The organism is Corynebacterium minutissimum, from assembly GCF_000805675.1.
Classification (GTDB): domain Bacteria; phylum Actinomycetota; class Actinomycetes; order Mycobacteriales; family Mycobacteriaceae; genus Corynebacterium; species Corynebacterium minutissimum.
This window is the reverse complement of the sequence record NZ_JSEF01000006.1, coordinates 223,937-339,279: the sequence shown is the minus strand read 5'-3', so window position 1 is coordinate 339,279 and position 115,343 is coordinate 223,937. Positions and strand designations below refer to the sequence as shown.

General features: G+C 59.6%; 86 protein-coding genes and 2 pseudogenes (2 of these 88 running past the window's edge). 38 read left to right on the top strand and 50 right to left on the bottom strand.

Going from position 1 to position 115,343, the window contains the following annotated elements; all coding sequences use genetic code 11:
- Together aroA and rsgA are read left to right on the top strand one after the other, a co-directional pair.
- Positions 1-1,249 carry the 3' portion of a 3-phosphoshikimate 1-carboxyvinyltransferase gene (aroA, locus tag NX84_RS04600; RefSeq protein WP_039674223.1) on the top strand. The gene continues 56 nt to the left of window position 1, outside the view, so only the last 1,249 of its 1,305 coding nucleotides appear in the window; its start codon lies beyond the left edge, outside the window; it ends in the stop codon at positions 1,247-1,249.
- Positions 1,242-2,264: a ribosome small subunit-dependent GTPase A gene (gene rsgA / locus NX84_RS04595; RefSeq protein ID WP_039674221.1), complete on the top strand. Its 1,023-nt coding sequence runs from the start codon at positions 1,242-1,244 to the stop codon at positions 2,262-2,264. The genes aroA and rsgA overlap by 8 nt, the downstream gene beginning before the upstream one ends.
- Before the next feature lie 22 nt (positions 2,265-2,286).
- On the opposite strand, the gene NX84_RS04590 is transcribed toward rsgA, so the two are convergent.
- The 4 genes from NX84_RS04590 to NX84_RS04575 all read right to left on the bottom strand — a co-directional run bounded on the left by NX84_RS04590 (position 2,287) and on the right by NX84_RS04575 (position 4,284).
- Entirely contained in the window at positions 2,287-2,895 is a 609-nt protein-coding gene (locus NX84_RS04590) for a hypothetical protein (RefSeq protein WP_039674219.1), read from the bottom strand.
- Positions 2,896-2,947: 52 nt separating this feature from the next.
- The gene (locus tag NX84_RS04585; protein WP_039674216.1) at positions 2,948-3,274 is read right to left on the bottom strand and encodes a hypothetical protein; all 327 of its coding nucleotides are present in this window, start codon (positions 3,272-3,274) and stop codon (positions 2,948-2,950) included.
- A gap of 77 nt (positions 3,275-3,351) precedes the next feature.
- A complete protein-coding gene (locus NX84_RS04580) occupies positions 3,352-3,861 on the bottom strand; it encodes a DUF6912 family protein (RefSeq protein ID WP_039674388.1) in 510 nt (169 codons plus the stop codon).
- A gap of 12 nt (positions 3,862-3,873) precedes the next feature.
- Positions 3,874-4,284 carry an HAD-IA family hydrolase gene (locus NX84_RS04575; RefSeq protein WP_039674214.1) on the bottom strand — a complete coding sequence of 137 codons (411 nt, stop codon included), beginning with the start codon at positions 4,282-4,284 and terminating at the stop codon, positions 3,874-3,876.
- Between the two features lie 198 nt (positions 4,285-4,482).
- Here NX84_RS04575 and NX84_RS12580 point away from each other — a divergent pair, with 198 nt between their 5' ends.
- Positions 4,483-4,863: a hypothetical protein gene (locus NX84_RS12580; protein ID WP_231913702.1), complete on the top strand. Its 381-nt coding sequence runs from the start codon at positions 4,483-4,485 to the stop codon at positions 4,861-4,863.
- 33 nt (positions 4,864-4,896) lie between these two features.
- Here the strand turns inward: NX84_RS12580 and NX84_RS04570 are convergent, their stop codons facing one another.
- Both NX84_RS04570 and secA read right to left on the bottom strand, forming a co-directional pair.
- Positions 4,897-5,274: a hypothetical protein gene (locus NX84_RS04570; protein ID WP_039674212.1), complete on the bottom strand. Its 378-nt coding sequence runs from the start codon at positions 5,272-5,274 to the stop codon at positions 4,897-4,899.
- Between the two features lie 127 nt (positions 5,275-5,401).
- Complete coding sequence (secA, locus tag NX84_RS04565) at positions 5,402-7,954, bottom strand: preprotein translocase subunit SecA (RefSeq protein ID WP_039674210.1); 2,553 nt, start codon at positions 7,952-7,954, stop codon at positions 5,402-5,404.
- Between the two features lie 266 nt (positions 7,955-8,220).
- Here secA and NX84_RS04560 point away from each other — a divergent pair, with 266 nt between their 5' ends.
- On the top strand, positions 8,221-8,526 hold the full coding sequence (locus NX84_RS04560; RefSeq protein WP_039674208.1) for a hypothetical protein: 306 nt from the start codon (positions 8,221-8,223) through the stop codon (positions 8,524-8,526).
- 126 nt (positions 8,527-8,652) lie between these two features.
- Here NX84_RS04560 and hpf read toward each other — a convergent pair whose 3' ends face one another.
- The 7 genes from hpf to NX84_RS04525 all read right to left on the bottom strand — a co-directional run bounded on the left by hpf (position 8,653) and on the right by NX84_RS04525 (position 15,530).
- Positions 8,653-9,303, bottom strand: a complete 651-nt coding sequence (hpf, locus tag NX84_RS04555) for a ribosome hibernation-promoting factor, HPF/YfiA family (protein ID WP_039674206.1) — start codon at positions 9,301-9,303, stop codon at positions 8,653-8,655.
- A gap of 171 nt (positions 9,304-9,474) precedes the next feature.
- Positions 9,475-10,155 carry a ComF family protein gene (locus NX84_RS13140; RefSeq protein ID WP_052319664.1) on the bottom strand — a complete coding sequence of 227 codons (681 nt, stop codon included), beginning with the start codon at positions 10,153-10,155 and terminating at the stop codon, positions 9,475-9,477.
- A gap of 46 nt (positions 10,156-10,201) precedes the next feature.
- On the bottom strand, positions 10,202-11,911 hold the full coding sequence (gene lpqB / locus NX84_RS04545) for an MtrAB system accessory lipoprotein LpqB (RefSeq protein ID WP_039674204.1): 1,710 nt from the start codon (positions 11,909-11,911) through the stop codon (positions 10,202-10,204).
- Positions 11,908-13,692 (bottom strand): MtrAB system histidine kinase MtrB, encoded by a 1,785-nt coding sequence (mtrB, locus tag NX84_RS04540; RefSeq protein WP_039674202.1) that lies wholly within the window; start codon positions 13,690-13,692, stop codon positions 11,908-11,910. Before mtrB ends, lpqB begins: the two co-directional genes overlap by 4 nt.
- 90 nt (positions 13,693-13,782) lie before the next feature.
- On the bottom strand, positions 13,783-14,469 hold the full coding sequence (gene mtrA, locus NX84_RS04535) for an MtrAB system response regulator MtrA (protein ID WP_039674200.1): 687 nt from the start codon (positions 14,467-14,469) through the stop codon (positions 13,783-13,785).
- Position 14,470: 1 nt separating this feature from the next.
- The gene (locus NX84_RS04530; RefSeq protein ID WP_039674198.1) at positions 14,471-15,091 is read right to left on the bottom strand and encodes a dTMP kinase; all 621 of its coding nucleotides are present in this window, start codon (positions 15,089-15,091) and stop codon (positions 14,471-14,473) included.
- An 85-nt stretch (positions 15,092-15,176) separates the two neighbouring features.
- The gene (locus NX84_RS04525; protein WP_039674196.1) at positions 15,177-15,530 is read right to left on the bottom strand and encodes a DUF4259 domain-containing protein; all 354 of its coding nucleotides are present in this window, start codon (positions 15,528-15,530) and stop codon (positions 15,177-15,179) included.
- Between the two features lie 332 nt (positions 15,531-15,862).
- Here NX84_RS04525 and NX84_RS04520 point away from each other — a divergent pair, with 332 nt between their 5' ends.
- Positions 15,863-16,975, top strand: a complete 1,113-nt coding sequence (locus tag NX84_RS04520; protein ID WP_052319663.1) for a hypothetical protein — start codon at positions 15,863-15,865, stop codon at positions 16,973-16,975.
- Positions 16,976-17,487: 512 nt separating this feature from the next.
- Here the strand turns inward: NX84_RS04520 and manA are convergent.
- Entirely contained in the window at positions 17,488-18,717 is a 1,230-nt protein-coding gene (gene manA / locus NX84_RS04515) for a mannose-6-phosphate isomerase, class I (protein WP_039674193.1), read from the bottom strand.
- A gap of 9 nt (positions 18,718-18,726) precedes the next feature.
- Complete coding sequence (locus NX84_RS04510; protein WP_231913703.1) at positions 18,727-19,680, bottom strand: exopolyphosphatase; 954 nt, start codon at positions 19,678-19,680, stop codon at positions 18,727-18,729.
- A 29-nt stretch (positions 19,681-19,709) separates the two neighbouring features.
- Here NX84_RS04510 and cobA point away from each other — a divergent pair, with 29 nt between their 5' ends.
- Positions 19,710-20,438 carry a uroporphyrinogen-III C-methyltransferase gene (cobA, locus tag NX84_RS04505; RefSeq protein WP_052319662.1) on the top strand — a complete coding sequence of 243 codons (729 nt, stop codon included), beginning with the start codon at positions 19,710-19,712 and terminating at the stop codon, positions 20,436-20,438.
- On the opposite strand, the gene NX84_RS04500 is transcribed toward cobA, so the two are convergent.
- From NX84_RS04500 to NX84_RS04485, 4 genes and pseudogenes are all read right to left on the bottom strand, one after another.
- Entirely contained in the window at positions 20,435-21,442 is a 1,008-nt protein-coding gene (locus NX84_RS04500; protein ID WP_039674189.1) for a sulfite exporter TauE/SafE family protein, read from the bottom strand. The genes cobA and NX84_RS04500 overlap by 4 nt on opposite strands.
- 346 nt (positions 21,443-21,788) lie before the next feature.
- Positions 21,789-22,109: pseudogene (locus NX84_RS13320) on the bottom strand (sirohydrochlorin chelatase); the annotation flags it as partial.
- Between the two features lie 22 nt (positions 22,110-22,131).
- Entirely contained in the window at positions 22,132-22,383 is a 252-nt protein-coding gene (locus NX84_RS04490; protein ID WP_039674185.1) for a hypothetical protein, read from the bottom strand.
- Positions 22,380-24,050 carry a nitrite/sulfite reductase gene (locus tag NX84_RS04485; protein WP_039674183.1) on the bottom strand — a complete coding sequence of 557 codons (1,671 nt, stop codon included), beginning with the start codon at positions 24,048-24,050 and terminating at the stop codon, positions 22,380-22,382. The genes NX84_RS04490 and NX84_RS04485 overlap by 4 nt, the downstream gene beginning before the upstream one ends.
- Before the next feature lie 231 nt (positions 24,051-24,281).
- On the opposite strand from NX84_RS04485, the gene NX84_RS04480 reads away from it, so the two are divergent.
- Entirely contained in the window at positions 24,282-25,634 is a 1,353-nt protein-coding gene (locus tag NX84_RS04480) for an FAD-dependent oxidoreductase (protein WP_039674181.1), read from the top strand.
- Positions 25,635-25,819: 185 nt separating this feature from the next.
- Here NX84_RS04480 and NX84_RS04475 read toward each other — a convergent pair whose 3' ends face one another.
- Positions 25,820-27,187: a phosphomannomutase/phosphoglucomutase gene (locus tag NX84_RS04475; RefSeq protein WP_039674179.1), complete on the bottom strand. Its 1,368-nt coding sequence runs from the start codon at positions 27,185-27,187 to the stop codon at positions 25,820-25,822.
- 84 nt (positions 27,188-27,271) lie between these two features.
- On the bottom strand, positions 27,272-27,715 hold the full coding sequence (locus tag NX84_RS04470) for a DUF3499 domain-containing protein (protein WP_082013898.1): 444 nt from the start codon (positions 27,713-27,715) through the stop codon (positions 27,272-27,274).
- A 93-nt stretch (positions 27,716-27,808) separates the two neighbouring features.
- Here NX84_RS04470 and NX84_RS04465 point away from each other — a divergent pair, with 93 nt between their 5' ends.
- On the top strand, positions 27,809-28,279 hold the full coding sequence (locus NX84_RS04465; RefSeq protein WP_039674175.1) for a metallopeptidase family protein: 471 nt from the start codon (positions 27,809-27,811) through the stop codon (positions 28,277-28,279).
- A gap of 84 nt (positions 28,280-28,363) precedes the next feature.
- Here NX84_RS04465 and NX84_RS04460 read toward each other — a convergent pair whose 3' ends face one another.
- The 3 genes from NX84_RS04460 to NX84_RS04450 form a co-directional block, all read right to left on the bottom strand.
- Positions 28,364-28,612 (bottom strand): WhiB family transcriptional regulator, encoded by a 249-nt coding sequence (locus NX84_RS04460; RefSeq protein WP_005528147.1) that lies wholly within the window; start codon positions 28,610-28,612, stop codon positions 28,364-28,366.
- Between the two features lie 508 nt (positions 28,613-29,120).
- Positions 29,121-30,215 (bottom strand): mannose-1-phosphate guanylyltransferase, encoded by a 1,095-nt coding sequence (gene manB, locus NX84_RS04455; RefSeq protein ID WP_039674171.1) that lies wholly within the window; start codon positions 30,213-30,215, stop codon positions 29,121-29,123.
- 54 nt (positions 30,216-30,269) lie between these two features.
- Complete coding sequence (locus NX84_RS04450; RefSeq protein ID WP_082013908.1) at positions 30,270-31,181, bottom strand: glycosyltransferase family 2 protein; 912 nt, start codon at positions 31,179-31,181, stop codon at positions 30,270-30,272.
- Between the two features lie 53 nt (positions 31,182-31,234).
- On the opposite strand from NX84_RS04450, the gene NX84_RS04445 reads away from it, so the two are divergent.
- The 3 genes from NX84_RS04445 to NX84_RS04435 are packed head-to-tail and all read left to right on the top strand — an operon-like array spanning position 31,235 to position 34,362.
- Positions 31,235-32,884 carry an LCP family protein gene (locus NX84_RS04445; protein ID WP_174519886.1) on the top strand — a complete coding sequence of 550 codons (1,650 nt, stop codon included), beginning with the start codon at positions 31,235-31,237 and terminating at the stop codon, positions 32,882-32,884.
- Positions 32,885-32,928: 44 nt separating this feature from the next.
- Positions 32,929-33,615, top strand: coding sequence for a TIGR03089 family protein (locus tag NX84_RS04440; protein WP_039674169.1), 687 nt, complete (start codon positions 32,929-32,931; stop codon positions 33,613-33,615).
- 24 nt (positions 33,616-33,639) lie between these two features.
- Positions 33,640-34,362: a sulfite exporter TauE/SafE family protein gene (locus tag NX84_RS04435; protein WP_039674166.1), complete on the top strand. Its 723-nt coding sequence runs from the start codon at positions 33,640-33,642 to the stop codon at positions 34,360-34,362.
- 159 nt (positions 34,363-34,521) lie between these two features.
- Here the strand turns inward: NX84_RS04435 and NX84_RS04430 are convergent, their stop codons facing one another.
- A complete protein-coding gene (locus NX84_RS04430; protein ID WP_231913704.1) occupies positions 34,522-35,403 on the bottom strand; it encodes a LysR family transcriptional regulator in 882 nt (293 codons plus the stop codon).
- A gap of 130 nt (positions 35,404-35,533) precedes the next feature.
- Here NX84_RS04430 and NX84_RS04425 point away from each other — a divergent pair, with 130 nt between their 5' ends.
- From NX84_RS04425 to NX84_RS04405, 5 genes are all read left to right on the top strand, one after another.
- Positions 35,534-37,180, top strand: coding sequence for a thiamine pyrophosphate-dependent enzyme (locus NX84_RS04425; RefSeq protein ID WP_039674164.1), 1,647 nt, complete (start codon positions 35,534-35,536; stop codon positions 37,178-37,180).
- Between the two features lie 12 nt (positions 37,181-37,192).
- Positions 37,193-38,530, top strand: a complete 1,338-nt coding sequence (locus NX84_RS04420) for an aromatic amino acid transport family protein (protein ID WP_039674162.1) — start codon at positions 37,193-37,195, stop codon at positions 38,528-38,530.
- A gap of 13 nt (positions 38,531-38,543) precedes the next feature.
- A complete protein-coding gene (locus tag NX84_RS04415) occupies positions 38,544-39,584 on the top strand; it encodes a histidinol-phosphate transaminase (protein WP_039674160.1) in 1,041 nt (346 codons plus the stop codon).
- 143 nt (positions 39,585-39,727) lie between these two features.
- Positions 39,728-41,104 (top strand): NAD-dependent succinate-semialdehyde dehydrogenase, encoded by a 1,377-nt coding sequence (locus tag NX84_RS04410; protein WP_039674157.1) that lies wholly within the window; start codon positions 39,728-39,730, stop codon positions 41,102-41,104.
- Positions 41,105-41,113: 9 nt separating this feature from the next.
- Positions 41,114-41,887: a nuclear transport factor 2 family protein gene (locus NX84_RS04405; protein ID WP_039674155.1), complete on the top strand. Its 774-nt coding sequence runs from the start codon at positions 41,114-41,116 to the stop codon at positions 41,885-41,887.
- Positions 41,888-42,026: 139 nt separating this feature from the next.
- On the opposite strand, the gene NX84_RS04400 is transcribed toward NX84_RS04405, so the two are convergent.
- The 5 genes from NX84_RS04400 to gabT all read right to left on the bottom strand — a co-directional run bounded on the left by NX84_RS04400 (position 42,027) and on the right by gabT (position 55,985).
- Positions 42,027-42,584, bottom strand: a complete 558-nt coding sequence (locus tag NX84_RS04400; protein ID WP_231913705.1) for a terminase gpP N-terminus-related DNA-binding protein — start codon at positions 42,582-42,584, stop codon at positions 42,027-42,029.
- A gap of 218 nt (positions 42,585-42,802) precedes the next feature.
- Positions 42,803-51,409 (bottom strand): putative Ig domain-containing protein, encoded by an 8,607-nt coding sequence (locus tag NX84_RS13065; protein ID WP_156126958.1) that lies wholly within the window; start codon positions 51,407-51,409, stop codon positions 42,803-42,805.
- Between the two features lie 395 nt (positions 51,410-51,804).
- Positions 51,805-53,016 (bottom strand): aromatic amino acid transport family protein, encoded by a 1,212-nt coding sequence (locus tag NX84_RS04390; protein ID WP_039674153.1) that lies wholly within the window; start codon positions 53,014-53,016, stop codon positions 51,805-51,807.
- Between the two features lie 127 nt (positions 53,017-53,143).
- Positions 53,144-54,625 (bottom strand): NAD-dependent succinate-semialdehyde dehydrogenase, encoded by a 1,482-nt coding sequence (locus tag NX84_RS04385; protein WP_052319660.1) that lies wholly within the window; start codon positions 54,623-54,625, stop codon positions 53,144-53,146.
- Between the two features lie 31 nt (positions 54,626-54,656).
- Positions 54,657-55,985, bottom strand: coding sequence for a 4-aminobutyrate--2-oxoglutarate transaminase (gabT, locus tag NX84_RS04380; protein ID WP_039674151.1), 1,329 nt, complete (start codon positions 55,983-55,985; stop codon positions 54,657-54,659).
- A gap of 117 nt (positions 55,986-56,102) precedes the next feature.
- On the opposite strand from gabT, the gene NX84_RS04375 reads away from it, so the two are divergent.
- Positions 56,103-57,548, top strand: coding sequence for a PucR family transcriptional regulator (locus NX84_RS04375; RefSeq protein WP_039674149.1), 1,446 nt, complete (start codon positions 56,103-56,105; stop codon positions 57,546-57,548).
- Between the two features lie 37 nt (positions 57,549-57,585).
- On the opposite strand, the gene NX84_RS04370 is transcribed toward NX84_RS04375, so the two are convergent.
- Positions 57,586-58,770: an acyl-CoA dehydrogenase family protein gene (locus NX84_RS04370; protein WP_039674147.1), complete on the bottom strand. Its 1,185-nt coding sequence runs from the start codon at positions 58,768-58,770 to the stop codon at positions 57,586-57,588.
- An 82-nt stretch (positions 58,771-58,852) separates the two neighbouring features.
- On the opposite strand from NX84_RS04370, the gene NX84_RS04365 reads away from it, so the two are divergent.
- The 3 genes from NX84_RS04365 to NX84_RS04355 are packed head-to-tail and all read left to right on the top strand — an operon-like array spanning position 58,853 to position 61,061.
- Positions 58,853-59,263 (top strand): acyl-CoA thioesterase, encoded by a 411-nt coding sequence (locus NX84_RS04365; RefSeq protein ID WP_039674145.1) that lies wholly within the window; start codon positions 58,853-58,855, stop codon positions 59,261-59,263.
- Positions 59,253-60,257 (top strand): NAD(P)H-dependent flavin oxidoreductase, encoded by a 1,005-nt coding sequence (locus NX84_RS04360; RefSeq protein WP_255209177.1) that lies wholly within the window; start codon positions 59,253-59,255, stop codon positions 60,255-60,257. The genes NX84_RS04365 and NX84_RS04360 overlap by 11 nt, the downstream gene beginning before the upstream one ends.
- 3 nt (positions 60,258-60,260) lie before the next feature.
- Positions 60,261-61,061 carry an enoyl-CoA hydratase-related protein gene (locus tag NX84_RS04355; RefSeq protein WP_039674141.1) on the top strand — a complete coding sequence of 267 codons (801 nt, stop codon included), beginning with the start codon at positions 60,261-60,263 and terminating at the stop codon, positions 61,059-61,061.
- 201 nt (positions 61,062-61,262) lie between these two features.
- Here NX84_RS04355 and NX84_RS12525 read toward each other — a convergent pair.
- A pseudogene (locus NX84_RS12525) lies at positions 61,263-61,467 on the bottom strand (IS256 family transposase); the annotation flags it as partial.
- Between the two features lie 135 nt (positions 61,468-61,602).
- Entirely contained in the window at positions 61,603-62,715 is a 1,113-nt protein-coding gene (locus tag NX84_RS04350) for an FAD-dependent monooxygenase (protein ID WP_039674139.1), read from the bottom strand.
- A gap of 347 nt (positions 62,716-63,062) precedes the next feature.
- Here NX84_RS04350 and NX84_RS04345 point away from each other — a divergent pair, with 347 nt between their 5' ends.
- Complete coding sequence (locus NX84_RS04345; RefSeq protein WP_039674138.1) at positions 63,063-63,509, top strand: MarR family winged helix-turn-helix transcriptional regulator; 447 nt, start codon at positions 63,063-63,065, stop codon at positions 63,507-63,509.
- A gap of 26 nt (positions 63,510-63,535) precedes the next feature.
- Here the strand turns inward: NX84_RS04345 and NX84_RS04340 are convergent, their stop codons facing one another.
- The gene (locus NX84_RS04340) at positions 63,536-64,771 is read right to left on the bottom strand and encodes a M20 family metallo-hydrolase (RefSeq protein ID WP_039674135.1); all 1,236 of its coding nucleotides are present in this window, start codon (positions 64,769-64,771) and stop codon (positions 63,536-63,538) included.
- Between the two features lie 11 nt (positions 64,772-64,782).
- Positions 64,783-66,372 carry an amidohydrolase gene (locus NX84_RS04335; RefSeq protein ID WP_039674133.1) on the bottom strand — a complete coding sequence of 530 codons (1,590 nt, stop codon included), beginning with the start codon at positions 66,370-66,372 and terminating at the stop codon, positions 64,783-64,785.
- Between the two features lie 99 nt (positions 66,373-66,471).
- On the opposite strand from NX84_RS04335, the gene NX84_RS04330 reads away from it, so the two are divergent.
- The 6 genes from NX84_RS04330 (at position 66,472) to NX84_RS04305 (ending at position 74,418) form a co-directional block, all read left to right on the top strand.
- Positions 66,472-67,602 (top strand): RsbRD N-terminal domain-containing protein, encoded by a 1,131-nt coding sequence (locus NX84_RS04330; RefSeq protein ID WP_039674132.1) that lies wholly within the window; start codon positions 66,472-66,474, stop codon positions 67,600-67,602.
- A 144-nt stretch (positions 67,603-67,746) separates the two neighbouring features.
- On the top strand, positions 67,747-69,102 hold the full coding sequence (locus NX84_RS04325; protein WP_039674130.1) for an MFS transporter: 1,356 nt from the start codon (positions 67,747-67,749) through the stop codon (positions 69,100-69,102).
- A gap of 50 nt (positions 69,103-69,152) precedes the next feature.
- Positions 69,153-69,761 carry a cation efflux transmembrane domain-containing protein gene (locus NX84_RS04320; protein ID WP_039674128.1) on the top strand — a complete coding sequence of 203 codons (609 nt, stop codon included), beginning with the start codon at positions 69,153-69,155 and terminating at the stop codon, positions 69,759-69,761.
- Positions 69,762-70,180: 419 nt separating this feature from the next.
- Positions 70,181-71,563: a hypothetical protein gene (locus NX84_RS04315; RefSeq protein ID WP_039674126.1), complete on the top strand. Its 1,383-nt coding sequence runs from the start codon at positions 70,181-70,183 to the stop codon at positions 71,561-71,563.
- Between the two features lie 208 nt (positions 71,564-71,771).
- Positions 71,772-72,929, top strand: a complete 1,158-nt coding sequence (locus NX84_RS04310) for an alpha/beta hydrolase (protein ID WP_039674124.1) — start codon at positions 71,772-71,774, stop codon at positions 72,927-72,929.
- 94 nt (positions 72,930-73,023) lie between these two features.
- Positions 73,024-74,418, top strand: coding sequence for a GntP family permease (locus NX84_RS04305; RefSeq protein ID WP_039674371.1), 1,395 nt, complete (start codon positions 73,024-73,026; stop codon positions 74,416-74,418).
- Between the two features lie 391 nt (positions 74,419-74,809).
- Here the strand turns inward: NX84_RS04305 and NX84_RS04300 are convergent, their stop codons facing one another.
- The 3 genes from NX84_RS04300 to mmuM are packed head-to-tail and all read right to left on the bottom strand — an operon-like array spanning position 74,810 to position 76,669.
- The gene (locus NX84_RS04300) at positions 74,810-75,301 is read right to left on the bottom strand and encodes a gluconokinase (RefSeq protein WP_039674122.1); all 492 of its coding nucleotides are present in this window, start codon (positions 75,299-75,301) and stop codon (positions 74,810-74,812) included.
- A gap of 58 nt (positions 75,302-75,359) precedes the next feature.
- A complete protein-coding gene (locus NX84_RS04295) occupies positions 75,360-75,746 on the bottom strand; it encodes a hypothetical protein (protein ID WP_039674120.1) in 387 nt (128 codons plus the stop codon).
- 44 nt (positions 75,747-75,790) lie between these two features.
- The gene (mmuM, locus tag NX84_RS04290) at positions 75,791-76,669 is read right to left on the bottom strand and encodes a homocysteine S-methyltransferase (protein ID WP_039674118.1); all 879 of its coding nucleotides are present in this window, start codon (positions 76,667-76,669) and stop codon (positions 75,791-75,793) included.
- A gap of 278 nt (positions 76,670-76,947) precedes the next feature.
- Here mmuM and NX84_RS04285 point away from each other — a divergent pair, with 278 nt between their 5' ends.
- The 6 genes from NX84_RS04285 (at position 76,948) to NX84_RS04260 (ending at position 82,925) form a co-directional block, all read left to right on the top strand.
- Positions 76,948-78,144, top strand: coding sequence for a quaternary amine ABC transporter ATP-binding protein (locus NX84_RS04285; protein WP_039674115.1), 1,197 nt, complete (start codon positions 76,948-76,950; stop codon positions 78,142-78,144).
- Positions 78,145-78,147: 3 nt separating this feature from the next.
- Positions 78,148-79,020: an ABC transporter permease gene (locus NX84_RS04280; protein ID WP_039674113.1), complete on the top strand. Its 873-nt coding sequence runs from the start codon at positions 78,148-78,150 to the stop codon at positions 79,018-79,020.
- 55 nt (positions 79,021-79,075) lie between these two features.
- Complete coding sequence (locus tag NX84_RS04275; RefSeq protein WP_039674111.1) at positions 79,076-79,975, top strand: glycine betaine ABC transporter substrate-binding protein; 900 nt, start codon at positions 79,076-79,078, stop codon at positions 79,973-79,975.
- 503 nt (positions 79,976-80,478) lie between these two features.
- Positions 80,479-81,033 (top strand): CAP domain-containing protein, encoded by a 555-nt coding sequence (locus NX84_RS04270; RefSeq protein WP_039674109.1) that lies wholly within the window; start codon positions 80,479-80,481, stop codon positions 81,031-81,033.
- Between the two features lie 525 nt (positions 81,034-81,558).
- Entirely contained in the window at positions 81,559-82,434 is an 876-nt protein-coding gene (locus tag NX84_RS04265) for an ImmA/IrrE family metallo-endopeptidase (RefSeq protein ID WP_169744704.1), read from the top strand.
- Positions 82,431-82,925 (top strand): DUF4411 family protein, encoded by a 495-nt coding sequence (locus NX84_RS04260; protein ID WP_039674105.1) that lies wholly within the window; start codon positions 82,431-82,433, stop codon positions 82,923-82,925. The genes NX84_RS04265 and NX84_RS04260 overlap by 4 nt, the downstream gene beginning before the upstream one ends.
- A gap of 68 nt (positions 82,926-82,993) precedes the next feature.
- Here NX84_RS04260 and NX84_RS04255 read toward each other — a convergent pair whose 3' ends face one another.
- Complete coding sequence (locus tag NX84_RS04255; RefSeq protein ID WP_039674103.1) at positions 82,994-84,493, bottom strand: sodium:solute symporter family protein; 1,500 nt, start codon at positions 84,491-84,493, stop codon at positions 82,994-82,996.
- Between the two features lie 238 nt (positions 84,494-84,731).
- Here NX84_RS04255 and NX84_RS04250 point away from each other — a divergent pair, with 238 nt between their 5' ends.
- Positions 84,732-85,448: a FadR/GntR family transcriptional regulator gene (locus tag NX84_RS04250; RefSeq protein WP_039674101.1), complete on the top strand. Its 717-nt coding sequence runs from the start codon at positions 84,732-84,734 to the stop codon at positions 85,446-85,448.
- 9 nt (positions 85,449-85,457) lie between these two features.
- Here the strand turns inward: NX84_RS04250 and NX84_RS04245 are convergent, their stop codons facing one another.
- The 7 genes from NX84_RS04245 to NX84_RS04215 form a co-directional block, all read right to left on the bottom strand.
- A complete protein-coding gene (locus NX84_RS04245; protein WP_039674099.1) occupies positions 85,458-86,168 on the bottom strand; it encodes an N-acetylmannosamine-6-phosphate 2-epimerase in 711 nt (236 codons plus the stop codon).
- Between the two features lie 41 nt (positions 86,169-86,209).
- Positions 86,210-87,151: an ROK family protein gene (locus NX84_RS04240; protein WP_039674097.1), complete on the bottom strand. Its 942-nt coding sequence runs from the start codon at positions 87,149-87,151 to the stop codon at positions 86,210-86,212.
- 31 nt (positions 87,152-87,182) lie between these two features.
- On the bottom strand, positions 87,183-88,127 hold the full coding sequence (locus tag NX84_RS04235) for a dihydrodipicolinate synthase family protein (RefSeq protein ID WP_039674095.1): 945 nt from the start codon (positions 88,125-88,127) through the stop codon (positions 87,183-87,185).
- Positions 88,128-88,241: 114 nt separating this feature from the next.
- Positions 88,242-90,545, bottom strand: a complete 2,304-nt coding sequence (locus NX84_RS04230) for a 3'-5' exonuclease (protein ID WP_039674093.1) — start codon at positions 90,543-90,545, stop codon at positions 88,242-88,244.
- 28 nt (positions 90,546-90,573) lie between these two features.
- Positions 90,574-97,263: a DEAD/DEAH box helicase gene (locus NX84_RS04225; protein WP_039674090.1), complete on the bottom strand. Its 6,690-nt coding sequence runs from the start codon at positions 97,261-97,263 to the stop codon at positions 90,574-90,576.
- Positions 97,264-97,314: 51 nt separating this feature from the next.
- Entirely contained in the window at positions 97,315-101,994 is a 4,680-nt protein-coding gene (locus tag NX84_RS04220) for an Eco57I restriction-modification methylase domain-containing protein (protein ID WP_039674088.1), read from the bottom strand.
- Positions 101,994-105,002, bottom strand: a complete 3,009-nt coding sequence (locus NX84_RS04215; protein WP_039674086.1) for a DEAD/DEAH box helicase — start codon at positions 105,000-105,002, stop codon at positions 101,994-101,996. Before NX84_RS04215 ends, NX84_RS04220 begins: the two co-directional genes overlap by 1 nt.
- Positions 105,003-105,237: 235 nt before the next feature.
- Between NX84_RS04215 and NX84_RS04210 the strand changes: the two genes are divergently transcribed.
- Entirely contained in the window at positions 105,238-106,236 is a 999-nt protein-coding gene (locus tag NX84_RS04210) for an HIRAN domain-containing protein (protein WP_039674084.1), read from the top strand.
- 318 nt (positions 106,237-106,554) lie between these two features.
- Positions 106,555-107,061 carry a GNAT family N-acetyltransferase gene (locus tag NX84_RS04205; protein WP_039674082.1) on the top strand — a complete coding sequence of 169 codons (507 nt, stop codon included), beginning with the start codon at positions 106,555-106,557 and terminating at the stop codon, positions 107,059-107,061.
- Here the strand turns inward: NX84_RS04205 and NX84_RS04200 are convergent.
- The 4 genes from NX84_RS04200 to NX84_RS04185 all read right to left on the bottom strand — a co-directional run bounded on the left by NX84_RS04200 (position 107,058) and on the right by NX84_RS04185 (position 112,853).
- Positions 107,058-107,525: an ASCH domain-containing protein gene (locus tag NX84_RS04200; RefSeq protein ID WP_039674080.1), complete on the bottom strand. Its 468-nt coding sequence runs from the start codon at positions 107,523-107,525 to the stop codon at positions 107,058-107,060. The two genes, NX84_RS04205 and NX84_RS04200, sit on opposite strands and share 4 nt — an antisense overlap.
- Positions 107,526-107,644: 119 nt before the next feature.
- Complete coding sequence (locus NX84_RS04195; protein WP_039674369.1) at positions 107,645-110,065, bottom strand: DUF262 domain-containing protein; 2,421 nt, start codon at positions 110,063-110,065, stop codon at positions 107,645-107,647.
- 368 nt (positions 110,066-110,433) lie between these two features.
- Entirely contained in the window at positions 110,434-112,011 is a 1,578-nt protein-coding gene (gene ulaA / locus NX84_RS04190; protein WP_039674077.1) for a PTS ascorbate transporter subunit IIC, read from the bottom strand.
- 11 nt (positions 112,012-112,022) lie between these two features.
- Complete coding sequence (locus tag NX84_RS04185; RefSeq protein ID WP_039674075.1) at positions 112,023-112,853, bottom strand: PTS sugar transporter subunit IIAB; 831 nt, start codon at positions 112,851-112,853, stop codon at positions 112,023-112,025.
- Between the two features lie 268 nt (positions 112,854-113,121).
- Between NX84_RS04185 and NX84_RS04180 the strand changes: the two genes are divergently transcribed.
- Complete coding sequence (locus tag NX84_RS04180) at positions 113,122-114,315, top strand: ATP-binding protein (protein WP_052319658.1); 1,194 nt, start codon at positions 113,122-113,124, stop codon at positions 114,313-114,315.
- 412 nt (positions 114,316-114,727) lie between these two features.
- Positions 114,728-115,343, top strand: partial view of an arginine deiminase gene (locus NX84_RS04175; protein WP_039674073.1) — the start only. Its footprint extends 632 nt past the window's final position; only the first 616 of its 1,248 coding nucleotides appear in the window; it begins with the start codon at positions 114,728-114,730; the stop codon falls past the right edge of the window.

Here is a 115,343-nt window from a genome sequence, read left to right as displayed (position 1 = left end):
CCCCCTGTCGTGGACGCAGGAGATCCCTGGTTCGAAATCGATGACCAACCGCGCCCTCATCCTTACCGCGTTGGCGGACTCCCCCTCCATCATCTACAACCCGCTCGTCTCTCGTGATACTGACCTCATGAAGGAAGCCCTCACGGCCATGGGCGTGGGCATCTCTGAGTGGGGACCGCACCTGCGCGTGACACCGCGCCCGCTGCACGGCGCGGAGGTAAATTGTGGTCTGGCCGGCACCATTATGCGTTTCCTGCCGCCGGTAGCTGCCTTGGCGGATGGGCCGGTGCTTATCGACGGTGACCCGTACGCCCGCAAGCGCCCCATGTCCACCATGACGGCAGCACTTCGTGAGATTGGCGTCGATGTCGAAGGCGATAGTTTGCCTCTGCGTATCACTCCACGCGGTGTGCCGGACGTATACGAGGTCACGATCGATGCCTCCTCATCTTCCCAGTTCGTCTCCGGTCTCCTCTTGGCTGCTGCGCGCTACCGCAATGGCCTCGTCGTGCACCATAAGGGAGACCCTGTCCCCTCCCAGCCGCACATTGCGATGACCATTGCTATGCTTCGCGAGGCCGGCGTCTATGCTTTCGCGGCAGAAAATAAATGGGTCGTCCATCCGGGGCCCATCCGGGGCCGTGAGTGGCACATCGAGCCGGATCTCTCCAATGCCACGCCCTTCCTCGCTGCTGCGACCGTTGCTGGCGGCAGCGTGAGCATTCCGAACTGGCCGGAGGACACCACGCAACCAGGCGATTCTTTCCGCGGCATCCTGGAACAGATGGGCGCCACCGTCGAATACGTCCCGCAGGCTCCCCGTAAGGAACCGCACCTCACGGTGACCGGCCCAGCGGAAGGTGCCGCTGGCCTGCGGGGAGTTAACCTGGATATGGGGGATATCGGCGAGCTCACCCCGACCGTCGCGGCGCTGTGTGCGCTGGCATCGACCCCGTCCACGCTGACGGGTATCGCGCACCTGCGCGGCCACGAGACGGACCGCCTGGCGGCCCTCGCTGCGGAGATCAACGGTCTGGGAGGCAACGTCACCGAGCTTGACGACGGCCTCCGCATCACCCCTGCCCCACTCCACGGCGGGACGTGGCGTGCCTACGCGGATCACCGTATGGCCACCGCCGGTGCGATCATCGGACTGGCCGTCGAGGGCGTCGAGATCGATGACATCGAGTGCACGTCGAAGACTCTGCCCGGCTTTGCCCAGATGTGGGAGGATATGGTCCGTGGCTAGACGCGCACGTAGTTACGACGAGTCCGATGTCCGCATCCGCCCAGGCAAAGGCTCACGCCCGCGTACCAAAGACCGCCCCCAGCACAAGGACGCCAAGTTCGGCATGGTCATCACCAAAGACCGCGGCCGCTGGGGCGTGGCCCTCGATAATGATGGCCCCGTCGTCACCGCGATGCGCGCACGAGAGATGGGCCGCACTCCCGTCGAGGTCGGTGACCGCGTCGGCGTCGTGGGCGATACCTCAGGTAAGAAAGACACGCTCGCGCGCATCGTGAAACTGGAGGAGCGCTCTTCCGTCCTGCGCCGCACTGCTGACGATACCGATGCCTATGAGCGCATCGTTGTGGCCAATGCTGACCGGCTCCTCATCGTGTCCGCCGTGGCGGACCCACCACCGCGTTCTGGTTTTGTGGAGCGCGCGCTTATCGCCGCCTTCGCTGGCAACATTCACCCAGTTCTGTGCCTCACCAAGACAGATCTCACCGATCCCGCTCCTTTTGCCAAGGAGTTTGAGGACTTGAATGTCACCGTCGTGGAGGCTGGCGTAGATGATGACCTCACGGAGGTCTGCCAGGCTATCGACGGCCACGTGACCGCCCTTATCGGGCACTCCGGTGTAGGCAAATCTACCTTGGTCAACCGCCTTGTCCCCGATGCCCACCGAGAGACAGGTGAGGTCTCTGCCGTGGGCAAAGGCCGCCACACCTCGACGCAGTCAGTCGCTCTGCGTCTGCCTGCTTCTGGGGATACGCCGCACGGCGGTTGGATTATTGATACCCCCGGTATCCGCTCCTTCGGTCTGGCTCACATCGATGCGGAAAACGTCATCGACGTATTTGAGGACCTCGCGGAGGCCATCGAGGACTGCCCCCGTGGCTGTACCCATGCCGGCCCCCCAGCCGACCCCGAGTGCGGCTTGGACCTCAACATCGAAGAGGGCACCGCCTCAGCTCGGCGGCGCGATGCCGTCCGCACTCTGCTGGCGGCCCTGCGCACCAACGTGGACTGGGCCTAACTTGAGCCGCCTAGCCTGAGTCTTAAGCCGGAATCATGTCTGCCAACTGAGGCGGCAGAACAGTCTTGAGAAATGGGCCTGCAGCACGCAGAGCCATCAGGATGATGGTGAGAGCACCGCTCACGCCAAGAAGGATGGCACCGCCCTTATCGATGTTGGAAGAAGTGTTGTCTCTGTCCGAGTCCTTCTTTTTGTTGAACTCTTCCTTCTTCGCACATGCGTTGAGCGCCTTGATGTACTCCGGCGCGATGTCGCGGAACGTCTCGGCTACCTTGATGTTGTTCTTAGCGCGCTTTACCGCGTCTTCGTCACCAAGCTCGACCTCAGCCTCGAAATCTGCGAGGTCACGGTACAGCTCATCAGACTGGTTCTGTACAGCACGTGCGCGAGCCCCGGCGTCCTTCGGCAGGATCTCGTAGTCATCCTTGAGCAGACTAGAATCCACGTCGTTGTCCTTGGACTCAGCGTTGGAGAGGTCGTTCGATTCCTTCTCGCTCAAAGTGATGGTGCACTTATCGTTCTTGATGGAGGTGGTCACTGCACCGGCAGTCGGGGCAACGACACCGCCAGCTACAAGCGCGACGGACAAGGTCGAGGTAGCCACCACACGGCGAAGACGGGAGGAAGACATTGTTGAGAGCCTTTCGATCGAGCTGAATTTTACCTAAGCAGACTATCAACAATTAGCCCAGCTTGGGCAGGTACTCCCCAAATTGCTGGTAGATGGCCATGCCGACGCTGATGATGCCGAAAAGAATCGCGATGATCACACCGGCTGGCCCTTGGGAAGAGCCTTCTACGATGCGCAGCCACGGCGTGGTGGGCTGCTCAGCATTACTCGGGTCCTGCTTGTCCGTACCGGAGGCAGTGGTGTTGGTGCTGCTGTGCGTCGTCTCAACCGCGTTCTCAACGGGCGCGGCTGCTTCTTGCGCGCCGGCGGCAGGGGCGCCAAGGGCAGCGGTGGACAATGCGGCAGCGGTAATCAGGGCAGAAAGACGGGATGCCTTCATAGGGGGAGGTAACTCCTTAGAGGATAAAGCCCTGCTGGGCAGGGCTCTATAGGACGGATAGTGGAATAGAGTTGAGTTTAGAGCAGCTCGACGAGGAACGGTAGCTCCGTCGGGTCATAGAACGCCATGAAATTATCGAGGGCATCGCCCACGGCGAGCTCAGCGTCTTCATCGCCAAGGTCGGCATTATCAATAGCCTCAATGGCCTTGGCCGTGGCTGCTTCGGATTCCTCGATATCGACGTGAATGGCCTGCAGGTTGTCTTTGGTAATGATGGCTGGGTTCAGCGCCACTACGGGTTCGCCCATATCTGGCTTTGGGGTAATGACAGACTCGTCAACATCCACCGAGATCACGACGCGGCGGTGCGGGAATTTCTCCTCATCACCAATGGCCAGCAGGCGCAGAGAGGCCATGGAGGCTTCGAGGAAGGCAGAATATGCAATCTCCTCTTCATCACCGCCTTCGGTATAGAACTCCCGCAGCGCCGGAGTCACCATAAAGCCCCATCCACTGCGCGCAGCGAGCTGACCTGTTTCCTCCAGCTCGCTGAGCATAGCGAACGTGGCGGGCAAAAAGACACGCACGTCTGCGGACACTTAAAACTCACCTTCAATGTCGAAGACTGCCTGGACCTCAACGCTGGTGCGGTCAAAGACCGTGTAGAGCATTCCGACCATGCCATTTTCCACAGCGGCGCGGACATTCACGATGGAATCATCCACCATGACGCAGTCATTAATAGGCAGGTCAATAGCATCGGCAGCGGCCTGGAAGGCGGCACGATCCGGCTTCTCGGCACCGATCTCGCCGGACAGGACTACTGCGTCAACGATGCCACGGTATTCCCATTCGCGAATGTGCTCAGCGCCAGGGCCGCCCGGATCGTTAGAGAGAATAGCGGTGGCCACACCATTGGACTTGGCAGCGGCAAACAGTGCGCGCCAGCGTTTGACGTCTTCCTCGGTGCCATCGAGCACACCTACAAAATCGACGATGAGTCCACGCATATTTTCTATCCTTCACCCTTCGCGTTGAGCTGTGTATATCGTCCGAAAGTATAGCGAACATACAGTGTGGACGCTCCTACCACCCGCGCACTCTGCAGCGAGCTAGCCGCCAAGGCTGCCAGCGTGGCACAATGAAGGGGCGTCCAGCTCTCCTATCCCCTTTGTCTGCGCCGCTCACCGCTGGGAAGGTTAGCTCTTGTGTACATCCCCATCCCCGGTATGAGCCATCTGCAGCTCTATGCCGCTCCTCAGCGCATCCGCTACGAGCGCGAACCCACCGCTGGCGACCTTGCCACGCGCGAGGAAATCCGCGGTTTGGTCGTCATCGTTGTGGAAGTTGCCGCGTCCCTGCGACCGTTAAGCCATCTCGACAACGCACGTTTGCGCCGGAAATCTCCACGCACATTCGGGCGTGGAAGAAGGCTCAGCCCGCTGATGAAAGCCGTGGGCGCATCGCGCTCAGCAGTTTGCATGCGCGAGCCAATGGTGAATACTTCGGTTCTGCCGTTATTGGCGGCCAGCAACGCGCCTTTACAGGTTCCGCGTCCGGCCGGCACTTACGCTCATTTCGCATGCTGACAGTGGGACCCCGATCCCCACTGTGAAACTTTTTTAGAACCAGGAACCCAGCTTGATCAGGATCGGGGTCCAGTCGATTCCCGCGAAAGCAGCGGAAGCGCTGATGAGAGCCAAGCTGATTCCTCCGAACATGGTGGCCTGGGTGGCGGCACCTTTTACTGGGTCGGAAGAGCCGGTGGCAGCTGGGGCATCGGCGGCGGCACCACACTCAGCAGCAACCGCGTTCTGAGAGCTCAGGCCAGCCAGGCCGTTGGAGCTCTCAGCACCGGTGCCTTCCTCAGAGTTAAGGACGGAAGACAGCTGGCACTGCTCTTCCGGTGCTACCTCAAAGGCGGAGGCAACTGCGCCGCCGCCCAGCAGGGTGGCGGAGGCGAAGACGGACAAACCTACTCGCATTGAGAAGCGGCGCATGGTGATGAGAACCTCCGAGACACGAGATGAATAATATTCTGACAGTATATAGCTAAGTGCTTCCAATGAAAAGACGCCACGGGGAGCCTGCCCCGCAGCGTCTTTTCAGGATGTTGTGCGCTTGGTGTTAAGCCTCTTCGGCTTCAGTGGCATTAGCTTCTTCCTGAGCCTTGAACTGCTTGCGCAACATAAACAGCTGGCGCACAGTTTCTTCCTTCACGCCGTCATTCATGGCGTTGAACATCTCTCCGCCCTCCTTCTGGTACTCCACCAGAGGATCGCGCTGTGCCATGGCACGCAGGCCAATACCTTCCTTGAGGTAGTCCATCTCGTAGAGGTGCTCGCGCCACTTCTGGTCGATGATCGGGAGGATGATCATGCGCTCAGTGTTGCGCATCTGGCTCTCGCCGCCGATGGCGGTGACGGAGTCTTCCAGCTTGTCGTACTCCGAGTTGGCGTCGGCAAGCAAAGCGTCACGAAGCTGCTCCGCAGAAAGCTCACCGGCGGAGCCGTACTCGGTTCCTTCGACAAGCGACTCGTGCGACATGGTCGGACCATAGAGGGACTCGAGCGCGTTCCACAACTCATCGAGGTTCCAATCCTCGACATAACCGGTGGCCGTCGCGCCGGAGACATAAGCAGAAACGGTGTCATCGATCATGGAGCGGATGTTGTCCTTGATGTCACCAGCATCGAGGATGTCGTGGCGGGTAGCGTAGACGACCTTGCGCTGCTCGTTGAGCACCTCGTCGTACTTGAGCACGTTCTTACGCATCTCAAAGTTCTGGTTCTCCACCTGCGCCTGCGCACCCTTAATGGAGTTAGAGACCATCTTGGCCTCAATCGGAACATCATCCGGCACGTTGAGGCGGTTCATCATGTTTTCCATGGACTGACCGACGAAGCGCACCATGAGTTCATCGCGCATGGAAAGGTAGAAACGGGTCTCACCGGGGTCACCCTGACGGCCGGAACGACCGCGCAGCTGGTTGTCGATGCGGCGCGACTCGTGACGCTCGGTACCCAGGACGTACAGGCCACCGGCCTCACGGACCTCGTCACCAAGCTTCTTGGAACGCTCCTTCTCCTCATCGATCTCGGCGTCCCATGTCTCCTGGTACTTCTCCTCATCCTCGAAAGGATCGAGGCCGCGCTCGCGCAACTTCTCATCGAGGATGACCTCGGGGTTACCGCCGAGCACGATATCGGTACCACGGCCGGCCATGTTGGTAGCCACCGTCACGGTGCCAGGGCGACCGGCACGGGCGACAATCTGGCCCTCCTGCTCGTGATGCTTTGCGTTAAGCACCGAATGCTTGATGCCGCGCTTGCTCAGCAACTGGGAGAGGTACTCGGAACGCTCCACAGAGGTAGTACCTACCAGCACCGGCTGGCCCGCCTCGACATGCTCAGAGATGTCATCGACCACAGCGGCGAACTTCGCCTCCTGAGTCTTGTAAATGCGGTCGGAATGGTCGATACGCTGGTTCGGCTTGTTCGTCGGAATCGGCACCACGTCGAGGCCGTAAATGGAGTGCAGCTCAGCAGCCTCGGTTTCAGCGGTACCGGTCATGCCGGAAATCTTGTCGTAGAGACGGAAGTAGTTCTGGAGGGTAACGGTTGCCAGCGTCTGGTTCTCGTTCTTAATCTCCACCTGCTCCTTGGCCTCGATGGCCTGGTGCATGCCCTCGTTATAACGGCGACCAGCCAGGACACGGCCAGTGAAGCCATCCACAATCATGACCTCGCCGTTGCGGACGATGTAGTCCTTATCGCGGGTAAAGAGTTCCTTAGCCTTCAGCGCGTTGTTGAGGTAGGACACCAGCTGCGAGTGCTCAGGAGCGTAGAGGTTATCAATACCGAGCTGATCCTCAACGAACTCGACACCATCTTCCAGCACACCGATGGTGCGCTTCTTGTGGTCGACCTCGTAATGGATACCTTCACGCATCTTCGGCGCCAACTGGGAGAAGACGCTGTAGAACTGGGAGGAACCGTCAACCGGGCCGGAAATGATGAGCGGGGTACGGGCCTCATCAATAAGAATGGAGTCCACCTCATCGACGATGCAGTAGTGGTGGCCGCGCTGAACGGTGTCATCGAGCGAGCGGACCATGTTGTCGCGCAGGTAGTCAAAGCCCAGCTCGTTGTTGGTGCCGTAGGTGATATCGCAGGCATAGGCCTCTTTGCGCTCCGGCGGGCGCATTTCGGAAAGAATGACGCCAACGGAAAGACCAAGCCAGCGGTGCACACGACCCATCATCTCCGCGTCACGCTTAGCCAGGTAGTCGTTAACCGTCACGATGTGCACGCCCTTGCCCTCAAGCGCATTGAGGTAGGCCGGCAGCAGCGAGGTCAAGGTCTTGCCCTCACCAGTGCGCATCTCAGCAACGTTGCCGAAGTGCAGGGCGGCACCGCCCATGATCTGCACCTTGTAGTGCTTCTGATCCAGCACGCGCCAGGCAGCCTCACGCACGGTTGCAAAAGCCTCAAGCAGAATGTCGTTGAGCTTCTCGCCCTTACTCAGGCGTTCCTTAAACTCCTCCGTCTTCGCCTTCAGCTCATCATCGGAGAGCTTGGCAAAATCGTCCTCGAGGGCAATAACATCATCAGCCATCTTGGCTAGGCGCTTTACAGTGCGTCCCTCACCGGCGCGGAGCAGCTTGGAAAGTCCAAACACGTCTAGATAGTCCTTCTTGTCGCGACAATATAGTTAACTCGTCGCCATTGTACTCACTAGGTTTCAAGCCTCGCTGCAGGGCTAGCCCAAAGTCTTTCTACACGGCCCCACTCCACCGCGAGTTCGACGTTCACTCAGTGCCCCCTGTTAACGATCCTGCGGAAGACAACGATTTCTTTATCAAAGGTGAACAATGTTCGTCTTGCTCCTCGTACTTCTCCCTGAGGAATGTCCGCTCCACGCCCCTACACGAAAAGGACTAAACCATGAAGCTTTCCAGGTTTGCCGTAGCCGCAGCCACCTCCACCGCCCTTGCAGTAAGCACGCTCACCGCTCCTGCCGCCTTTGCTGCCGAAGACGATGCCCCGCGAGGCGGAAGTGCCATGTGGCTCTATAGCACCATTATGACCGGCGCATTAGAAATCGCTGAAAGCTCCCACGCACCTAATACGCATCCAACCGAAAACTTCGGCACGGATTTGCTCATCGTCACCCCGCTAGCTATCGCGCTGATTCCACTCCAATTCGTGGCCGAGCAAGAAGTCCGCCTATCGAGCCAATTCTCCCTCTAGGAATCCGCCTATCACTACAGAGTAAGAAGGCCCTCGCCGCACAGTCCACAGTGCAGCGAGGGCCTTTAGCTCTTCGGCGACCAGTATGCGCTTGACTTACGCAACTAGACGGGAAGGCGCGAGAGCTTAGCTCTCTTCGTTCTCCTCAGTCAGAGAGATGAGACCGTAGTCGTAGGCATGACGGCGGTAGACCACAGACGGCTTATTGTTCTCCACATTGACGAAGAGGTAGAAGTCGTGGCCAACCAGCTCCATCTCGCTGAGGGCATCATCGACAGACATCGGGGTAGCCGGGTGCTCCTTGAAGCGCACGATCTGGCCTGGGCGGACATCTTCGACGGTCTCTGCGTACGGATCGATGTAGCGATCTTCCTTGGTGAGCTGGGCCGCCTCAGCCTCAGCAACCATCTCGGCGGCAATCTCGCCGGTACCCTTCTGGGCGCGGTGGCCGGACTTGACGTTCTCGCGGCGGACCTTGACCTTGCGCAGGGAGCGCTCCATCTTGCTCAGGGCCGTTTCGAGGGCAGCGTAGAAGGAGTCTTCCTTAGCCTCCGCACGAGCGATATGGCCCTTACCGGTGGCAGTGATCTGCAGGCGCTCAGCCTCGGACTCGCGGCGCGGGTTCGGCTCGTGCATCAGCTCTACATGGAAGAACGTCAGAGTCGGATCAAGGCGCTCAATCTTGGCCAGCTTACCGGCGACGCGCTCCTGGAAGTGTTCCGGAACTTCCACGTTACGGCCCGTGATGGTGATTTGAGCGTTGGTCTGCTGGGACATGTAAATGCCTCCCTTTACTCGTGGGGACTGAATGACGCACATTCTGCGGACCTTGAGAAGGCCTGTGATGAGGGCTTCTCATCCGCTTCCCTGTGACACCCCTCATGCTACCACTGGTCATAACCAACGGATCGACCGGCCCCCTCTTCTCGCTCCGGCCAGTGCGCCTAGCTAGGCATCTGCCAGCACAATCGCGCCAGCCACGTCACCCCCGACGGCCCTTACTCGCGCGGCGCTCGCGCGCAAGGTAGCACCGGTGGTCACGACATCGTCGACAAGCACCACCGATTGTCCCGTAAGCTGCTGCGCGCAGGGCCGAAGAAGCACTGCCGCGCGCATATTATCCGCACGCTCACCTGCCGTCAGTTCCGACTGATCCGCGCTCGATTCCGACGTAGCCAGTGCTTGGAGTGTGCGCCAGCCGGGAAGCCTCGATGCTGCCGATTCACACAGTGCGGTAACCGGATCACCACCGCGAGCACGCGCCGAGGATGCCCGAGTCGGCGCCGGGACGAGCAGGGCTGTCTCGGGAATATCGCCGCGCGCACGTAAATAATCGATACCAGCCGCCACCACTGCACCCATATGAGCACGCACCACGTGGTTACCGCGTTCTTTCATCGCGATGATCACGCCGCGGCGGGTATCGGAATACGGCCCCAAGGCCCACGTTGGAAACCCCAGTGGGATGGGGCGCTCAACTCGGCGCGGCACCTCGCGAAGATGCTCCTGGCAGCGCGGGCACAGCACCCCGCCGGCCTCGGTCTCGTCACCGCAGCCGGCGCAAGGACGCGGCAAAATCAGCTCCACAAGCGAGGCCACAAGCTCCCCTATCCCCCAATTTTTCGGCATGCTGCCTACTCTAGCCGCGGCTATGAAGGCACGCAGAGAGCTGGTTTTAACGCGGAATGATGGGCGAGGAACGCACGCCGCGCAGACCATCGACCTCACGCCAGTAGGAGCTTTCCGCGCCACCTGCCGGTAGCTGGAGGAGTGCGTGAGCATCGGTGACGTACAGGGTCGAGGGTGACGCCGCCACCGCCACCACAGGAGCAGTGATGTTACCGGTCGGCAGAGTCGTCGCTGCGGAACCATCTTGTTCTACTCGCCATACTGGCGAGTTGGAAGCGGAAGTGCCAACCAGTAGAGAACCATCAGCCTGCCACTCCACGGACAGTGCCGAACCGGTGAGCTCAGGGCCAACCTGGTGGACGTTAACGATGCGCCGCTCACCGGAGGTGGCTCGGGCAACGACACCGGTGTAAATGCTGCCATCAATAATCATGGCGATGCGCGCGCCCGTAATGGACAGACGGATAACGGAAATCTCGCCATCGATAGCGTCCAAGGCAGAGGTATCGACTTCCGAAGTACTGAGTTCACCCGTGGCTGGCGAACGCGTCACGCGAACAACGTGCTCGCCGTCGACGACGGTCCAGGCCACTTGACCGCCTACCTCGAAGGTGGGGCGAGCGAGCGTTGACCCGGTGACGGAATCACCGAGTTCTTGGCCGAGCTTGCCCATCGATAGTTGCGACTCATCCTTAGAACGCTTGCGCACAGCAGCCACGACGCCTTCATCGGAGATGTCGGCAGATTGGATGTCGTGGATCTGTCCGGCCGGTCCGGAAAGCTCCACGGGCCCGTCCGAGGCAACATCGAGCAAAGAGCCATCGTTGACCGCGTAGAGCTTTGCCACCGATTGCGCCGCCACCTCAGGGTTAAACTCCGCAAAGTCATCGATGGTCATCTCTTCCATGCCATCCACCATGGGGCCGCCATCGATCGTGGCCCGCACAGTGCTGGCCACCTCCGCGTTATTGAGTGTCCACACCAACTGGGCCGCGAATTTCAGGCGTTCCTCTTGCGACATCCCTGACATGCCGCTGAACTCATAGACCCCCTCATTTAGGCCGAGGAACGTGGCGTCCTTCGGCACCAGGGAGGATATAGCGGGGGCAATATCGGAGGAAGGACCCTGTAGCAGCAACGTCACCAATTCGGCAGCGATGGAATCCCTGCCGGTGTAGAGCCACCGCCGGTCAGCCACGAGCATGCGTTGGGTGACGTCGTAGAAATACAAGGACTGTGGGCGGTAGCGATTGCGCAGTTCCGTGCGCTCAATGACAGCACCAGTGGGAAGATCCGTGATGCGCCACTGACCATCGAATTGACGCAGGCGGACGGTCGCCTCAATGCGCGAGTTATCGGGCACATAGGCGCCGCCGTCCGCGAGGCGACCAATAATGTTGCCGCGAACCGAATACTCCAGAGCGCCGTCTTCCATCTTGGAGGTCACAAGATCAATGGAATCGACCACCAAAACGGTATTGGTGGGATCCCAGGTATTCGCAATATCGGAGGCCAGGAAAGTACGCGCCGCAGCATAGTTGCCTGCCGGGATAGCGGCGGCGGAATAAAAGTCACGAATGAGCAGGTCCGGGTCGCTATCAGTGCGCGGCTCCACGATGGCGTCCTCTGCTCGTTCGTGTGGGACGAATGTACCGATGACTTGGGGATCAGTGTTGCTGGGCAGCGTCGAACATCCCACGAGAGCAGTCAGCGACACACAGCTGAGTACCGCCAAGGTACGACGAGCGGGGATCATCGCTGGGCCTCCTCATCGAAATCGGGCACGTTCTCCTGGTTAAACGGCGTCTCGCTCTCCACCACTGTAGAGCGCGACTGGCGCTCCGAGGGCCAGACAATTCCAGCATCGTCCCCCGTGGCCTTGGTTCCTTCTTCCGGGCCCACTTCAGGATCGTTGTCAGATGGGAAATCAGCATCCACCGTGACAGTGCTTCCGCTACGGTCCGGAGCGCTCTCTGCACCGGACATGTTGTTCGTGGCCATGCCGTCGGCGCTCAAACCATACGGCAGCGCTGCCTGCTCCTCAGCTTCCACTGCCGTCGGTTGCGGTGCGCCCGGTACTTCCAAGGCAATAGGTTCGGACTCGATGGACTGGCCTGGGGTACGCGGAAGAATAAGGCGAAAGCGCGAGCCGACCCCAAAGTAGCCGATAGCGTCGAGAGTACCGCCGTGCAACATAGCGTCTTCACGTGCGATAGCTAGGCCAAGACCCGTGCCGCCCGAATGGCGCTTGCGCGACGAATCCGCGCGCCAGAAGCGGTTGAAGACAAGCTCCTCCTGGCCTTCCTTGAGACCGACGCCGGAGTCGGTGACGGCGATTCCGATGGCGTCGTCAGTCGTGGCAACATCCACCGTGACGGGATTGCCCTCAGAGTGGTCAATCGCGTTGGCGAACAGGTTGCGCAACACTCGCTCAATACGGCGCGAATCGCACTCCACTGCCACCGGCTCCGCTGGTGCGTTGATGCGGACCTCGACGCCAAGCTCATCTGCCAAGTGCTCCACTTGGCTCAAGGCCGAATCAATGCAGGAACGGATGTCGATGGACGCAGTGGACAAATCCGCCACGCCAGCATCGTGACGCGAAATCTCCAGCAAGTCCGCCAAGAGCTCTTCAAAACGATCCAGCTCCTTGATGAGCAACTCTGCCGAACGCTTGGTGTAGGGGTTGAAATCATCGGCATCAGCCGCAATGACATCGGCGGCCATGCGCACTGTGGTCAGCGGCGTACGCAGCTCATGGGACACATCCGAGGTGAACTGGCGCTGCAGGTCACCGTATTCCTCCAGCTGCGCAATCTGCTTGGAAAGCTTGTCTGCCATGTCATTGAAGGAGGAGGCAAGGCGGCCCATCTCATCATCGGAGTTGACCACCATGCGCTCGCGCAGGTGACCTGCGGCAAGGCGCTGCGCAATGCGTGAAGCAGAACGAATCGGGGTAATAACCTGCTGGGTAGCCAGCCACGCAATACCCACGAGCAACACCACGACGACCACACCTGCGGCGGAGAGCAAACCGCGCATCAATGCCATCGTGGATTCCTCCGACTCCATCGACAACACGAGGTAGACCTGCGTATTCGGGATGTCACACTCGATCGGTGTACCGACCATCAGCGCGTTATAGGTCGCGCCTGATTGCTGGTCCACGGTGGCGTATTGCTGCACAATTTGCCCTTGGCCCACGAGCTCACGCATTCCATCCGGGATGCGGTAACCCTCCGGCGAGGTTGTCGCCGTGCCGTCGGGATTGTCCACCACCACAACAGGTTCGTAGACTGCTTGGGCATCGTTTTGTTGCGCCGACATCTGCCCCAAGGCTGCGCGCGCTGAGTTAATACGCACTTGCGTCGAATTGGCGGTACCCGTGGCGTCAATCTGCTGTTCCACGGCCACGCGCGCACGATCGAGCTCCTGCAGCGCAGTCTCTTCCTTTTGGCTCACCAGCTGCTGCGTCAACACCGACACCAGCGCGTACGCCAAAATCAGCATGACCACCGCGGAGGCCACGAGCATCATGCCAATGACGCGTGTCTGCAGGGATGTACGCCAGCGCTCGACGACGCCATCCCTGACTCGCCTCAACCCATCAAAAATAACGGCTGTCCTTTACTCGCCGACTTTGCCGGTCTTATACCCCACACCGCGCACGGTGAGCACAATCCGCGGGTCTTCTGGGTCGTGCTCGATCTTCGCGCGAAGGCGCTGCACATGCACGTTGACGAGGCGAGTATCGGAGGCATGGCGGTAGCCCCACACGGACTCCAACAAAGCCTCACGGGTGTGGACCTGGCCAGGTTTACGGGCCATCTCCAGCAGAAGATCAAACTCCAGCGGGGTCAAGGAAATTTCCTCGCCGCTCTTGCGGGTGACGGTGTGCTCGGGGACGTCGATAAGCAAGTCCCCTACCTCAATCATCTCGCCAGAGGAGGAATCCGAGCGACGCAAACGCGCGCGGATACGGGCAATGAGCTCCTTCGGCTTAAAGGGCTTGGTGATGTAATCATCCGCGCCCGATTCCAAACCCAGTACGACGTCGACGGTGTCCGTCTTCGCGGTGAGCATGACAATCGGCACGGAGGACTCGGTACGGATGGCACGGCAGATATCCACACCATTCATGCCCGGCAGCATGAGGTCCAGCAAGATGAGGTCTGGGTCATGGTCGTGGAAAGCCGGGATGGCCTCATTGCCGTCATTAACGGCAATGGGCTCCAAACCTTCGGCTTCGAGCACGATAGTGAGCATTTCGGCAATTGCCGGGTCATCATCCACGACCAAGATTTTCGGTGCCACTTTACTGTTCTCCTACGAGGTCCTTGACAGATTGAATAATCATATCGGCATCCGCGGTGGCGATCCACCGTCCTGCCCACTCCTGCTGCGCGAGGCGCCGATAGGCTGCCGCCGTGCGGGCCTGTAGCCCGGCATCGCGCTCGTATCGATCCCGAGTACGGCACTCATCGTCAGCAGCGCGGGCCACAGCACGCTGTCCAGCGACGGCAACGTCGGTATCGAGGAAAATCTGCAGCTGCGGAACTGGCAAGCCCAAGCGCTCAAACTCCAGCTCATAAATCCAGTCAACGACGGATTCTTCGCCTACTCGGGCAGCCGAGTATGCGGCATTGGAGGCTACGTAGCGGTCGAGTATAAGCAGAGAACTCGTGTCTTCTGCGGCGGCAAGAAGCTGCTCTTTGGCGCCAAAGCGGTCGAGCGCAAACAGCGTGGCCATGCCATAGGCAGAGTCGGTAAGGTCCCCCATCTTTCCGTACAGCGCCTGCTGCGCTAGCTGCGCGTGAATGGAGTCCTCATAACGCGGGAAACTCAAGACTGAGACGTCACAGTCAAGTTCCTTGCGCAGGCGTTGGGTGACAGTGTTTTTCCCGGCGCCGTCAATGCCCTCAATACTAATCAGCATGCTGAGTGAAAACCCTCTGAGTGAAAGCTCTTAAATTAAATATGCACGGTCCGCACATACGTATGCGGACCTTAACAACGGATGCCTAGGACAGCGCCTCAATGAAAGCTTCGAGGTCGTAGTCTTCCTCGACTCCTTCAAGCAGTTCCAGAGCATGCTCGTGGAGGTTTTCGCTCCCAGAACCTGCGAGGTCGCGGATGAAGGGATAATCCTCCACGACTTCACCAGCGCTGAAGGGAGCGCCTGCCCAAATGGCGGCGATGGTGGCGGCTGCCAGCGCGTTGCGCTGTTCCTCTTCGGTCTGGTCTTCACCAGATGCTGCCAGCGCGCAGGCGTCGTCGACTGCAGCCACAATCTCTTCGTCTTCGAGATCTGACAGCTCGTCAAGAAACTCGACGTTAGCCTCGTCAGTGAAGATATCTTCATCCCATGAGCTCATTGGTTTCTCCTTATTACCTAATGTCTGATGCTGAAATCTGAAACGGTGGGGTCGTACGGCGCTAGGACGGCACCGCGACGCTAGGTGAGGTCTCTTACCCACTTTTTACCATTCTTTAGACAGCGTCACGCAGGTCTCCGCTGTTCCGTGTCGGGGCCACGACAGCGCACTACTATGCAGCTACTCTGCACAGCCAGGCACAAGCCCGTCTACACATTTCTGCCAAAATCCTGTGTACGAGCAGGGATTATAAAGTGAAACCTTGGGTTCACCAGGTTTCATGCTATCGTTGTTATCGACTTGTGACCTTGTGCGCGGAAAGGAGACCTAGGATGACCAGCACCCCACGCCGAGTCCTCGCTTTTATTGCGGCCGGTCTCCTCCTCGCCGTGGCCATTGGCATGGTGGTCTGGCGCACGAGTGCCCCGAATTCCGTTGTCCCTGAACCTTCGGCAGCCACGGCTGAGACCGGCTCCTCGACGCCGCGGACTTCCTCTTCTGAGCACTCCTACACCACCACGTCTTCTGCCCCGCAGTCGACGACGTCGCAGGAACAGATTGCAGCCCCCGCAGAAGATCCCTACTTGGCGCCGAACGCTGTCTTGGACCGCACAGAACCAGCTCAGCCCACGGCTATCTACCGTCCTGATAACGTTTCATCGCTACACAATCAGCAGCCTCAGGACACCGCGCAGCCCCAGGCTTCGAACAATCCACAGGCACCGCAGAGCTCGCCGGATTCTTCTGCTACTGCTAGTGCCACTTCCTCACCTGGTGCGCCAACCCCGGGTTCCACCGCTAACGGCACCCCGAGCACTGAGCCCACCGCTCAGCCAGAGCCGCAGACTGCATCCCCGCAGGATGCGCAGCAAGATGATCGCACTGAACCTGGCAGTACTGAGCCCCAGGTGTCCACTGCACCTGAGCACACTCACGCTCCGAATGCCCCGGCGAACTCTCAGGACACGCAGCCAGCAGGTCTCGCCCAGGAAGCCCCGAAACCTCAGGAAGAACCGCACACCGATGTAAGGTTCAAGGAACCGACTGCCGAGCAGGAGAATGCCCACGACTCGCAAAAGGTGCAAGAGGAGATTGCGGATAAGCTCGCTGAGCTGGAACGCGAGCGTGAGCAGGACGCCTCCCGTACTAACGAGGCACCCAAGCCCGCTGCTCCGACCGACGATGCCCCGGCAGCCGAGGAGCCTGCCGCGAACGAACCCGCTGCAGACACCCCCGCCGCCCCTGCGCCGGAACAGCCTGCAGGCGAGGAAGCGCCCGCACAGATTGCGTCCACTGACCGCGAGGGTGCGCGAACAGACTCAACTGCTGAAAACTCCGCCGAGGACGAGGACAAGGACAAGGCTCCTGTGAAGGCCGAGATCCCAGTGGCACCGGAACTGCCGTCCTCCCCGGCTGAATTGTCCGGGCTGTCCGGCCGCGCTTAACGTCGCCGCCGCGCCTATCGCACGCTCATCGCCTCCCACACACCGCACTATCTTCGCGCTGTTCTTACCCCGCAGCGCGCACAGTGGCAGCTCCTGACTTAGACCAATTTAGTGCGGAACAATCCCACCCCATCACCGAAAACCGCCAGGTAGCAGTGCCAAGTATGACGTTGCTTGCCCACCCATGTCCTAAGTCGGGGCACAATGACCATTTTCGTAAGGCACTGCACGTATCTTCGCGAAACGAACTACCTTCTTCGTTCCCCCAAGCAACGCGCAACGTCTGCATCCCTCCATCGACATGCTGGAAGCATCTTACAAAAGGCGTCTGACAAAAGGCATCAGTCATAAGGCGTTTTCAGACCCAAAGATGCCTTTTGCTAGATGCCCTCTGAGGGACGCCCTTCTGACTTAGACCAATTTAGTGCGGAAAAATCCCACCCCACCACCGAAAACCGCCAGGTAGCAGTGCCAAGAATGACGTTGCTCACCTACCCATGACCTAAGCCGGGTTATACGCGGGCGATAAACACCTGTGCGCTGTCCTTACCCGCAGCGCGAACAGTGGCAGCTGGGTCGCCGGCAGGAATCCAAGCGGCACGGCCGGCGCTGAGCGCCACACTCTCGCCGTGCTCGTTGTTAACATCAACGGCGCCGGAGGTACACAGCACGATTACGGGGCCGTCAAAATCAACGTCAACAGAATCCTCACCGGACAGCTCCACGCGGTCCAGCGCGAACTCCTCAATCGGCACCGGATAAGACCATGCCTGAGCACCGTGGACGTGGTTTTGTGTTGATTTATCTACCTGCGGCACGCGCGGGTCCTTCGCGGCGGAGTAGGTAAGAACCTTGACCAGCTCCGGAACATCCACGAACTTTGGAGTCAGACCGCCACGCAGTACGTTGTCGGAGTTGGCCATGATCTCCACGCCGAGGCCAGAGACATATGCATGCAGCTCACCAGCATTGAGGTAGACCGCTTCGCCCGGCTGCAGCACGATGTGATTCAACAGCAGCGCGCCGAGGACACCGATATCACCCGGGTACTGCTCGTTGAGTGAGGCCACGGTATCCATAACCATGCCCATCCACTCTTCGCCTGCGCCCTGGTCGCGGAGGCGCTCACCGGCAGCCACGACGGCTGCGATAAGCTCCTTGCGCTTAGCGCCCGGGATGGTAATCCACGTGGTGAACAACGCGCGCAGGTTATCGCCCTCTGCCTCCGGCTCGTCCGCGAGCATGCTGACGTAGTGGTCAAGCTCGGGGCACTCCAAGGCGGTGAAGAGACGGCGGGTCTGCTCCAAAGGACGAAAGCCTGCCATGGCGTAGAACTCTGTCAGCGCCACGATGAGCTCAGGTTTGTGGTTGTCGTCCTTGTAGTTGCGGTTGGAGGCTGTCAGCTCAATGCCTGCTGCGTTCTCACGCGCAAAACCTTCCTCTGCCTGCGCCTTCGACGGGTGTGCCTGCAAAGAGAGCGGCTCGGCGGCGGCAAGAATCTTCAGCAGGAAGGGCAGGTTATCGCCGTACTCGCCGGCCACGCGTGAACCTACCTGGTTCGCTGGGTCGGCAGCGATGATGTCATCGAGGCGCTCACCATCCACTGTGGACGGGTCAGCTGGGTGCGCGCCAAACCACAGCTCCGCTACGGGGCTTTGTGCTTCGGGTTCTCCTCGGAGGGCAGGTATCAGTGTGCGCGAACCCCAAGAGTAGTTGCGGGCAGCGCTCTCGAGCAGCTTCATCGATATCCTCTATTTCACGTCATAGGCGGTCGCGGCATAGCTCCGCGTAATCAACTGCAGCGCGCGGGCCAGATCCCCACTGGAGGGGTCGGCGCTCGCCGCAGCGAATGAATGGGCCAGGTTCGCCTCTTCCTGTCCCCATAAAACAATTTTCAAGGGTACCAAAGGCTCCCCGTCTTCAAAGGGGTCGTGGAAGATGTCAGTCGGCGCGTCCTCCAAAATCGGCCCTAGGCCTTCCGCATCCACGACCGAGCCACCCAGCCCATGCGTTGCCCAAATAGCGCCTGCCATGCGGGCAACGAGCGCGCCTAGATGCACGCGCGTTCGCTCCTCAGAGAAGGCATAGGGGTCCGGACCGCTGCTGTGGACAACGCGGCCACCTTCAACGAACTCGCGCAGGGCACGGCCCGGGTTGGTGGTGGAATCGCGCTGCGGGGATAGTGCTTCGATTTCCCGGTCCACGGCTTCCGCCACGTCTTCGAGACGGCGCGCAACCAGCTCGGGGTCTTCGCTCAGCACCGCCTGTACCGCATGTAGTGCCACGATAGCCCGAACGGGGGAGACTCCCTCCGCCGTGGGCAGTTGGTCTATCACCACGGTGCTGTCGGGAGCATCCTCCACCTCGTTGAGGAGAATGGTGGTGGCGCCGCGCCGAGCGGCGTCGTGCAGCGCGCGTTCTGCCCACGGGCTCTCCCCCGCCACGACAGCCACGTCGAGTGCGCCGACGAAACGTGGCAACGATTCGCTGACCACAATGGGCACGTCTGCTGGTTCCGAAAGCCCCACGGTCACGTGCGCAGCGGCCCGGGATATCTGGTCCGCAGCGAGGATGACGAGGGAGCGCGGACGCATGCCGCTCAATGCCCGGGCAAGGTCCGGCACGGCGGAGGCTACGACGCGGGCTTGAGCACCTTCGTGGGCGACGTCGAAGAAGCGCACGGTTTCGGGGTCATAGGAAGTCATGAGCTCGAGCATAGCTAGGATGAGGGACCATGAGCATTCATCCGGTAGTCCTTGTCGGCGGCGGCCCGGGCGCGTGGGACCTCATCACGGTGCGCGGTATGCAGGCTCTGCAGGCCGCGGACGTCATTGTGGCCGATCACCTCGGCCCCACTGCACAGTTGGACAAGCTGTGCGACGTGGACGCCAAGGAGCTTATCGACGTCTCCAAGATCCCCTACCGCAAGCAGGTCGCGCAGGAGCGAATCAACGAGTTCCTCATCGAACATGCCCAGGCGGGCCGCCGGGTGGTCCGTCTTAAGGGCGGCGATCCTTATGTCTTTGGCCGCGGTTTCGAGGAGCTGACCGCACTTTCAGAGGCTGGCGTTCCCGTGGAGGTTATCCCCGGGGTAACCTCCGCTGTGGCGGTGCCGGCGCTGGCGGGCACTCCCGTCACGCATCGCGGCATGGTGCATGCTTTCACGGTGGTCTCCGGCCATCTCCCACCGGGCCATCCGAAGTCTCTTGTCGATTGGGCTGCTCTTGCCCGCTCTGGGGCGACGCTCTCGGTCATTATGGGCGTCAAAAACGCTGCAGCTATTGCCGCGGCGCTTATCGACGCCTCCTTAAGCCCCCACACCCCCGTCCACATCATCCAAGAAGGCTCTCTGGCTGAGGAACGTGCGTTTAGGTGTGAGCTGGCCGAGCTCGGCGCCACGATGGAGGCTCATTCCGTAGCGCCGCCGGCGGTCATCGTTATCGGCGAGGTCGCCGGACTCTAATCCGAGCCCGCGGCCGACGCCCCGACGCGAGCTGTTTCTGCCGTGTCCGCAGAGCTAGCGGCGGAGCCATTTGGCTCTGTGGAGCTCACGACGCGGCTGCCTCCACGCGTTGGGCTCGAGTGGTGGCCCTCGTAGTTCTCTTCGCGCTCGTGGCGCTTGCGGCGGCGGTTGGCCCAGACGGTCAGGGTGACGCCTAGCACCAGTGCGGCGATTTGCAGGCCCACGATAACGCCGTGTGGCAGCGCCCAGCCCAAGGCTTTGGGCACGTTGAGGGTGACGATAGTCGTACCGACGAAGCCGCCCAGCAACGTAGGGTTAATGCGGGAAATCAGCCACGCCGCGATGGGTGCAGTAATCATGCCACCGATAAGAAGCGCCACCACGGCTGCGGCATTAGCCACGATCTCTTGCCACAGGCCCACGATGAATCCGGCGGTAGCGCCGAAAGTCACGAGGAATTCCGCGGTGTTCACCGTACCGACGATGCGACGCGGCTGTTCACGGCCGACCGCCATGAGCGTCGACGTGGAGATTGGACCCCAGCCGCCGCCACCGGAGGCATCCACGAAGCCGCCGACAATACCTAGTCCGGTAAGGAATGGGGTGGAATGCGGTCGCGAGGTGGAGGTCTTCTTCGGGCGGAGACGGGAAAAACGCCACACCAGGTTAATACCCAAGATGAGGAGGATGGTGGAGGTGACTGGTACTGCGGATTCCAGTGACAGGTTGGAGAGCACCGTCGCGCCCACGAACGCTGAGATGGCGCCTGGGACACCGAGCTTGAGCACCGTTGGCCAGTGCACGTTGCCGAAACGCCAGTGGCTAATACCGGAGACGAGGGTCGTTCCCAACTCCGAGGTGTGGACTACGGCCGAGGCCGTTGCTGGGCCGAGGCCAGCAAGCAGCAATATGGTCGTGGAGGTGACTCCAAAGCCCATGCCGATGCCGCCATCAACGAGCTGTGCAGCGGCACCCGCAAGGGCGATGAGAATGAGGCTACGCATGAGCCACCTCCTGGAAACGTTGGGACACGATGTCCGCTAGGGCTTCCCCTAGCGGTGGTAGCACCTTTCGGTGCTGTGGGGTCGATGGATTGTCGGAATGGGGAGCAAGGCGGTCAAGCAACAAACCAGGGCTGACGAAGAGCGGCACGACCACTTCGCTATGAGAACTGGGCGCAATGCGCCCAGCATGTCGCGTGGCATAGGCGGCTTCGGCCTCACATCCGGTGAGCTCACCCACGCGACGGGCGAGATCCGCGACAGCGGCATTAGCCTGTTCGTCGGAGGAACCAACGGAGTAAACCACTACCTTATCGGCACCGGCAGGAACCCGCGCGGCGAGAAGCTGGGCCATGTCCTCACCAGTGCCGAGGCCGCGAGCTCGACGCAGAGGAAGACCAGAGGATGCAGTCGCACCGTTTATCGCGGCGGGCACGTCCACGCGCTGGTGATAGCCCTCAGTAAAGAGCAGTGGGACGACAACAGCATCGCGCTCTCCGCGCTGAGCCATCTCCTGCGCCACGGCTTCTAGGGTCGGTTCATTGAATTCGAGGTGCGCGGACATAGCCGGAACGCCGGCGAGTTTGCCGGCGGCGCGGGTCAGGGCCTCCACGTGTGGTGCGGCTGCTGGGTGACGCGAGCCGTGCGACAACGTAATGAGTGCGGTCATGATGGCTCTCCTCAGTTGACGGTTAGGCCTGCGGCGCGGTGGAGTGACCGCGTCGAGCTAGGGAACGCTTGAGTGCTTCGTTAGCGGACACCGCCGGCGCGGGAGCTACCGGGGCATCGTCCTGGCCGTGGAAGCGCAAAGAGAAGATACGCAGGCACTCGTGGCACTTCCAGGCAAAGTCGTCTTCCTCATCTGGGAAAAGGTCGGTGCCGGCGCAGTAGGGGCAGTACGCCGGGTGGTTGCGGTTGGGGTTGGGCTCGCGGCGGAAATTCACTGCAGGTCCTCCTCGTCAGCGCGCAGTACCCAGTGGCGGAACTCTTCGCCGTCGTCGCGCTGCTCTTTGTACTTGTTGACCAAGCGGATGACGTACTCCGGCAGCTCGTCGGCCACGACCTTGTGACCGCGCAGCTTGCGGCCCCAGTCCGGGGAGAGACCCAGCGCACCGCCCAGGTGCACTTGGAAACCTTCCACGCGGTTGCCGTCCGCATCAGTGACAATCTGACCCTTAAGCCCGATGTCAGCCACCTGCGAGCGAGCACATGCGTTCGGGCAACCGTTGAGAGCGATGGAAAGGGGGACGTCGAGGTCACCCAAGGTGTCCTCCAAGATGTCGACGAGCTCGATGGCGCGGGCCTTGGTGGTCACGTGCGCGAGCTTGCAGAACTCCAAGCCAGTGCAGGAGATGACGCCGCGACGGAACTCCGAGGGCTGGGAGTACAGCCCCGTCTCATCAAGCGCACGAGAGAGCTCTGGAATGTCCTTTTCCTCCACGTCGAGGAAGAGCAGCTCCTTCATCGGGGTCGTGCGGATGCGGGTAATGCCAAATTTCTCTGCCACGTCCGCGATGGCAATGAGCTGTTCGCCCGTCGCGTGGCCCACGGTGGGCTTTACGCCAACGTAGAACTTGCCGTCCTGCTGGCGATGCACGCCGACGTGGTCACGGTTGCCGGGTGCGACGGGGAGCGGGAGGCCGTCGAGAAACGGCTCGTCCAAGTATTCCTCTTCGAGGACCTGACGGAATTTCTCAATGCCCCACTGCGCCACGAGGAACTTCAGGCGCGCACGATTGCGGTTGCGACGGAAGCCGTAGTCGCGGAAGATGCGGGCCACTCCAGCCCAGACCTCCGGAACACGCTCGAGCGGGATCCAGGCACCAAGTGACTGCGAGAGCATCGGGTTGGTGGACAGGCCGCCGCCGACAAAGCAATCGAAGCCGGGACCGTACTCAGGGTGGTCGGTGCCAACGAAAGCGACATCCTGGATTTCGTGGGTAACGTCCTGGCGGGCGTTGCCGGAGATTGCGCTCTTGAACTTGCGCGGCAGGTTATGGAACTCATCGCGCAGCAAGTAGTCGTTCTTAATCTCTTCGATGGCCGGGGTGGCATCGATAATCTCATCCGCTGCCACGCCAGCAACGGGAGATCCGAGAATGACACGAGGTACGTCGCCGCACCCCAGCAGGGTATCGAGGCCGACGGAGCGTAACTTCTCCCAGATGGCGGGGACATTCTCAATCTCAATCCAGTGCAGCTGAATGTTCTGGCGATCGGTGAAGTCAGCTGTCGAACGTGCATAATCGCGGGAAATCTCTCCCACTGCGCGCAGCTTGGCGGGATCGGCGCAGCCGCCATCGAAGCGCACGCGCATCATGAAGTACTCATCCTGCAGCTCGGCGTTGGAGAGCTTGGAGGTCATCTCTCCGCCCAGGTTTTGGTTGCGCTGGGTGTACAGGCCCAACCATTTAAAGCGTGGAGCAAGGTCTTCGGGTCGAATGGAGGAAAATCCCCGCTTGGAGTAGATGTCAATAACGCGCTGGCGCACCGCGAGGGCGTCGTCAGCCTGCTTAATCTCCTCGTCAGCGTTGAGCGGGGAGGTACCATCAATCTTCCACTGACCTTCCGGCTTCTTCGCGCGGGGCTTTCGCTGTGTGGCGGTGGTCATAGTCTGCTGCCTTTCGTCGGTTAGTGAAAACCTACCGGTCTAGATGAAACAGACAAAGCAGTCTTTTTTATTTTCGGAGCAATATGCGAAGCACGCTGCGTCTATGCCACAATGATCTCCGAATGTAATTAGGCATAGTTGCCCAACAGCAGACAAGACGGTTCAATAAAGCCCACGCTTGTTAAAGAACTAAGCTTTCGATAGTTAGTACAACACTCCGAAAGGTCATCCATGACTCAGCAGCCCCTGAAAGTAGCCGTCATCGGCGCCGGCCCAGCCGGCATTTACGCATCCGACATCCTGGTGAAGAAAACCGGCGGCAACGTTCAGATCGATCTCATCGAGCAGATGCCCGCACCGTTTGGCCTGATCCGCTACGGCGTGGCGCCGGACCACCCGCGTATTAAGGGCATTGTCAACTCCCTGCACCGCGTGCTTGATTCCGAACAGATCCGTCTGCTGTCCAACATCACCGTGGGCCGCGATGTGACTGTCGCCGAGCTCGAGGAGTACTACGACGCTATCGTCTTCGCTACCGGTGCCGTTGGCGACTTGGGCATGACCATCCCCGGCTCCGACCTCGAGGGCGTGCATGGCGCAGGCGAGTTCGTCGGTTTCTACGATGGCAACCCGCGCTTCGAGCGCTCCTGGGATCTCTCCGCCAAGGAAGTCGCCGTCATTGGCGTGGGCAACGTGGGCCTCGACGTGGCCCGCATCCTGGCCAAGACTGGCGATGAGCTCAAGGAAGCTACCGAAATCCCCGATAACGTCTACGAGTCCCTGGCTAAGAACCAGGCCACCACCGTGCGCGTGTTCGGTCGCCGCGGCCCGGCACAGGCCAAGTTCACCCCGCTGGAGCTCAAGGAGCTCGACCACTCCCCGACCATCAACGTGGTCGTGGACCCGGAGGACATTGACTACGACGAAGCCTCCCTCAAGGCCCGCGAGGAGGCCAAGTCTTGCGACTTGGTCTGCCAGACCCTGGAGGGCTATGCCATCCGCGAACCTAAGGATGCCCCGCATACCCTGCAGATTCATCTCTTTGAGCAGCCGGTCGAGTTTATCGGTGAAGATGGCAAGGTGACTGCCGTGAAGACCGAACGCACCGCCCTCAACGGTGATGGTTCTGTCTCCGGCACCGGTAAGTTCACCGAGTGGCCGGCGCAGGCCGTCTACCTGGCCGTGGGCTACCGCTCCGATGCCATCGAAGGCGTGCCTTTCAACACGCAGAAGAACGTCATCAACAACGACGGCGGCCACGTCGTCGATCTCGACGGCACCATCGTGCCGGGCCTCTACACCACCGGCTGGATCAAGCGTGGTCCGGTGGGGCTTATCGGCAACACCAAGTCCGACGCCACCGAGACCATCGGCATGCTGCTTGCCGACGCCGAAGCAGGCAACCTCTCCCACGACCGCGAGGAGGACATCGTCGAGCTCTTCAAGTCCAAGGGCCTGGAGCACCTGACCTGGGAGGGCTGGAAGAAGCTCGACGCCGCCGAGCGCGCCCTGGGCGAGGCCGAGGGCCGCGAGCGCAAGAAGTTTGTCGAGTGGGAAGAGATGATTACCCACTCGCGCGACTAGGCTGCTGTCTCAAGGCTGGGCCCACAGCCCCGACGGCAGATCCTCGCCGCCAACGGCAAGGCCTCCTGAACTAAAACTGCCCTATCTGACGAAACTCTCGCCTCCGCCACAATTAACGCGGAGAAGATCGTCAGTTAGGGCAGTTCTTGTCTCAAGGGCTGCGCGTGAAGGCACATGCCCTCACGCTACGCGCGGATGATGGCGAGGACCTCGTCGACGATGGCCTGCACCTCGTCGGCGGTCTTTGCTTCAACATTGAGGCGCAGCAGCGGCTCGGTGTTGGAGGCGCGCACGTTGAACCACGCATCAGTGCCCTTGAGCTGCACGGTCACACCATCAAGCTCGTCGACGGCCTCAATCTTGTCCGCCAACTCATCCAGTACGCGCTGCGTCGTAGCCTTCTGATCCTCCACGGTGGAGTTGATTTCACCCGAAGCCTCGTAGCGCGAGTACTGCGCCATGAGCTCGCTCAACGGCTTATCCTGCTCGCCCAGCGCGGCGAGCACGTGCATGGCCGCGAGCATGCCAGAATCGGCGTTCCAGAACTCCTGGAAGTAGTAGTGCGCAGAGTGCTCGCCACCGAAGACTGCCTTGTGTTCAGCCATCTGGGCCTTGATGAAGGAGTGGCCTACGCGGGTGCGCACGGCCTTGCCGCCCTTCTCCGCGATGAGCTCCGGAACGGTCTTCGAGGTAATCAGGTTATGGATCACCGTGGAGCCCGGGAACTTGTCCAAGTAGCGTTCCGCCACCAGCGCACAAATGGCTGACGGCGAGACCGGCTGACCCTTCTCATCCACCACGAAGCAGCGATCCGCATCGCCGTCGAAGGCCAGACCAATATCAGCCTTCTGCTCCACGGTGAACTTTTGCAGGTCCACCAGGTTCTTCGGATCGAGCGGGTTAGCCTCGTGGTTCGGGAAGGTGCCGTCGAGCTCAAAGTAGAGATCGCGGACGTCGAAAGGCAGGCCCTCGAAAACAGCCGGGACGGTGTGGCCGCCCATGCCGTTGGCGGCGTCGACAGCCACGACGAGCGGGCGGGAGTTCTCCAGCGGAACCAGACCGCGCAGGAAGGCGGCATAGTCTCCCAGCACCTCACGCTCGGTGATGGTGCCTGGCTCCCCGTCAAAGGCCGGGGTGCCGTCGATCAGCATGTCCTTGATCTGCTCCAGGCCAGTCTCCTGCCCTACTGGAACAGCACCGGCGCGGCAGAGCTTGATGCCGTTGTACTGCGCCGGGTTGTGGGAGGCGGTGAACATAGCACCCGCGCAGTTGAGGTCGCCGGCGGCAAAGTAGAGCTCATCAGTAGAGGTCAGTCCCAACATAATGACGTTGACACCTTGTGCTGCAGCGCCTTCGGCGAAGGCTGTTGCCAGCTGCGGGGAGGACGGGCGCATGTCATGGCCCACCGCCAGGGTGGTCTCGCCTTCGCCGCGCAGGATGGCGGCGTAGGCTGCGCCAGTATCCCGTACGAAGGTCTCATCGATGTCCTCGCCCACAACGCCACGGACGTCATAAGCCTTGATCACTGCATTGAGCTGTTCACGAGTTCGCATAGCCCTACAGCATACTCATGTCCTCTGGCACCTCTGCGCTGGGAAACACGGTGCAAAGGAAACCTAAAATGCTCGTGCTGAGCGCTAGTCGGCGTCTGGTACCACCGTCAGGTGCGCGCGCCGGCGTTGGCGGGCGTCGTGAACCCGCCGGGTACGGAAGACCGGGTGATTGGAGTTGCGCGGGTCCGCGCCGTCGAAGGTGGCGGAGTAGTCAATGGGATCGGCTCCGGAGCCGGTCGTGGAATCGTCGACAAGCCCGGTGGTTACGCGGCCAGCCTCACGCACGGCCTCAGCCAGAGCAGTGAGGTCATCATCCTCATCGAGCTCGATGCGATCAACACGGACCATCTCCCACCCTTGGGGCGCAGTGATGCGCTCGCTGTGCTTCTCGCACAGGTCCCATGCATGGGGATCAGTATCTTCAGACAGTGGGCCCACAACGGCGGTTTGTTGGGCGTAAGCATAGGTCAACGTAGCCACGGCGGGACGGCCGCAGCCGGGGCGGGAGCAACGGCGGGAGCTATTCACGGCCCCAAGTCTAAACCCAAACTTGAGATTTCGATAGTCCTACACGGCGTGCCCCCTGCCCAAGCATCGCCACCGCGCCTTAAACTAAGCCGCATGAGCACGCCCCGACCCCACATTCGCCCGGCCCGCCACCGTCATGGCCGCGGCGCTCGCGGGCCGCTGCTACCCCATGCAACGCCCCGCTACCGCAGCAACGCTGAGCGCTTCGATATGGCCGTACTCGAGGCTTACGCACCCATCCAAAACGCTTTCGCTGAACAGCTCGCTGGCTTAGACCTGGCCGTCGACACCGTGCCCCGCATGCGATTGTCTGTGGACATGACGGTCATGCCGGATGAGATCATTGCGGACGGTCCCGTTCCTTTGGGGCGCATCGTGCCGGCGGGAGTCGATTCAGCGGGGCAACCGACCCGTGCTCGCTTGGTCATCTTCCGCATGCCAGTAGAGGAACGCGTGCGCTCAGCCCGAGAGCGCGAAGAGCTACTGTCCACCGTGCTCACCGCACTTGTGGCCAACTACCTCAACGTGGACCCAGAAGATATCGATCCGCGATTTAGCTGGTAAAACGCCACTCTCCCCCGCCATGCCCTGCGGGAAGCAAAGGAATGACGAGGGAGAGGAAGATGCTGCACTACCAGATCCGCTGCGCTAGCCGATTTCACGTTTTAATCGGCGGCGCTCACGGTCTGACAATCCACCCCAGATTCCAAAGCGCTCATCGTGCTCAAGCGCATACTCAAGGCATTCATCACGCACGGCGCAGGCCTGGCAGATGCGCTTGGCCTCACGCGTTGAGCCTCCCTTTTCCGGGAAGAAGGCCTCCGGGTCCGTCTGGGCGCACAGCGCCTGGTCTTGCCACTCCTGCTCGACGGCACCAAAGAGTTCATCGAGCGACATCTCTGCAGCAGCACCGCCACGGAGAATAGCGCTGTTATTCGTTGTATTGTCCACGCCGCTTCCTTTCTCCGAGGTCGTTTCTCTCTTTTAGTCGGTGGCACCGACCGTACACCGAAAGTTGTTCTCGGTGCCCTGCCCGCCGTGCCGTTGATTACACTGATGTCATTTCACACCGGATCACTAAATATCGTCAACCTGTCGGGAGTCATTTTTCCGCGATCCCAGCAAAAACGCTGCACACGATCCTCAACTTTCACACCAGTCACAACGTGCCAGCCTTGGGGGTGAACATCGGGGGTACTACATGTAGTGGCCACCCCCTACCCTGTGAACAATTCCAAGGTTTCTTCGGCGTGTCGCCACCCAACCGCGCAGATCTCGTGGATCTCAATCGCACCACTAAAACCATCCGTCACGGCATAAAAGTGGCGCCGGGAAGGTATTTCCCCAGCGCCGAGCTTTACGATCGCTTCGTAGTTGCGCCTAAGTGCTAGCCACAGCTTTGTGTTTAGGCGTCCGAGCTGAAACGCACTCCCGCATCCGGAAGGGTCACACCTGGGAAGACGCGCATGCCGCCCTGCAGCTCGCAGCGAGCACCAATCGTCGCGCCTTCACCGATGACGCAGTTATCAATGTGCGCATTGGCACCGATGTGCGCGCCAGACGCGATGATGGAATTGCTAATGATGGCGCCCGGTTCAATGGTCACGCCGTCGAAGACCACGGTGCCATCAAGGCGCGAGCCCGCGCCGATGACCGAGCCACGCCCCACAGCCGTGCCCGAGAGCAACAGCACGCCACCAGCAATGCCAGCAGACTCGTCCACCACCGACTCGCCAGTGCGGCCAGTCAGCAGCGGCGAGTGCGCAATGCCGCGCACCAGGTCAGAAGAACCACGCACGAAATCATCCGGGCGGCCCATATCGCGCCAGTAGGAATTATCCACGTGGCCCACAACGAGGTGACCAGACTCCAGAAGCTGCGGGAAGGTCTCACGCTCAACGGAGACCACACGGTCAGCCGGGATGGTCTCAATAACCTCACGCTTGAACACGTAGCAGCCAGCATTAATCTGGTTCGTCGGCGGATCCTCAGTCTTCTCCAGGAAGGCGGTGACTCGGCCATTGGAGTCCGTCGGAACGCAACCAAATGCACGCGGGTCCGCCACATTCAGCAGGTGCATCGTGACGTCTGCCTGCTTCGAGTGGTGCGTATCAAGGATGCCGTTGAGGTCCATGCCGGAGAGCACGTCACCGTTGAACACCATGACGGTGTCCTGGCGCAGCTTGTCGTAGACGTTGCGGATACCACCACCGGTGCCCAGCGCGGTCTCCTCCACCACGTACTCAATCTCTAGGCCCAAATCCGAGCCATCACCGAAGTACTCTTCAAAGACCTCAGCCTTGAAGGAGGTGGAGAGCACAACGTGCTCAATTCCGGCCTCCTTGATACGGGCCAGAAGGTGCTGAAGGAAGGGGTAGTTGGCCGTCGGCAGCATGGGCTTCGGCGTACCAATCGTCAGCGGGCGCAGGCGGGTGCCGCGGCCTCCCACCAGAATGACGGCATCGGCCGTCGATCCCCACTGGGGTGCTGATTCAGTCATATCGATCCTTAAACTCTCACAGATAAGTCACCGTTAGTGTATAGGCCACGAGCCCTAGGACCCGTCGCGGCACGCGCTCAAAGCCAGCCCACGTACCCGAAGTCCCAGCCACAGTGCCGCGCGCAGCGGTGCCTCGAACCAGTGCGGGTACCGATCCGCCTGGAAGCGATAGGCGGAATCATGATGCGCTCGCAGCATCGCGCCGCGGTGTGCTTTCGTCGAATGGCCTTTGGCGTGCGTAATTACCGCCGACGGGCAGAAGATATTGCTCCAGCCTGCCCGCGTGAAGCGATCACCCAAGTCCACGTCTTCCATATACATGAAGTAACGCTCATCAAAGCCGCCAATGGCGTCAAAGGCTTCCCAGCGCACCAAGAGACAGGAGCCAGAGAGCCACCCAGCAGTATGCTCGCTACTCATGTCCGCATCATTGCGGTAGGCCTTCGACCACGGGTTGGAGGGCCACACCGTTCCGAAAAGCGCGTGGCCAATTCCAGTGCTCAGCGTCGGCACCGCGCGCGCCGAGGGATAGTTCGTGCCATCCGGCTCCACGATGCGCGGGCCCACCGCCGCAGCCTGAGGATGACGGCGTGCACAGGCGATGAGCTCGTCCAAGGAACCTTCACTAAAGGTCACATCCGGGTTAGCAATGAGGAAGAATTCTTCATCCACTCCCCTTGCCCGCGCGAAACGGGCACCCGCGTTCATACCTGCGCCATAGCCACTGTTTCCTCCAGTGTCGAGGAATTCCACGTCCTCATGATCCCGCGCGGCGGCTTCGGGCACGCCATCCGTGGAGCCATTGTCGGCGAGGATGGTGAGGGTTGGGTGGGACGTCGCCAAGCACAGCGAGGATAAAAAGTCACTAAGGTAGCGGCCCGGGGAGAACGTCACCGTGACCACTGCCAGGGGTTTGCGTAATTCTTTCACGATGGCATCGAGCGTACCCAACGGCGACGCGCGCACGCGCACGCGACACTGCTTCACGTTTTCGGCGCCTACTCCCTTAAACTATTGCCGTGACTTCCCCGAACTCCCCGCGCGCCGCCCGCCATATCCAGGCCGCGCCGTCGCAGTCCGCGCCCGCCACCCAGCACGGCTCCACACCGGTGAAGGCCCTCGTAGCTTTCCTTTCCGCCGTGGTCCTCGTGCTCTCCGGCGTGGGCTACTTCACCGTGGGCAAGTTGGGCAATGACATTTCCTCCGCGTCTAACCTGGCGCTGGGCAACGATGGTGGATTCAAGGACAAGGGCATCGACGGTGCCGTGGATATCCTGCTCGTAGGCAAGGATTCCCGCACCGACGCCAAGGGTAATCCCCTATCTGAGCAGGAACTGGCGGACCTGCATGCCGGCGTAGATGAGGGCGAGGAGAATACGGACACCATCATGGTCATCCGCATTCCGAACGACGGATCCCGTGCCACGGCTGTGTCCATCCCGCGTGATACGTATGTGCACGACAGCGAATTTGGCAACACCAAAATCAACGCCGTCTTTGCGCTGCACAAGTCCGCCAAGATGGAGGAGTTGCAGCAGGAGAATGCCGAGGCAGAAGCCCTGGGCAAGAAGCCACCGCATACGGAAAAGGAGATGGAGCAGGCCAGCACTGAGGCTGGCCGCACCGGGCTGATTTCCATGGTGCGTACCCTCACTGACGTCAGCGTTGATCACTACGCCGAGGTGGGTCTGTTGGGCTTCGTGCTGCTTACCGACGCCGTCGGGGGCGTCGACGTCTGCCTCAACAACGATGTGGACGACCCGATGTCCGGTGCGAAATTCCCGAAGGGCCGCCAAACCCTGCAGGGAGCTGAGGGCCTGTCCTTCGTGCGCCAGCGCTACGAGCTCCCGCGCGGCGACCTCGACCGTATCGTGCGCCAGCAGGCCTACATGGCCTCCTTGACATCGAAGGTCCTGGATTCCGACACGCTCACCTCTCCGGGCAAGCTCAACAAGATTGCGGATGCGGTGGAGCGCTCCGTGGTCATTGATGATGACTGGGACATCATGGGCTTCGTAACCCAGCTCGCGGGTCTGGCCGGTGGCAACGTGACCTTTACGACTATCCCGGTGACCTCCATTTCCGGCACCGGCGATTACGGCGAGTCTGTCGTTACCATCGACGCGGCTGAGGTGCATCGCTTTATGGATGACCTGGCTAAGTCCCAGGAGAAGGCCGAGGCAGAACAATCTGAGGAGGGCGCCGCGGACGAGGCCGCCAACGACGGTGAGAAACCCGTGGCTGAGGGCCTCAACCTCCATGTACTCAACGCTGGCACGGTCGATGGCATGGCCGGAGGTATTGGCACGTGGCTCAAGAACGTGGGCTATACCGTCGAACGCACGGCCAATGCGCAGTCCGGTATCTACGCCGAATCCCAAATCGTGGCTGCGGATGCCAATGACGAGCGCGCACTCGCCCTAGCTGAGCAGCTCGGTGGATTGCCAGTCACCGCGAACGAGGAGCTCGAGCCGGATACCTTCATCGTCGTGGCTACCGATGATTACGCCGGACCAAAGGATGACTCCGCCATGGAGCAAGAAGCTGAAGCGGAATCGAACCAGGTGGCCGAGGACCAGCAGGTAGGTACCCCAGGCGATGACTTCGGTACGGCTGAGGTGGCGCCGGAAATTGATGCCGGCGGCGACGGCCCGCGCTGCGTGAATTAAAACCCCGTGGCGGGCTTCGTGCCCGCCACCTACGATGGGCGGACATGGAACTCCTTCAGCATCTCCTGTCCGCCGATGCCTCCGCACCGCGCCTGAGCGTCTACAACGAGGCCGACGGCACGCGCATGGACTTCTCGGCGCAAACGCTGGAGAACTGGACCTCCAAGATCGCCAACATGTTGTTGGAGGAGCTCGACCTCGAGCCCGGCACCGATTCCCGCATCCTCATCGACCTTCCGGTGTCGTGGCAAGCTGCGGTCATTGCGCTTGGCGCACTCGCTGCCGGAGTCTCCTTCGACGTCACCGATGGGGCGACTGCCATGCAGCCGCCCGCCGACGATGTTGCCGTGGTGTTCACCTCCCCCGAGGCCTTTACCAAAGGTTCCGGAGTCTCCGGCGCCGATACCGTACTCGTAACCCAGGATCCCTTCGGGCGCGGCGTGGTGGAAAGCGGTGGTGAGCTGCCAGTCGGCACCATTGACTTCGGCCCCACGGTCCGCTTCTATGGCGATCACTTCTATGGTTCCACCACTCCGCTTCCGGAGCTATTCCCTACTGACTTAGGTGCTGATCGCATGTTGTCTCCAGGGTGGAGCGACACCGCCTCCTTCCAACGCGCTGTGTTAGAGCCACTGGCTGCGGGCGGCTCCGCCGTCATTGTGGCGGGCCTGTGCTCGGCGGACCGTTTGGAGGAGATCGCGGACAACGAGAAGGTCACCGTCCGCGCCTAGGCGGCGCCGTGAGATAGTGGAGCAATGTTCAGCTGGCTCTATGTATTTATCGGCGTGCTCATCCTCGTGGGCACAATCTGCCAGGGCACTATCGGATTCGGGCTGGGCACCATCGCCACCCCTATCTTGGCGCTCATTAAACCAGAGCTAGTCCCCACGCTCATTCTTCTGCTAGCCTTCGTCATCTCCACGACGACCATGCTCAAAGCCCGCGCCGCGGTGTCCTGGGACATCGTGGCCATTTCCTCCATCGCGCGCATCCCCGGCTCCCTGCTCGGCGCGTGGGCCATTGCCTCGCTTTCGCACCGCGGGCTCTCCCTCTTTATTGGCTGTGCCGTCATCTTCGCCATGACGTTGTCCAGCCTCGGCTGGTCCCCCAAGCGCACCACTACCAACATCGCGGTAGCAGGTGTGGCCTCGGGCTTCTTAGGAACTTCCACTTCCATCGGTGGCCCGCCCATGGCACTAGTGCTTAAAGGCTATGACCCCGCCCGCGTGCGCGGCACCCTGTCGGGCACCTTCATCATCGGCTGCACCATCTCGCTGGCAATCTTGGGCTTAAGCGGGCAAATTACCGGCCTGCAGCTCACTGCCGCCGCGGCCTACCTGCCGGTAGCCATCGTGGGCCTCATCGCCGCCGGCTACCTCAACCGCTTCATCAACGCCAAGGTGCTCAACCGCATCGTGGTGGTGGTAGCCATTAGTGCAGCCTTGGCGCTCATTGTTGAGGGGCTGGTTGCAGCCTAGCGTCCGCGACCTGCTGTCGGGCTCAACTGCCAGGATCACGCTCCACACTGCCCGATCTGCCAAAGTTACCGCCTCAAGATCCAGCCAGATCTTTGGCAACACGGGCAGTTATATCCACCGCACACTAGGAGTGCACCGCCCAGCACCAAGAAAACAGCTCTAGCGAAGAGAGCCCTCAATAAAACTGCGAAACCGCCGGGCAATCTGCGCAATCTCCTCCCCCGCATAGTGCCCCGGGGACCAGGCCGCCACCAGCGGCACACCGCCCAGAGTCTTTCCACCATCGATCACGTCGAAGCCCACCAGCCGCGCCGGCTGCAGCTCTGTCATCAGGGCCACGGCCTGGCCTGAGCGGGCTAAGGCACTCAAGGTTGCGGTGTCATCGCACTCGACGTGAAAGCCGAGGCTCAAGCCTGCCCTTCCAATAAAGGAATCAAGCACTCCACGAGAAACACTGCTGCGCGACGGCAAAGCGAGGCGCTCGTGCAGCAAGCGGGCCACCTCCACGCCGATCGAACCCGCGCACTCCAATGCCAGAGGATGGCTTGGCGGGACCCAAGCCCGAACGGGAACAGACCCCAGTGGCAGTGAGGTCACATCAGGCCCCGGCGGAATGGGAGCAATGACAAGGTCGGCGGTGCCCTCCAATGCGGCGAACACATCATAATGCGACACCGGAAACGTGGTGAGCAAGGGAATAGAGGAACCGGCTGCCTCAATGAACGGTGCGAGCAGGGTGGAGATTGTTGTCGGCGTCGCCGCTACCCGCAGTGCGGCGACATGCCCAGATCGCAGGGCCTCCACCGACCGCCCAGCACGCGCGGATTCGGCGAGGAGACGGCGGCAGGTCGGGATGAGGGCGTGTGCTGCATCGCTCAGCGCTAGTGAGGACCCAGCCCGCACGAACAGCTCCAAGTCCAGTTCCTTTTCAAAGCGCCGCAGTTGCCGACTCAGCGCCGGCTGGGTTATTCCAAGGCGTTCCGCGGCTGCGGTCACCGTGCCGGCGTCCGCGAGCGCGAGAAAGTATGTGGCTTTCACCATGTCCATTCCCCTACTTTTAGCACGCTTCATGCCTTCAAGGCATAGGTTTCCAACTTTCCAGGCATTAGACAACATGACATCACCAAAGAATAATGAGACCGCCACCACAACAACTTCAAGGAGGTCCTCCATGTCACACGTCGGCGCCGCCATTGCCGAATCCCTCGCCGCGCACGGCGTGAGCCGCGCATTCCTCGTTCCCGGCGAAAGCTTCTTGCCCGTCCTCGATGGGCTTTATGACAGCCCCGTTGAGGCCATCGTTACCCGCCAGGAAGGCGGCGCCTCCTACATGGCGGAGGCACACGGCAAGGCTACGGGCCAGCCTGGCGTTGCCATGGTGACCCGCGGCCCCGGCGCGGCCAACGCCTTCGTGGGCATCCACACCGCCTGGCAGGATGCCACCCCGCTCGTCCTTTTCGTGGGCCTTATCCCCCATGCCGACCGCGACCGCGAGTCCTTCCAGGAATTTGATCCCAAGGCCTGGTTCGGCACCCAGGCCAAGCAGGTCTTCGTCCTCGATGACCCGTCGCGCGCCTCCCGGGTTGTGGCCGAGGCCTTTTTCCAGGCCCAGCAGGGCCGCCCCGGCCCCGTCATCGTGGGCTTGCCGGAGGATGTTCTCCACCAGGAGTTCACCGGCAGCATCCACCCACCCATCCCGGTGTCGGAGGGCGCGCTTTCCGACGAGCACCTGGACCTCCTCTCCCGCGAGCTAAGCCGCGCAGAGCGTCCACTCATTTTTGCCGGCGGCCCGCGCTGGACCCCAGAGGCCGCGGAGAAAATTACTCGCTTCGCCGAAGAACACCACATACCCATCATCCAGGACTTCCGCGCCGCTGACCGCGTGCCTTTCGACTCCCCCGCCAATGCTGGCTGGTTAGGCTATGGCCGCGACCCACGCGCGGCGCAATTTTTGGAAGCCGCCTCGCTCGTCATCGAAGTCGGTGCCGTTCTCGGTGATGTTCCTACCGACGGCTATACCTTGCGGCAGTCACCGAAGGCACGCAATATCGCCATCAACCCCGATACCAGCCTGCGCGGGCACTCGGTGGCGCTGCTAGAACACATCGTGGCAAGCCCCGTGGCCTTCGCTAAAGCCCTGGGCCGCCTCAGCGTCGAGGGCAAGGATAAGCGCGGCGAGTGGTTCGACACCGCCCACTCCAACCATCTGGACTTCGCCACCCTTCCCGAGCCCGCGGACTACCGCCCGGGCAACGAGGGCACCGCGCACATGGAGGCCATCCTCGCAGCACTCCACGAGCAACTGCCTAAGGATTCCATCTACACCTTTGGCGCCGGCAACCATTGCATCTGGGCCCAGCAGTTCCTGCGCTCCTCTGTCTACCCCTCCCAGTTCAGCGTGCGCAACGGCTCGATGGGATATTCCATCCCGGCCGCGGTGGCCACCAAGCTGCAGTTCCCCGAGCGTACCGTGGTCACCATCGCTGGCGATGGCGAATACCTCATGAACGGCCAAGAACTGGCCACCGCACTGCAATACGGCGCGCCCTTCCTCATCATCGTCATGTCCAATGGCGAGTTCGGAACCATCCGCGACCACCAGAAAAAACACTTCCCCGATCGCGTCTCCGGCACGCAGCTGGTGAACCCGGATTTCGCGGCGGTCGCCCGCGGCTTCGGCGCCCACGGCGAGCTCGTGACTAATGATTCCCAAGCTTCGGGTGCCGTCACCCGTGCCCTAGCCGCCATCAAAGAAGAAGGTATCCCTGCACTAATCAACGTCATCACAGACCAAGACCACTCCCTGCCCATCGACTAGAGGAGGCTCACCATGAGCACCACACACAATTCCCCGACCACATCGTCCGTGCCCGCCAGCGAACTGAAAGAAGGTGAGCACCTCGTCGGTGATGATGTCGTGGCCAAGCAGCGCCCCGCTGCCTCTACTGCCTCGTGGATCATTACCCTCTTCGGCACCGCCGTGGGCGCCGGTATCCTCTTCCTTCCACTCAACGCCGGTGGCTTCGGCTTCTGGCCACTGGTCTTCGCCACCGTCTTCATCCTGCCGCTGGTGTACTTCTCCCACCGCACCTACGCGCGCATCGTGGCCGGCGCCCCTAAAGAAGACCACGGCAAGGACATCCTCGAGCTGGTCACCCAGTACCTGGGTAAAGGCTCTGGAGTCATCTTCGCCTTGTTGTATTGGATTACCGTCTTTTCCACCGTGCTTATTTATGGTGTCTCCATCACCAACGCGGTCGATAGCTTCATCGTCAATCAGCTCGGCGGCCCTTCGCTGAATCGCTGGCTGCTCGCCACGATCTGCGTTGGCATCATGACCGGTGGATTTGCCATCGGCCGCAAGCCCATGATCTGGCTGGCTCAGGTGCTGGTCTACCCTCTCATCATCGCGCTGGCGGTGACCTCTTTGTACCTCATCCCGCGCTGGGATCTCCAGAGCTTTATCCACTTCGACGACGGCGCCGATGGCTGGGGCCAGATGCTGAAAGGCATCTTCCTCATCCTGCCGGTACTGGTCTTCTCCTTCTCCCACATGGCGGCGCTGTCTCAGTTCGCCATCGATATGCAGCCGCAGTACGGCGAGAAGACCGAAAAGCGCGTCTCCCGCACGGAGCTCTACACCGCCATCCTCCTCGTGGTGTTCACCATGTTCTTCGTGTGGTCCTGCGTCCTTGCCTTGGGCGCGGACGGCATGAATGAGGCGCTGGAACAAAACATTCCGGTGCTCTCCTACTTCGCCAACGTCACCGGCACACCGTTCATGGCGTATATGGCGCCCATCGTCGTTATCTGCGCCATCGTGTCCTCCTACTTCGGCCACATGCTCGGCACCGAAGAGGGCACGGAGTACCTGCTCAAGACCGCCGCGCCACAGCTGGCAGAGAAGATTTCGCACCGCAGTCTTCTCAACATCATCTACCTCATCGCCTTCGTGGGCACCACCCTCGTGGCGGTCTTCAACCCATCAATCATTTCCATGATTTCCGTGGTCTCCGGCGTGTTTGTGGCGTTCATCGTCTACATCGTGCCGGTCTACATGTTCAAGAAGCTGGACGTGTACAAGAAATTCCGTAACGACCCCTGGAACTACTTCGTCTTCGGCATGGGCCTGCTGATTATGGCCGTGACCATCTGGGATCTGATTTAGAAAGGACGTGATTATGCTTCGCAATGATCTCTCGAGCTTCCCCGAATACAAGGTGGGCAAGGACTTCCCCAACGCGCTCAAGCTCTCCTCCAATGAGGTCCCCTTCCCTCCCGCGGAGGACATCATCGCCGCGGTTGCCGACGCCGCCCGCACCACCAACCGTTACCAACAGCCGGGCTCCCCGGAGCTCACCAACGCTCTGTGCAACTACCTCGACGTGCCTGCGGACAACATCTTTGTCTCCGCGGGGTCCACGCCCATCCTGCAGGCCACCATCTTGGCGTCCTGCCACACCGGCGATGAGGTGATCGTGCCCTGGCGCAGCTTTGAGGCCTATCCCCTCTACGTGCGCATGGCTGGTGCTACCCCGGTGCTCACCCCGCTGACGGCGGACTACCGTGTGGATCTGGAAGCGGTGCTTGGCGCGCTGACGGAGAAGACCAAACTCATCATCCTGTGCAACCCCAATAATCCGACGGGCACGGTCATCACGCGCGGTGAATTCCGCGCCTTCATGGACCGGGTGCCCAAGGATGTCGTCGTGCTGTTGGATGAAGCATATTGGGAGTACAACGACGCCCCCGATACCCCGGATTCAGTGGAGGAATACCAGCGCTACCCCAACCTGCTCGGCGTGCGCACCTTCTCCAAGGCGTGGGGTTTGGCCGGCATGCGCGTGGGCTACGCGGTGGCAGGCGAAGAGATCATCAACGCGCTGCGGCTGCTGTCCCTGCCGCTGACGGTGACCGCCATGGCGGAAACCGCCGCCGTGGAGGTGCTCAAGCGCCACGACGAGCTTGCCGACGCCGTCGAGATCACCAAAGCACAACGCGACCGCGTCTGCGCGGAGCTGGGTGCTGAGAAGTCCTACGGAAACTTTGTGTGGCTGCCGCGCGCGGATGCCGCGGAGGTGGAAACGAAGATGCTCGATGAAGGCGTGGTCATCCGCCGCTACCTCGACGAGGGCGTGCGCGTGTCCATCACCGATGAGGCCGAGACCACTCAGTTCTTGGAGGCCTGGCGGCGCGCGGGCATTGAGCCTTGGAGGGGCTAGCCAGGGCTTCCGGAACAACTCTCGCTAAAACCATCTTGAAATTGAGATGCGCTCCATAGATTGAATAATTGTTGCCATACATCACAACCTTCCGCATAATGGGACGTGTTCTTATACGCACACTACAAACTGGAGGATGAACAATGTCCGGAATTCGCGTAGAAAACCCTGCAACTGGCGAGGTGCTCGAAACCTTTGAACACGTCACCGAGCAGGAAGCCCTTGCCGCTGTAGATACCGCACACGAGGCATTCCTCAGCTGGCGCGAGACCCCTATTGAGGAGCGCGCCAAAGTAGTTACCCGCGTTGCTGAGCTTTTCGAAGAGCGCAAGGACGAGTTGGCGGAAATCATTGCTACCGAAATGGGAAAGCCGATCTCTGAGGGCCTTGAGGAGGCCGAGTTCAGCAGTGCCATCTTTGGCTACTACGCAGATAACGGCCCGAAGTTCGCCGCCGATGAGGAAATCCCGGTGGAAATGGATGGAAAGGGCTATATCCAACGCCTCCCCATTGGCGTCTTGCTTGGCATCATGCCGTGGAATTTCCCCTACTACCAGGTAGCGCGTTTCGCCGCCCCCAACCTCATGTTGGGCAACACCATCATCCTGAAGCACGCAGAGATTTGCCCGCGCTCCGCACTCGCCATCCAGAAGATCATGGATGATGCCGGCGTACCCAAGGGCGTCTATACCAACCTTTTCGCAACCCACGAGCAGGTAGAGAAGATCATCGAGCACAAGGAGCTGCGTGGTGTTTCGCTCACCGGTTCCGAGCGCGCCGGTGCCGCGGTGGGTGCTATCGCCGCGAAGAACCTCAAGAAGGCCGTACTCGAGCTGGGCGGTTCCGATCCTTACATCGTGCTCGACACGGATGACGTCAAACAAGCAGCCAAGGATGCGTGGGAAACCCGCATCTACAACACCGGTCAGGCTTGTAACTCCAACAAGCGCCTCATCGTCATGGATGACATCTATGACGAGTTCCTTGCAGAGCTGGTTGAGCTGGCTAAGGCCATGAAGCCGGGCACACCGCAAGAGGCTTCCGAGACCGTCTACACCCCACTGTCCTCACGCGGCGCTGCGGAGAACCTCAAGGATCAGATCGACCGCGCCGTGGCAGCCGGTGCCACCCTTCACGTCGGCGGTGAGCTCGTTGATGAGAAGTCCTCCTACTTCAGCCCCGCCGTGCTGAGTGACGTCCCTGTTGGCTCGGACATCTACTACGAGGAGCTCTTCGGCCCCGTCGCCACCGTATACAAGGTCAGCAGCGATGAAGAGGCACTGAAGCTGGCCAACGATACCCAGTACGGTCTCGGTGGTTGCGTCTTCTCCAAGGACGTCGAGCGAGCAGAAAAGGTTGCTCAGCGCTTGGAGGTTGGCATGTCCAACGTCAACACCTACGCGGCTGAGGGCGCCGAGGTGCCGTTCGGTGGCGTCAAGAACTCCGGCTATGGCCGCGAGCTGGGCCCCTACGGCATGGATGAGTTCGTCAACAAGCGCACCTACTTTGTGGCCAACTAAGGAGATTCCATGACTTCACTAGGAAACTTTGTCCTCGAGGTACACACCGCACTTTTCGACGGCCACGATACCTCCGTCCTAGACAAGCACTTCGCCGATAACTTCGTGGAGCACTCTCCCCTCATCGCTAACGATGCAGAAGGCCTTAAGAAGTTCGTCACGGATCTGGGCGAGGGATTAAAGTACACCAACGCCCGAGTGATTGCCGATGAAGCAAACAACCTCGTCGCACTGCACGGTCGTTTTGACGGTATCGAAGATGAGCCCTTCGTCGGCTTCGACATTTATCGCGTCGAAGGTGACAAAATTGTCGAGCACTGGGACAACCTCGTTCCTAAGGCAGAGCCGAATGAAAGCGGCCGCACGCAGCTCGATGGCACCACCGATGTGGGAGATGAGAGCCTTACCGAGGAGAACCGTAAGTTCGTCATCAAATTCTTCGAGCGCTCGCTCATCGGCAGTGACTACTCCGGCTTCATCGACAACACACGCGATGATCAGTTTGCCCAGCACTCCCCCGATATCGCCGACGGCGCCCAAAACTGCGTCGATTTCCTCACCAAGCTGAAGGAGGACGGCGAAGGACTGGAGTACGAGCGCATCCACCGCACGATTGCGCAGGGAAAGTTCGTTCTGACGCATTCCGAAGGAAGCATCGCCGGTGCGCGCCACTCCTACTGCGAGCTGTGGCGCGTTGAAGACGGCAAGCTCGTCGAAATGTGGGATGCCATTTCTGAGGTCCCCTCCGATAATGAGGCGCTTCATAGCCACGGCATCTTCTAAGCCATAACCTAGGTTGCACGCCAAAGGCTGGGCCACTCCTTGATACGGGAGTGGCCCAGCCTTTCACGTTTTCCACATAAGCCCGACGCCCAGTAGCTCTAGAACCGAGTTGAGGCCGCAACTGCCCTATCTGCCAAAGTTATCGCCCCTGTTTCAGGCCCCACAATGGCTTTGAACTTGTTACTGAAGTTGGCTGGGTCGATGCTGTCGTCTTTTTTAATTCTTCCAGTTCTTTTTCTAACACCGCCTTTTCCGCTGATAGGCGTGCTGCCAGCTTCTTGAGTTCAGCCGCATCATCTGGAAGCGATTTCTCAAAGGTTTTACGAGTGACAATGCCGGCAGAGCGTTTGCGTTCAGTTGCGCTCATCAAGCCCCACTTTCCTTCTTCGCGGAATCGTTGGGCCCAAGCATAGACGCTCATTTTCGAGTTCAACGAAAGCTCAGATGCGATGGCGTCAGGAGACATACCGGCGGTGAAGAGCTCAACGGCTTTGAGCTTTGTCGCAAGCGGGTAGCGCTTTAAGGTCGTACGCCGAATGGGGGCAGCTGGGGGTTCATCACGCTCTCTGATCCATCGATGGAGTGTCCAACGGCCTGGGTAGCCCAACTCACGAACGGTTTTGGTAGCAGATTGTGTTCTGTCGAATACCTCTAATGCCTTGAGCCGCTGGGTATCCGTGTATCGCACATTAGTCATACGGGAAATCCTCCAAGATTTCGTCCGCATCCCCTTTTGACCCTTAACCCGCCGCAGGCAACAGCGAAGGCCGCGGGATCACCAAACGCCCGCCTTCTACTTGGAAAGAAATAGAAGACGGGCGTTTCGCTTGGTGGTGAAGCTAGTGGCAACCGGGATTAACCGGCTGCCTTAAGCAGTAGCTTCGGCTGCTCGTAGGGAAATTTCTCAGCGAGAGATTACTTGCTGGAACCACCGTTGGAGGAACCATCGGAAGCATCGTCAGAAGAACCGTTGGAGGAAGAGGAGTTCTTCGGGGAGCAAGCATCTGCCAGCAGGCCGATAGCCAGTGCACCAGCGGCAACCAGAGCGACACCGCCAGCAACCTTGCCAGCTGACTCGCCGTACTTACCGAACTGAGCGTTGATGCCAGCAACCTGCTTAGCAAAAGCCGGGTTGTAGACACCCAGCTGCTTCTGCAGTTCGATGTTGGCCTTGTCAATCTGGCCGGAAATCTGCTCGATGAACGGGGACAGACCCGGAACATTGAGCTGGGAAGCCATGCCAACCGGAATCAGGAACAGCAGCGGCAGGCCTACAGCCAGGCCAGCTGGGATACAACGACCCAGGTCAACGCTGGAAGAACCGTCGGAGGAACCATCAGAAGACCCATCCGAGCTGCCTGGGTTCTTGCCGGGGTCAGTACCCGGATCAGTACCTGGGTCGGTGTTCGGCTCGGTGACGGTCACGGTGATGCTGTCGATTTCCTTGCCGGAGTCATCGCGGACGATGACGGTTACGGTATCGCCTGGCTTGGCGTCTGGCTTGATGGTGACGATGACATCGCCGTTCTCTTCCAAGGTCGCGGAACCTGGGCCGGTGGTCTTATCGACGTTGGCACCTGCCGGTACCTTGCCGCCGACATTTGGAACCTTCACGGCGCCACCAGCCGGGGCCTTCGCATCGTTCCAAGACGGTGCATCCGGGGTTGGGTCGGTCGGATCGGTCGGATCCGTTGGGTCGGTCGGATCGGTCGGATCCGTTGGGTCGGTCGGATCCGTTGGGTCCGTCGGGTCGGTTGGGTCGGTTGGGTCCGTCGGATCCGTTGGGTCCGTCGGATCGGTTGGATCCGTCGGGTCGGTCGGATCCGTCGGGTCGGTCGGATCGGTCGGATCCGTTGGGTCGGTGTTCGACTCGGTGACGGTCACGGTGATGTGGCCGATTTCCTTTCCGGAGTCGTCGCGGACGATGACAGTTACGGTATCGCCTGGCTTTGCGTCTGGCTTGATGGTGACGATGACATCGCCGTTCTCATCCAAGGTCGCTTTACCTGGGCCGGTGGTCTTATCGACGTTGGCACCTGCCGGTACCTTGCCGCCGACGTTCGGAACCTTCACGGCGCCACCAGCCGGGGCCTTCGCATCGTTCCAAGACGGTGCATCCGGGGTTTCCGGAGTATCGCCGGAGGTATCCAGGGTGAACGTTGCCGCAATGGTGTCAGCCACTGCCCCATCCGGGTAGGTGATGACTACCGGAACAACGAGTTCGAGATCATCCGGAGTTGCCGTCCCTGCCTTCGGCGCGGTGACGGTCACCTTGCCGGTATCTTCGTCGATGCTGACGCTCCAACCGCCCTTACCGTTCCACTCCGCTGGGATGCGGTACTTGGTTCCGGCCGGTGCATTTCCAGCAGTGAAATCGACCACAGCTGTACCGGTTTGGCCGGAAGCAACAGCTACCGGGTCTGGATATGCCGGGGCGTAATCCGGGACGTCTTCAGGCGCAGGCTCAACAACCGTGACCTCAACGTCTACCTCATCAGTAGAGCCGTCTGGATAAGTCACAGTCACCGGGATGGTGATGGTCTCACCCGGGGTTGCATCCTCCGGGACCTTGACGGTCAGTTCACCCGTAGATGGGTCAACGCTCGCGTTCGGATCCGTGGTGGAGAACTTAGTGTCCTCAGGAAGTACCGTATCGCCGGTTTGTGGGACCTTGACCTCGTTACCCGGCGCAACGTCTACCGGCGGGTATGCCGGGTTGTTTGCGTCTGCCAGCGATGTCTGCGGATCCTTGACCACGATGTGGAACTCGGTGGTCGAAGGAACGCCATCCACCGTTGCAGTAACGGTCACGGTGTAATCCCCGGCCTTGGTTGGCTTACCAGAGATTTGGCCGGTGGCCTCATCATAGGTCACGCCATCCGGCAGGCCGGTGACGGTGACGTCTGCATCCTTGTTATCAACCACAACGTTGATCGGCACCAAGGTCGTATTGGTATCTATCTCTACGTCAGCGATAGGTGCAATCCCCGGTGCCGGGACCGGATCAACCGGGGTTGGGTCGGTCGGGTCCGTTGGGTCGGTCGGATCCGTTGGATCGGTCGGATCCGTTGGATCGGTCGGATCCGTTGGATCGGTCGGATCCGTTGGATCGGTCGGATCCGTCGGGTCGGTCGGATCCGTCGGGTCGGTCGGATCCGTCGGGTCGGTCGGATCCGTCGGGTCGGTCGGATCCGTCGGGTCGGTCGGATCCGTCGGGTCAGTCGGGTCGGTCGGATCCGTCGGGTCGGTCGGATCCGTCGGCGCGACTGCGACGACGTCGATGATGAACGTCGTGGTGGACTTGTTACCAGCGGCGTCGGTTGCCGTGATAGTAACCTCGCTGTGGCCGAGGGCGCTCGGAGTGCCGCTGATGGTGCCGGTAGCTGGGTCAAATTCGACGCCAGTAGGCAGGCCGGTTGCGCTCAGCGTTGCTGCTGGGTCATCGCTGTCAACGGTGACTTCAGTGACGTCTTCGCCCAGCTTCACGGTCTGATCCGAAATCGGGTCAAGCTTCGGCGCGGTTGTATCGGCCGGCTCGCGGACCACGATGGTGAAGGTTTCGTCGGTGGCATTGCCGTTGGCATCGGTGACCGTCACGGTGACCTCGTAGGTGCCCGGCTTGGTCGGGGTGCCGGTGATGGTGGCAACGCCGTCGACGGTCTCAAGCTTCACGCCATCCGGCAGGCCGGAGGCCGTTACCTTATCCGTGTCCGAATCAGACGAGACCCGAATCGTTTCAATCGGCGTATTGGCATCGACAGCCTGATCCGCAATCGGATCCACCTGCGGACCGGTTGCATCCTTTACGGTGATGGTGAGCTGCTTCTCGGTAGTATTACCTGCCGCATCGGTGGCGGTCACCGTCACAGTATAGGTGCCCGGAGTAGTTGGCACGCCGGAAATCTCGCCGGTGGACGGGAAGAACCGAACGCCATCAGGCAAGCCAGTCACGGTCAGGGTATCCTGCGGGTCATCCGAGGTGATGTGAATCGGTTCAAGCTCGGTGTCTTCCTTGACGGTCCGATCGGCGACGCCGTCTAAGGTAGGCGCCGCAGAATCGACCACGTGGATCGTGAACTGCTCGACGGAAGACTTACCGTTGGCATCCGTGGCCGTTACGGTGACCACGATGGGGAAGTCACCCGCGCGGGTTGGAGTACCCGAAATCGTGTTGGTTTCCCGTTCATAGGTCACGCCATCCGGCAACCCGGTCACGGTGATCGTCGTATCAATCGACGGATCCGTCGGGGTTGGCTGAATCGTCTCAATCGGATCCCCCAACTTCACCGTCTGATCCGAAATTGGTTCCAGAACCGGCGCTCCAGGGTCGACGACGGTGATGGTGAAGGTCTCCGTGGTCGTGTTGCCCGCGGCATCGGTTACGTTCACAGTGACAGGCAGCTCACCAGCGGTGGTTGGCGTTCCAGAGATGGTTCCGGTTTCTGGGTCGAAGCTGAGACCATCAGGCAGGCCGGTGACCATCACGGTGGCGCTCGGATCGTCGCTGACTACCTTGATAGGAGCGATGGCATCGCCCTTCTTTACCTCTTGATCGTCGATGGGCTCGACCTTCGGAGCAGCGGAATCGCTGACCGTGATGGTGAAGTCAACGTAGGAGGAGTTTCCGGCTGCATCGGTTGCCAGGACGCGCACTGGGTAAGTGCCCGCGGTGGTTGGCGTGCCGGAAATCTTGTTGGTAGTGGCGTCATACTGAACGCCCTCTGGCAGGCCAACTACGGAAATCTCTGCATCGGGGTCATCCGCCTTGACATCGATATCTGTAATGGCGGTGTCGGCAGCAACGGTTTGGTCACTGATCTTGTCCAGCGCTGGGCCCTGGGCATCGGTGACGGTGATGGTCGAGGTATCGATAGCCTTGTTGCCCGCTGCATCAACCGCCGTCACGGTTACTTCATAGGTGCCCGGGGTGGTTGGGGTTCCCTCAATCTGCTTGGTATCCGGGTTATAGGCCATTCCGTCCGGCAGACCGGTAACGGTGACCTCTGCTGTTGGGTCATCCACGGGGACTGGGATCGGGTCCGCCTTAGTACCCGCCGCAATGGTGCTGTTGGGAAGAGGCTGAATGACCGGCGCACCAGCGTCATTGACGTTGATGTTGAAGACCTCGGTTGTCGTGTTATCAGCGGCATCCTTCGCAGTGATGGTGACCTCGTATGTACCCGGCGTGGTCGGGGTGCCCTCAATCTGCTTGGTATCCGTGTTATAGCTCAGACCATCCGGCAGACCGGTCACGGTCAGGTCAGTCACTGCCACGTTGTCGGCCGCGTTGACCTTGATCGGGGAAATCGGCGAATCCGCCGGAACGGAAGGATCCACAATCGGGTCGATCTGCGGCGCGGTCTTATCGGAGACGGTGATGACAAAATCAACGGGCTCCGAGGTATTGCCGGCGGCATCGGTAGCCGTGACCTTGATGGTGTAGGTTCCCGGCTTCTCTGGGCGGCCGGTAAAGGTGTTGGCCACGGGGTCGAAGCTAACTCCCTTTGGCAGGGTCTCCGGATCGACCTGGACGGTGGCATCCGGATCATTTACCGAAACCACGACCGGCTTAATCGTCTCGTTCAGAGCGATATCCTGAGCCTCAATCGGATCGATGACCGGGGCGGTCTTGTCTTCGACGGTGATGGTCAACGGTTCGTGGGACACGTTGCCTGCTTCATCAGTTGCCGCAATGACGACATCATAGGTACCCGGCTTAGTCGGGGTGCCCTCGATCTTCTTGGTCTCCGGGTTGTAGCTCAAGCCATCAGGCAGGCCCGTGACTTCAATCTTCGCGTTCGGATCATCGGTAGCGACCGGAATCTCAGTGATTTGGTCACCCACCGGGACGCTGACGCTCTCCACCGGAGTGATGACAGGCGCCGTTGCATCGTTAACTGCAATGACGAAGGTCTGAGTCGTTGTATTGCCCGCAACATCGGAAACCGTGACGGTTACTACGGAAGAGCCGGTTTCCTTCGGGGTGCCGGAGATTTTCTTAGTCTCGGGATCGTAGGTCACGCCATCGGGCAGGCCGGTGACGGTCCAGGTGAGATCCTCCGGTGCGGTGGCGTTGTCGGCTGGGTTTAGGCTCATCAGATCGATGTCTTTGATGGGCTGCCCCTGGTTAATCGTCTGATCCTTCGGCTCCTCGAAGGTAGGCGCGGTGGCATCGCCCACGAGCAGGACGGTGTCGTGGCTGGTGGAGTTGCCAGCCGGGTCGGTCGCGGTGACCGTCACGATGTGGCGCCCCGGAGTGGTCGGGGTGCCCTCGACGAGCCCCGTTTCGCTATCAAAGGTAACGCCCTCGGGCAGGCCGGTGACGGTGATCTTCGCGGTTGGGTCCGGGCTGGTGACAGGTTCCAGGTTGAGCGGCTGATCTTCAGGAACCGAGACGTCGCGAAGCGGGCGCAGGCCCGGCGCCACGGTATCGGTGACCGTGATGTTGAAGGTCTTCTCCGTGACGTTGCCATATGGGTCGGTGACCTTGACGGTGACCGGGAAGACCTTGCCGTCAGGGCTTGTTACCTCGACCATTGGGGTGCCGGAGATGATGCCGGTGTTCGGGTCGATGGAAACGCCTTCTGGTAGGCCGGATGCAGCAAAGGTGGAGTTCGGCTCATTGCTGGTCACGGTGATTGGGTCCAGCTTAGCGCCTTTTTCTACGGTGGCATCGGCAATGTTATCTACCTGCGGCGCGGTGGTGTCGGCTACCTTGAGAAGGAATTCCTGCGTCGTGGTATTGCCGGCGGCATCGGTCGCAGTCACCGTAATTGGGTACTCGCCCGGTGCTTGCGGGATTCCTTCGATCTGATGGGTCTCCGGGTTATAGGTCACTTCCGGTGGCAGGCCCGCGACTACAACGTTGCTGACGGACTTGTCGAAGTTATCGGTGACGTCTACTGGAATTGCGGTGATCGGTTGGCCAGCCTCTGCGGTGGCGTCGTTGATCTTGGCAATGGTCGGTTCCGTGGTGTCGGTAACAGTAACGACCAGGTTGGATACAGAGTTATTGCCCTGGGGATCGGTGGCCGATACGGCGACCGTGTAGATGCCCGGTTCGGTTGGGGTACCTTCGAGGGTCTTGTTTGACTCGTTCCAGGTCATGCCCGGCGGGATATCACCTTCCACGGTGACGGAGGCTTTAGGATCGTCCACCTTGATCGGAATCGAAGCAGGCTTATCCTCTGGGACGGTGGCATCCGGGCTGGTGAGAACCGGCGCGGAAGAATCCACGACGTTGATACTGAATGCAGTTTCGGTGACATTTCCGGCGGCATCGGTGACGCGGACGTTAACTGTCGACGCCCCGGTGGCCGACGGAGTACCACTAATGGTTCCGGTCGCAGGATCGTAGGTGACGCCATCTGGCAGGCCACTGACCTCAACGCTGGTCACACCGACGTTATCCGTCGGCTTAACCTGAATCGGCGCGATGTCTTTGCCCAGCTCCAGGGCCTGCGAATCGATGTGCGCAATCTCCGGTGGGATGCCGTCAGTGACCGTGACCTTGGCATTGACGAGGTCGGTCGAGCCATCGGCGTAGGTGACGATGACCGGGACGGTGTAATCTTCCAGCGCAACGTCGGTGCCCGGTGTGGCGGTAATGGTGCCTTGGGCATCAATCTTTACCCACGTTGGGGCACCATCAGCCAGCTTGTAGGTGGTACCGGCAGGCGCCGGAAGGGTTTCCACGGTGGTCGCAGTGGTCGAATCATCGTAGAGCGGCGCCGCAACCGAACCAGTGCTGGACTGTGCCACGGTGGTTGCACCGTAATCCGGCTCGTAGTGGCCAGCCAATGGCAGCGGCTTTACGGTGAAGGAATCCTGCGTGATTGCAATGCCGTCACGTTCACCAGAAGACGACACGGAATAAAGACGTGCGGTGTAAGTGGTGGCCTTCTTCAAGTTAGGGTCGGTGACAAAACCGCAGGAAGGAAGCGTGCCACTCGCGTCCGGCGCTTCCGGCGGGCAGGTGTACTGGGTCAGTTCATTGCCGGCCTCGTCGAACCACGCGATTTGATAACGCGCGGTACCGTTTTTGTCGTACTGCAGGCCCGTCGTGGTGGTCTCGATGGCTTGACCCGCAGTAGCAACGTTGGAGAAAGAGTCATACGGGGTGACGTCAAACTTCAGGTTGCCCGGGTACAGCGCAAAGTTGATGTTGCTGGCGTAATCCAGCGTACCGCCCCAGTTAGATGGCCATCCGGCCAAGGTGCCGGCGGAGGTTAAGTTGCTGGTGGTGTTGCCGGTGTAACCGTTGTAGTTAAACGGCGTGTTCACGGAAATGCCTGGCATGTCCTGCAAGGAGAAGAACATCCACTCGTCATTGACGTGCTTCGACTCCCTGTTGCCGTTGGCCCAAGAACCTTCCGCGGCAGAATCAGCCAGGTTGTGCCAGGTATAATCCTTGGACAAAATACCGCGATTGTCCCAGCTATTTCCCCAGGTACCGCGGAACTGCAGCGTGTACTTACCGTCGGCATCGGTCTTGGCTTGGACGGTCTCTGCAATCCACTTCTGCTGGCCTTCCGCCGCCATCCGCTGCTTAATCCACTGCTGCAGCGCGAGTTCTTGCTCGGTACTCCAGCCGGCATCGCGCACGCGGCCCTTGTAACCGATGGCGGCCATGGTTGCGGGATCGTAGATGCGCGAAAGCGCGTAATCAGAAAGGTAGGAGCCATACACAGTGACGTCTGGAACCACGGCGTCGATACCGTTGACGGACTGGTAGTTCTGCCACAAGAGGGCGCCGGCGGCGGCGTTGGTTTGGTTCCAGAAGACGGTACCGGAGTATTGACCATATGAGCCCACGCGCTCGTTGGTAGCAGCTTCGGCCAGGTTGTGCATCACGGTGTTGTTAGCGATGGGCGAGTAAGCGATCTTGATGTTGTTGTAGGTATCAGAACCCACGGACTGGGTAGCGCCGGCCTCGGTGTTGGCGACGTTGCTTTCCGGCATGATCTGCTCTTGGCCATAGGAGTAGAGCAGATTGTACTGTGAGGTATCCGGATTGATGGACCAGATGCGGAGCTTCTCACCCTCCGGCAAGTTGGGGTCTGCGTCGAAGTTGCGTCGGACACCCTTGGCGTCAGTAAAGGAGGTCATGCCGATGTGGAACTCACCATCAGCGCCGGTGGTGGTGGTATAAATCGGCGAAGCGGTGCCATCTTTTTCAAACCACTGGGCAAAAACTTTCACACCAGACATGGGCGCAACGTTTGGAGCGCTCAGGTTCGATTGCATGGTGCCACCGGTCTGCAGGCCCACAAAGCCATTCACGGAGCGGGCGCTTCCCGCGGGAACCGTGGTGTTTATGGCGGTTTCTTCGGAGGAACCTGGCGCTGCGGTCTCCGCCTGGGCTACAGGCGCTTTATCGAGGAGGTTGGGTACAGCAACAACCCCGCCCATAACTAGCGCAGCAGCCATGCCAGAGGCAGTGAGCATGCGCCAGCGGCCGCTTAAATTAAGCCCGCTGAGTGCAGTTACAGAACGAGGTGCCCGAAAAGTTATCTTTGACATGACCAATGCTTTCTCTGATTCAGGTGTTGTCGCGACTGTAGAACAGACAGAGCGACAACAAAGTACGTGAGGAGGCTGGCTATTTGCATAGAGATCGAATTACTCGGGATGTTATGTAGGCGTACTGAGCTCTTTAGCAAAAACTTTAGGAATCTCTGGGAAAATCCTTGCCCAATAACAGTAGCAGTTCCTAGCCGAGCAGCCACTGGTAAATATATGACCCTAATCACACTAAGTTGATTAGGCGTTCAGAGCTCTCGTCCCGCAAGGTTCGTTTTATTTCCCTATGACCTGCACTGATAGCCGGACACGGCTGGAAAAATAAATTCCAGCAATACTTTTGACAAACACCCCTGCCTACCCCCTATGCAGGAGCGCTTGCCAACGCCATTTTCTTAAGCCCAGCCCGCCGGAACCAAGCCCACAATCGAAACAACCGAATAAACGAAAGCCAAGAAATAAACCACGATGATGGCCCCCTGAATCACCGGGTTTGCCAGCGCACCGACGCTCCAGCCGGGGTCACGATCGCCCTTCTTGCGGGAGGCATGCAGTAACATCACCGGAATGATCGACATGATTGCACCCGCAAAGCCGCCCGCGTAGGACAGCGCTGCGACGAAACCGCCAAGACCCGCGATGGAGATAGCCAGCGGCGGAACAACGGTCAGCGCCACGGCAATGCCACGCTGCGCGTTGTTGCCCTCCCAGTGCAAAATGTCGAGCACGTTGCGCATGGTGGTAAAGCCAATCGCGAGGAAGGAGGTCAGCATCGCCGCCAACGCGAAGATATTGGCCAAGTAGTACGCGACCGGTCCAAGCGCCTCGCCCCAGGCAATGGTAACAACCTCAGTAACGTCCATTCCCAGCAGACCCAGCGCCGCAAACGGCACAAGTGCCAGCGTAAAGCCGGTAATCACCATGCCGAGCACGATGGCGCGAGCTGTCTCCTGCGGCTTCGCCGGGTCCATGCCCTGTACCAGCTCCGGCACCACGTACTGAGCCAAGAACGAGAAGACGGCCAGGTTCAAACTAGGAACGATGAAGAACGGGTGGAGCACCAACAGGTTCTCGGCCTCGATTCCAGGTCCCAGAATGGTCCAGCCACACAGCACGGCAATGATGATGGCCATACCTGTGGTAATGGCGCCTTCTGTGGCACCGGTGGTGTGCAAGCCGCGGTACATCACCCAAGAGCCAAAGCCGAAGAAGATCAACGTACCTGCCAGCGGCGGCAGGCCGAAAATATTATTGATGAGGTCGCCGGAGCCCGAGGCGTAGGCGATGAGCGCGCCGACGCCGTTGACGATAATCGCCACGAAGACCAGCCAGCGGCCCCACTGCCCCAGATAGTGCTCAGCAAGACCAGAGACCTGCAGCGGCGCCCTCGTGCGCATCGCGGTTTCGGCCACATAGAGCATCGAGATAGTGGTCAGCGTTCCGGCCACCAGCAGCGCGATGACGAGCGCAAGGAAGCCACCGTTGCGCGCTGCATATGGAATCGACAGAATGCCGGCGCCAATGTTGGTGCCGAAGATCAGGGCAATGCCTTGAATAAATGACAGCGCTGGCTTAGGTGCCGCGGTGCTGCGAGTTGAAGTTGTCATCGTTTCCTCCGTTTAAGGCGCAAGCTGCTTGCCGACGCCGCTCTTTATAAAACGCACCGTTCCAGACACGGAAGGCCCCCGCCGAAGCGGGTTTGAGAGCCAAACGTGTCTGGAACGGTGCAAAGTATTAAGGCTTCGCGATGTAGCGCACCGAGATGTACTCCTCGATGCCCTCTGCGCCGCCCTCGCGGCCGAAGCCGGACTCCTTGATGCCACCGAATGGAGCGGCGGCGTCGGAAATCGCAGCGCGGTTAATGCCAACCATGCCGGACTCCAGCGCGTGCGCCAGGTACTCCGCGGTGTGGAAGTTCTCCGTGAAGGCATAAGCTGCCAGGCCAAACTCGGTGTCGTTGGCCTTGGCGACTCCTTCCTCCAAGGTGGAGAAGGTGGTCACGGTAGCTACCGGCCCGAAGATCTCCTGGCGGAGAATCTCCGCGTCGTCAGGCAGCTGCGCCAAGACCGTTGCCGGGTAGAAGAAGCCTTTGCCCTCCGGCTTGGAGCTGCCGGTCGTGGCAACAGCACCCTGCTCCAGAGCCTTCGCTACCAAGTCGGCCACCGCATCGCGCTGCTTCGCGCTAATCAGCGGGCCGAGCGCGGTGCCCTCAGACAAGCCGTGGCCTATCTGGAAAGCAGCCATCTTTTCGGTCAGGCGGCGGGTGAACTCCTCCGCCACTGTCTCGTGGACGATGAAGCGATTCGCTGCGATGCAGGCTTCTCCACCATTGCGCATCTTCGCCTGCATTGCGCAGTCAAGCACTAGGTCGAGGTTGGCGTCCTCGTGGACCAGGAACGGGGCATTGCCACCCAGCTCCATGGAGGTGCGTTGCAGGTTGTCGGCAGACTGGCGAACCAGAATCTTGCCCACGCCGGTCGAGCCGGTAAACGTCACCTTGCGCAGGCGCGGATCCGCCATGAGTTCGGAGGACAGCGTGCTCGACTGCGTGGTGGTCACGATGGAGAACACACCAGCCGGTACCTCGTGGCGGGTGAATACCTCTGCGATGACCTCACCCAACAGCAGCATGGTCAGCGGGGTTTCCGCAACGGGCTTAACCACGACCGGGCAGCCGGCGGCAAAAGCCGGGGCAATCTTGCGGGTGGCCATGGCCAGCGGGAAGTTCCACGGGGTGATTGCCAGCACTGGGCCCACCGGGGTGTGGGAGACGGTAATGGAACCGTTGCCGGCCGGCGACTGGGAGTAGCGGCCCGGAATGCGCACGGCTTCTTCTGCGAACCAGCGCATGTACTCAGCACCATAGGCCACCTCGCCCAGCGCTTCCGCGTAAGGCTTTCCCATCTCCAGGGTCATCACGCGAGCGAAGTCTTCCTTGCGCTCAATAATGGCGTTGAAGATGTCGGTGAGGATGATAGAGCGCGTGCGCGGCGCAAAACCGGCCCACTCCTTTTGTGCGGCGTCGGCAAGCTCCAGCGCGCGCATCCAGTCAGCGGAGGTGCCATCTGCAACGTTGGCAATGACTTCTTCCGTTGCTGGGTCGAGGACCTCGAAAGTGGCGCCGCCAGTGGCTGCGACGTTCCTGCCCTCCAGCCAAAGGCCAGTTGGCAGAGAACCCAACAGCTCAGAAACCTGCGAGTAATCAAAGTTTGTCATTTGCTTCTACCCTTTTGGCTGCAGCCCGGACTTACTTGTACTCGTTGAACTGCTTCACCACCACCTGCAGCGCCTCACGCCACAGGTCCTCCGGGATGGCCAGGGAAGGCAGGAAGCGGATGACGTTGTGGTCGAGACCGCAGGTCAACAGCAGGACGCCCTCGGACTTGGCGGCGTCGGCGATCTTGTGCACTAACTCGGAATCGGGCTCGCCCTCTGCGGTGAGAAATTCGAGGGCAAGCATGGCGCCGCGGCCGCGGAACTCGGCCACGCGTTCATCGCCCAGGATGGGTTCCAGCTCCTCGCGGGCAATCTTCTCGAGGTTCTGGGCGCGCGCACCGAAGTCCTTCTCCTCGAATTCCTTGAAGGTTGCCAGTGCAGCAGCACAGGCCACCGGGTTACCGGTGTAGGTACCACCCAGGCCACCTGGCTGCGGGGCGTCCATGATTTCTGCACGGCCGGTCACTGCGGACAGCGGCATGCCGGAGGCAATACCCTTGGCGATAGTCACCATGTCCGGAACGATGCCCTCGTGGTCGGAGGCAAACCACGTACCGGTGCGCATCATGCCCGCCTGAATCTCATCAACGATGAAGACGACGTCATTGTCGTTGCACCACTTCTGGATTGCTGCAAGGTAGCCATCGGCTGGGACGACAAAGCCGCCCTCGCCCTGAATCGGCTCAGCGACAACACAGGCCAGGTTGGCCGCGCCGACTTCTTGCTCAATCATGGTGATGGTCTTCTTGGCAGCCTCGGCACCGCTCAGACCGTCACGCAACGGGTAGGACATCGGCGCGCGGTAGATTTCCGGAGCAAAGGGACCAAAGCCGTTCTTGTAGGGCGACTGCTTAGCGGTCATCGCCATGGTCAGGTTGGTGCGGCCGTGGAAGGCGCGGTCCATGACCACGACGCCGCGTTTGCCGGTGTAGTTGCGGGCAATCTTTACTGCGTTCTCGACGGCCTCCGCGCCAGAGTTAAACAGCGCGGTCTTCTTCGGGTGATCACCCGGCGTGACCTCGTTAAGCTTCTCTGCCACGGCAACGTAGGACTCGTATGGGGAGATAGTGAAGGAGGTGTGCGTGAAGTGTGCCACGGCCTCCTGGACTGCAGCGACGACGGCCGGGTTAGATGCACCAGCGGAGGTCACAGCAATACCAGAAGCAAGGTCGATGAAGCGGTTGCCGTCGGCGTCGGCAAGAATGCCGCCGTCGGCATCCACCACGTAGCCCGGAAGGGACGGCGCCATGCCCGCTGGGAGGGCATTCTTGCGGCGCTCATCCAGGGCGGCGCTCTTCGGACCCGGGACCTGCTGGCCCAGGTGGCGGGACTGCTCAATGTGGTACTGAAGTTCCTGCATTATCTTCCTTTTGTGCTCGGATGAATAGTGTGCCCTTTAGTGTGGCCTCCGCCACCCTCTTCGCGATATGGACGATGTGTATAAATTTCCCCCGCTTAACTGTGTAGCCTGTCCATCATGCGTGAGATTTCCTTCCGCTGGCTGCTCAACCAGCGCTCTTTAAACCTGCGAAGCATCGTCACCGCTAGCGCTACGTTCAACACGATCCACGCCTCCGAGCTCGCGGACCCCAGCGAGTTCACCTCCCCCGGGGCGCTTATGCTCACCCTGGGGCTTGCCTTCCAGGAGGAAGCCGAAGGATTCGAGCGCTATGGCGCGGCTCTGACCGCGGCCGGCGTGCAGGGCATCGGCTTCGGCACCGGGCTGGCCTTTAGCGAGGTCCCCACCGCACTCATCCACGCGTGTTCCCAGCACAATCTCACCCTCTTTGAGATCCCGCGCGCCACCCGATTCGTCTCCATCACCACGGCCGTGGCCCAGGAACAGGCCCGCTTGGACAATAACGCGCACTTTGCGCTCCACCGCCAGCAGGAGCGCCTCAACCAAGCAGCCGCCACGAGCATCGGGGCGCTTGTCATGCAAGCCAGCAAAGAACTTGGCGCTGCGGTAGCGGTGGCCAGTTCCTCCGGAGCTGTGGTCAGCCGCAGCGATCGCGGCCACCTCAGTGCAGCCGACGCCGCGGTGAAGGCCGCGGAGCAAACGGGGCGGGGAACGGGGACGTCGACAAGCACAGGCGCCACCATCACCAGCATCTTCGGATCGGCGGGACGACGCTGGGCCATCGCGGTAACGCGCGCGGAGAAGTTCGATTCCTACTCCCGCGCGCTCATCCGGCACCTCGCGGGCCTGGCCAGCCTGCTCTTGGATCATCCCGACACCACTGCGCACACGATCCTCGGGGCCTTGGCGCTGGACGCCCAACTGGCCGGGGTTGACTCCCCCGCTTTACAGGCGGCCTTCCACATGGTCGATAGCTATGACTTCGTGGATTTTCTGTTCCTCACTGCACCCTCCCCCTCCCGCCTCGCGCGGGCGTTGAGCGAGATTGGAAAAGCCGAGCCTCGCAGCCTCATCCGCCCGGAACACGATTCCGCACTTATCGCGCTTCCCGCGGGCACCGCGAACCCGAACTTGAGCGGGAAACACACCCGCTACCTCCGGACGTCTATCCTGCAACGCATCCAATGGCAGGCGCTGACACCGGCGCTGTTGTCCTCACTCCAAAGCCACGCGCGCAGCCTGCCGCTCGGCACTGCGGCGACCTTCGATTCGGCTGCCCCTACCTGGCTGGCAGAACCCGGAGTACCCGAGGCCCTCGCTGCCCGGCGCGCGGCAACGGTCAGCCGCCTCATCGAGCACGATGCACATCACAACACAGAGTTGTGCGCCACCCTGCGTTCCTTCCTCGTGGGCAACGCCAACTTGGCCACCGCTGCCGCGGAGCTCGGCGTTCACCGGCACACGGTGCGCGCCCGCTTGGACAAGATCGAGCAACTCTGCGGCGTGGACCTGAGCAATCCCGTCACCCGCGCGGAGCTGCTCTTGCTCAGTATTGATTCTTAGAAACTCAGTCCAGAACACGCACATCCAGGATGCGTACTTAGCTAAACGCCTGCTCCCCTGTCAGCACGCGGCCCAGAATCAGCGTGTGGATCTCATCCGTGCCCTCGTAGGTCCGCACGGATTCCAGGTTCGCAGCATGGCGCAGCGGCGAGTAGTCCGTGGTGATGCCGTTGCCGCCGAGGATGGTGCGGGCCTCGCGGCAAATCTCGATGGCCGTGCGGCAATTCGCCAGCTTGCCCACGGAAATCTGATAAGGCTCCAGCGTGCCAGCATCCTTGGCGCGGCCGAGCTGCAGCGCGAGTAGCTGGCCTTTGTTGAGCTCCACTGCCATGTCAACGAGCTTCTTTTGCGTCAGCTGAAAGGACGCCAAGGAGCGGTCAAACTGTGTGCGCTCCTTCGCGTAGGCTAGGGCGGCTTCGAGTGAATCACGCGCCGCACCCAATGCACCGAAACTGATGCCGAAGCGGGCTTCGTTGAGGCACATGAACGGCCCCTTCAGACCTGGATGCTTGGGCAGCAGTGCATCCGCGGGCAGGGTAACCCCTTCCAGTTCAATATCGCACTGGATGGACGCGCGCATCGAGAGCTTGTTCGTAATCGGGCTCGCTGTAAACCCTGGTGTCGACGTCGGCACGATGAAGCCGCGCACGCCGGGCTCCACGTCGGCAGCGGCAGCGTCCTCCTCAGCCACCTTGGCCCAGATGATGGCCACTTTGGCCACGCTCGCCAGACCAATCCAACGCTTGGCGCCATCGAGTACCCACTCGCCCGAGCGGTAACGCGCCACCGTCGCCATGCCCGCTGGGTCCGAGCCCGCAGTCGGCTCCGTTAGCCCAAAGCAACCAATGACGTCACCTGCGGCCATTGCGGGAAGCCACTGTTGCTTCTGTTCTTCGGAGCCGTGCTTATAAATCGCGGACATCGCCAGTGATCCTTGCACGGAGACCACCGTGCGAATCCCGGAATCCCCTGCCTCCAATTCCTGCATGGCCAGCCCATACTCCACTGCGGAGCGCCCGGCGCAACCGTAGCCGTCGAGGTGCATGCCAAACAGACCGGCCTCCGCGAGTACCGGGAAGATGGATTCTGGCAAGACGGCATCCTCGTACCACTGGGCAATGTGGGGTCGGATGTGCTCGCTGACCAGCGCAGCCACCCGATCGCGCGTGGCCTTTTCCTCATCGGTCAACAGGGATTCAATGCCGAGCAGATCCGTTGTCATGGCGCTCTCCTCTCGATTAGCGTTACGAACCACAATTCGTATGTATAGTGATACGCAACACTTTACCTTTCAAGGAGGATGAATGCGCGCCCCCGCCAACGCCATACCGGTAACCCTCGCCCTGAGGTGGTCCGACCAGGACGCGAATGCCCACGTCAACAACGCCACGATGGTCACCCTCATTGAGGAAGCCCGCGTTCGCGCCGCGAAGGATCTCACCGGGCCTTTCTCTACGGATACCTACGCTCACGTGGTCCGTTCGCTCGAGGTGGTCTATGACGCTGAGCTCACCTATACCGATTCCATCGAGGCGCGAGTGTGGGTCTCACGCATTGGAAATACGTCCTACCAGGTCTCCCACGAGCTCATACAGGACGGGAAGTCCTGTGTCTTTGCCACGGCGACGCTGGTGCTTATCGACGTCTCACAGCGCCGCCCCATCCCCCTCCCTGAGAACCTCACTAAGCGTATGAGCGCTCATTATTCCGAATAGCCATTCACCTAAGGAGTTAGACATGATTTCCACCCGCGTTACCGAGATGCTCGGCATCTCACACCCCATCGTCCAAGGCGGCATGCAGTGGGTCGGCCGCGCCGAGCTCGCCGCGGCCGTGTCCAATGCCGGCGGCCTCGGCGTCATTACGGCACTGACCCAGCCCACCCCAGAAGATCTGCGTCAGGAGATCCGCCGCGCCCGTGAACTTACCGACAAGCCTTTCGGCGTCAACCTCACCATGCTGCCGGCGATTACCCCGCCGCCTTACGCGGAATACCGCGACGTCATCATCGAGGAAGGCGTAAAAATTGCCGAAACCGCCGGCAATAACCCGAAGGACCACATGCCAGCCTTCAAGGACGCTGGTGTCACCGTCATCCACAAGTGCACCTCGGTGCGCCATGCGCTCAGCGCCCAGAAGGTTGGAGTGGACATCGTCAGTATCGACGGCTTCGAATGCGCCGGCCACCCCGGCGAAGATGACATCCCGGGCTTGGTCCTCATTCCGGCGGCTGCGGACCAGCTGGACATCCCCATCATCGCCTCAGGTGGTTTCGCTGATGGTCGCGGTTTGGCCGCCGCGCTCGCCTTGGGCGCCGAGGGCATCAACATGGGCACCCGCTTCGTTGCGTCCACCGAATCCCCTGTGCACGAGAACGTCAAGCAGGCCATCGTGGAGCGCTCCGAGCTCGATACCCAGCTCATCCTCCGCGAGCTGCGCAATTCCGCCCGTGTAGCCAAGAACGCCGTCAGTGATGAGGTTGCCGAGCGTCTGGCCCAGGGCGCGGAGTTCGGCGATATCCGCCACCTCGTCGCCGGCAAGCGCGGCCGCGCAGTCTACGAAACTGGTGACCTGGATGCCGGCGTGTGGACCTGTGGTACGTCGCAGGGGCTTATCCGCGACGTTGCCTCGTGTGCTGACATCGTCTCCCGCATCACTGCCGACGCCGAGCGCATCATCTCTTCCCTGACCACGCTTGTTAAGGACTAACCCATGACCGAAGCTATCCTGACCCGCCGTGAGGGTTCTGCCCTCATTGCCCAGATCAACAACTCCGCGCGCCGCAATGCCATTGCCAAGGAACACTGCGTAGCACTTTCCGCCGCGCTTGCCGACGCCTCCCAAGACCCCTCCATCCGTGCCCTCATCATCACCGGTGATGAGACCGCCTTCTGCGCGGGCGCAGACATCGTGGCGGCGGCCCAGGCCGCGGCTGCAGCACAGAAGTCAGGTGAAACCCCCAACCCGGCTGAGTCGACGATGCTGCCACAGCTCAACGCTCTCATCTCCGAGATTCAAGCTGCTGAGGTGCCCGTCATCGCTGCCGTGGAAGGCGCTGCCGCCGGTGCCGGCGCCTCGCTAGCCTTTGCCTGCGATCTCATCGTGGCCGGCGAGGAATCCTATTTCACACTGCCCTTCGGCAAGATTGGCCTCATCCCCGACGGCGGTGTCAGCCTCACTGCTTTGGCCTCACTAGGCCGCCACCGCGCGCTCGCGCTGTCCCTGCTGCAGGACAAGCTGGGGGCCGAGGAGGCTGCGGACGCAGGGATCGTCGCTAAGCGCGCGCCCCAAGGCCAGGCCCTGGAAACCGCCCTCAAGGTAGTCGAGCGCCTGCACATCGCACCACGTGACGCTCTGGCCAAGGCTAAGGAGGCCATCAACCGCTCGGCGCTAAGTCAGCTTGATGAGCAGCTGTCGTGGGAAGAGCCCACGCAGTATGCCCGGATGGCCTCTGCTGGGCACAAGGAAGGTGTCATGGCTTTCTTGGAGAAGCGCCCAGCAAAGTTCGACTAGAAAAGACGCACAGACGATTGCCAGGCTGAGTCCATGGCGATGCCAGCACAGCCCACCATACTCATTCTTGTGCGTTTGAGAGAGCGCATGCGAGAGAGAGAACCCCTCCCCCTCCGGAGGGCGGCTTGAGCCGATACACGGAGGGACTTGATAGAGACGCCGACGAGCCCCCTATTCCCTGGGGGCTCGTCGACGTTTTCGGGTTAAGGGCCAAATCTGTGTCGTTTTCTCGTCCATCCAGGAACGGTAGATCGTGGAGAGTTCGTGCAGTTGTGCACCCCCATACTGCTGCTTCGTCCGAGGTGGTGCTCTGGGTCAGTTTCAGCGCAAGTGTGTAGATGGTGCGCCCAGCATCAGTGCGAGGCTGCGTGATGGAGTAGCGGCGTACCACGCGTTGGGCGATGACATGGTCGATAGTCGCTGCAATGATCCTTGCCACCGCGGAAGAGCTTCTGCTGCGACCCGACGCGTTCGCCTACATGATGCAGATGAAGAAGCTCATCATCGATGACTTCTAAACCTGGCTCAGCCTACAATTGCTCTACAACGCGGGCATTTCCCAGCTGCTAACCGCCTGCACTTGTCGGTTAGTAGCTGCATCCGGCATACGTTGGAGCACCCAATTGCGCGCTGCTGCTATCCGAGCACCACCGGTGTGAACAGTGCGCCCAACGAGCCCGGATCGACGCGCAATGTTCTGGCTTCGGCGGAGACGGTGCTCGTCGTAAGCCCCGAAATCCACATTGCCGTTCTGAAGAAGCGCGGCAAGAACTGCGGCATCCTCAAGACCCTGGCATGCCCCCTGCCCGAGGTTCGGGGTCATTGCGTGGGCCGCATCGCCCACCAGCACCACCTTGCCAGTGTGGTAACTCGGCAGGGGAGACGCCAACTCCTGGATCGGCAGGTACTGGATCGACTCCTCCGGCGTCGAGTGAAGCAAGGCAGGAATGGGTTCATGCCACTGACCGAAGGTGTCCCTCAACTGGCTCAGGCCGGTCTCGCTTGGCTGAGCTTCCGGCCCGGAGAGGACAGCGAACCAGTAGACGCGACCGTTGTGAAGCGGGACGGCTCCGAATCGAGCGCCCACGCCCCAGGTTTCGAAGCCAACGTTCAGAGCTGGGGCTTCGCTGATTGCCCGCCACGCGTTGTAGCCTGCGTAGCTGATTCCGGGGTCATTGAAGCAGCTGCGGCGTACCGAGCTGCGGATCCCGTCTGCCCCAATCACCACGTCGAACTGTTCCTGTGAGCCGTCGGCGAAGCTGACGACGCCGGAGCCCGCGTCAACGTGCACGGAATCGGCGGACGTGTGAATACGCGCCCCGGGAATATCCTCTAAGAGCAGCGCGTGGAGCTCGGATCGATCGAGCGCAAGTGAGGCCTTGGTAATCTCGGCCGGGATGTTCGTTAGCCAGTTTCCCTGCGGCCTACGCAATCCACCCTGTAAGGGGACTTGGTTTTCTTGGAGTTCACGGAAGCCCGCCCCAATACCTAGAGCATCGAGAGCGGCTAGGCCGTTCGGGGCGAGGGTGATGCCGGCGCCGCCGCTGCGAACTCGCGGGTGACGTTCGTAAATTTGCACGTCTATACCGTGGCGGTGAAGGGCTGCCCCTAGTGCAAGACCGGAAATACCAGCGCCGATGATTCCTATTCTCATGGCTCCCGAGATTACCTTAGGTCTGCCTTACCCCCGTTTCTAACCCCGGGGACAACTCCCCATCCTTATGCCCTGCAGCTTCAATAGCCCTTACCTGCACAATCGTTCACTTGCAGGGAATACACAGCTCACACGCTCTACCTCTCTCGGCAACGAACGAGCATTTTTAATAAAAAAGTTGCATACTGAGTTTCGTGCGTTGGAGAGAACGCACACAGAGAGAGATAGAGAGACTTCAGCGCTCGTGGCCCCTTTGCGTGTGGCCCGGGCGCTGAAGTTTTAGCCTTAGAGAATTTTTCGCTGTAAACATTTGCGGCCACCAGCCCCAAACTCATACGCTTAATCGCGTGGCTGATAACGAAAAGGTTTCGGAGACTATTGCTGAATGGCGCAGGCTAGAGCGAGCCCGCGCGCGGTTTGATGCGGAAGCACGCCGTGAGTACGGCATCTCCGGTTCCCATCTCAATCTTCTCCGGCTCATCGACAAGAAGGGCCCCATCCCGATTCTGCAGCTGCGTAAAGAGTTGGGCTGGCAGCCGGCCACCATTGGTCAAGCGGTGAAGCGGTTGGTGCGCGATGACCTTATTTCTATCGTCGATGACCCCGCAGACCTTCGTCGCCGCCTGTGTGATATCACCGAAGAGGGCCGTCACTTCCTGCTTCACGTACCACTCACCGGCCCAGCGCGCTTGCGCACCTATGAGGTCAGTGAAGAAGAGCTCGAAGCGATGAAGCGCGGCTTTGAGATCGCGCTGGCCGCCTTCGGTTATGAGAACTGGAGTGATGACGACTAGTCCGCCCAGCTCTCGCTACCGCTTGCCTACTTTTCTCCGCAACCGGTAGTGACGAGGCGCTGCGCCACATGAGTAAACACGTCAAGCCCCGCTAGGCAGTCGGCCTCGGTGGTGAACTCCTTCTCATTGTGAGAGATGCCGTCAACAGACGGGATGAAAAGCATCACCGTTGGCACCATCTCCTTGAGGTTGGTCGAGTCATGGCCGGCCACCGTATAGATCTCTTGATAGGGGTAACCACACTCTTCAACAACGTCACGCGCCAGCGCCACGCCATCGGCTGGGTAGGGGTTCAATGCCCACTCGTGGGTGGGGGTCAGCTCTACTGAGGTGCGGGATTCTTCCTCCGCGGCGGAGATGATCTCCTGCAGGCGCTTGTAGGCAGTATCAAGAACTTCAGTGGAGGGCGAGCGCACGTCGATGTTGAAGCGCACCTCGCGGGCAATGGTTACCGGTGAGTTTGGCTCCAGCGTGAGCTGGGAGACCGAAGCCTGCAGCTGACCCTCCGGGAATTCGTGGGTAAGACGCTCCACCTCCGCGATGATGAGAGAAGCACCGAAAAGGGCGTCTTTCCTATCAGCCATGAGGGTAGAACCGGTATGGCCTTGTTCGCCGGAGACCACCGCTTGGAACTTCTTTGCTCCCCACGTGGCCGTGACCAAACCGATGGTGTTGCCGTTGGCTTCTAATTCTTTACCTTGCTCGACATGGATCTCCGCATAGGAGGCCAGAGTGGGCGCCTCGCCGCGCGGTGCCCAGCCCGCGGCCTTCTGCGCTTCAGCGACGGTGACGCCGGCGAGGTCGGTGGCTGAGTGGGCGTCGGCAAGCGTGAGCGTTCCCGTGAATACGGAACTGCCCATCATGGACGGCGCGAAGCGTGAGCCTTCCTCATTGAACCAGTTGATGACCGCAAGGTTATAGCGCGCGTCCACACCTGACTGGGCTACGCGGCCTGCTGCATGCGCTGCTGCAAGCACGCCATAGGCGCCGTCGAAGCGGCCGGCCAAAGGCTGGGAATCCAGGTGCGAGCCTAAGCCGACGAACTCAGCGTCGGGGTTGAGCTCGAAGAGCCCGTATTGGTTGCCAATCTCGTCGTAGATGACGCGCGCGCCGAAGGATTCGAGGACCTCGTGGAACCAGGCACGGTTGAGGTTATCGCCCTCGCTGGCGGCCTGGCGCTCCACGCCGCCGCCGGGGGTTGCGCCGTTGGCGGACATGGCCTGGAAATCGGCTAGAAACTGTTCATCAGTGGTTGCTCGCATCGCTTTTCTCCTTAGAAGCTTCCGTAGCGCAGCTCGCCGCCCACGATGGTGGCAGCCACGTCGATGGTGGATAGATCAGTAGTCAGTGGGTCTGCGGACAGCAACACGAAATCTGCCAGCTGTCCTGGAATAACCTGGCCTTTTCGGCCTGCCCAGCCTGTTGCTGCGGCAGAGCCGGCGGTGTAGGCATAGAGCGCTTCGGCAGGCGTGAGGCGGTCGTCAGGGCCAAAGTCCTGGCCGGTCTCAGTGCGGCGTTCGATGGCGGCTTTCATAACGTCGAGTGGCACGCCCGGAGCCACGGGCTGATCGGAGCTGCCCGGGAGAATGAGGTCGGCGGCGAGAAGCCGCTTGCCCGGATAGCTCCACGCCGCGCGTTTCGGGCCCAGCGCCTTCGCCATCGCATCACCAAACGTCGAGATAAACAGCGGCTGCGGCACCACCACGATGGGTTGGCCGCGCAGGCGCTCAATCTGATCTGGGCGCACAATACCGCCGTGCTCAATGCGGTGCGGCATGGCCGGAATGCCATTTTTCTCCACGGCCATTTCCAGGGTCTCAATCGCAAAGTCCACGGCCGCATCACCGATGGCATGAATCGCCAGGGACCAGCCGGAATTTGCGGCCTTGAGCGCGCGCTCGCGCATCTGCTCAGGGTCTCCTTGGAAGTAGCCGTGGTGCTGGCAGCAGGCATACTCTTCCGTGAGCGCAGCGGTGGTGCCGAGGATGGAGCCATCACTGAACATCTTCACGGGACCTATTTGCAGCCATTCATCACCAAAGCCGGTGCGCAGACCACCATCGAGTCCCCATCCGGGCCCATCCGATTCATGGCCCTCAATCTCGTGGAGGACGTCCATGGTCACCATAATCTGCATGCGCGTATGCAGCGTGGCGTTCTGGTAGGCCGCGATTTCACGGGGACTGTGTCCGATCCAGCCACCCGCCACGCCGGCATCCGTCACTGAGGTAAGCCCGCGCTCGAGATAGCGGCGCGTGGCCAACTCCAAGGCGCGCGCAATCTCCTCCCCCGACTCCGGAAGCGTGACGTTCTGGATGGCGCGCATCGCGTTTTCATCGACCAGACCGGTGCAGTGGCCTTCATCATCGCGGACGAACTCACCGCCCTCCACCTCTGGCGGGTCGGCCGGGTCAATGCCCGCTGCGCGCAAGGCTGCAGTATTAACCGTGTAGGCATGCCCCGAGTTGTGTTTGATGAGCAGTGGCTTGCCGTGTGTAGCGCGGTCCAGCTCCGCAATCGTCACCGCAGCATCCAGACCCGAAGGCCTAAATCCAGAGGCAATGATCCAGCCATCCGGGTTAGGCTCGGCGCTGGTGAGAGCAGAGTAGACGTCGTCAGGCGTGGCGGCCTGGGAGAGGTCTACTTCGAGCAGTGTTTGCCCAAACCACACGGTGTGCGAGTGCACATCATTAAATCCCGGGGTCAGGGTTCGCCCGCCGGCATCCCACGTCGTATCCGCGGGGAGGGCGCGTGCGGCATCATCCAGCGCGAGGATTCGGCCGTGGGCAAAAGCCACGGCACTCGCCACTGGGTGGGCGGGGTCTTGGGTAAGAATGTGGGCGTTTTCGATGAGCGTAATCATGAGACCTCCTTGTGTCGTTCACCACATATTAATGAGTGTCGTGACACATGCCGCAAGGATAGGGCGTTGTCCTATCCCCGGCGATGTAAGGTTGTGCATATGCACGAGGAGCGGTGGCGTGAGATTGTCACGGAGGTTCATAGCGATATCCCCCGATTGGTGGAGGACTTCCTTGCCGCTTTCACCGCGACTGGCCGCTATGGCGATTCGCTTGTCAGCGAGGATGAGCTGCGACTGACAGCCTTCGAAGTTTTCGCCCGGATCACAGAAGTGCTGGTGGGCACCATGGACAAGTCAGAATTGCGTACCCATGCGCAGAATCTGGGCCGGCGGCGCGCACGGCAGGGCGTGGAGTTGGCCTCGCTTATCGACGCCATCCAGCTCGACTTCGATATCCTCTGGACCCGCCTGCGCGCCGCCGCCGGAACGGATCAATCCACCCTCATTGAACACGTGGCCCACCTGCATTCGGTTGTGACGTTGTACAACCTCATGGTGCGCGATGCCTACCGTGTGGAGGAGGCCCGCGGCCAGCATGACGTGCGCCTGGCCCATGCGCGCCACTTGGAGCGCCTTCTCGCCGCCGACGACCTTGACCTACTCGGCGTCACTGAAATCGCCCGTGCCCTGGACGTGGACGCAGATACCCACTTCCACGTCGTTATCGCACACCCCACCGCCGCGGTGGAATTACGCGCGCTTCTCGACGCCCCCATCGCCTCCGGCACCGCCTTTGGCCACGGCACGCGCGGCATGTTTGTGGCCTTTTGGACTGCGGAAACACCCGCAGGGGCCACGGTAAACCGCGACGAGCTTGCGGTAATCCCCGGCGTGCGCTTCCCCACCGTGAAGGGCCTCGCCGGCGTCCGCGCCGCCGCCCGCCAAGCCCCACGCCTCTTCGCCGCTGCCGGCACACTCCCCCGCCTCGTCGACGCATCCGATCTCCTCTGGGCCGTGGCCGGCGATGCCATCGCCAGCTTCGAGGGAAGCCCTATTACCCAGGCCACGGAAGCCATCGCGGCACTGCGCAGCACCAACCCTCCGGTCTACGACACCCTCACGACCTACCTCGATACCGGCTCCATCAAAGACACCGCCGAGGCCCTCCACTGCCACCGCAACACGGTCATCAACCGCCTCCACCACGTAACTACCGCCACCGGCCTAGATGTCACCCAACCCAAAGGTGCGGCACTGGTGCTTCTCTGCCTTTTTCGCGGCGCACCATAAGCACGAGGACTATGCAGGAGCACATTGTCCGCTTCCAAAATCTGGGTTCCTGCACAGATATTCTCCTCAACCCGTTGCATAAAGGTGACGCAGATCTAATATCAGTGCGAACGGTCATCCAACTCACAAAAGGAGCCATTCGTCATGACCACGACTCAGCAACCCCAAGCGCCCTCAGCACCGCCCAGTGCCGAGGAAATTCACGTTGAATCTAAAGATGTCTTCCGGATTGCCAGTTCCGCCTTCGTTGGTACCGCGCTGGAGTGGTACGACTTCTTCCTTTTCGGCACCGCCGCAGCCCTCGTATTTAACGAACTCTTCTTCTCCGGCATGTCAGGAACGGGGGCAACCCTTGCCTCCCTTGCCACATTTGGAGTTGGCTTTCTTGCCCGGCCACTCGGCGCGATCATTTTCGGCCAGATTGGTGACAAAATGGGCCGGCGACCAGCGCTCATCATCTCCATCGTGGTTATTGGCGTGGCAACAGGAGTCATTGGCCTGCTTCCAACCTACGGCTCAATCGGCATCTGGGCGCCCATAGCGCTCGTCACCCTGCGCCTACTTCAAGGAATCGCCGTCGGCGGTGAATGGGGCGGCGCCACCACCATGGCCATCGAACATGCGCCGGCCGAAAAGCGTGGCCGTTATGCCGCTTTTGTTCAGATCGGCTCACCCGCCGGCACCCTGATGTCCTCCGGCGCTTTCGCCCTCGTCCTCATGCTCAACGACGATGCCGTCAGCTCCTGGGGATGGAGGATTCCCTTCCTCATAGCTTTCCCATTTCTTGGCATTGCACTGTGGATTCGCAACAAAGCTGAAGAATCCCCGGTGTACAAAGCCCTTGAGGAAGAGGCAGAAGCCGATGAAGACGCCCAGAAGGGTTCTCTCAAGGAACTTTTCACCGAGCATTTCCCCCAGCTGTGCCTAGCCTCTGCAGCGGCTTTCCTGGGAATCGGCGGCTTCTTTGTCATGAGCACCTACGTCTTGTCATATGCCACAACGGCCCTCGATTTTGAGCGTCAAACTGTCGTCAATGCAACGCTTCTCGCTGCGGTCTGCCAGATCTTCGTCAACCTCATTTTTGGCCGCCTCGGCGAAAAGATTGGCCCTGGCCGAGTCATCGGATTCGGCGGCCTCGCCACAGCCCTCATGGCGTGGCCACTATGGGCAATGATCGATTCCGGCAACGTGGTCCTTCTAACCCTGGCGGTCTGCCTGGGGCTTTCCCTCGTCACAATTACCTATTCCGTATCGGGCGTTCTTCTTTCCGAGGTTTTCCCTGCCAATGTTCGTTACTCCGGAGTGGCTATCTCTTCCAATATCGCCTCTGCTGTCTCGGGGCTCCTGCCCTTCCTGGCCACCGCCATGAATGCATCCAACGAGACCCCGAGTTCGATTCCCGGAATCATCATCCTTGCAGCAGTAGCACTAATCACTGCATTCGGCGGTTTCATTGGCGAGAAGCATCGTCGCCACGATGATGTCGTCATCAAGGACTAAAACAAGCCCGATGTGAGGCGGCGAGGCCCGGCCAAGTAGGCTCGGGAGCTGTGTCTCAAGAGCTCTCATCGTCCACCTTGGATCAGCGCGCCCGCCGCATCGTCGCGTGGGTTGCAGCACTAAACCTCATCGGCTTCTTTGGCGAGTTCATCATCGCCTGCATTATCGGCTCAGCGTCGCTGTTTGCTGACGCAGCTGATTTCCTCGAAGACTTTCTCATCAACGCGCTGGTACTCGCGGCGCTGAGGTGGTCGGCGCAGGGCCGCAAGAAAGCGAGCTATGGCCTTGCAGGGCTGATTCTGATTCCTGCGTTGGCGTCGTTTGGCATGGCGATATGGAAAATCATCAACGGCGCCGTGCCCGAGCCGCTTGCCCTGTCAGGCACCGCCATCGCGGCCATGATCATCAACCTCGTGTGCGCGGTACTGCTCATTCAGCTACGCCATGGAGGCGCCCTGACGCGCGGCGCGTGGCTCGCGGCCCGCAATGACGTGGCCGCCAACATCCTTATTATCGGCGCGGGTCTTCTCATGATGGTGTGGGTAAGCCCCTGGCCGGACATCGTGGTGGGAATTCTCATTGGCGCTATCAACCTGCGCGCAGCAGCTGAGGTTTTTGAGCAAGCGCGCGCTGAGGATCCGGAAATCGAAGAGGACTAGACGCCGTTAACTTCAGCATGTTTTAAGCAGAGAGCGTCAAATTCTACAATTTTACTTGCACCTTGCGACACGAAAAGTAACTTCCCAGCCACTCTTGTTGAACGATTTTTACCCCCTGAATGGGTCAAACTTTAGTTGATGTCCAAACGGTCAAGAAGACGTTTTCCCAGAATACGGTCTAGATGACAAGACCAAGGTAAACGCAATTTTCTTAGTCAATTGTTCACCTGCGTGTCACCCTATCGAAATTTGCTTTGCGTCCCAAAAATATTAACAATCCTCAGGATGCGGGATCCTGAAAGTCCCCTTAGAGTGGCTTCACGTCACGCACTGAGCGATACAGCGCAGCACAGCGCAACCACAGTGCGTCACCACATTGCCCCAAACATTTTCAAGCATTTTCATCCAGGAGAACAATCATGACCATGCGTCGTCGTACCGCTGGCCTCGTGGCCGGCCTCGCGATTGCAGGCACCGCCCTCATCGCACCGGCTGCATCCGCAGCAACCCACACCGAGTCCTACCCGGAGACCCCGGCCGTCAACGCCAAGCTCCCCATCGTTCACACTTCTCACGGTTCCGACCACATGAAGGCCAACATCCTCAACCCGCGTCCGGTATGTAACCCGTGGGAGGACCACCGCACCGTGGTCTACAAGGTGACCGACAACTTCATGCCGGCTGGCACCATCTCCACCACCAACCAGACCAAGAAGGACATCCCGCTGCAGCAGGACCTGTCCAAGTCCCAGTCCATCACCCTGTCCGTCAACGGTGACCGCACCGAGACCACCTCCATGAACATGGGCGGCAAGGGCTCCGGCAAGAACTCTGAGGGCTCCTTCGGCGTCTCCCACCAGATTGCCACCAAGCTCGGCGCTTCCGCTTCCTACTCCCTGTCCTGGGAGGCTGGCCAGTCCATCGGCCCGTACGACGTTCCGCCGAACCACACCGGTGAGGCTACCTATGGCTTCCGCGTTCTGAACATGACCGGTACCCAGCAGTACTGCAAGCCGAACGGCACCTGGTCCACCCCGACCTTCTGGTCCGCTATGCAGCCGGTGAAGAACGAAGTTCGCGTCAAGCTCTACGACGACATCGCTGACTCCTACGCTCCGAACAAGAACGCTCAGAACACCACCGACGTCAACGACCCGAAGGTTGTTGAAGAGGAGAAGTCCCCGGAGGCTGACGCTGAGGTCATCAAGGACAACGAGGTTGCTCCGGAGGAGCGCGTCGTATCCGAGGCTGAAGGCAAGAAGGAAGAGGAAGCCGACAAGAAGCTGCAGGACAAGGTTGACAAGGGCGAGGCTACCGAGGCTCAGCAGAAGCTCGACCTCAAGCCGGTTCTGACTACCTCCGGTGCAAAGCACGCTGGCTTCGCCGGCACCGTTGCTCTCCGACTGGAGAACGTTGGTACCGACCGCTACTACGGCGACTTCCCGGCTGTTCAGTACCGCGTTGACGTGAAGACCGCTGAGGGCCCGAAGGGCGTTGACCGCCTCATCACCCCGCGTTCCTCCAACGGCGCTCACATCCGTGACCTGGGCTTCGACGAGAAGACCTCCACCCGCTCCTTCGAGGTCACCCTGGCCAACCCGATCAACTCCGGTGACACCGTTCGCGTTGCCAACCTGGACTTCGGCGACGGCAAGACCAAGGAAGGCCGCCTGAAGAACTACATCGAGGTCACCCAGATTTCCCGCCTGAAGGGCGACAACTCCACCGACAACGACCAGAACGTTGACTCCCGCGAGATCACCGTGAAGGACACCGGTAAGAAGGCTGAGGGCCTGTTCTAAAACAGCCCCCTCCTCGCCGCGCCCCCTTGCGGCAGAGAGAGTGCAGCCCGCCGGCGCTTAGTCCGGTAATGAGAGAGTGAGTAAACCCCGACCGACAAGGTCGGGGTTTCTTTCTGTCTAATACTCCTGGCCTCTATTACACCTCTACGGCAGACAAATGGGCGCAAGCCATTTACGCTGCGCACCCCTAGTTGGCTATTGTGAACAAATGCATTTCTCTCGTTCCGCACTAGCGGGCCTTCTTTCGGTGGGGTTGATCCTCTCCCCCACCCACGTGCAGCCGGCACATGCACAGGCACCAGATACGATGAGCAGCGCTCTCGCCAATATTGATCAGTACGCCTCTGCGTTCGATCCCATCGCGCTGGGGCCGTTGGCGCCAGTCCTCTTCAGCGAGAACGTCTTCGCCGCATGGGGACACGTGCTTCAGCAATTAAGAATTCCCGTCGTGCCACCAGAAGCGACTCGCCCGCCAGCGACCACAACACCAGCACAGCTGCGCGAGCTGAGGCACATCCAAGACAATGTGTGGGAGTTCAGGGCCTATTCGCCTGCCATGGACCGTGTCATCACCAATGACATCATTCTCCCGCCAGGAGGGGTGGAGAATACACAGCCTCGCCCGACCTATTACCTGCTCGGTGGCGCGGGCGGCGGTGAGGACGCACTGTGGTGGGATGGAGGCGGCGCCGCCGAGTTCTTCCGCGACAAGCACGTAAACGTCGTATCGCCACGCGGTGCTTATGGCTCGATGATGTCGGATTGGGCTCAGCCTCACGACACCCACGGAAAATACAAGTGGGCCACCTACCTCACCAAGGAGCTCCCCCAACTCATTGACGCTGAGTTTCATGGCAACGGCCGTGACGGCATCGCAGGCCTGAGCAACTCTGGTGGCCCAGCACTAGAACTGGCCACCTTTGATCCGCGGTTCAAAGTAGCTGGTTCCTTTTCCGGCTGTCCCTCGACCACAGGTGTTCTCGCCCAGGGATTCGCGTGGGTTAGCGCGGCGTACTACGGCACTGACCCAGCTCGCTCCTTCGGCGCGCCATGGGATCCGGCGTGGGCACAGCACTCACCGGTTCTCAACCTCGATCAACAAAAGGGACGGAAGTCCTTTGTCATCGCCTCCCGCGGTGGTCCGGCAGACTTTGACGTCGATATTGAGGACTCACCGCTACCCGCACTGGGCCTTAACGAAAGGTTGGACTATTGGTGCAGTGCCCACTACGCCAAGCAAGCCACCGCCGCCGGCGTTGACCTTGACTACTACGAGCTTCCGGCAGGACGGCACACATGGGGCCTGTTCCGCCGTGAACTGGCCATCAGTTGGGCCACGGTGGGCCCAGCACTCGGGGTGGACTAACGCCTTCACCCCACCCCCTCACGTGAACTTCCATACTGGGTGAACGTCTAGATCGCCACACACAGCCGAAGTAAAGTCAGTGGTTATGAATGTTATGGATACTTGGGAGCCCACTCTGGGCACCGGACCACTGTTAGGAATTGCGGTGGCAGCCATCGCCGTCATCCTCATCCTCGTCATCCACTTCAAGGTGCACGCCTTCGTCACCCTTGTCACTGTCTCTGCACTGACTGCCCTCGCCGCTGGCATCCCGCTGGACGGCGTGGTTCCCACCATGACGAGTGGCTTCGGCTCTACGTTGGGTTCCGTGGCCTTGCTGGTGGGCTTGGGCGCCATGATCGGGCGCTTGGCGGAGACCTCCGGCGGCGCCAAAACGCTTGCCGACGCCCTCGTGAAACTCTTCGGCGAAAACAAAGCACCCCTAGCGCTGGGCGTAGCCTCCCTCATCATGGGCTTCCCCATCTTCTTTGACGCGGGACTCATGGTGATGCTGCCGGTCATCTTTGCCGTCGCCAGGCGCCTGGACGGCCCAGTCCTGGCCTACGGCATTCCCGCCGCCGGTGCGTTTTCCGTCATGCACGTCTTCGTGCCACCGCACCCGGGACCCGTGGCAGCCGGTGAGTTCTTCAGCGCGGACATCGGCTTGATCCTCATCTTCGGTCTCCTCGTTGCGCTGCCCACGTGGTACCTCTCCGGCTACCGCTTCGGGCTCCACCTGGGAAAGAAGTACCCGTTCCGTCTTGAGGAGGCGGTAACAGGCGCGCTCGTTAGCGATGCCGAGCTGCCCGATCGCCCGGCCTCTCCGGCCTCGGTTATCGGAGTTCTGCTCATCCCGATGGTGCTTATCTTTGGCAATACAGGGTTGACCACACTGGGCACGGCTGGTGTTGTCGATCCTTCTGCCACGTGGGTACGCTTCTTCATCTTCTTAGGACAGACCCCGATCGCTTTGCTGATTACCACTCTGGTGGCGATGGCCGTGCTGGGTCTGCGCCGCGGCGAAGGCAAGAGCGCAATTGAAAAGACTGTGGAGTCTGCGCTCGGCCCCATTTGTTCCGTCATCCTCATCACCGGCGCCGGCGGCATGTTCGGCGGTGTGCTGCGCACCAGCGGTATCGGTGATGCTTTGGCAGATTCCATGTCCGGTCTCGGCATCCCAGTCATCCTGGCCTGCTACCTCATCGCTGTAGCCCTGCGCCTAGCGCAAGGTTCAGCCACTGTTGCTCTCACCACGGCCGCCGCACTGATGGTGCCCGCCGTAGAGGCCGGCGGCTTCAACGAAATTCAGCTGGTCCTCATCACGCTTGCTACCGCGGCCGGCTCCGTCTTTGGCAGCCACGTCAATGACTCGGGCTTCTGGCTCGTCGGCCGGCTCATGGGCATGGACGTATCGACCACTCTGCGGACTTGGACGGTAAACCAGGCGCTGATTTCCTCCATCGGCTTCGGCATTGTCCTCATCTTCTACGGCGCCGCCGCTTTGCTTTAGCTCTTCTTAGCTCGTTGCAATGAGCGCGACAACCTCCCTTCGCGCTCACCAGCAACCCGCACGGCCGCCTCCTGACGCCCACGGTGAGCGCGAAGGGTGCGGGCACGTAGCACGAGCCCGACTTAACTCACTATCAAGTGCCGAAGACCCAGCCGCCCTTGACAATGCAGTCTGCGGGTTCAGCGTCTGGGTAGTTGTTTTCGGCACTAATGTGGCTCAAGTCAGATCCGAGCAGGTCCCCTGGCGGACACCTCCCTTCGCGCTCACCAGCAACCCGCGCGGCAGCCTCCTGACGCTCTCGGTGAGCGCGAAGGTCGGGGTGGAGTTGTGTGAGCGCGAAGGTCGGTCCCGCGATGCCTCAACACCAAGCGGGACAGTATCGCAGCTACAGCTAGCTCTGGAGGTATTGGGCCGCCTCGGCGGCCAGCTCCTCCGGCGCGGCGCTGACATCCAGCACCAGCCCTGCTTCTTCTGGGCGCAGGTCCTCCAGCGTTTCGAATTGCGAATTAAGCAGGGACACCGGCATGAAGTGCCCAACGCGATGGCTCATGCGCTCCTTGAGCAGCTCATAGGGGCCGTGCAAATGCACAAAAACTGTGTCCGGCGCTGCGGCGCGAATGATCTCGCGGTAAGAATGCTTGAGCGCAGAGCAACCGACGACGGCTCCATCCTCGTGCTCCGCAAGGAAGCGCCCGATGGATTCAAGCCAGGGTTGTCGGTCGAGGTCACTGAGCGCCTGCCCCGAGGCCATCTTCTCGATATTCGCCGCTGGGTGCATATCGTCCCCATCCCGAAAGGGCAGGCCAGTGCGCTGTGCTAGCAACTCCCCGACCGTAGACTTGCCACAGCTCGAGACTCCCATAACCACAACGTGTTTGCGCATCAATCCTCCTTAAGCAGGCCACGCGCTACCTGACGTAGCGCGATATAACGCTGCGTGCTTAGCGCAGTGGCGCGTAGCCAAACTCGCCGCGCTGCACTTCGCCACGGGCATTAGGTTCAAAGGTTGCACATAGTGCGGCCGCCACGTAGCGCACGCCGCCTTCCGGGGCGGAAGAACCGACCCGCTCAGCGCAGTTCTGCAGCGCGGGCAGGCCGATGTCCTGCCCCGGCCTCGTCATGGAGAAGAAAGACGCGGCCATCATGGCGTTGCCATCGGCGCGCACGTATTCCGAGGAGCCCTTGATAGCCTGCCAGGCAATCGCCCCGACGGGATCAGTGCGGAACTGGTCCCGCTCAGTCTGGGTTAGCTCAGCGTTGGCGGCGGGCACGGAGAAAGACGCAACGAGCAGTGCAGCGCTTGCGGCAAGAAGGCGTAATTTTTTCATAGGAATACTGTATCCCCACAGTAGAGGGATTGTCTCAGCGTTTGCTATTTGCTGTCTACAAAGAGAGCTTCGCGCATCCGCCGAATCCCCGTAGGACCCACGCGGCAACAACCACCCAGCAGGCTAACCCCAGCCGCGCGCAGTTCCACAACAGCCTCGGGCAGGCTCAGCGTCTCGGCAGGAGCCGGCCGCCAGTCATGAGCGCCATGATCCCAGGACTCACCACTGTTAGGACAAGCCAACAGCGGCTTATCAGTCCCTGCACGAAGTCTCTTCACCACTGCGAGTGCCTGCGAAGGGCTGACACAGTTCACACCCAGGGCCCCCAACCGCGGTGCGTGATGAGCCAGTTCGACAACGCGCGATAGCTTCGCCGGGTCAGCAGCAATAGAACCGGTAATGCTCAGCGCAAAGGGCTTGGGCTGATCCGAGAGTAGCTCCAGCAACGCTGCGGCCTCATCAACGTTGGGGATGGTTTCTGCAAGGAGGAAATCCGCGTTTGTATCCGCGAGCACCGCTACCCTGCGAGCATGCCAGCGCTGCAGCTCACCGCGGGTAAGACCATAGGCCCCGTCATAATCAGTACCTTTCCCTGAGCCCGCACCATAGGGGCCAATGGATGCGGCGACCAGCAAGCCAGGCTGGGCACTGCGCTTATCGACGACCCCACGAGCCACCCCAACGCTGCGGCGCAGAAGCGCCTCCGCCTCCTCGCCTAGAACATCGAAGGTGACTTGATAAGAAGCCGTGGTGGCTACCTGGGCGCCAGCGGCGAAGAACTCAGCATGAGCAGATTCAATAAGCGCGGGGTTCTCACGCAGCACTCGCGCTGACCACAGCGGGCCTGAAATGTCGTGTCCCTGGGCTTCGAGAAGGGTTCCGAGGCCGCCATCGAAAAGCAATGGCGCATCAAAGAGTCCCATGCTGCTTGAGACTAGCAGTCAACTCATCCCAGTGACCTAGCCCACGCAAAAAGGAGTTGTTATAGCTTCGTTATCTGTCCGGACGGGGAACCATCCCAGACCATCGCGCCACTCGCAGTAAGCCCAGCAACCCGGCTTGGGGAGCACTCCCCACGGCGGGCGTACAGCGCGCACTAATCTAACAGCGATGCCTGTCACCGAGCTGTCTTTTGGGTTGAAACAGCATGAAGTCCGTGTCACGGTAGAGCAGTTAGGAGTTCCCGCAGCAAGGAGGGGAAATGGCAGCAATTACTGCCAAGAGTCTGTACAAGGTCTTTGGCAAAAATGCCAAGAAGGGTGTGGAATCCCTCAAGAACGGAGCCACTCGCGAAGATCTGCGTGAACAAGGCCTCACCGCCGCGGTGATTGATGCCAGCTTTGAGGTGGAACCAGGCGAGATTTTCGTTGTTATGGGCCTGTCCGGTTCCGGTAAGTCCACGCTCATCCGCATGCTCAACGGTCTGTGGGACGCAACTTCCGGCGAGATTTTTATTGGAGACCAGAACCTAGCAGCGATGTCGGAGGACGAGCTGCGCGCTGTTCGCCGTGACCGCATTTCCATGGTCTTCCAGTCCTTCGCGCTGCTGCCCCATCGCACGGTCGGTGAGAATGCGGCGTATGGGCTGGAGATCAAGGGCGTCGGCAAGCAGGAACGCGAAGCTAAGGCAGAAGAAGCCTTGGCCATGGTGGGACTCGAGGGCTGGGGTGATTCCATGCCAGACGAGCTCTCCGGAGGCATGCAGCAGCGTGTGGGCCTTGCCCGCGCCCTAGCAGCCGATACGGATATCCTACTCATGGATGAAGCCTTCTCCGCGCTGGACCCGCTCATCCGCAAGGACATGCAGGATCAACTCATTGACTTGCAAGCTTCCCTCAACAAGACCATCGTCTTCATTACCCACGACCTCAACGAGGCCATGCGCATCGGTGACCACATCGCCATGATGCGTGATGGCCGGGTGGAACAAATTGGTACCGCTGAAGAGATTTTGCAAAACCCCGCCAATAATTACGTGGCCGACTTCGTCAAGGATGTCGACCGTTCCCGCGTTCTCAATGCGGAGAATATCGTCGAGCGCCCGCAAAATACCCTTAATGCGAGCCAGGGCCCGCTCACTGCACAAAAGCTCCTGCGCGAGTCCCAGAACCCCTGGCTGGTGGTCCTTAACGCTGATCGCACCCCAGCCGGCGTTGTCTGGGAAGAGGACATCGCCCAGGCAGTGCGTACCGGCGACAGTGAGCTGCCGCTGGATTCCACGACTACGCACATAGTCCACGATAACCAGAACATCGCCGAACTCTTCGGCTATGCCGCGGACACCACCACCCCGCTGCTCGTCGTCGACAGCAAGGGCAAGTTCACGGGCGTCATTCCGCGCGTGACCCTCTTGTCCGCCGCATCGAGTGACATCGACACCACGGAGGAGGAGAACTAAGCCATGGATCAAAACGCATTACCCCGCATCCCCGTGGGCGATTGGGTCTCGGATGGCATTGACTGGCTTACCGAAAATGCCGCCGTGCTTTTCGACGCCTTCTCCGCCATCATGAGCTTCCTCATCGACGGATTCTCAGACATTCTCCTCTCCGTCCCCGGCATCATCATGCTCGTCATCTTGGCTTTGTTGGGTTGGTTCTTCCGCTCGCCCAAGTTCGCCATCGGCTCTGCCCTTGGCTTCCTGCTGGTGATGTGCATGCGCCAATGGGACACCATGCTAGAGACCATGTCGCTCGTGCTCATTGCTACCCTGTCCGCCACCATCCTGGCGGTTCCACTAGGTATCTGGGCGGCGAAGTCCAACACTGCCAGCGCGATCATCCGCCCCATCATGGACTTCATGCAGACCATGCCGGCCTTCGTCTACCTCATTCCAGCGGTGACGTTCTTCTCTATCGGCGTAGTCCCGGGCATTTTCTCCACGATCATCTTCGCGCTGCCTCCGGGGGTGCGCATGACCGAACTAGGAATCCGCCAGGTGGACAGCGAGACTGTGGAGGCCGGTAAGTCCTACGGCGCGACCAACTGGCAGATCCTCAAGGGCATCCAGCTGCCGCTCGCCGTTCCCACCATCATGGCGGGCATTAACCAGGTCATCATGCTCTCGCTGTCGATGGCCGTCATCGCCGGCATGGTCGGTGCCGACGGCCTGGGCAAGGAAGTGGTGTCCGCCATTTCCACCCTGGACATTGCTAAGGGCGTTGAAGCCGGCCTCGCGGTGGTTATCTTGGCCGTCTTCCTTGACCGCCTCACCGCGGCTCTGGGCTCGCTCAAGAGCTATCCCGCCTCGATTCTGAACTTGGTGCGCAAGTAAAACCACGCACCGATAATTCCATACCTCTCACTGCTCAACTCCGAAAGGACATTGCATGTTCTCCCGTAAGATTCTGGCCACCGTCTCTGCCGTCGCGCTGAGCGCTTCCCTCGTGGCCTGCTCCTCTGATTCCTCGGACTCTGCGTCCGGTTCCGGCAATGACGGTGACAAGGGCACCATCACCATGGGCTACATCCCGTCGTGGACTGATGGCCTGTCCACCGCTTACCTCCTGCAGAACAAGCTGGAGGAGGCCGGCTACACCGTTGAGCACGAGCAGCTTAACGACGCCGCCGTGGTCTACACCGCCCTCGCATCCGGCGACATCGACATCTACCCGTCTGCATGGTCCGAATTCACTCACAAGCAGTACATGGACAAGTACTCCGACAAGATTGAGGACTATGGCGCCTACTACGAGAATGCTCGCCTGACCTGGGCAGTGCCGGAGTACATGGATGACGTCAACTCCATCGAGGACCTGAAGGGCCAGGCTGACCGCTTCGGTGGCCAGATCGTTGGTATCGAGCCGGGCGCAGGCCTAACCAAGGCCTCCCAGGAGACTATCGAAGGCTACGAGCTGGACGGCTACAACCTGTCCACCTCTTCCACCCCGGCTATGCTTTCTGAGCTAAAGTCCGCTACCGACGCTGAGGAAGACATTGTCGTCACTCTATGGCGCCCGTTCTGGGCCAACGCTAAGTTCCCAGTCAAGGACCTCGAGGATCCGAAGGGCACCCTGGGGGACACCGAGGGTCTGCACTGGTTGGCTCGTGAAGGCTTCGCAGACGACAACCCGGAGGTCGCCGAGTGGCTCGAAGGCCTGAAGTTGGACGATGAACAGTACGGCACCCTGGAAGACCTCGTAGTAAACGAGTACGGCGAGGGCAAGGAGCCAGAGGCCGTCCAGGAGTGGCTGGACAAGAACCCGGATGTAGTTAAGGACATCAAGTAATAATGTCCATTACGTAGCCTCCGTCGAGCACTGACAGAGCTTCGCCCCGCACCCGTTCACAGTATCGCCGTGCGGGGCTTTTCCGATCTTTCCCCACCCCCCGGACCCCTCCCACCACCCACCACACATAAGTGCAAATTATCTATTCCCAGGAAGAATCCATAAATTTCCATAGAAACACCCAAGGTTTTGGAAATAGTTGACCTGTCATCAACTAAAAGCCCAGGATGCGAGAGTGTGACCCTGAGTGGCCACCCCCGATGCCCACCCCCACTCACCATAGTTTCCGAGTCAAACTATGCAAATTTAGGCAAAAAGAGCCTGAAAGCCAATAAACCCTTAGAGCCAGATGGAGAAGCGTCGCAAATCTAAGTGCAATCCTTAAAAGCGCTGGTCAGTTAGCGTTTCTAGGGCGTCGCGAGCTTTAATTTTAGGTGGAAACAACCGCACGCCATGCGGGATTCACACCGCCGAAAAGGCCCGACATAGAAAGAGGAACCACAATGTTCCGCCTTCAGCTTGGACGCACCGCCACGAAGATTATTGCTCCGGTCGCAGCCGCCGCCGCACTCTTCGCAGGTTCCGTTAACGCCCCTGCTCAGGCTGGTAGTTCCTTCGGCGCCTTCAATCCGGCTTCCTTCGGCTTCGCTACCCCTGCCGCCGCTGGTCCGGTTGCGCAAGCACCCTCTACCTCCGCGAGCGTCCAGGGTCTCATTAATCAAACTAATGCACACCGCAAGGCTAATGGCCTAGCTCCGCTGCGCGTTGATGCCAACCTGACCAACCTGGCACAGGACTGGGCCAATACCCTCAGCCGCGATGGCGTCACCCGCCACCGCCCGAACTACTGGACCTACTACCCTGCCAATCTTCCGGCTGGTGGCGAGAACGTTCTCCAGGCATGGACCGACTACAGCGATGCCCGCCTGGTACAGCTGTGGATGGACTCCCCGGGCCACCGCAAGAACCTGCTTGACCCGCGCGCTAAGTCCGTGGGCATCGGCCTGGCCACCACCCCCGAGGGCAAGCTGTACGCCGTGCAGAACTTTGGGCGCTAAGCGCTAAGCGCAAGCCAGCCGACTACCGTTATGATGCGCCCATGAGGTTATAGCCTCTCGGCGCATCTTCTAGTTTTAAGTACTTTACGTGGGACTTTTTCACTCGCCCATCAATTTCAGGATCAGCAAGCGAAACAGCTCATCACAGAAGAATGCAAACCATCCACTGAGCTTGGAGACCATACTGCGAGCCCTCGTCGCCGATCCTCCTCTAAACTTGCCTTTAACACTCAACTATCTGCACAGTAGGTAACAAAAGGAGGGGCTATGGCCGTCCGCGTTCCGATGTCCCCTCCTGTCCTCGAATGGGCTATTGAGAGAACGCGGCTCCCGATCAATGAGCTGGAGAAGAAATCTGACTTCCGTGCTTTGCGCTCTTGGCTAGTAGGTGAAAGCACCCCAACGTTCAGACAAGCTCAGAAACTAGCCAAGCTTGCGGGAATCCCTTTTGGCTACCTGCTTCTCGAAGAACCCCTCAGGCGCACCCCTCAGCTTCCTGACTTCAGGACCCCCGGAAGCTCTCCGTTGTCCGAATTCAGCCCGGCACTTGAGCAGACGATTTATGCCTGCGAGCGGCGCCTAGAGTGGTACGCGGAAGATGCCCTTGCTAACGGTATTCCGGCACCTAGCTTTATCGGCCGCTTTTCTACGAAAACTCCCGTATCTCAAGCTACGGAGTGGGCGTACGGTCTACTGGGCTGGGGGCCGGGTAAGCAAGAAGGAAGCCGAGATCGCGTGGCAATCCTCACTGATACTATTGAGCGCACCGGGATTTTGGTCATGCGTAGCTCCATCGTGGGCAATAACACTCACCAGAAACTTGATGCTGCTGAGTTCCGTGGATTTACGTTGATCCGAAATTCTTACGGCCTCATTTTCATTAACGGTGCGGACTCCGGTGTAGGAAAACTGTTTAGTTTGGCCCACGAGTTCGGACACATTCTTCTAGGCGAGCAAGGAGTTTCCGGTGGTCATTTCAACCAGCGCGCCGTCGAACGTTGGTGCAATCAATTCGCCGCGAAGCTGCTTGTCTCTACCGAGGACACGCTCAAACAATGGTCCGAAACCAAAGACTTAGAAGCAGTGTGTCGGTGGGCGTACAAAGCTTTCGGAGTAAGCCGCGACGTCACAGTATGGATCCTCGTAGGTAATGGTGTACTCTCCCGTGAAGCTGGTCAGCGATTCCTCCAGGAATCCCCACGCCCAGCGACAACAAGGCAGTCTGGCGGCGGCGACTTCACTCTCGGTCTGCGTTCCCGTCTGGGCGGGCGTTTTCTCGAAGCAGTCACTGGAGCGCTCACCGAAGGCAGAATCGGCGAACGCGAAGCGTCCCGTCAGCTTGGAATCAAGAAAGTCAGCACTATAGATGCTCTGGTTGACCAGTACCAGAGACTGCCATGACGCGCTACTTCATCGATTCCAATATCGTTATCAACGCGGTTCGAGTGTATCCTCGCGACGTATTTCCAAGCTATTGGGACTCTTTCGAAAACTTCGTGACCGCCAAAACGTTCTTCTTCCACGACACTGTTCAAGAAGAACTGGAACGAAGACAAGATTTCGTCTCAGAGTGGTTCCAGGACTTTGTCCCTCATGACCAAATTCTGCACGTAAACAATGCCGAGGTTGAGTCATACCGTCTCCTGTCTACATGGGTAGCTTTCGAGCGTGAGCCCCAGTTCGAAGAAGCTGCAATACAAGAATTTCTCAATGATGCTGCGGACTCATGGCTCGTGGCCTCCGCCCATGCCCGAGAGCTCTCAATCATTACCGATGAGAAATCCCAACCGCGCAGAGTCAACAGAGTCAAGCTCCCTGACGCGGCTGCTGCATTAGGCGTTCACTGCTCCACTTACTTGGATTTCCTTCGGTCGCAGGGAATCTGTTATTGATTAGAGGCTAATAACCGCGCCGAGGTGTAAGTTAGCTCTGCCCCCCTCAGCACGGTGAAAGAACAGATTTATACCGTACTACGGCGCGTGTACTCAAGGTTCTTGCCATAGATGGTCAACCCTGTGATGTCGTGCTCATCAGGTTTCCGGAACATGAAGGATGCCAAGTAGCCGATAACAAGAGTTCCTGCAAAGGCAACGATCGAGACCAAGAATGGGCCCTGGTCCAGCTTTCCAGCAAAGTACGCTGCAATCGCTCCGCAAATGAGCCCGATGAGAACGCCATTGGAATTTGCGGCCTTCGTAAAGATACCCAAGACAAATACCGCAGTGAGCGGCACTCCAAAAAGACCAGTAATCGCGAGGAACAGGTCCCACAGGTCCGACTGGTTGGTGATGATGAGATACAGCGCGACGGCCAGCCCGAAGGTTCCGGCGGCAATGATGACTAAGCGTGAGAAAGCAACCGACGCTTCCTTTGCCGAGAAACGGTTAAAGATATCCGCGACAACGCACGCGGAAATCGAGTTAAGCGAGGAGGAAATTGTCGATTGCGCAGCTGCCAAGATTGCAGCAATCAATAGCCCGGCAATGCCCGCAGGCAACTCCGAAAGAATGAAATACGGAACTACTGCAGAAGTATTGACTCCCTCCGGCAGACCGCCCTTCGCTTCGTAGAAGTTATACAAAGCCGTACCCATCCCGTAGAACAGCGGAATCGTTAAGAGCGCCAGAATTCCGTTGACAATGAGAGACTTCTTCGTCGCTTGGATCGTAGGAGTCGTTTGGTAACGCTGAACGACATCTTGCGATGAAGTGTACTGATGCAAGCTGTTCAGGACATTTCCAATGAAGATGAACGGTATCGAGGTGAAGACAGCATTGGTGGTGAAGTTATCCGCTGAATAGAATTTCCCCTCTTCCGCAGCGTTCACCACAGCACCGCTAAATCCATCGGGAGTCATGGCCATCGCCGTGAGTACTACTACGGCAGCACCAGCCAACAGCAAGATGCCCTGAATTACATCAGACCAAATTACGCCTTCCATACCTCCTAGGAAGGTGTATACAACGCAAAGAACGCCTACAAACAAAGCGACGACCAGCGGATTGATATCTGTCACCGACGTGATCGCCAATGTTGGCAAATAGATAACGATGGCAATACGCCCAACGTGATACAGAACGAAGAGGAGCGAGCCAAGAACTCGGAGGGCAACGGAGAACCTCTCCTCAAGGTATTCGTATGCCGTCGTGACATCCAGTTTCCTAAAGAACGGGACGTAGTAGCCAATCAAGATTGGAACAATCGCAAAAATTGCGAGATTTCCAGCCGAGTAGGCCCAGTCAGTCAGATATGCCTTTTCCGGTGTAGACATAAATGTGATGGCAGACAGCGTCGTTGCATAGATGGAGAATCCCGCAGCCCAGCCAGGAATCCTGCCACCCGCTTTGAAGAATTCTTCCTGATCATTGCCGGCCCTACGCGCAAAATAAGCGCCGACGAGCAGCATTCCGAGGAGGTAGAGGAGCAGAACTATCCAGTTGAGTGTTCCGAACGATTGCATTTGACCTTCCCTTCAGGGCTTTCAGTACAGAGAGCTAAATCACTCTCCAATTCGCCTGTGCAACAAAGCATGTTGAAAGATACAATACATCAGACGTCTGATGTGTGAAGGGATTTAAGATAAAGCACTTACACCCTGCCTGTCAGATAAGAGGCTTCCTCCCTCGGCAGCGTTCATTCTTGAAATCCAGCCGAGGTGGGAGACTTAAGATGGATGGAAAGAAAAGAGGGAGTAGCCAGTGCATACCGGAACGTGGGGTTTCAGCGAAGCCGAGCATCGCCCTGCCTCAACCACACAGCAGGCCGTAGAAGGCATAAAAAAATTCATTCGGGATAACGCTCTCAAGCCTGGGGACACTTTGCCAACCGAATCCGAGCTCTGTGAAGAACTCGGTTTCTCTCGTTCCTCCGTCCGCGAGGCCATCAGAATCCTAACGACATTAGATATCGTCGAAGTCAGGCACGGAACAGGAACCTTTGTCTCCAGCACGTCACTGAAAGCACTTGTTCAAGGCCTCATTTTTCGAGCGACTCTCGACGCTGACGACAACCTTGAAACACTTCGTAATGTAGTGGAGATTCGGCAGGCAATTGATCTTGCTATCGGGCAAGAAATCACAACCAAACCCGACCCCGCCAAGCTAGATCAGTTGAGCGCCATCGTTGAAAAGATGTCAGCCAAACGGGAGCAAGGTCTCAACTTTGCCGAAGAGGATCGGGAGTTTCATCAGGTTCTGCTTTCCGAAATAGATAACCCGATTATCCGTGAGCTCAATGATGCCTTTTGGCAAGTGCACATGAACGTCATTCCACTTCGCAAACTGGAAGAACCACAGGACTTCAGCAGGACGGTTCGCGCGCACCAAGACATCGTCGATGCTCTACAGGACAACGACCTGAAGAAATACCAAGAGTCTGTGCTCAGGCATTACGAGCCCCTACTGACTTCGCTGTGACAGTCCGCGTCAGCTATTAAAGCTCCGCGTAATCCACGCAGGATCTGTGATGGCAGTGCCAATGATGATTGCATCGGCGCCGGCGCGTTTTCCTGCAGCCACATCATCGCGCGAGGCAAACCTGCCTTCGCCGATCACAAAGGCATCCTCACCGCAGAGCCGTCGCCCCTCTGCCAAGCATTCAAGATCCGGACCTTCGGTCTTCGTCCGGAACTCTGTATAGCCAGCCAGCGTCGTTGAAATGATATCCGCCCCCGCTTGGTGGGCTCGCTGCATTTCTTCCGGGGTAGAGCAGTCAGCCATCGACAGAACATTCAGCCGGTGGCACTCGGCGACAAGATCGGAGAAGCTTGAGCCATCAGGCCGAGAGCGATCCGTAGCATCCGCACAGATAACAGCTGCCCCTGCCTCAGCCAATTGGCGTATGGACTCTACAGTTGGAGTGATATAAACCCCCTCACTTCCCTCTTTTGTCAGGCCGAAAACCGGTACATCTACTGCGGCCGCGATTGCCTCGACATCCTTGATACCCCCGTACCCGCCACACCGGATTGCGCGGCTTCCGCCCTCAACGCACGCACGAGCGACATGCGTCAAGGTGTGTGTGTCTCGCATCGGGTGGCCATCTGGCGCTTGCACCGAGACAATCACCGAGTTCCGAATCATGTCGTGAACTTCTTCTCGGCGTTCCGCCAGTTCACTACTCTTAAACCTAAACATATACCTGAGCCTTCTTCTGGAAATATCGCAGATAAACGGTGCTAAAAAGCGTTGTCTCGAGCAAAAGCCGCTGCGCCGACTAACGGTGCTGTCGCCGGGGATTCAGTAACCCGAACTGCAACGGAGCGATTCGGCTTCAACGCGAAATCCTCTATGGCCTGACGGAATGGTTCTTCCACAGCAGCCCCAATCTGGCACACACCGCCGCCTAAAACCACGGCATCGAGATCGAGCCCTGAAACAAGACCAGCCACCGCGCGGCCAAGGCCATAGGAATTGCCTCGAATAATCCGGGAAGCGAGTTCGTCTCCTTGGTTCATTCTTTCCACGACCTTTTCGAGGGGAAGCGCTAACTGATCTCGCTGCTTCCACTGCACCCGCTCGCTTGCGGGGTTCGCAGAAAATTCTTCATAATACGCAGCCAGGCTATTGCCGCTCATGATGTTCTCGGCGCGGTCCGCACAGCCCCGAAAATCAGCGCACAAGAGTTCCGAAAACTCTCCGGCCGATCCGGTAGGTCCGCTAAGCAGACTCCCGTTGTCACTTACCGCACCACCGACACCAGTTCCCAACGAAAGGTACAAGACCCGGCCTGATCGGAAGTCTCTCGCCGCTCCGAGCATTAGCTCTCCGTACGCCCAGACCCTCACATCGTTATGAACAGCACACGGGAGGTCAACAACCTCTTTCGCAACCTCACGAAGGTTGGTACCAGCCCAGTTCTTGATGGTGTCTCCGTTGTAGGTGACGAGTCCCTCAGGTGCCTGAATCACTCCTGGCGAGCCAATGCCGATTCTCGCCGGGGCAATGCCCGATTCCTCCAACGCCAGCTGAATAGTCTTCTTGATCTGCTCCTGTGGCGAAGCCCCGGCTGGCTGTGTAGGAATCTTTCCCAGTGCTACTGCTTGTGTTGGGTCTTCATCAGTCACGAAGCCCCAACCAATCTTTGTTGCACCGACATCAAGCGCAAGGGTACTAGTCACTCTTCACTCGTTTCGTCGTAGTTCAGCGAATTTAGGGCTCGATCACCTGAGCGGCATCGACGATCTCATGAATCTTGGCCTGCTCCTCATCGTTCAGAGCGACATGAGGACGGGACATCAGCCCCGACGGAAAGACACCCAGGTGGTGAAGTGCTGCCTTGAAGCTGCCGAGGCCCTGCGAGCTTCCGCCCATGCGCGTGCCGTCACCAACACCAACGATGGTGAAAAGATCACAAATCTTAGACTGCAATTCCGCAGCCTCTGCATACGCTCCGTCCACTAGGAGCTCATGCAGCTTCACGTAGGAAACTGGGTCCACGTTGCCCAGACCAGGTACCACGCCATCGGCACCTGCCAGGTAAGCAAAGTCGACTGTAGTTTCCGAGCCGGTCAAGACCACAAAGTCTTTCACCCCAGCCTTGTTGCGGGCGCTAATCAGAGCACGCGTGTATCCATCATTGCCGCCAGAATCCTTGACACCGGCAATCACGCCTTCCTTGGCGAGGGAAATAAGAGTAGCAATATCCAGCACGGAGTGAACGCTGACCGGAATGTTGTACGCGTAGATAGGGGTCTCTGGCGCGGCTTCATGAAGAAGTCGGAAGTGCTCAGCAATTTCTACATCGTGAGTACGAACATAAAAAGGCGCAGTGGCAACTAGCCCCTGAACCCCGAGCGCGACGGCATCTTCAATGTGCTCGATTACTCGCGGAGCCGTCATATCAATCACGCCTGCGATTACCGGAACGCGCCCTTGAGCTTGTTCCACAACCGTTGCAATGACTTCCTTGCGCTGCTCTCGAGTGAGGAAAGCTACCTCACCTGAAGAGCCGAGAACGAACAGGCCATGAACACCAGCTTTGATAAGCCGCTCAGCCTGGCGCTTGAGGGTATCGGTGTCGACGGAGTAGTCCTCTTTAAACGGGGTCAGCAGCGGTGGCACCACGCCACGCAAGAGCTGTGTGCTTGCAGTCATGTTTGGAAACCTTCCCATTCTCCTTCGTACTGGAGTCATAAGACATCATACGTCTCCTACGATTGCGATGCAGTTCCTTCTAGCGAAAAGAAGCGAAGCAAAACGCCGACTAACCTACCCCGGCAACAACTCTGAAGCCTCTCCCACCACGCTCACCAGAAGCACATCGCGGGCGCGCGAGGCCGCCACGTAAAGCAACGCGCGCTCACGCTGCAGCGCCTCGTCGGCCTCGGCCGGGGCTAGGCCCTTCATGAGGTAGCGCTGCGGCAGCGCCTCCCTGCTTACGTCGAGCAGAACAACATGCGTGAACTCCAAGCCCTTCGCGTTGTGCATCGTCATCACCGCCACTGGGCGCTCCCGGGAGGTGCGCCGCCCAGTGCTCACCGCCACGCCTAGCTCACCCAGCTGCGTGGCAATCTCGTCCTTGCGCGCGTTGGTGCGGGTCAGCACGCCGATGGAGACGTCCTCCTCCCCGGATGCCCAATCCTGGATACGCGCCGCCAACGCCTCAGCTTCTTCCGCTTTGCTCTCGGAATTCAGCACAACCGGCGCAGGTCCCCGGCGCACCGAGTGGTAGCCATGCAAATCATCCTGGTCCTCCTCGGAGTCAACCCACTCGGTCCCCTCCAGAATCGCCGTAGCATAGCCCAGGTTCTGCCTGGTCGTGCGGTAATTCACGCGCAGCTTCGTAGAGGCACGTCCACGCGTTTCAATCCCGTAATTGCGCAGCACCAATCGCTGCCCGTAAATACGCTGGTGCGAATCCTCCGCAATGAAGATGTCATTCGGCCCGCGCTTGGCCACCGCCCGCAGGAATTTCCAGTGGCCGGCGTGGAAGTCCTGGGCTTCGTCGATAAGCACGTGATCAAACATGCCCTCCGTACCAGTGCGGTGCTCCACAATGTGCGCAGCCACCGCCGCCGCAGCCGCATAGGTCAGCTTCTCAATGGAGGCACACGCCGCATGGAAGTACTCCACAATCGCCCATACCGCCTTGCGCTCAGCACGGTTCAGCGGCGTGCCGCGCCCCGTGCGCCGCGCACGCAAGTAGGTCTTTTCATCGGTAATTCCCTGCGTGAGGATCACCGCCGAGTACTCCTGCGCCAGGAACGTCGGATGGGATTTCTCCCGCGGCAGGGAGCTACCTTTGAGCTCCGCAGCCTCCTGCCACTGCCGCTTTTCCTCCACGCCCTCCAAACCACGGGGCACAAAGTCCGCATCGATGTTGAGCACCGCAGCCATCGCGGCAGCGCGTTCTGTTGCCTGCGCATTAGACAGCACGTCGAAGACGAGCGCGTCAACACCACTAATCCACAACCCCGGCGCGCCATGCACGGAGGCCTCCGGGAAAGTTGGGTATAGCTCATTCATCTGCGTCTTGAGCGCATTGGCCAGCTCACGCGTGTACGTGGTCAAAAAGACGCGCGCCCGCGGGTTCTTCTGCAGCAGGTGCTTCGTGCGGTGCACCACCACCACGGTCTTACCAGTACCGGCACCACCCGTGATGCGCGCGGAACCCGAGTGCTCGGCCTCGACCGCGCGACGCTGGCTCGGGTGCAGGAACACTCGCCACTCGGCAAAGGAGCTTGTGAGGATGGCAGCCAGCTCTTCCTCACCGGGGTCGATGGCAAAGTCCATCCGGGCAGCCGGGGATTTGATACCGTCCACCAGCGCCTTATCGGAGCTTGTATCCGCCATCGCTGGCTCAACCAGCCCTAGGTCCTCGCGGACCTCAGCAATGCTCATCCCGGACAGCAAGCCCAGCACCGCATCGTGCTCCCACGACGGCGCGGTCACCAACGAACTTTCTAAGTCCTCCACGGAGTCTGCCTGCTCCAGCAGCGCCACTGTCTGCGGCGACAGGCCCAGTTCATCGGTGAGCTCATGCTTGGCGACGCCCACCGCATCCCACGGCCGCACGTCCTCACCGTCATCAGCGGCATCTGCCGAAGGCGCATCCTCCTGCATCGGTGCGGCCGAAGAATCCGTCGCTGCAGCCGCCGCTGCCTCCGCAGCAAGCTGCTCGGCTGCCAAGCGTTTGGCGCGCGATTCAATCTCCGCCTGCGACATCGCCACCGCAACTTCCGGTGCGGTGGCATCCACCAGTGCCGGCACACCGGAGACCTCGTTAACCACCAGTGTCTTAGACGTCGCCAGCGCATAAGCATCATCGTGGTTGAGAATGTCAATGAGCACGAACATGGTGTCGTTGCCGTCGTGCAGTTCGAAGAGCACCGCGCGGTACTTGCGGTTTACCCGCGCGGTGCGCACGCGCTTATCCGCCGCATCCTTGATGGGCTCCACGTGCAGCGAAGGGTTCGTGGGATCCTCCACCAGCTTGTTGCAGAACTCAAAGATCTGGTTTCCCAGGTTGTAGCGGTCCTCAATGCGGCGGTAGAAGGACAGGCTCGTTGCCATTGCTTTCCTCTCTTCTTTAATCAGCGAATCAGGAGGCGCTCAGCGCCGCGGTTAGGGAATCAGGAACGGATTCGAAATCAGCGCCGAAGACTGCATATCCTTCAGCCTCGAAGTCTTCACGCAGGTCGTCAACATCCTCGGCAAAGAGCACCACCACCTTGTGCTGTGGCCACTGCGCCACCACCGGGATGCCGGAAACCTCACCACCGACAGAGTCAGCATCCGGCTCGGGCAAGCTTGCCGCCGCCATCGCGCGCAGCGCTACATGTACCTCCGGCTCGTCGGCGAAGGCATCCAACGCCTCGGCCCACCCAGGCGAAACCGATGCTGCAGCTGCAGAATCAGCCTGCACCGCAGGAACAACAGGAGTCGAAGTCGTCGCGGGATCCTCCACAACACGCAGCACACGCTCAGCTCCAGCCTGGGCAGGCGGTGGGACAACCGGCTGCGCGTCACGCGCCACCAGATCCTCCAGCACGGATTCCTTGACATCCACCTGTGCGAAGTCAGGGTCTAGGAAGGCCAGATTGCTCAAGCCTAAGAACAACCGCCACCCGTCTAAGTCCTCGGAGACAGTGCTGGCATCGAAACTCAGGCGGCGATACGTGTCGCCTACGCTCGCGGTGACCGTGCCAAGGTAAGTGTTCTCGAAACCATCACGCAGCTGTTTTCCACCCATGGATGCTTCTACTAAGGCGGACGTGCTCAAGATCGCCCAATTCTCCAACGGCTTCATAAGCAGTGTGAGAAGCAAAGTCAGTGGATCCTCGTCCACCCGGTTCAACAGTTCTTGGGAAGCATTATGCTTCTTCGCCAACGGTGGTCGCAGCTGCGGGCTCACCCAGGCGGGCGGATCCACCGGCTCGTTGCGTACTGTTGCCTGCCGGGCATCGATGTCCTGCCACGTCAGCGACCACGGCAGATAACCCAACTCGTACAAACCATTGCGCTTATCAAAGTCATCCTTGACGCGGTTATGCACCACGCTGGCGTGGAAGGCCGCACCATCGAGGTAGACGGCAATGTCACGGATGGCGTTATCACGCGTAGAGAAAACAAAGTCCGGGATGGTGCCACCAATCTGCTTTTGTTCCTCCATGACCCAATCGTGGCGCGAGCCTTCAAAGCTGATATCCCACTGCGCGTGGTTGCCCTTCATGGATTCCACCACCGTGGCGCCAAGCTCCTTCAAGTCTGCGCGCAGCTGCTCCACAAAGCGCTGCTCCAGCTTGGACTGCTCGCTGCGCTCCGGGCGCTCCTCGGTGAGATGGCCTTCCCAGCTAAAGGAAGCCGGATCGGCATCGGTTGAGACATGGAGGTCATCGGCAAGGATCTTGCGCAGTGCTACCACCGCAGCCTCACGGGAGGTCTGCGGAATCTGGCTGCTGCGTGCAAAGGGCAGCAAACACGACGGGCAGCACTGCCGCACTTCCTCAGCGCAGTGGCAGGAGGCCAGGCGGCGATAGGCCACGAGCAGCATCTGGCGCACATGCGCCGGTTCCGTGAACTGCGCCAGGTAACCAGTACCTCCCGGCACGGTGTCATGAATAAGCAACATATCCACCGGGCTGCCATCGGAATCCACGCGCACCGGCTCCACGTCCAAGTGATCCGGGTTGCCGCCCAGGTACTCCTTGAAGCCGAGCTTCAACGCAGCCACCAACGAAGGCAGCGTGGTGGACTCCACCATGCCCAACAACGTCGGCAGATGCACGAGGACTGCCTGCGTGCCCAGGCTGCGTCCCAGTGCAAAGCTGATGGAGTGCTCCTCGGCCGCATTGCGGTATTCGCACCACGGCGCGTGGTCCTGCCAACGGTTAGCGCCCACATCTGAATCCAAGTGCCCGCAGCGCTCGCACACGCGGAACAGCGGTGCCTCGCGCTCAACTGCTGCAAAGGTGCGCGGGCTGCCACCTCCCATGCGGCCCAGGTTCAGCCAGCGCATCTCCACGTGCGCCAGGTACTCCATACCGAAGCCGGAATCAGACAGGTACCAGGCCTTACCGCGCCCGCCCTCGGGCACATCAAAACTCAGCTGCGTTTGGAAGCGCAGTGAGGTGCGGTCATCGGTGATGTCATTGATGGCGGAACGCGCCGCGTCCACGGTGGCATAGACCTTGGTCATCTCCACCACATCAATGAGCTGGTTCCTATCCGCAAAGCCCTTCGACCCACACTCCGGGCACGCACCGACGCGCGGGGCGGCCACGGCTACTTCCTCATCGCTGGAAAGCACCGCACCGGTGGCCTCCGAGTAAGAGCACTCCGGGCACAGGCGCCATTGCGTCAGCGCCGAGTGGTGCTCACCCAACTCCACCGAGTCCACCTTCGCGCCCACTCCCTGCACGTAGAAGGTATTGCCGGGGGCTAGCTCCGTCAGCGCGGAGGAAACCCCGCGGCTATAGCTATAGGTCTCCGTCTCAAACTTCTGCACCTCCTCGTTGAAGGAGGAGACAGCCAGGTTGAACTCCACGGCATCATCCAACAACGTAAAGTTCGGCAACAGCCCGAAGCGCTCCAAAGCGCTAATCCAATACTCATCGGCGTGGTCCTCCAGCTGCTTGCGCACAAACCTCTGGGAAGCCACCGTGGCATCAAACTGGTTCTTCAGCTCATCATCCTCCACCGCGGAGGCCTCCACGCGTGCCTTCAACTCCGTCACGCGCTTGCTCAGCACCTCCCGGCGGGACAGAAGCAGCTTCTGTGTTGCACCCCAGCGCTCGCGTGCCGATTGCAAATCCGCCACCATGCCGGACGCAGCACCATCCTCACCCGGCAAACACCAGCCGCGCAGCTCATCCAACACCTCCGCCGAAGCATGCTGCGCCACCGTAGAAGCAAAACGCTCATAGGCCGCCAACACCACCGAGGGTGAGAGCTCAACCAGCGCATCCACCACGGAGTAGCTGGCGTACGTAAACACATCGCGCGCGCTGCGCAGCTGCTCCACCGAGCCCGCCACATCAGTGCTATCCAGCAGATAGGCAACGAACTGACGGTGCATAATATCGCGCGCGGACAGATACGCCGCGGGTGCCGTCACCGAACCAGCGATGGTCTCCAGCGGGTGTTCCAAGGTGGTCAGGGCACGCCCGCGCCCGCGCACGAGTGCGACGATGAGCGAGTTACCCGTCAAACGCCCGGCGCGTCCCACGCGCTGCACGTAGCTGGCCACCGTGTGCGGCATGGAGGACAGCATCACCGTGGACAGGTCACCGATGTCGATGCCCATCTCCAAGGTCGGGGTGGCCACGAGCACGTTCGGCGCGGAGGCTGACTGCTCCGCAAAGGGCCGCTTGAACTCATCCTCCAACTCCTTACGCCGAGGAGTAGGCACCAGGCCCGTGTGCTCTTCCGCCACCACGGTGCGGGTATTCGTGGTGCGATAGAGCTGCTGGTAGTAGTTATCCTCCACGCCCACAGGCACGAAGTGCCCGGTACAGGACAACGTAAAGCACGCCACCGAAGACATCGCCTCACGCGCTGCGGCATCCACGCCCACGCGCAGGTGGCACACCGGGCATTCCAACAGCCCCGGCTCAGCTTCTTCGCGCACAATGATGTTCTCCGGCTCCAGCGCATACACGCGCCCGCCCGTAGCCGTCGGCACGGAGAACACCACTTCCTCGAACTCGAGCTGCTTGAACAACTCCGCCACCTGGTTGGCTGCATCAAACGCGCTGCTTGTCGAAGCTCCCAGCGCCGCCTTCGTCCACCGTGCGTACCAGCCCTTCTGGGAGTCCAGCGGCATCGTGGCGTTATTATCGCGCTTGCCCAACGCCCCCGTGAGCGCCGCCCCCGCACGCGGGAACTTCGGCGCACCACCGCGCACGAACGCAGGGATTCCCTTCACACGCGCCTGACGGCGATTAAGCAACCACGGGTTGCAGTCCTGGCGCAGGTATTCCTTGAGCCACGGATGTGCAATACCACCGGCAATGCGCATGTACTCCACCACACCGCGCGCCCACGCCAGCAGTTCCGCATCTGTGGCCAGAGTCCCCGCCACTGCACGCGCCGCCGACAGCAGCACCGCATCATCGACTCCCACTGACACTGACAGTGTCCCGGTAGTCACCAACGAGCGCGGCAGATCCACCCGGTCACCAAACTGCAGCGCCAGGTCCAAATCCAAGCGCGACTGCAACGCCGCCAGCGCACGCCGCTGCTCAGCAGCACCAGCGCCCTTCTCCCACACCGCCCGGTAGCGCGGCGACTCCTTCAACTGCGGGGGCAACAACTCATAGAGCGCCCTCGCCCGCACCGCCGGCTCCGACTCCTCGCGCGCATGCTCCACCATCCTCGAAGCAACTTCCGACAACCGCACACCTGCGGACAGCGAGGAATGTGAGGACAGTACCGCGCTAGACGACGAAGAACCTGCCGTCGTTTCAAACGACGAATCCGATTCAGAGGATTCAGCAAAAGAGCGAACCGCTCGCCAAATACGCGCACGCAGCGCGAAAGCTCGCGCACGGCTTTGCACGAAGCCAGCGCGGTGCGCGGCATCCTGCACAGAGTCCGCGAAGACCAGAGTCTTCTTCTCCGCGGAATCCAGATCATCCATACCGAAGAGGTTGCTCAACGCTACTGAGAGCAACGTAGCGACCGAAGAACCCAAGAAGCGCATCGCATCGTCTTCACCACAGGACGGGCACTGTTGCGCCTTCGCGCGCTCTTCCGCATCCTCGCCGGAATAAACGAGCACCGGTACCACGGGGGACTCCTCCATAGTCTCCGCATCCGGTGCCTGCGGTGTCAGACCCGGCAGGTCCAGGTTCAACCACGCCACGCGGGAGCTCTCGCCCTCCGCGCGCGTAACGCCCTGTGCCACCTCACTCGTGGCATCGATGAGTGGACGCTGGCGCTCCGGGGCACTGATAGCAATGCGGCGGATCTCCTGTGGTGCGGTGACATACGTATCGCCACCAGGCTGCTCCGCCAACATCCATCCGGAACGCCCACAGTGGCGGCAGTAGATCGCTGGCAACCATGCCTTGGGAGCATCGCCTGCAGTCTGAACTTTGTGCGCTCCCATTCCGCCATCGTCGGACCACCTGAACACCGAAGAACGCGACGATGACGCCACTGCCCTATCGATGCGGGAGATTTCACGCACCCACAGGTGCAGCTCCACGCCAGGGAACTTCTTTCCGTCCCAGCCCAGCAACTCACCGGCCGCGGCACGAATGTGGGCCATAAACGCCAACACGAGTGACAAGAACTCCACTGCTAGTTCGCGGTGGTTACGCAGCACTGACGCTGGGAATACTCGCTCCACTAGGGGCGGCACCGCTGTAATATCAGTACCCGGAACACCGGCCTCACTGTGCTCCAACGGCACCGGCGTGGCTGCCTCACGCAAAATCGCGCACACCAATTCATTACCGGCCATCCCCATAGCTGAGATGGCCAGGTCCGGGAAAGCACCGAAGACATGCTCCCCCATAGCGGTATACACCGCACTCTTGAACGACGAAGATGATTTGTCTGGGTCTATATCCCCTGCAATAGCAGCAACGACCTCATCGACAACTGTTTGCATTACTTCAACCGACGGTGTCGGGGTAAACGGCGGAAGCATATCCTTTGAGACGGACTCTTTCGATTCCTCTCCATCGAGATCGACGAATTGAACGCCAGCGAGCTTCTCCATCAACGGCACAACTGTCAGTTGCCACTCCTCCACCGTCATGAGCGTTTCACTCACCACCGCGTCCGGAGGCATCTGCTCACCGAAAACCGTGTAAGCAAACGACAACATATCGCTATGAGGTGCCGCCGATTCAGCACCGGTGCCCTCGGCGACTTCGGAACCTTTGGCACTTTCGGCGCTCTTATCCCCCAACGTTGCGGATGTAGCCACCGGCGTCAACTTACCCAAAGGGCGCTTTGAATCCTCAGGCGAAAGGAAACCCTCGGGCTGGTACTTCTTGAGCATCAATCCCAGTCGGCGCAGCAACATCGCCACATCGGTGCCCTGGGCCGCGTCATAGGTGTGAAACTCATCCAGCACCAAGTACTGCAAGGACTGCGCGGACTTCTCCCACAGCTCGCGGTCTTGCTCGCGCAGCAGCAACTGGTCCAGCATCTTGTAGTTCGTCAGCAAGATATCCGGCGGGGTATCCCGCAACACCGAACGGTCAGAAATCAGACCATCCTTCGATACTTTCCTGCGTCCACCAGAAACCACCTCGCCGGTGTAGATACCCGCCGTCACCCCGGCGAGCTCAGCCTCGGCATGCAACAGCTTGGCCAAACGGCGTTCCTGATCGGATGCCAGCGCATTCATCGGGTACAAAATCAACGCCTTGATTCCGCTGCTATTAGAACGGCGGCAGTGATCCAGAATCGGATAAAGGAAGGACTCCGTCTTACCCGAACCCGTACCCGTCACCACCAACGTGGGCGACGGTCGACGCCTCGAACCCGTCGAGTAATCAAACGAAGACAACCGCTCGAATGCCTCAGCCTGGTGACGATAAGGCTTGAAGCCTGACGGCAGCCAGCCCAAAATCCCATCCCATGACTTCGCCGGTGCATACGGCAAGCGCGTGCGCACATACGGTCCGTAGAACATACCGCCCTGCGGATCGTTAAGGAACTCCCGCAGCTGCTGGGAGGTCAGGTCCTCTGCCAGGGAGAACGTCGTGGTGAGGTACTCCGACAATCCATCAACAATGTGGTTGGAGGCGTACGTAGGGATGAGACTCGACATAAGGTGCTACTTCAATACTTTCGGTCTTCGCTTCGCTTCTGGCTTCCGGAACTATTGCTGGTTCATCATCGCAGCATACTTTTCATATGCCGCCGCCAAGTCCGCTTCACGGTCCAGTGGTGCAAACGGATACTCAAAGACGTATTCCACGCCAGATTGCGAGTGCGTCCACGTGCGTTCTTCTTCCGAAAGCTGCTGCCCGTCCTTGAGCTTCTTCTCTAGCTTCAGGACATCCTTAGGAACCTTGCGACCATTAGCGTCATACAAGTCTTCTTGGTCGTAGCGCCTCATAACCGGGAACTGCGTCCGGTAAATCATGAGGAGCTCATCCAGCGTCACACCCAATGACAAGGCCACCATGGCATCGATTTCGTTCTGGGCATGGAAGCGGTCGCGGGCGTTGCGAACTGGTGTACCGGTTGTCCAAGTGCTTTTGGTAGCGGATTCCCAAAGCTCAGCGTAAGCACTGGTCAGGCAATTCAATTGCAGGTAATTAGCAACGAGCTCCGCTTTGAAACACCGTGGATAGGGCAATCCATTAATCGTGCTTGGATGAAGATCTGAAGGACTCAAGCTACGGACAAGAAAATCAATGATAAATGATGACATTCCCGCCCCGACCAAAGCCATATGCGTTACTTTTTTCGGAGACCCAGCACTTTGAATTGGGTGAACATGGGCAGCCCCTGACGGAATTATGGCTGGATACAACGTACGGAATCCGGTAGTAGCTGCCATACGACGCCATGCGACGCGGTACTGGTCCTTTACCAACACCAATTCACCGTCAACTTCCCATACTCCGTAATCACGATCGTAGGTCTCGACGGAACGGTTGGGCAGGTATGCGGTCGCAGGAATGAAGTCTTCTGAGATGGCTTCGAGGTCAATCTCGGACCAATCCTGATTGTGCTTCATCGTCGGGTTCGGCTGCTTGATCATTGGCGTCGAAACACCAAGATGCGGCCCCTGAAGGATTACGTCATCCCAGGACTTAGGGTGCTGCCACGAAGAATCGAAGTAACCCTTCTTCTTGTCGATTGACTCATCCCAGCCTCTGGAGAATTGGAGACCCAATTCCTTGATTCGCGACGCCTCAGCAAGCTTTGCCAAGACTGCTGCGGCTTCACTGTTTACCGAATAGACGGTGCGGGTCTCAAGCAGTGGAGTACCCGGTTCTTCGATAATCGAGTTCCACACCTTAAGCGTGTCTTCGTCAACGGTGATAATGCGGTCGCGGTGTGGACGAAGGTCCCATTTGCCATCATCGTCTTTGAAACCAGGAAGGTTTCCAGTGCCATCATGACTGAAGGAATCGATGACCGTTCGCGGATGATACAGCGATGCTGCAGATAGGAAACCAGCGTGTTCCTTGCGCTTTCCGTAAACATGAATGCCATACGAGTTGTGATGGTCAATATCGAAAAGCACTAGCTCATTAATGAACTGCCAGTGACGGCGCAGACGTCGATAAGCACCAGCCCTCAGTGCCGCAGCCTTCTTCTCCGTGAAGTGGGACTCGGGGTGGATGAGTGAGATGATGCCGTTCTCGGCAGCGTTCGCCCACGTGCGTTCCATGAAGCCGCGGTAGAGATCGGGCTGTTGGTTCTGTAGGTGGGGGTAGCGGGTGACGTCGCCAAGCACGGCGGAGGTAACCACTGCTTCCGCAAGGCCCTTGGAGAGGGTCTCCAGGACGGCGTCGTTGCCGGCGAGGAGTTCGCGGCGCTCCTTCTTTTCGGCCTGGGTGGGCTTGTTGGCGAGGCTGAACCACGGGTCGTGTTCAGACAGCAGAGCGTCCATGTCGGTGCGTGGGCGCACCCACGGCGGGTTGCCCACCTGGAAGTCGAAGCCGCCCTCGGCCATGACGGTGGCGAAGTCCAGGTCCCAGTGGAAGAAGGCTTGTTCCTGGGCAATGGTGTTGGCGGTTGTCAGCCAGGGGTGTGCTTCGAGGACGTCTTCGTAGCGCAGGCGGCCGGAGGTGGAGCGGTCGAGTGATTCGACGTAGTCCAGCTCATCCCAGGTCATGTCGAAGCCGAAGGCGTACTGGTTGTCTTTGCGGTAGCGCTTCTGGCCTTCGTTAGGGATGCCGAGGAGGTCCTGCATGGTGGCGAGGTACTCGGTGATATCGGGAAGCTCATCAGTGGCGGTTACAGGCCAATACCAGAGTGCGTTCCAGGCGTTCATCGCGGTGCGCAGGCGAAGGTAGGCGCCTTCGTTGTTGTGGAGGAGTTCTTCCTCCACCTGGGCGCGGGTGACCACGTCCACGCGCTTGGCGGTGTTGGGTTCCTGTCCCCACAGGTCCAGGTCACGGCGAACTTGGTCCTCGGCGATGCGCAGGCGGATAAGGGAGAGCTCCCAGAGGCGCTCAACCTGGTTAGACAGTGCGGTGGCGAGCTTGGTCTGCGTCTTGTTCAGCGGTTTGCAGATGGAGCGTTGCCAGGCCTTCATGGCCTTGATTTCGTCCGCCGCGAGGTTCTTTAAGTCCTTGGCGTCCACGGCACTTCCCCAGCCGTGGCTGGGAACCAGGAAGTGGTGGATGCGGCCGGTGGGGTGCTGGTCCGTCTCGTTAGCATCGATGGCATCCGCCAGTTGCTTCAGCGGGTGGTGCTGCGGGGTCAGAGTGAGATAGTTCTGCGTACCCTTCTTCTTCGATGCGGTGGTGGACACTTCTTTAGCGCTGAAGGTGGAGCGGGTGGCGCCCACGAGGGAGTTGCCGTGGCGCAGGTGCAGGCCGAACCAGGGGGCTTTGAGCTCCTTGGTCATGGTGTTGAGCCAAAGGGAGATTTCGGCGAGCTCCACCGCGGTCTTGTTGAGGTCCACGCCGTAGACCTGGTGCAGGGCGATGGAGGCCTTGACCTTTTGCAGCTCCTGGGTGCGGTCCTCACCGGGAATTTCCTTGCCCAGTTCAGCTTGCTTCTTGTTCAGGTAGAGTTCTGCAAGCTGGTTGACGGCTTCCACGGCGAAGGCGCCGGAGCCCATGGCGGGTTCGCAGATGGTGAGGGTGAGGATGTCATCAGCGTTGTCAATGCGGCCGGTGGCTTTGAGCTCCTCGATGGCCTGGCCCACGGTGAATTCCGTGATAACAGGAGGCGAGTAGAAGGAGGCGGAGCGCTCACGGTCGCGGGAGGATTGGCGGTAGACAAAGCTACCGCGGGCGTGGGTGCGCTGAACGCGTTCCACACCACCGTGTTCGCTTTCGCGGTCTTCGTAGACGATGGAATCCTGCGGGAGCGTGCGCGCTTGCGGTTCGGGGACCACCCAGGAGCCCTTAGAGGTGTCACCGTGCTTGGCTATTTCCACGAGGTCTTCTTGGGCGATGAAGCCGGTATAGGACATCAGGCCCTCGTAGACCTGCCCCAGCTCAGTCACACCGAGGGTGGCGTAGGAGATGAAGCCGCGGTCACTACCCCGCTTTTCTTTTGTGAGCAGGAGGTTCTGCAGGACCTTGTGCAGCGCCAGGTTGGAGAGCTTGACCTCTTCGATGTAGGAGGTGGCTTCAGACTTGAACAGGTCCGCGTCGAGGTTGCGGAATTCCAGGCCGTCTTCGGTGGCGTTGGCGTCGTAAAGCTCGGCGCTTTCATCGTGCGGATCGTGGCCGCGGTTGACACGCTCGAAGAGCAACTGGAGGCTTTCGTAGAGGTGCGTGCCGTTCTGGGTGCGGTGCGTGGTGGGCTCGGTGAGGATGAGGTCACGAAGGCGGGAAAGCCCATAGCCTTCGTCATAGTCGTTGTCCCCGGTGGGCAGGATTTGTAGTTCCGGAGAGGATTCGGCGAAGAGCAGGAAGAGGATGCGGTAGAGGTAGCGCAGGGCTTGGTTGGCCAGTTCGTTGCCGTCGATGTCGTTTGAAACGTGTTGCAACGCGTTTGCTTTGTCCTGCAGGGCTCTGCGCTGCAGGACGTCGTTGCCGATGATCTCAATCGAAGCCTTGATAGCACCGCGCAGTTCCTCGGAGACTTTGACGGAGTGCTCGCGAGCTTGGGCTAGGGTGTCGAGCCACCAGGTGGTGCCGTCGGCACCGCGCATGGTGTGCTCGGCGGCGAGGATGGAGACAACTCGGGGAAGCTCGCCTTTGGCTTTCTGGTCGTTGCGCTCGACGGCTAGGCCTAGGTCCACGGCGAGGTAGCGGCCTAGTGGCCAGGTTTCGCGCTCTGCCAGGACTGCCCAGCGGCCGGCGAGGACCAGGATGAGGTCGGGGGCTTGCTCGGTGAGGAAGAGCTCGCCGACGAGCTTGGCGGCGGTGATGTCGAGGGATTTGGCCTCACCGTTGGAGTTCTGGTGGCCGAGCTCCGGGTCCACGCCGAGAAGCGGCACGGTGGTGAGATCCTCCACGGAGTCCATCTGCCCGGCGCGCAGGATAACCAGGGAGTGGTTCTTGTCCGCGGCAGCAGTCAGCGTTAGGGGCTGGCCGTTGCGGGAAAATTCCAGGCGCTGTGGCTGCGGGTAACCGAAGGCCGCGGAAACAAGGTCATAGACCTCGTGCAGTGAGTCTTCGGTTGCCTCCATAGAAAGTGCGGAGAGCTTCGTGTGCAGTGCTTCCCTGCGGGAGGTCAGGCGCAGCAGCGGGGATTGGGTGTGCTCGTAGCCGGCGCTCTTGGCGTCCTTATCCGTTGCCTTCCACTCTTTGATGGCCTCCTCCACACGCTTACCAAAGGAGCTGCCTTTGTCATCGGTGGTGAGGTAGTAATCCGAGATCCATTCCTCGACGTTGATGATGGAATCGAAGTCTGCCATTAGCGTGCCTCTGCTTCGTTGGTGTTGGTGTGTGCGGCGCTGGTGCGTGCAGCGTCGGTGTCGTCCGGGAGGATGAGTGCAAGCGGGCGCACGAGGGAGCGCTCCGGGGCCATGGATTTCAACAGCTCCTCGTCCTGGTGAATAAGGCGCTTAGTGTCCTTGATCTTGAGGGTCTGCTGGCCGGAGTTAGCCTGCTGCCAGTAATCGGCGCGCTGCTGCCAGCCCGCGATGCGGTCTTGGGCGTGATCCAGGTTGGTGTTCTTAACCACGGTGAGGTGGCTGTGCGCGGCCTCCACGGCGGCGGCGATGAGCTGTGCGGCGGAATCAGGAACGACGAACTCGCCGGGGTTAATGGCGTTGTCCGTAAGCCCAATGCGGTTGAGCCAGGCATAGACATCTTCGTGAACCTCAATGTCCACTGCCTGCATACCGGCGGGGACGTCGAAGCCGAAGGGGCCCTCCGTGGCGGTGAGGAAGGTGCGAGAGAGCACCTGGCCGCGGGAGTTGGTGAGCGTTCCCATGAGCAGCAGCGTCGGTGTGTCCACCGCACCGAGTACGGCGGGGATTTCGCTTTGTGCCATGTTGGTTAGGGCGCGGTCGGCAGCCCACTCGGAGACCGGGTGCAGTGGGCCCAAGAAGTGGGCGCGCGGCCAGGACTTCTCCGAATCACCTTCGCGCGCAGCCTTGAGGTGTTGGTTGCCGCGGCGTTCAGAGGTGGCGAGCATGAGGCGCTCGGTGACTTTGCGGTAGGACACGTAATCCTGAGGCAGGTAGTCAAAACGCCGGCACAGATCGCGTGGCGGGGTTAGCTCCACAATGTCATTATCGTGCTGCGCAAAATCCACGCCACCGGCGCTCAAGGACTTGTCTGCCGAATCTTGGTAGGCCTCCGCTAGCGCGTCACCGAGGTAGTCCTTCTCCGCGCGGTAAAGGCTGTGGCGCACCGAGCGGCGCGACGGCGCGGGGGCGGCGTCGTTGGTGTGCTCGGCGTTGTCGGTGCTGGTGGAGTCCTCGGGGCTCTCGGCGTCGTCGGGGCCGCTGGTGGCAGCGGCGGCAAGTAGCGCCCAGATGTCATCGCCCAGGCCGGAGGCCGGAGCGGCGGCCTCAGGTTCAACGTCAGGCGCCGGCTTAGCGTGCGCACCGGTGAGGATCTCCTCCGGGGAGGCCACCACCTCATCGAAGTCGCGCTCGTGCATGAGCACCGCGCGGATCTCATCCTCCTCCGCTTTGGGGTTGTGCTTGCCCATGAGTGGGGCGGCATCACCGAGGAGCTGGTTGGCCGAATACTCGCGGTCAATGAGGCGAGTGAGCACGCGCAGCTCACCGATGGAATCGGCCACCTCCGCGTCCTTCGGGTCCAGCAACAGGGAGGTGATCTCCGGCTCGTGCTCCTGGCCGTAACGGTCGATGCGGCCGTTGCGCTGCTGGATGCGGATGAGCGACCACGGGATGTCATAGTGCACAAGATGGTGGCACTGGGCATGCAGGTTGACGCCTTCGGAGGCGACGTCGCCGGTAATCAGCACGCGAAGAGGGGTGTCGGTGCGCTTGAATTCGTCGATAAGCGCCAGCTGATCCGAATCCGATAGGCCGCCGTGCATGACTTTCACCGCGCCTTTCGGGAGCTTGAGATGCTTAGCGACGTTCTCCTGCAACCACCTCAACGTCGCCACCCTCTCCGAGAAGATAACCACGCGGCGCTCGGAGCCCTTCTTGACGCCTATCTCCATGAGGTAATCAATGAGCGCGGCAAACTTGTTGGAGTTTTCCTCCGTGACCTTGCTGTTGAGCTCGGTGAGACGCTCCAGCTTGTCCTGTTCTTTGGGCTTGTCGAGCTTCTGGCGCGCGGCAATGGACTCCGCCAGTGCTGCCGGGGAGGACAGGAAAGCCTTGACCAAGGTCCAGGGGAAGAGGCGGTCATTCGCCGTGCTGGCGGGGTTATTGACCCAATCCTCAGCGATGGCGCGCGCGACAGCGTTTTCCTCCGGGGAGGCATCCACCAAGATATTGCGGGGCTCACCGCGCTTGGCCCACTTCTCCCCCACCACGGAGGCCACCTCGGGTGAATTGCGGTGGCGGCGGATGATGAGCTTTTTGGCGGCCTCCATGTCGATGGAGCCGTCCGGGAGGACAGAGAGTGGGTCGAGCAAGCGCAGGATTTCCTTGAAGGATTCCTCGCGGCCGTTGTGCGGGGTGGCCGATGCCAGAATGAGGGACTCGGTGGTCGGCGCCAGCGTACGGGCCAACTCATTGTTCTGGGAGCCGGCGTTCGTGGCGTTATGAATCTCATCGATGACCACGGCATCCCAGCGCACCTTCTCCAGCTGCGCGCGGTACTTCGGTGCTTTAAGCGTATCCATGGACACGATGACGCGCGGGAAGTAAGTAAAGGGGTTCTTCGATGCCGGCAGCTTCTGGCGGACCTTCTGGATGCCCTGGCTATCTAGGCGAACCAGCGGGATGGCAAAACGCGTCCACAGCTCCTGCTGGAACTGCTCCATGACGTGCTTGGGCGTGACGACGAGGATGCGCTCTCCCCTGCCGCGGCGGATGAGCTCCGCTAAAATCATGCCGATCTCCAACGTCTTGCCCAGGCCCACGGCATCCGCCAGCAGCACACGCGGGCGGATGCGCTCATCTGAGAGCGCCGACTTCACGGCGGAGAGCTGATAATCCAGCGGGTCTGCCAGCATTTGCGTGGCTACCTCCAGCTGCTTTTGATACAGCGGCACCGGCGTGCGGCGCAGCGTGGACTCCAGCCACAGGCGGGTGTGGCGAAACTGCGGCGACTCATCCGGGCGGACGGTGACGTTGGCGGGATCGAAGACCTCGATGTCATCGAGCGCGGTGAAGAAAGTGGCGGTGGTATCGCGCACGTAGTCGCTCACGCCGCGGGCGCGGATGCGGAAGCCGTCGGTGGTGCGCGCGACGTTGCTGACCAGCCAGTGCTCGTCGCGGCAGGAGATGGTCACGCCGGGGGCGAGCTGGGAGTAGTCGGTAAGGCTCATGGAGTCCAAGGTAGCAGCGAGGTTGGACCCTATTGGGCAGATTGTGGCTCAGGAGTTCGAGAGGCGCGTATCATTAATCATGATAGTTAAATGATAAACAGCTGCAGTTGGCAACATTGTCTTACAAACGACTTTCCAATACCTCACTCACGACTACGTGAGCTAGGCCTGCCAACAAAAGGTCCTTGCAATTTGTAAGTGATGTCGTCTGCCGGCCCACTTGAGATGAAACGCTATGGAAAAAGAATTCTTCTGTCTAGTTAAAAAGGACTGGCTGGTAACGCCTGCAATGGTTAGCGCATCGAAGAACAAGAAAAGCCTAGATCAAATGTACTGTCATATCTCTGGGATTTCGGGAACCAAGTATGTAGATTCCATTCCCAGCCGGATAGCTCGAAACGTCACCTATGGAGAACTGAAACCCGCTCCTCATAATGAATTCGACCCGAATGCGATCGAAGTTTGGTATGGGAACACGATGCTTGGATGGGTACCAGCCCGCTACGCAGAAAAACTCGCTCCCTGCGTCTCGTATCTCCGCCAACAAGGCAACCGATGCATTGTGCCAGTAGAGGTTGAAGACTTCACAGATCACTATGCACCACTCCTAGAAGAACCTTGGATCGACATTGATCAAAAAAGAGAAATGCAAAAACTAATGTTCAGTTTCACGATCCAGTTACCTACATTCTGGACACTCTTCATAGGTTTCCGAATCGCCTCTTGCTTCGAAGAACTCGACATTATTTGGGACCACTTTTCGGACAATGAAAGAGAAAGCATTAGTCAAGATAGATTTCGCCTTTCAGAGAACACGGTGAAGAAGTTCTACGACAACAAGCATTTAGCAATAGCCTTCCCCTTATTCGAACCAAGGAACATCGAAAACAATTGGCTTCTTCACCAATATCTCCGAAACTACCGTAGGCGGATTAATCGTGAGTTAAAAGCTTACGAACTCAGATTGATGAAGTGGGAAATGTATCAACTCCACCTTCAAGGGCAACCAGCAACCAAAATATCCAAAAGCTTTCCACGTTCGACTGGAACTGTTCGAAAATACATCAACGAGATGAAAGCTGAAGCCCAAAACAGCAAAGACGGGGTTCTAAGTCGGCCAAGCAACTTGACCGAAAAAGAACTGCGCCGCAAATACCAGATTGAGTGGAGCGAATGGGCAAGGTCACCTGAGGAAAGGGATGGCGAACAAACCCCCTTTGCTATCACAGGCTAATCCTTAGTTGGTCTACTGCCAGTGGGCACGGTTGTGGTGAAGCAGAAGGAGCAGCCTGCCGTGCGGAACAAGCGGCCGCGGAGGCTGCCCGCCGTGCGGAGCAGGGAGCTCAGCAATCCGCACCCGCCTACCAAGCGCCGGCTGCACCAGCGCTGAACAATCCAGTGGATAATTACACCGGCTGCCGCACTTACGGTAGAAAATACGCGATGACCAGCATCGACAACATGGGGTCGTTCGTACGCGAAGATTGACTGCACCACACGCGAGGGATTGGGTAGCCTTGGCAGACCGTAGCTTTCGACGTCAGGACTCACAATGAATGTCACTCATACCCTAAGCACTCCGCGACTCAACCTTGAGCTACCGACGGATGCCGATATTGACGCCATCTTTGCCATTCACTCGGACGCCCGCACCTACGAACACCGCCCTGAACTTGCCATGAAGACCAGGGAGGAAGCCACGAAGCTGGCACGCGCATGGCAAGCCAATTGGCGTGAGAAGCAGCTGGGCTACTACGTGGTGTCCACGCTTGATGGCACGACGATAGGTTTTACCGGTGTGCGTCATAGCGAGGAAGCCGGTGAAGAAGTGCTCAACCTCTACTACCGCTTCGCACCCGAATCGCAGGGACAGGGATTTGCCAAGGAGGCTGCGGCCGCTGCGATTGCCAGTGCGCGCGAACGCTTCCCGCAGCTCCCTGTCGTCGCCATCGTCGATCCCACCAATGCGGCCTCGATTGCCCTAGCATTGAAGCTCGGTCTGCAGCACGTTCCCGGCGCAGGTGTGCCGGATGACTACGAGGTGTACCGACTTTCCTAGGTTTCGGCATCCCACGGCACCAAACTTCTGGTCGGGTACCGCGAGTCGATGGTGAAACGCTGGGACACCACCTGGGTGTCATCGTTGATGTCTAACTGGCCGATGCACTCAACGAACTCGGGTGAACGCCAGAACTTTTCATGCCCGGCACGCCATTCACTGGCGTCAGCGGAGCCCTCGCCCTCGGCGATGGCATGCTCGTCACTGACGTCTGCGAGCCTGCAGATCTGAACCTCGGTGGTACGGATGACGCACACCACGGTGTCATGTGAGTCAAGGACTGCCTCAAGGGTGTCCACGCCCTCGCGCGGGTCGTGGCCGAGCGGATACTCGTCCAGAAAGGATGTCGTGGTGGTTTTCATGCCGTCCAGGATCGCGTTGACGAGGGCGTCGCGAAGCGGACCGGGGAAGGCAAACTCGCCACGGGGCAGCTCCGAAATATGTACCAACGAGTATTGGGTCACGCTCCTACTCTATGTACTCAACGAAGCTTGGAAGGCCCTATGGAGAGCTTCTTCTACGAAGATGAAGGGTTACTCCAGTATCTGCTGTGACTTCGGCCTTCTATCTCTCGTAAAACCCGTTACTGGCTTCCGAGCATCACGAGCCTGCGAAGAACCCTTTGCAGGTTTCCGTCATCAATAAAATCTTTAACCGGGGAGATACCCAAGTATTCGACAGCACCAAGAATCTGTGAGAGAAGCGCAAAGGTCTCCTCAGCGGTAGCTTCCTCGATCGACGCTGAAGATAGAAACTCTATTGGGGTCCTTCCGTGAAGCACTTTCCGCGCGTTCTCAACACGGAAAGGCTCGAAGGATTTGGAAAACTCCTCAACAAACGCATTCATCGAGTCTCCTGCTTCATTAGTTTCTGCCAGTTCTGCGACTCTGGGAATGAACTTTGTGAGTTCCGAGTACTTGTTTTCCTTTTCCGGTTCAGCCTCAGGTTGTTCCTTCAATGGCTTGAGAATGAAAATGAGTTCGTAAGGATCCAATCCAAGTGCCGCGAAGATTTTTCGGAGCAATTCAACCTTCATGGTCGTATCCGTATTCACGAATACCCACATGTCATTGGCAAATTCTCTCGCTTTACCGTTCCCTTCCATCCATGGCTCCTGCTTGTTAAACACCAAGCCATTCGTTTCGGCGAACGTATTCAAGGCATCATGATGGTCCTCATCCAAGACAGACAAGAACGAAACAAGCATCTGGGACCAATTTTCTACCGAAAGCTGAGTGCCGTTGAACTCGTATCCTGTAATCGTCCTATTAACAAATCTGGTGTCCTCCCCAAGCGGTTCGCGGTCTTGGAGTGCTGGAGGCGGAGTAAAGGTAGTGGTCGGTAATGGCCAGTGCTCAACAGCAAAATCGGTCAGCTGTTTGGTTCGCTCAGCCATCTGTTCCTCCGCCCACGTTTCTTGCCGCTTAACGTACTCGTTAAGCCGGTAAGATGTTGACACAAAACCATTCTCGTTGTCTTTCTTCTCTGGGAAAGACAAGTTTGAATATGAGCTGTTGTAACCGGTAACCGTTAGATTTCCGATTCGGTGAATCCAGGCCGAGTGGATACTTTCAAAGTCATCTCCCAGCATCTTCTTCCAGGCAGGTGTAAGAGTCTGGGGCATGATGTGCTCAACAGACAAGCTGTCTGTTTCAAGACCTTTGATGATGTCATGGGTATCTAGGGAGTCCCCGTTTTCAAGGTGATCAAATAGATATCTCTTGAAGTTCACCGGAGTGTTGAAGAAATTCCTCGTCAGGAAAGCTTCACGGAACTCCTCATCATTCGGAATTCGTCCGCTGGTATTTGCACGCCGCAGCAAAAGAAAAGCGACAATGTTCGAATACGTCTCCCCTTCCGTAAAGACCTTTCGTACCTCGCCGTACATGGTGGCATAGATCTTGTTTAGAGCGTTCGAAGCCACTGCGGACGTGGTTCGCCTAAACGAATGCGTTTCCACGATTTTGATGACCTGCAATAGGTCACGCTCATCAATAATCCCGCTTCGCGCATCGCGGTAAACATTCCATAGAAAGGGAAGCGTAACATCACCCAAAATCAGATTCGCCCGACGGAGTTGACGATTCACCGATGGAAACTCAGTCGAGCAATCCGAAATATTGCGGTGAAGAATAGCGAACTCAAGCACATCGCTAAGAATCTCTTCCACAGTCAATGCAGACTTAGAGACGTAGAGTTGGAACTCTGGATAAACCCTATCCCTTCGAGCCCACGTGCCTCGCTTGGCTGCGAGATACTGACGGAAAAACCAATCCGAGTGATCCCCCACCTGCTTTTCAATTTGTAGCCAGTAATCTTTATAGAGTTTGTTTTGAATGGCCGTTGGATGATCCATCAAAACGAAATTTCGAATTTTATCGGACTCAGCAAGCGCAACACCCGTCGAATTTAGCGTTTCGAAGATTCGCTGCGGATGATCATGGTCTTCCAAGTCCAAATGCATCACCTGAAGGTTCCAGATGCCACGATTCCAGATATCCTCCGCCGACAAGTTCGTGGAAGCCAATGCTTCACGGAAATAGCGGTAGTTTCTTACTATGTTCGACTCTTCGGGGAGTACCTGGTACCGATTAAATACCGCCTCGTACGCGGAAGCATCATCCTCAATGGGCTTTAGCTTTAGTACTAATTCTCCTCCTTGCCGAGCAAGCAAGTAGGATTCTTTAATGCTCGACGAAAGATTTGGGTCACTGCATTCAATCTCCCGATCCTCAATGGAATGCACAAGCGCCAACATCAAAAGACTTGTCGTGGTAAGACGTTGTTGGCCATCAATGACCTGCCACTCAAAGCTACCTTCAGCCTTGCCGACAATCGATCCAAAGAAGTGCGATGGCTGCCCCGTCTCGATCATGGATTCAATATCATTGAAGAGCCGCTCACATTGGGGCCTTGACCACGCATATTTGCGTTGGTAGACGGGGATGATGAGACGCTTATTTGCACCGTCAAAGATATGAACAATCTTTAGGCCGTTCTTCATAATAGCCACCTTCCGTTGGAGCCAAGCCTTCACCATTCTACGAAACCAGCTCCTAAGGATCTGCAGGTATTGAATCTCTTTTAAGAAAGAAAGGTCTAAAGGAAAACCAAATCATCCCATCGCCGCGTTCCGTAATGCGGACTTCGATGTCACTTAGGCTGTTTCCTCAAGAAATGAAAGGCCCTCGGTTCATTATGCGTTCTCTACAAGAAAAAGCATCCTAACCGAGGACATATAGATGTTTATGGCGCTGGACCACAAAGGCTCAATACACTGCTGATCACGGTCGAAACAGCCGCGAAAGTACCTCTCGTCTTCCCCGTCCGGTCATCTAATCGTGGCCCGTAACGCGCAGTGCCGGAGAATAGCTAAGCAATCTTCGCAGGCGGAACCGGCGCCCCATCAGGCGGCAAAACCTTGGGGTACTTCTTGGAGGCTGCAGTCTGGCCGGCAGCGAGTGGTTCTACATCACTCTCGGCGGCGGCTGTCGATCCTTCGCCCGGCGTGGGGCGCCAGGGGGTGGGGTCCCAGTGCCCGTCGACAAGGTTGCGCTGCGATACCCAACCCAGCACGAAGACAGCCGCACCGCACAGCGCAACGAAGACGAGGCCCAGGGCGCCATTGGCGCGCGTGGACCAGCCCAGAAGGAGGCCGAACCAGCCGAAGTCAGCGTCACCAAAGGTGGTGTTGGCAGAGCCGAAGGAACCAAGAACGCCCAACAGGAACGCTGGCAAGAAGGTGATCAGCAGGCCGTTAGCGAAGGCACCGAAGATAGCACCGCGGCGCCCGCCGGTTGCATTGCCGTAGACACCCGCAGCACCACCAGTGAAGAAGTGTGGGACGAGGCCAGGAAGAATCAATGCGACGCCGAAGGCAGGGTTAAGCCACAGGGAAAGAACTGCCAATCCGATGAGCCCGCCGACGAAAGAGGAAATGAAGCCCACCAACACAGCATTCTGGGCGTAAGGAAAGACGATAGGTGCATCCAGAGCTGGAATAGCACCAGGAACCACCTTGGCAGCAATGCCTTGGAAGGCCGGAACAAGCTCACCCAGAATGGTGCGCACACCAAACAGAATCACTGCCACGGCAACACCGAATTGAAGGCCCTGGGTAAAGGACTGCATGAGGTAATTACCTACGTTGGTGGCACCGCCCTCAAAAGCAGTGAATGCTTCTTCAGTACCCGCGCGTGCAATAAACAGCACGGCCAAGACAATGTACATCAGCGCCATGGATAGCGCGGTAGCGACCATAGAATCACGAAGGAAGCGTAGCCCCTCAGGAAGCTTGAGTTCTTCAGTCGACGGCGACATCTTCTTGCCCTTGCCACCAACGACCTTGCCCACCGCACCCGCGGCAAGGTAGCCGGCTGTGCCAAAATGGCCGATGGCAATCGAGTCATCACCAGTAATGCGGCGGGTCCACGGATGCGCAATCGCCGGTAGGGAGACCATCAGGATACCGAGCAGAACGGCACCGAAGAGAACGACGATCCATGCCGAATAGCCCGCCGGGGCGAGCACCATGGTGAGCATCGTGGCCATGAACAATACGTGGTGACCCGTAAGGAAGACGTAACTCATCGGCGTAAAGCGCGCGAGAAGTAGGGAGACTACAAAGCCCAGAATCATGATCCAGGCGACCTGGCTGCCGAACTGCTCTTGGGCAATGCCGACGATAGCCTCGTTGGTGGGCACCACGCCCTGCGCACCCGTGGCACCGGCAATCATCGTGCCAAGAGGCTCCAGCGATGCCACAACAAGACCGGCACCTGCACCAATGAGCAGGAAACCAAGGGTGGCCTTGATGGCCCCGCCCAGCGCTTGGCCCATGCCGCGGCCCATGGCAGCAAGGCCGACCGCAGTAATGAGGCCGATCAGGAATGCTGGAACGGAGAGAATCTCATTAACAACAAAGTTTGCGATTGATAGTAGGAAGTCCATTTTAGGCCGCCTTAAACGTCGTAGAGCTCGCGCAGAGCCCCATCAATTTCGGACATGTTGGTGAAATCTTCGATGACGTGGATGGGAACGCCGACATCCCCCAGCGTGGCAGCGATCTCACCCGATGTCAGGAGGAAATCTGCTTCCTTGGCGCGGCCCTTTGCAGTGATTGTGTCCGTTGCTTCCACGTCAAGGTACGAGCCCCACCCCCATGCATCGAGGACCTGTTCCAACGTGTTCTTGAGGAACAGCGAGGTGCCCAAGCCATTTCCACAAACAGTGAGAATCTTGCCCTTTGACGGCACCGAATCGCTGCTCTTTTCAGATCGGGCAGCCTGGGGTGTTGCCGTAGCAGTTACGGCAGGGGTCTTCTGTTCTGGGGTTTTCTTTACTCCCGCAGAGTCAAGGGCATCACGCAGTTCCTCTTCTGTGGAAACACTGTCCAAGGCACTACGGGTTGCGGAGTCACCTAGCAGTCCTGCCAGTTCCTTCATGGCTGCTAGGTGCTCCGATGCGTCGCGCGCCGCCAGCGCCACAACAAGGGAGACTGGATCATTTGATTTGTGGCCGAACTCTACTGGCTGCGCAAGCCTTACCCACGACAGCGCCGTGTTCTTCACAGCCTCCGATGGTCGGGCATGGGCGAAAGCGAAACCAGGGGCAACCACGATATACGGACCATTGTGTTCGACGGATTTCACCATCGCTTCCGTGTACTCCTGGGTGGCATAACCAGAGCTTTCCAGCAGATTTCCCGCAAGGCGTATGGCCTCGCGCCAATCACTCGCGCGACCGTTGAGCTCAACAGCTCCGGGCGCCAAGAGCTTATTTATTGTGGACATTTCTTTAGTCCTTCTTGTAGCAGGTACCGATTCTCATTTGATAACCGGACGTACTACAAGTTATTACCAGTCCGACGGTTTGAGTCAAGAACCCCTGGCAGCAGTGGTCTTGCTTCTTCACCGACACTTTAGAGGATGCTCATGCAGTTCAAGGTGCGCGACAAAAGAGCTCGGACACAAGCTTCAAATCTCTTCACAAACTTCAAAGAATTCACAAAATTCATAAACTTCACAAGAATTCAAAAGGATCGTGGGCTAGAGTGAAATCATGAATCCGAAGCCAACCAATCCTTTTACAGCTACCCTCGGCGCCACTCCCCCATTACTGGTTGGCCGCAGCGATGCCATCCGTGACTTCGGTTTTGCGCTCGATGAAGGCCCTGGCGCCCACGAAAGAATCTCACTCATCATCGGCCCACGCGGCATTGGGAAGACTGCTCTTCTCAACGCTTTCGAAGACGAGGCACTCACGCGTGGTTGGCTCACTCTCAGCGACACTGCAACGACCGGGTTTGTTGAGCGTCTGCGCAGTGACATTATCCAACGTCTATCCCGGGACAGGAAGCAGCTCAAGGGCCTCAACGTCTCCATACTTGGTGTTGGAGGCGGGCTCAATTGGGATACACGAGCAATTGCGGAGTCAACGTACTCGCTGCGCAATGCACTGAAGGATCTACTGGCTTATAAGCGCGAACTCGACCGGAAAGCCCGTCAGGCCCCCAGTGGAGTGCTAGTAACATTGGATGAGATGCACCACCAGCGAAGCCAGGAGCTCATAGAGTTTGGCGCTACAGTTCAGCACTTAGTCCGTGAGAGCGAAGACATCTCTGTAGTTATGGCAGGCATTCCTTCCTCAATCAGACCGCTACTGTCCGGGAAACTCAATAGCAGCGGCGATGCCAATCCAGTCACTTTCCTTCGCCGCGCAAACCGCATAGAACTGGGAAGAGTCTCCGATTCGGATGTTCGCGAAGCGCTGGAGGAGCCCCTTCATAGCGCTAACACCTCGTGGTCACAGGACGCGCTGGAAACCGCGGTTGAGGCGTGCCATGGATACCCATTCATGATTCAGCTCGTCGGCCAGTGCTCCTTTAGGGAAAAGGAGCGTTCTTCTGACGGTGTCGCCGAAATCTCAGTCGACGCTGCCCAGCGGGGAGTCGCAACAGCACAGCGCAAGCTCGGACAACTTGTTCATGAGCCCGCACTCTCAGATCTCTCCACCGTCGATCGAAGCTTCTTGGTCTACATGGCCCAAGATGATGGCCCCTCCCAAATATCGGACATCAAGGCCCGCTTTAATCAAACTGATTCTTACGTAGGCAACTATCGCCGCCGGCTTCTCGACGCTGAAATGATCACCACCACCGGCCACGGCGAAGTCGATTTCGCCTTGCCATACTTACGCGACTATCTCCGCGAACACGCAGCGAGCCTTATCGCCGAGGGCTTCGATTACCAATAGCGAATTCGCGGTCGCCGCTTAGGCTGCTCGCCGCAGCTACCCCGCACGTTTGCACCTCTACTATTCGCGCAAAGTTTTCATCCGCTCCGCATTTATTCATCCGTTCACTGGCTGAGGCGCGATGGCCGTCAGTGTCGGCATTACCGCAGTGGCGGGGAGGTGAGCGTCGGCAAGCACGGCGTAGAGCCTCGCCATGCGCCTGCCGGCACCGCATGAATAAACAGGGATAATAGTATGCACCCAGTCGCAAAACCTACATCTACGTGGACTTTCCTGTTAGCGAGGGGAGTTTGAAAAAGCACAAAACCCCCATAGAATTGTCACCTAGTTCACATTCATCAACCTACGGTGACTCCATTCACCAAATAGAGAAATGGCGCGCCTCACCGAGGGCTAGGAAAGGTTCACGCACATGACAACTCCCCCACCAGGCGTCTGGTCCGAGGCAGGAAAGCTCCGCCAAGTGATGGTGTGTGCGCCGGGGCTCGCACACGAGCGGCTGACACCGAGCAACTGTAAAGACCTGCTCTTCGATGACGTCCTGTGGGTTGATGAGGCTAAGAGGCACCATGAGGAGTTCGTCGCCAAGCTGCGTGAGCATGATGTCGACGTTCTGGACATGCACACGCTCCTGAAGGAAGCCCTGGACACGGAAGGTGGGCGCGATTTCATCCTGGATTACAAGCTCCTGGATAGAAACGTCGGTGCTGGAATCGGCGGCGAGCTGCGCCACTGGTTCGAGGAGCTTCCCACGAAACGGCTCGCAGAGCTGCTCATTGGTGGAGTGCCCTTTGCTGAAATTCCCGAGGGCCTAGGCCACGGCATCATTGATACGATGCGCGCGGTCTATGGCCCCACCGCGTTTGCGTTGCGCCCGCTGCCCAATACGCAGTATGCGCGCGATAATTCGGCGTGGATTTACGGTGGGGTGTCTCTCAACCCCATGCGTATGCCGGCGCGGCACCAGGAAACGCTGCTGACCCGCGCTATCTACAACTTCCACCCGCGGTTTGCCAACGCAGATTTCA

Excerpts from the sequence above, each read along its gene's own strand:
- NX84_RS04590 (WP_039674219.1), bottom strand. The coding sequence starts at position 2,895 with ATGTCTTCCTCCCGTCTTCGCCGTGTGGTGGCTACCTCGACCTTGTCC.
- NX84_RS04585 (WP_039674216.1), bottom strand. The coding sequence starts at position 3,274 with ATGAAGGCATCCCGTCTTTCTGCCCTGATTACCGCTGCCGCATTGTCC.
- NX84_RS04575 (WP_039674214.1), bottom strand. The coding sequence starts at position 4,284 with ATGCGTGGACTCATCGTCGATTTTGTAGGTGTGCTCGATGGCACCGAG.
- NX84_RS04570 (WP_039674212.1), bottom strand. The coding sequence starts at position 5,274 with ATGCGCCGCTTCTCAATGCGAGTAGGTTTGTCCGTCTTCGCCTCCGCC.
- NX84_RS04560 (WP_039674208.1), top strand. The coding sequence starts at position 8,221 with ATGAAGCTTTCCAGGTTTGCCGTAGCCGCAGCCACCTCCACCGCCCTT.
- hpf (WP_039674206.1), bottom strand. The coding sequence starts at position 9,303 with ATGTCCCAGCAGACCAACGCTCAAATCACCATCACGGGCCGTAACGTG.
- NX84_RS13140 (WP_052319664.1), bottom strand. The coding sequence starts at position 10,155 with ATGCCGAAAAATTGGGGGATAGGGGAGCTTGTGGCCTCGCTTGTGGAG.
- lpqB (WP_039674204.1), bottom strand. The coding sequence starts at position 11,911 with ATGATCCCCGCTCGTCGTACCTTGGCGGTACTCAGCTGTGTGTCGCTG.
- mtrB (WP_039674202.1), bottom strand. The coding sequence starts at position 13,692 with ATGATGCTCGTGGCCTCCGCGGTGGTCATGCTGATTTTGGCGTACGCG.
- NX84_RS04530 (WP_039674198.1), bottom strand. The coding sequence starts at position 15,091 with ATGCTGATTAGTATTGAGGGCATTGACGGCGCCGGGAAAAACACTGTC.
- NX84_RS04525 (WP_039674196.1), bottom strand. The coding sequence starts at position 15,530 with ATGAGCTCATGGGATGAAGATATCTTCACTGACGAGGCTAACGTCGAG.
- NX84_RS04520 (WP_052319663.1), top strand. The coding sequence starts at position 15,863 with ATGACCAGCACCCCACGCCGAGTCCTCGCTTTTATTGCGGCCGGTCTC.
- manA (WP_039674193.1), bottom strand. The coding sequence starts at position 18,717 with ATGAAGCTGCTCGAGAGCGCTGCCCGCAACTACTCTTGGGGTTCGCGC.
- NX84_RS04510 (WP_231913703.1), bottom strand. The coding sequence starts at position 19,680 with ATGACTTCCTATGACCCCGAAACCGTGCGCTTCTTCGACGTCGCCCAC.
- cobA (WP_052319662.1), top strand. The coding sequence starts at position 19,710 with ATGAGCATTCATCCGGTAGTCCTTGTCGGCGGCGGCCCGGGCGCGTGG.
- NX84_RS04500 (WP_039674189.1), bottom strand. The coding sequence starts at position 21,442 with ATGCGTAGCCTCATTCTCATCGCCCTTGCGGGTGCCGCTGCACAGCTC.
- NX84_RS04485 (WP_039674183.1), bottom strand. The coding sequence starts at position 24,050 with ATGACCACCGCCACACAGCGAAAGCCCCGCGCGAAGAAGCCGGAAGGT.
- NX84_RS04480 (WP_039674181.1), top strand. The coding sequence starts at position 24,282 with ATGACTCAGCAGCCCCTGAAAGTAGCCGTCATCGGCGCCGGCCCAGCC.
- NX84_RS04475 (WP_039674179.1), bottom strand. The coding sequence starts at position 27,187 with ATGCGAACTCGTGAACAGCTCAATGCAGTGATCAAGGCTTATGACGTC.
- NX84_RS04465 (WP_039674175.1), top strand. The coding sequence starts at position 27,809 with ATGAGCACGCCCCGACCCCACATTCGCCCGGCCCGCCACCGTCATGGC.
- NX84_RS04460 (WP_005528147.1), bottom strand. The coding sequence starts at position 28,612 with ATGTCGCTCGATGAACTCTTTGGTGCCGTCGAGCAGGAGTGGCAAGAC.
- manB (WP_039674171.1), bottom strand. The coding sequence starts at position 30,215 with ATGACTGAATCAGCACCCCAGTGGGGATCGACGGCCGATGCCGTCATT.
- NX84_RS04440 (WP_039674169.1), top strand. The coding sequence starts at position 32,929 with ATGGAACTCCTTCAGCATCTCCTGTCCGCCGATGCCTCCGCACCGCGC.
- NX84_RS04435 (WP_039674166.1), top strand. The coding sequence starts at position 33,640 with ATGTTCAGCTGGCTCTATGTATTTATCGGCGTGCTCATCCTCGTGGGC.
- NX84_RS04430 (WP_231913704.1), bottom strand. The coding sequence starts at position 35,403 with ATGGTGAAAGCCACATACTTTCTCGCGCTCGCGGACGCCGGCACGGTG.
- NX84_RS04425 (WP_039674164.1), top strand. The coding sequence starts at position 35,534 with ATGTCACACGTCGGCGCCGCCATTGCCGAATCCCTCGCCGCGCACGGC.
- NX84_RS04420 (WP_039674162.1), top strand. The coding sequence starts at position 37,193 with ATGAGCACCACACACAATTCCCCGACCACATCGTCCGTGCCCGCCAGC.
- NX84_RS04415 (WP_039674160.1), top strand. The coding sequence starts at position 38,544 with ATGCTTCGCAATGATCTCTCGAGCTTCCCCGAATACAAGGTGGGCAAG.
- NX84_RS04410 (WP_039674157.1), top strand. The coding sequence starts at position 39,728 with ATGTCCGGAATTCGCGTAGAAAACCCTGCAACTGGCGAGGTGCTCGAA.
- NX84_RS04405 (WP_039674155.1), top strand. The coding sequence starts at position 41,114 with ATGACTTCACTAGGAAACTTTGTCCTCGAGGTACACACCGCACTTTTC.
- NX84_RS04400 (WP_231913705.1), bottom strand. The coding sequence starts at position 42,584 with ATGACTAATGTGCGATACACGGATACCCAGCGGCTCAAGGCATTAGAG.
- NX84_RS13065 (WP_156126958.1), bottom strand. The coding sequence starts at position 51,409 with ATGTCAAAGATAACTTTTCGGGCACCTCGTTCTGTAACTGCACTCAGC.
- NX84_RS04390 (WP_039674153.1), bottom strand. The coding sequence starts at position 53,016 with ATGACAACTTCAACTCGCAGCACCGCGGCACCTAAGCCAGCGCTGTCA.
- NX84_RS04385 (WP_052319660.1), bottom strand. The coding sequence starts at position 54,625 with ATGACAAACTTTGATTACTCGCAGGTTTCTGAGCTGTTGGGTTCTCTG.
- gabT (WP_039674151.1), bottom strand. The coding sequence starts at position 55,985 with ATGCAGGAACTTCAGTACCACATTGAGCAGTCCCGCCACCTGGGCCAG.
- NX84_RS04375 (WP_039674149.1), top strand. The coding sequence starts at position 56,103 with ATGCGTGAGATTTCCTTCCGCTGGCTGCTCAACCAGCGCTCTTTAAAC.
- NX84_RS04370 (WP_039674147.1), bottom strand. The coding sequence starts at position 58,770 with ATGACAACGGATCTGCTCGGCATTGAATCCCTGTTGACCGATGAGGAA.
- NX84_RS04365 (WP_039674145.1), top strand. The coding sequence starts at position 58,853 with ATGCGCGCCCCCGCCAACGCCATACCGGTAACCCTCGCCCTGAGGTGG.
- NX84_RS04355 (WP_039674141.1), top strand. The coding sequence starts at position 60,261 with ATGACCGAAGCTATCCTGACCCGCCGTGAGGGTTCTGCCCTCATTGCC.
- NX84_RS04350 (WP_039674139.1), bottom strand. The coding sequence starts at position 62,715 with ATGAGAATAGGAATCATCGGCGCTGGTATTTCCGGTCTTGCACTAGGG.
- NX84_RS04340 (WP_039674135.1), bottom strand. The coding sequence starts at position 64,771 with ATGCGAGCAACCACTGATGAACAGTTTCTAGCCGATTTCCAGGCCATG.
- NX84_RS04335 (WP_039674133.1), bottom strand. The coding sequence starts at position 66,372 with ATGATTACGCTCATCGAAAACGCCCACATTCTTACCCAAGACCCCGCC.
- NX84_RS04330 (WP_039674132.1), top strand. The coding sequence starts at position 66,472 with ATGCACGAGGAGCGGTGGCGTGAGATTGTCACGGAGGTTCATAGCGAT.
- NX84_RS04325 (WP_039674130.1), top strand. The coding sequence starts at position 67,747 with ATGACCACGACTCAGCAACCCCAAGCGCCCTCAGCACCGCCCAGTGCC.
- NX84_RS04315 (WP_039674126.1), top strand. The coding sequence starts at position 70,181 with ATGACCATGCGTCGTCGTACCGCTGGCCTCGTGGCCGGCCTCGCGATT.
- NX84_RS04310 (WP_039674124.1), top strand. The coding sequence starts at position 71,772 with ATGCATTTCTCTCGTTCCGCACTAGCGGGCCTTCTTTCGGTGGGGTTG.
- NX84_RS04305 (WP_039674371.1), top strand. The coding sequence starts at position 73,024 with ATGGATACTTGGGAGCCCACTCTGGGCACCGGACCACTGTTAGGAATT.
- NX84_RS04300 (WP_039674122.1), bottom strand. The coding sequence starts at position 75,301 with ATGCGCAAACACGTTGTGGTTATGGGAGTCTCGAGCTGTGGCAAGTCT.
- NX84_RS04295 (WP_039674120.1), bottom strand. The coding sequence starts at position 75,746 with ATGAAAAAATTACGCCTTCTTGCCGCAAGCGCTGCACTGCTCGTTGCG.
- mmuM (WP_039674118.1), bottom strand. The coding sequence starts at position 76,669 with ATGGGACTCTTTGATGCGCCATTGCTTTTCGATGGCGGCCTCGGAACC.
- NX84_RS04285 (WP_039674115.1), top strand. The coding sequence starts at position 76,948 with ATGGCAGCAATTACTGCCAAGAGTCTGTACAAGGTCTTTGGCAAAAAT.
- NX84_RS04280 (WP_039674113.1), top strand. The coding sequence starts at position 78,148 with ATGGATCAAAACGCATTACCCCGCATCCCCGTGGGCGATTGGGTCTCG.
- NX84_RS04275 (WP_039674111.1), top strand. The coding sequence starts at position 79,076 with ATGTTCTCCCGTAAGATTCTGGCCACCGTCTCTGCCGTCGCGCTGAGC.
- NX84_RS04270 (WP_039674109.1), top strand. The coding sequence starts at position 80,479 with ATGTTCCGCCTTCAGCTTGGACGCACCGCCACGAAGATTATTGCTCCG.
- NX84_RS04260 (WP_039674105.1), top strand. The coding sequence starts at position 82,431 with ATGACGCGCTACTTCATCGATTCCAATATCGTTATCAACGCGGTTCGA.
- NX84_RS04255 (WP_039674103.1), bottom strand. The coding sequence starts at position 84,493 with ATGCAATCGTTCGGAACACTCAACTGGATAGTTCTGCTCCTCTACCTC.
- NX84_RS04245 (WP_039674099.1), bottom strand. The coding sequence starts at position 86,168 with ATGTTTAGGTTTAAGAGTAGTGAACTGGCGGAACGCCGAGAAGAAGTT.
- NX84_RS04235 (WP_039674095.1), bottom strand. The coding sequence starts at position 88,127 with ATGACTGCAAGCACACAGCTCTTGCGTGGCGTGGTGCCACCGCTGCTG.
- NX84_RS04230 (WP_039674093.1), bottom strand. The coding sequence starts at position 90,545 with ATGGCAACGAGCCTGTCCTTCTACCGCCGCATTGAGGACCGCTACAAC.
- NX84_RS04225 (WP_039674090.1), bottom strand. The coding sequence starts at position 97,263 with ATGTCGAGTCTCATCCCTACGTACGCCTCCAACCACATTGTTGATGGA.
- NX84_RS04220 (WP_039674088.1), bottom strand. The coding sequence starts at position 101,994 with ATGGCAGACTTCGATTCCATCATCAACGTCGAGGAATGGATCTCGGAT.
- NX84_RS04215 (WP_039674086.1), bottom strand. The coding sequence starts at position 105,002 with ATGAGCCTTACCGACTACTCCCAGCTCGCCCCCGGCGTGACCATCTCC.
- NX84_RS04210 (WP_039674084.1), top strand. The coding sequence starts at position 105,238 with ATGGAAAAAGAATTCTTCTGTCTAGTTAAAAAGGACTGGCTGGTAACG.
- NX84_RS04205 (WP_039674082.1), top strand. The coding sequence starts at position 106,555 with ATGAATGTCACTCATACCCTAAGCACTCCGCGACTCAACCTTGAGCTA.
- NX84_RS04195 (WP_039674369.1), bottom strand. The coding sequence starts at position 110,065 with ATGAAGAACGGCCTAAAGATTGTTCATATCTTTGACGGTGCAAATAAG.
- ulaA (WP_039674077.1), bottom strand. The coding sequence starts at position 112,011 with ATGGACTTCCTACTATCAATCGCAAACTTTGTTGTTAATGAGATTCTC.
- NX84_RS04185 (WP_039674075.1), bottom strand. The coding sequence starts at position 112,853 with ATGTCCACAATAAATAAGCTCTTGGCGCCCGGAGCTGTTGAGCTCAAC.
- NX84_RS04180 (WP_052319658.1), top strand. The coding sequence starts at position 113,122 with ATGAATCCGAAGCCAACCAATCCTTTTACAGCTACCCTCGGCGCCACT.